The organism is Brachybacterium sp. P6-10-X1 (assembly GCF_001969445.1).
Lineage (GTDB): Bacteria > Actinomycetota > Actinomycetes > Actinomycetales > Dermabacteraceae > Brachybacterium.
In genome coordinates this window covers 3259400-3374742 of the sequence record NZ_CP017297.1, presented here as the reverse complement: position 1 = coordinate 3374742, position 115343 = coordinate 3259400, and the positions used below count along the sequence as shown (strand labels likewise).

The 115343-nt window shown below is 71.2% G+C and carries 95 protein-coding genes (2 of these 95 running past the window's edge); 46 read left to right on the top strand and 49 right to left on the bottom strand.

Features of this window, described 5'->3' with window-relative positions; all coding sequences use genetic code 11:
* The 3 genes from ureG to BH708_RS15090 form a co-directional block, all read left to right on the top strand.
* On the top strand, positions 1-433 hold the 3' portion of the coding sequence (gene ureG, locus BH708_RS15095) for an urease accessory protein UreG (protein WP_076809877.1). 338 nt of this gene lie to the left of the window's left edge; the window shows 433 of its 771 coding nt (coding positions 339-771); its start codon lies off the left edge, out of view; the stop codon is at positions 431-433.
* A 60-nt stretch (positions 434-493) separates the two neighbouring features.
* Positions 494-655: a hypothetical protein gene (locus BH708_RS19895; protein WP_157235992.1), complete on the top strand. Its 162-nt coding sequence runs from the start codon at positions 494-496 to the stop codon at positions 653-655.
* 170 nt (positions 656-825) lie between these two features.
* The gene (locus BH708_RS15090; RefSeq protein ID WP_076809876.1) at positions 826-1590 is read left to right on the top strand and encodes a winged helix-turn-helix domain-containing protein; all 765 of its coding nucleotides are present in this window, start codon (positions 826-828) and stop codon (positions 1588-1590) included.
* 910 nt (positions 1591-2500) lie between these two features.
* Here the strand turns inward: BH708_RS15090 and BH708_RS15085 are convergent.
* A complete protein-coding gene (locus BH708_RS15085) occupies positions 2501-3256 on the bottom strand; it encodes a protein phosphatase 2C domain-containing protein (protein WP_076809875.1) in 756 nt (251 codons plus the stop codon).
* Positions 3257-3389: 133 nt separating this feature from the next.
* Here BH708_RS15085 and BH708_RS15080 point away from each other — a divergent pair, with 133 nt between their 5' ends.
* From BH708_RS15080 to BH708_RS15065, 4 genes are all read left to right on the top strand, one after another.
* On the top strand, positions 3390-5099 hold the full coding sequence (locus tag BH708_RS15080; protein WP_076809874.1) for a chromosome partitioning protein: 1710 nt from the start codon (positions 3390-3392) through the stop codon (positions 5097-5099).
* A gap of 362 nt (positions 5100-5461) precedes the next feature.
* Positions 5462-8563, top strand: coding sequence for a DEAD/DEAH box helicase (locus BH708_RS15075; protein ID WP_076809873.1), 3102 nt, complete (start codon positions 5462-5464; stop codon positions 8561-8563).
* A 37-nt stretch (positions 8564-8600) separates the two neighbouring features.
* On the top strand, positions 8601-9407 hold the full coding sequence (locus BH708_RS15070) for an SWIM zinc finger family protein (protein WP_076809872.1): 807 nt from the start codon (positions 8601-8603) through the stop codon (positions 9405-9407).
* A 5-nt stretch (positions 9408-9412) separates the two neighbouring features.
* Complete coding sequence (locus tag BH708_RS15065) at positions 9413-10957, top strand: serine hydrolase (protein ID WP_076811391.1); 1545 nt, start codon at positions 9413-9415, stop codon at positions 10955-10957.
* 184 nt (positions 10958-11141) lie between these two features.
* Here the strand turns inward: BH708_RS15065 and BH708_RS15060 are convergent, their stop codons facing one another.
* Entirely contained in the window at positions 11142-12536 is a 1395-nt protein-coding gene (locus BH708_RS15060) for a serine/threonine-protein kinase (RefSeq protein WP_076809871.1), read from the bottom strand.
* Positions 12537-12662: 126 nt separating this feature from the next.
* Here BH708_RS15060 and BH708_RS15055 point away from each other — a divergent pair, with 126 nt between their 5' ends.
* The gene (locus tag BH708_RS15055) at positions 12663-12914 is read left to right on the top strand and encodes a hypothetical protein (protein WP_253705354.1); all 252 of its coding nucleotides are present in this window, start codon (positions 12663-12665) and stop codon (positions 12912-12914) included.
* Positions 12911-13771: a hypothetical protein gene (locus BH708_RS15050; RefSeq protein ID WP_076809869.1), complete on the top strand. Its 861-nt coding sequence runs from the start codon at positions 12911-12913 to the stop codon at positions 13769-13771. Before BH708_RS15055 ends, BH708_RS15050 begins: the two co-directional genes overlap by 4 nt.
* On the opposite strand, the gene BH708_RS15045 is transcribed toward BH708_RS15050, so the two are convergent.
* The 4 genes from BH708_RS15045 to BH708_RS15030 form a co-directional block, all read right to left on the bottom strand.
* Entirely contained in the window at positions 13768-14361 is a 594-nt protein-coding gene (locus tag BH708_RS15045) for a hypothetical protein (protein ID WP_076809868.1), read from the bottom strand. The genes BH708_RS15050 and BH708_RS15045 overlap by 4 nt on opposite strands.
* A gap of 53 nt (positions 14362-14414) precedes the next feature.
* Positions 14415-15809, bottom strand: coding sequence for an MBL fold metallo-hydrolase (locus tag BH708_RS15040; protein ID WP_076809867.1), 1395 nt, complete (start codon positions 15807-15809; stop codon positions 14415-14417).
* Between the two features lie 70 nt (positions 15810-15879).
* The gene (locus BH708_RS15035; RefSeq protein ID WP_076809866.1) at positions 15880-16695 is read right to left on the bottom strand and encodes an alpha/beta hydrolase fold domain-containing protein; all 816 of its coding nucleotides are present in this window, start codon (positions 16693-16695) and stop codon (positions 15880-15882) included.
* A 54-nt stretch (positions 16696-16749) separates the two neighbouring features.
* Positions 16750-17997: an MFS transporter gene (locus tag BH708_RS15030; RefSeq protein WP_076809865.1), complete on the bottom strand. Its 1248-nt coding sequence runs from the start codon at positions 17995-17997 to the stop codon at positions 16750-16752.
* 217 nt (positions 17998-18214) lie between these two features.
* Between BH708_RS15030 and BH708_RS15025 the strand changes: the two genes are divergently transcribed.
* On the top strand, positions 18215-20146 hold the full coding sequence (locus tag BH708_RS15025) for a solute carrier family 23 protein (protein WP_076809864.1): 1932 nt from the start codon (positions 18215-18217) through the stop codon (positions 20144-20146).
* A 70-nt stretch (positions 20147-20216) separates the two neighbouring features.
* Positions 20217-21146, top strand: a complete 930-nt coding sequence (locus BH708_RS15020) for a hypothetical protein (protein WP_076809863.1) — start codon at positions 20217-20219, stop codon at positions 21144-21146.
* A 253-nt stretch (positions 21147-21399) separates the two neighbouring features.
* Here BH708_RS15020 and BH708_RS15015 read toward each other — a convergent pair whose 3' ends face one another.
* Positions 21400-22986, bottom strand: coding sequence for a cation acetate symporter (locus BH708_RS15015; RefSeq protein WP_076809862.1), 1587 nt, complete (start codon positions 22984-22986; stop codon positions 21400-21402).
* Positions 22986-23312 carry a DUF485 domain-containing protein gene (locus BH708_RS15010; protein WP_076811390.1) on the bottom strand — a complete coding sequence of 109 codons (327 nt, stop codon included), beginning with the start codon at positions 23310-23312 and terminating at the stop codon, positions 22986-22988. Before BH708_RS15010 ends, BH708_RS15015 begins: the two co-directional genes overlap by 1 nt.
* Positions 23313-23722: 410 nt before the next feature.
* Here BH708_RS15010 and BH708_RS15005 point away from each other — a divergent pair, with 410 nt between their 5' ends.
* The 4 genes from BH708_RS15005 to BH708_RS14990 all read left to right on the top strand — a co-directional run bounded on the left by BH708_RS15005 (position 23723) and on the right by BH708_RS14990 (position 27885).
* Complete coding sequence (locus BH708_RS15005) at positions 23723-24313, top strand: NADPH-dependent FMN reductase (RefSeq protein ID WP_076809861.1); 591 nt, start codon at positions 23723-23725, stop codon at positions 24311-24313.
* Between the two features lie 86 nt (positions 24314-24399).
* On the top strand, positions 24400-24837 hold the full coding sequence (locus tag BH708_RS15000) for an OsmC family peroxiredoxin (RefSeq protein ID WP_076809860.1): 438 nt from the start codon (positions 24400-24402) through the stop codon (positions 24835-24837).
* A 303-nt stretch (positions 24838-25140) separates the two neighbouring features.
* Positions 25141-26784 carry an HNH endonuclease signature motif containing protein gene (locus tag BH708_RS14995; RefSeq protein WP_076809859.1) on the top strand — a complete coding sequence of 548 codons (1644 nt, stop codon included), beginning with the start codon at positions 25141-25143 and terminating at the stop codon, positions 26782-26784.
* A 114-nt stretch (positions 26785-26898) separates the two neighbouring features.
* Positions 26899-27885, top strand: a complete 987-nt coding sequence (locus BH708_RS14990) for a malate dehydrogenase (protein WP_076809858.1) — start codon at positions 26899-26901, stop codon at positions 27883-27885.
* Positions 27886-27946: 61 nt separating this feature from the next.
* Here the strand turns inward: BH708_RS14990 and dnaB are convergent, their stop codons facing one another.
* Positions 27947-29326, bottom strand: a complete 1380-nt coding sequence (dnaB, locus tag BH708_RS14985; protein ID WP_076809857.1) for a replicative DNA helicase — start codon at positions 29324-29326, stop codon at positions 27947-27949.
* A gap of 130 nt (positions 29327-29456) precedes the next feature.
* Here dnaB and BH708_RS14980 point away from each other — a divergent pair, with 130 nt between their 5' ends.
* Together BH708_RS14980 and BH708_RS14975 are read left to right on the top strand one after the other, a co-directional pair.
* Positions 29457-29852, top strand: a complete 396-nt coding sequence (locus BH708_RS14980; RefSeq protein WP_076809856.1) for a VOC family protein — start codon at positions 29457-29459, stop codon at positions 29850-29852.
* Between the two features lie 58 nt (positions 29853-29910).
* Positions 29911-30207: a hypothetical protein gene (locus BH708_RS14975; protein ID WP_076809855.1), complete on the top strand. Its 297-nt coding sequence runs from the start codon at positions 29911-29913 to the stop codon at positions 30205-30207.
* Positions 30208-30214: 7 nt separating this feature from the next.
* On the opposite strand, the gene BH708_RS14970 is transcribed toward BH708_RS14975, so the two are convergent.
* The 4 genes from BH708_RS14970 to BH708_RS19890 form a co-directional block, all read right to left on the bottom strand.
* Positions 30215-30724 carry a DinB family protein gene (locus tag BH708_RS14970; RefSeq protein WP_076809854.1) on the bottom strand — a complete coding sequence of 170 codons (510 nt, stop codon included), beginning with the start codon at positions 30722-30724 and terminating at the stop codon, positions 30215-30217.
* A 55-nt stretch (positions 30725-30779) separates the two neighbouring features.
* Positions 30780-31109 carry a GNAT family N-acetyltransferase gene (locus BH708_RS14965; protein WP_076809853.1) on the bottom strand — a complete coding sequence of 110 codons (330 nt, stop codon included), beginning with the start codon at positions 31107-31109 and terminating at the stop codon, positions 30780-30782.
* A gap of 87 nt (positions 31110-31196) precedes the next feature.
* Positions 31197-31400, bottom strand: a complete 204-nt coding sequence (locus BH708_RS14960; RefSeq protein ID WP_076809852.1) for a hypothetical protein — start codon at positions 31398-31400, stop codon at positions 31197-31199.
* Between the two features lie 123 nt (positions 31401-31523).
* Positions 31524-33137: a hypothetical protein gene (locus BH708_RS19890; RefSeq protein WP_157235990.1), complete on the bottom strand. Its 1614-nt coding sequence runs from the start codon at positions 33135-33137 to the stop codon at positions 31524-31526.
* 318 nt (positions 33138-33455) lie between these two features.
* Between BH708_RS19890 and BH708_RS14950 the strand changes: the two genes are divergently transcribed.
* The 4 genes from BH708_RS14950 (at position 33456) to BH708_RS14935 (ending at position 38289) form a co-directional block, all read left to right on the top strand.
* A complete protein-coding gene (locus BH708_RS14950) occupies positions 33456-34382 on the top strand; it encodes a hypothetical protein (RefSeq protein WP_253705353.1) in 927 nt (308 codons plus the stop codon).
* A gap of 1 nt (position 34383) precedes the next feature.
* Complete coding sequence (locus tag BH708_RS14945) at positions 34384-35172, top strand: ferritin-like domain-containing protein (RefSeq protein ID WP_076809850.1); 789 nt, start codon at positions 34384-34386, stop codon at positions 35170-35172.
* A 218-nt stretch (positions 35173-35390) separates the two neighbouring features.
* Positions 35391-36563: a DUF1611 domain-containing protein gene (locus BH708_RS14940; RefSeq protein ID WP_076809849.1), complete on the top strand. Its 1173-nt coding sequence runs from the start codon at positions 35391-35393 to the stop codon at positions 36561-36563.
* On the top strand, positions 36553-38289 hold the full coding sequence (locus BH708_RS14935) for an ABC transporter transmembrane domain-containing protein (RefSeq protein WP_076809848.1): 1737 nt from the start codon (positions 36553-36555) through the stop codon (positions 38287-38289). The genes BH708_RS14940 and BH708_RS14935 overlap by 11 nt, the downstream gene beginning before the upstream one ends.
* 87 nt (positions 38290-38376) lie before the next feature.
* Here the strand turns inward: BH708_RS14935 and BH708_RS14930 are convergent, their stop codons facing one another.
* The 3 genes from BH708_RS14930 to BH708_RS14920 all read right to left on the bottom strand — a co-directional run bounded on the left by BH708_RS14930 (position 38377) and on the right by BH708_RS14920 (position 41300).
* The gene (locus BH708_RS14930; RefSeq protein WP_076809847.1) at positions 38377-38892 is read right to left on the bottom strand and encodes a hypothetical protein; all 516 of its coding nucleotides are present in this window, start codon (positions 38890-38892) and stop codon (positions 38377-38379) included.
* Between the two features lie 105 nt (positions 38893-38997).
* Positions 38998-39705, bottom strand: coding sequence for a response regulator transcription factor (locus BH708_RS14925; protein WP_076809846.1), 708 nt, complete (start codon positions 39703-39705; stop codon positions 38998-39000).
* Positions 39705-41300: a cell wall metabolism sensor histidine kinase WalK gene (locus tag BH708_RS14920; RefSeq protein ID WP_083713643.1), complete on the bottom strand. Its 1596-nt coding sequence runs from the start codon at positions 41298-41300 to the stop codon at positions 39705-39707. Before BH708_RS14920 ends, BH708_RS14925 begins: the two co-directional genes overlap by 1 nt.
* Positions 41301-41398: 98 nt before the next feature.
* Between BH708_RS14920 and BH708_RS14915 the strand changes: the two genes are divergently transcribed.
* Positions 41399-42595: a DUF1972 domain-containing protein gene (locus BH708_RS14915; RefSeq protein WP_076809845.1), complete on the top strand. Its 1197-nt coding sequence runs from the start codon at positions 41399-41401 to the stop codon at positions 42593-42595.
* Positions 42592-43779: a glycosyltransferase family 4 protein gene (locus BH708_RS14910; protein ID WP_253705352.1), complete on the top strand. Its 1188-nt coding sequence runs from the start codon at positions 42592-42594 to the stop codon at positions 43777-43779. Before BH708_RS14915 ends, BH708_RS14910 begins: the two co-directional genes overlap by 4 nt.
* A gap of 373 nt (positions 43780-44152) precedes the next feature.
* On the opposite strand, the gene BH708_RS14905 is transcribed toward BH708_RS14910, so the two are convergent.
* The 8 genes from BH708_RS14905 to BH708_RS14870 all read right to left on the bottom strand — a co-directional run bounded on the left by BH708_RS14905 (position 44153) and on the right by BH708_RS14870 (position 59972).
* A complete protein-coding gene (locus tag BH708_RS14905) occupies positions 44153-45238 on the bottom strand; it encodes an acyltransferase (protein WP_076809844.1) in 1086 nt (361 codons plus the stop codon).
* 194 nt (positions 45239-45432) lie between these two features.
* Positions 45433-45966 carry a CDP-alcohol phosphatidyltransferase family protein gene (locus tag BH708_RS14900; protein ID WP_371330010.1) on the bottom strand — a complete coding sequence of 178 codons (534 nt, stop codon included), beginning with the start codon at positions 45964-45966 and terminating at the stop codon, positions 45433-45435.
* A gap of 191 nt (positions 45967-46157) precedes the next feature.
* Complete coding sequence (locus BH708_RS14895; protein WP_083713641.1) at positions 46158-51605, bottom strand: PKD domain-containing protein; 5448 nt, start codon at positions 51603-51605, stop codon at positions 46158-46160.
* A gap of 86 nt (positions 51606-51691) precedes the next feature.
* Complete coding sequence (locus BH708_RS19885; RefSeq protein WP_157235988.1) at positions 51692-52402, bottom strand: hypothetical protein; 711 nt, start codon at positions 52400-52402, stop codon at positions 51692-51694.
* Positions 52399-53673, bottom strand: a complete 1275-nt coding sequence (locus BH708_RS14885) for an O-antigen ligase (RefSeq protein ID WP_076809841.1) — start codon at positions 53671-53673, stop codon at positions 52399-52401. The genes BH708_RS19885 and BH708_RS14885 overlap by 4 nt, the downstream gene beginning before the upstream one ends.
* A gap of 71 nt (positions 53674-53744) precedes the next feature.
* Complete coding sequence (locus tag BH708_RS14880; protein ID WP_172805765.1) at positions 53745-55148, bottom strand: YveK family protein; 1404 nt, start codon at positions 55146-55148, stop codon at positions 53745-53747.
* An 85-nt stretch (positions 55149-55233) separates the two neighbouring features.
* Entirely contained in the window at positions 55234-56427 is a 1194-nt protein-coding gene (locus BH708_RS14875; RefSeq protein ID WP_076809839.1) for a hypothetical protein, read from the bottom strand.
* Between the two features lie 164 nt (positions 56428-56591).
* Positions 56592-59972: an efflux RND transporter permease subunit gene (locus BH708_RS14870; protein ID WP_076809838.1), complete on the bottom strand. Its 3381-nt coding sequence runs from the start codon at positions 59970-59972 to the stop codon at positions 56592-56594.
* Positions 59973-60344: 372 nt separating this feature from the next.
* Here BH708_RS14870 and BH708_RS14865 point away from each other — a divergent pair, with 372 nt between their 5' ends.
* Positions 60345-61721, top strand: coding sequence for an MATE family efflux transporter (locus tag BH708_RS14865; RefSeq protein WP_371329853.1), 1377 nt, complete (start codon positions 60345-60347; stop codon positions 61719-61721).
* A 64-nt stretch (positions 61722-61785) separates the two neighbouring features.
* Here BH708_RS14865 and BH708_RS14860 read toward each other — a convergent pair whose 3' ends face one another.
* Positions 61786-62637, bottom strand: a complete 852-nt coding sequence (locus BH708_RS14860; protein WP_076811380.1) for a PHP domain-containing protein — start codon at positions 62635-62637, stop codon at positions 61786-61788.
* A gap of 138 nt (positions 62638-62775) precedes the next feature.
* The gene (locus BH708_RS14855; RefSeq protein ID WP_076809837.1) at positions 62776-64296 is read right to left on the bottom strand and encodes an MFS transporter; all 1521 of its coding nucleotides are present in this window, start codon (positions 64294-64296) and stop codon (positions 62776-62778) included.
* A 159-nt stretch (positions 64297-64455) separates the two neighbouring features.
* On the opposite strand from BH708_RS14855, the gene BH708_RS20550 reads away from it, so the two are divergent.
* Positions 64456-65025, top strand: coding sequence for a TetR/AcrR family transcriptional regulator (locus BH708_RS20550; RefSeq protein ID WP_076809836.1), 570 nt, complete (start codon positions 64456-64458; stop codon positions 65023-65025).
* A gap of 93 nt (positions 65026-65118) precedes the next feature.
* A complete protein-coding gene (locus tag BH708_RS14845; RefSeq protein WP_076809835.1) occupies positions 65119-65571 on the top strand; it encodes an adenylyltransferase/cytidyltransferase family protein in 453 nt (150 codons plus the stop codon).
* Positions 65572-65798: 227 nt separating this feature from the next.
* On the opposite strand, the gene BH708_RS14840 is transcribed toward BH708_RS14845, so the two are convergent.
* The 3 genes from BH708_RS14840 to BH708_RS14830 all read right to left on the bottom strand — a co-directional run bounded on the left by BH708_RS14840 (position 65799) and on the right by BH708_RS14830 (position 70057).
* Entirely contained in the window at positions 65799-67304 is a 1506-nt protein-coding gene (locus BH708_RS14840) for a sugar transferase (RefSeq protein ID WP_253705351.1), read from the bottom strand.
* Positions 67305-67646: 342 nt separating this feature from the next.
* Positions 67647-68711: a transglycosylase family protein gene (locus tag BH708_RS14835; RefSeq protein WP_076809834.1), complete on the bottom strand. Its 1065-nt coding sequence runs from the start codon at positions 68709-68711 to the stop codon at positions 67647-67649.
* A 602-nt stretch (positions 68712-69313) separates the two neighbouring features.
* The gene (locus BH708_RS14830; protein WP_076809833.1) at positions 69314-70057 is read right to left on the bottom strand and encodes a GolD/DthD family dehydrogenase; all 744 of its coding nucleotides are present in this window, start codon (positions 70055-70057) and stop codon (positions 69314-69316) included.
* 218 nt (positions 70058-70275) lie between these two features.
* Here BH708_RS14830 and BH708_RS14825 point away from each other — a divergent pair, with 218 nt between their 5' ends.
* Complete coding sequence (locus BH708_RS14825) at positions 70276-71868, top strand: MDR family MFS transporter (protein WP_253705350.1); 1593 nt, start codon at positions 70276-70278, stop codon at positions 71866-71868.
* 7 nt (positions 71869-71875) lie between these two features.
* Here BH708_RS14825 and BH708_RS14820 read toward each other — a convergent pair whose 3' ends face one another.
* From BH708_RS14820 to BH708_RS14800, 5 genes are all read right to left on the bottom strand, one after another.
* Complete coding sequence (locus BH708_RS14820; RefSeq protein ID WP_076809832.1) at positions 71876-73195, bottom strand: hypothetical protein; 1320 nt, start codon at positions 73193-73195, stop codon at positions 71876-71878.
* A 37-nt stretch (positions 73196-73232) separates the two neighbouring features.
* Entirely contained in the window at positions 73233-74498 is a 1266-nt protein-coding gene (locus BH708_RS14815) for a hypothetical protein (protein WP_076809831.1), read from the bottom strand.
* A gap of 24 nt (positions 74499-74522) precedes the next feature.
* A complete protein-coding gene (locus tag BH708_RS14810) occupies positions 74523-75953 on the bottom strand; it encodes an MFS transporter (RefSeq protein WP_076809830.1) in 1431 nt (476 codons plus the stop codon).
* A gap of 165 nt (positions 75954-76118) precedes the next feature.
* Entirely contained in the window at positions 76119-77387 is a 1269-nt protein-coding gene (locus BH708_RS14805) for a M48 family metallopeptidase (protein ID WP_157235986.1), read from the bottom strand.
* 370 nt (positions 77388-77757) lie between these two features.
* Complete coding sequence (locus tag BH708_RS14800) at positions 77758-79209, bottom strand: aldehyde dehydrogenase family protein (protein ID WP_076809828.1); 1452 nt, start codon at positions 79207-79209, stop codon at positions 77758-77760.
* 325 nt (positions 79210-79534) lie between these two features.
* Here BH708_RS14800 and BH708_RS14795 point away from each other — a divergent pair, with 325 nt between their 5' ends.
* Complete coding sequence (locus tag BH708_RS14795; RefSeq protein WP_076809827.1) at positions 79535-80599, top strand: MauE/DoxX family redox-associated membrane protein; 1065 nt, start codon at positions 79535-79537, stop codon at positions 80597-80599.
* Between the two features lie 69 nt (positions 80600-80668).
* On the opposite strand, the gene manA is transcribed toward BH708_RS14795, so the two are convergent.
* From manA to BH708_RS14750, 9 genes are all read right to left on the bottom strand, one after another.
* A complete protein-coding gene (gene manA, locus BH708_RS14790) occupies positions 80669-81997 on the bottom strand; it encodes a mannose-6-phosphate isomerase, class I (RefSeq protein ID WP_076809826.1) in 1329 nt (442 codons plus the stop codon).
* A 2-nt stretch (positions 81998-81999) separates the two neighbouring features.
* The gene (locus tag BH708_RS14785; protein WP_076809825.1) at positions 82000-83064 is read right to left on the bottom strand and encodes a hypothetical protein; all 1065 of its coding nucleotides are present in this window, start codon (positions 83062-83064) and stop codon (positions 82000-82002) included.
* A gap of 145 nt (positions 83065-83209) precedes the next feature.
* The gene (locus tag BH708_RS14780; RefSeq protein WP_076809824.1) at positions 83210-84964 is read right to left on the bottom strand and encodes a pyruvate dehydrogenase; all 1755 of its coding nucleotides are present in this window, start codon (positions 84962-84964) and stop codon (positions 83210-83212) included.
* 210 nt (positions 84965-85174) lie between these two features.
* Positions 85175-85723: a hypothetical protein gene (locus BH708_RS14775; RefSeq protein ID WP_076809823.1), complete on the bottom strand. Its 549-nt coding sequence runs from the start codon at positions 85721-85723 to the stop codon at positions 85175-85177.
* Between the two features lie 32 nt (positions 85724-85755).
* A complete protein-coding gene (locus BH708_RS14770; protein WP_076809822.1) occupies positions 85756-87084 on the bottom strand; it encodes a hemolysin family protein in 1329 nt (442 codons plus the stop codon).
* Positions 87085-87363: 279 nt separating this feature from the next.
* Positions 87364-88350, bottom strand: a complete 987-nt coding sequence (locus BH708_RS14765; protein WP_083713636.1) for a serine hydrolase — start codon at positions 88348-88350, stop codon at positions 87364-87366.
* A 77-nt stretch (positions 88351-88427) separates the two neighbouring features.
* Positions 88428-89441, bottom strand: coding sequence for a glycoside hydrolase family 43 protein (locus BH708_RS14760; protein WP_172805764.1), 1014 nt, complete (start codon positions 89439-89441; stop codon positions 88428-88430).
* Positions 89442-89609: 168 nt separating this feature from the next.
* On the bottom strand, positions 89610-90644 hold the full coding sequence (locus BH708_RS14755) for a type II CAAX prenyl endopeptidase Rce1 family protein (RefSeq protein ID WP_076809820.1): 1035 nt from the start codon (positions 90642-90644) through the stop codon (positions 89610-89612).
* Positions 90641-91588: a class II glutamine amidotransferase gene (locus BH708_RS14750; protein WP_076809819.1), complete on the bottom strand. Its 948-nt coding sequence runs from the start codon at positions 91586-91588 to the stop codon at positions 90641-90643. The genes BH708_RS14755 and BH708_RS14750 overlap by 4 nt, the downstream gene beginning before the upstream one ends.
* A gap of 239 nt (positions 91589-91827) precedes the next feature.
* On the opposite strand from BH708_RS14750, the gene BH708_RS14745 reads away from it, so the two are divergent.
* From BH708_RS14745 to BH708_RS14730, 4 genes are all read left to right on the top strand, one after another.
* The gene (locus BH708_RS14745; protein ID WP_076809818.1) at positions 91828-93330 is read left to right on the top strand and encodes a sulfatase-like hydrolase/transferase; all 1503 of its coding nucleotides are present in this window, start codon (positions 91828-91830) and stop codon (positions 93328-93330) included.
* Between the two features lie 43 nt (positions 93331-93373).
* On the top strand, positions 93374-94654 hold the full coding sequence (locus BH708_RS14740; RefSeq protein ID WP_076809817.1) for an ABC transporter substrate-binding protein: 1281 nt from the start codon (positions 93374-93376) through the stop codon (positions 94652-94654).
* 93 nt (positions 94655-94747) lie between these two features.
* Positions 94748-95809 (top strand): LacI family DNA-binding transcriptional regulator, encoded by a 1062-nt coding sequence (locus tag BH708_RS14735; RefSeq protein WP_076809816.1) that lies wholly within the window; start codon positions 94748-94750, stop codon positions 95807-95809.
* Between the two features lie 176 nt (positions 95810-95985).
* The gene (locus BH708_RS14730; RefSeq protein ID WP_076809815.1) at positions 95986-96702 is read left to right on the top strand and encodes an NADPH-dependent F420 reductase; all 717 of its coding nucleotides are present in this window, start codon (positions 95986-95988) and stop codon (positions 96700-96702) included.
* A 50-nt stretch (positions 96703-96752) separates the two neighbouring features.
* Here the strand turns inward: BH708_RS14730 and BH708_RS14725 are convergent, their stop codons facing one another.
* Positions 96753-97793: a CPBP family intramembrane glutamic endopeptidase gene (locus BH708_RS14725; RefSeq protein WP_083713633.1), complete on the bottom strand. Its 1041-nt coding sequence runs from the start codon at positions 97791-97793 to the stop codon at positions 96753-96755.
* A gap of 143 nt (positions 97794-97936) precedes the next feature.
* On the opposite strand from BH708_RS14725, the gene BH708_RS14720 reads away from it, so the two are divergent.
* The 3 genes from BH708_RS14720 to BH708_RS14710 are packed head-to-tail and all read left to right on the top strand — an operon-like array spanning position 97937 to position 100562.
* Positions 97937-99250, top strand: coding sequence for a histidine kinase (locus BH708_RS14720; protein ID WP_076809814.1), 1314 nt, complete (start codon positions 97937-97939; stop codon positions 99248-99250).
* Positions 99235-100011: a response regulator transcription factor gene (locus BH708_RS14715; protein WP_076809813.1), complete on the top strand. Its 777-nt coding sequence runs from the start codon at positions 99235-99237 to the stop codon at positions 100009-100011. The genes BH708_RS14720 and BH708_RS14715 overlap by 16 nt, the downstream gene beginning before the upstream one ends.
* An 11-nt stretch (positions 100012-100022) precedes the next feature.
* A complete protein-coding gene (locus BH708_RS14710; RefSeq protein WP_076809812.1) occupies positions 100023-100562 on the top strand; it encodes a hypothetical protein in 540 nt (179 codons plus the stop codon).
* A gap of 169 nt (positions 100563-100731) precedes the next feature.
* Here BH708_RS14710 and BH708_RS19880 read toward each other — a convergent pair whose 3' ends face one another.
* Complete coding sequence (locus tag BH708_RS19880) at positions 100732-100908, bottom strand: hypothetical protein (protein ID WP_157235984.1); 177 nt, start codon at positions 100906-100908, stop codon at positions 100732-100734.
* A 128-nt stretch (positions 100909-101036) separates the two neighbouring features.
* Between BH708_RS19880 and BH708_RS14705 the strand changes: the two genes are divergently transcribed.
* Complete coding sequence (locus tag BH708_RS14705) at positions 101037-101792, top strand: SAM-dependent methyltransferase (RefSeq protein WP_076809811.1); 756 nt, start codon at positions 101037-101039, stop codon at positions 101790-101792.
* A 176-nt stretch (positions 101793-101968) separates the two neighbouring features.
* On the opposite strand, the gene BH708_RS14700 is transcribed toward BH708_RS14705, so the two are convergent.
* Complete coding sequence (locus BH708_RS14700) at positions 101969-102994, bottom strand: aldo/keto reductase (RefSeq protein WP_076809810.1); 1026 nt, start codon at positions 102992-102994, stop codon at positions 101969-101971.
* A 187-nt stretch (positions 102995-103181) separates the two neighbouring features.
* On the opposite strand from BH708_RS14700, the gene BH708_RS14695 reads away from it, so the two are divergent.
* On the top strand, positions 103182-103673 hold the full coding sequence (locus BH708_RS14695; protein WP_076809809.1) for a DUF2087 domain-containing protein: 492 nt from the start codon (positions 103182-103184) through the stop codon (positions 103671-103673).
* A 16-nt stretch (positions 103674-103689) separates the two neighbouring features.
* On the opposite strand, the gene BH708_RS14690 is transcribed toward BH708_RS14695, so the two are convergent.
* Together BH708_RS14690 and BH708_RS14685 are read right to left on the bottom strand one after the other, a co-directional pair.
* Positions 103690-104223, bottom strand: a complete 534-nt coding sequence (locus tag BH708_RS14690) for a hypothetical protein (RefSeq protein ID WP_076809806.1) — start codon at positions 104221-104223, stop codon at positions 103690-103692.
* Positions 104224-104289: 66 nt separating this feature from the next.
* Positions 104290-106863 (bottom strand): FAD/NAD(P)-binding protein, encoded by a 2574-nt coding sequence (locus BH708_RS14685; protein ID WP_076809804.1) that lies wholly within the window; start codon positions 106861-106863, stop codon positions 104290-104292.
* A 148-nt stretch (positions 106864-107011) separates the two neighbouring features.
* On the opposite strand from BH708_RS14685, the gene BH708_RS14680 reads away from it, so the two are divergent.
* The 7 genes from BH708_RS14680 to BH708_RS14650 all read left to right on the top strand — a co-directional run bounded on the left by BH708_RS14680 (position 107012) and on the right by BH708_RS14650 (position 113952).
* Complete coding sequence (locus BH708_RS14680; protein ID WP_083713631.1) at positions 107012-108049, top strand: amino acid ABC transporter permease; 1038 nt, start codon at positions 107012-107014, stop codon at positions 108047-108049.
* Positions 108046-109122 carry an amino acid ABC transporter ATP-binding protein gene (locus BH708_RS14675; protein ID WP_083713630.1) on the top strand — a complete coding sequence of 359 codons (1077 nt, stop codon included), beginning with the start codon at positions 108046-108048 and terminating at the stop codon, positions 109120-109122. Before BH708_RS14680 ends, BH708_RS14675 begins: the two co-directional genes overlap by 4 nt.
* A complete protein-coding gene (locus BH708_RS14670; protein ID WP_076809801.1) occupies positions 109119-110102 on the top strand; it encodes a transporter substrate-binding domain-containing protein in 984 nt (327 codons plus the stop codon). The genes BH708_RS14675 and BH708_RS14670 overlap by 4 nt, the downstream gene beginning before the upstream one ends.
* Positions 110099-111058, top strand: coding sequence for an LLM class flavin-dependent oxidoreductase (locus tag BH708_RS14665; protein WP_076809799.1), 960 nt, complete (start codon positions 110099-110101; stop codon positions 111056-111058). The genes BH708_RS14670 and BH708_RS14665 overlap by 4 nt, the downstream gene beginning before the upstream one ends.
* A complete protein-coding gene (locus tag BH708_RS14660) occupies positions 111055-112431 on the top strand; it encodes an LLM class flavin-dependent oxidoreductase (protein ID WP_083713628.1) in 1377 nt (458 codons plus the stop codon). Before BH708_RS14665 ends, BH708_RS14660 begins: the two co-directional genes overlap by 4 nt.
* A gap of 70 nt (positions 112432-112501) precedes the next feature.
* Complete coding sequence (locus tag BH708_RS14655) at positions 112502-113416, top strand: LysR family transcriptional regulator (RefSeq protein ID WP_076809797.1); 915 nt, start codon at positions 112502-112504, stop codon at positions 113414-113416.
* Between the two features lie 32 nt (positions 113417-113448).
* Positions 113449-113952, top strand: coding sequence for a hypothetical protein (locus BH708_RS14650; protein WP_253705348.1), 504 nt, complete (start codon positions 113449-113451; stop codon positions 113950-113952).
* Between the two features lie 46 nt (positions 113953-113998).
* On the opposite strand, the gene BH708_RS14645 is transcribed toward BH708_RS14650, so the two are convergent.
* Positions 113999-114283 carry a YciI family protein gene (locus BH708_RS14645; protein WP_076809796.1) on the bottom strand — a complete coding sequence of 95 codons (285 nt, stop codon included), beginning with the start codon at positions 114281-114283 and terminating at the stop codon, positions 113999-114001.
* Positions 114284-114458: 175 nt separating this feature from the next.
* On the opposite strand from BH708_RS14645, the gene BH708_RS14640 reads away from it, so the two are divergent.
* Positions 114459-115064: a helix-turn-helix domain-containing protein gene (locus tag BH708_RS14640; protein WP_253705347.1), complete on the top strand. Its 606-nt coding sequence runs from the start codon at positions 114459-114461 to the stop codon at positions 115062-115064.
* Between the two features lie 2 nt (positions 115065-115066).
* A protein-coding gene (locus BH708_RS14635; RefSeq protein ID WP_076809794.1) for a serine hydrolase crosses the window boundary here: on the top strand, positions 115067-115343 show its start. 944 nt of this gene lie beyond the right edge of the window; the window shows 277 of its 1221 coding nt (coding positions 1-277); it begins with the start codon at positions 115067-115069; the stop codon falls past the right edge of the window.

Here is a 115343-nt window from a genome sequence, read left to right as displayed (position 1 = left end):
CAACCTCACCGCGACCTTCGCCCCCTCCCTCGTCGATGCCCAGCTGTTCGTTCTGGACGTGGCCGGCGGCGGGGACGTCGCCCGCAAGGGCGGCCCCGGTATCGGCCGGGCCGACCTGCTGGTCATCAACAAGATCGACCTGGCGCCCTACGTGGACGTGGACGTCGAGCAGATGCTCGCCGACGCGTCGCAGGCCCGGGAGGGACGGGCGGTGGTGGGCGTCTCGCGCAAGCAGCCCGAGACCGTCGAGACCCTCGCCCGATGGGTGCGCGAGATGCATGCCGCCTTCCTCGGTGGGGGCCACACCCCGCAGGACCCCGGCCCCATGGCCCCGCACTTCCACGCCGACGACAGCGAGGAGGGCGGATACGTGCACAGCCATGACACCACCGACCTCGAGCGGTCGAGCGGCGGCGCGGGCCATACTCACTGACCCCTCGAGGGCACCCTGCAGATCCTGCCCCGCCGGCGCTGACCTGCGCCATATCGGAATGTGAACACGCCCTTGCCGCTGTGGGCGGGATCGGGCATGCTCGGGGTCATGACGTTGATCGCCGCGCGCTGCCAGACCACCCGCCGGGTGGTCCGCTCCGCGATGCGCTCGATGATGTCCATGATGATGATGCCGATGATGCATCGTCAGCCGAGCCTCTGAGCGCTCCAGACACCTCCGGGGTCGGCTGACAGGAGCCGGCCGGAAGGCGCGGGCTCCAGGTGCTACCGGGAGCACACCCCTGACCACGATCCGCCAGTCGGCGTCGATCCCAGGGATCCCGGGCCCACCAGCCGCCGCGCAGCTCGCGCCGCACCTCGGAGAACATCATCATGACCATCGCCCTGGATCGTCCCACCTCTGCTCAGCACGCCTCCCCGACCCGCAGCCTGTACCGCGCCGGCGGCACGGCCCCTCGCCCCCAGGCCGCGGAGGAGGGCGTCACCATCACCGTGTCCGTCACCCTGCCCTCCGGCACCGGCGACGTCGAGGCCGCCCTGATCGCCGACGACCTGCGCACCCACGCGCAGCGCCTGACGGCCACCCGCGACGGCCGCACCACCGTGGGGGTCTCCCACCCCTCCGCGTTCTCGACCGCCCGTTCCCCCCGCTCGAGCGCCCGCACGCTGCCGCCGCGCAGTCAGGGCGCTGCGGCGGTCAGCCCGCTGCGTCCGCGCCGCGGCGGGGTCGTCTCCCCGAACTCCCCGGCGCGCAAGGATGCCGAGACCGCGCGCCGCCGGGCGCTGCGGGCCACCGCCGTCAGCCCCTCCAGCCCCTCCGTCGCCGTCGAGGACAGCCTGGTCATCGACCTGTTCGGCCGTCGCGTGCGGATCGACGGACAGGACGTGGACCTGACCTACAAGGAGTTCGAGCTGCTCGCGGAGCTGGCCCGCAACGCGCGCCGGACCATCTCCCGCGAGGAGCTCATGGCCTCGGTGTGGGCCGAGGCCCCGGAGGACACCGGCGAGCGCACGGTCGACGTCCACGTGCGTCGTGTGCGGACCAAGCTGGCCCGTTACCGTCGCCTGATCTCCACCGTCCGCGGTGCCGGCTACCGCCTGGACCCGGGCAGCGACGTCGCGATCATCGAGAGCTGATCGACGTACTGCGAGGAACGAGCGGTAGGAGATCAGAACAGACGGCACAGCTGATCGACGTACTGCGAGGAACGAGCGGTAGGAGATCAGGACAGGCGGAAGAGCTGATCGAAACCCGCCGCCCTACGAGGCGTCGATCCGGTCGATCGCGGGCCGGACGAGGTGCTCTGCCGGTGTAGGGGGCGCCGAGCCCCAGGAAGCTTCCGAGCGCGACCAGCAGCTGGAAGGGTCCGCGCACCTGACGCCGCAGCCAGCAGCTCGGGGCGGGGGCCAGGGCGACGTCCATCGCGTCATCGTCGCGGGCCTGGTCCGGGTGCCGACTGCGCGCGGAAGCAGACCTGGCCCGGAATGGGACGAGCGGCCCGGAGCTCTCAACCGACAACGTCGGGGGCTCACGGACCGCTCGTCAGGCCTGTCGTCCGTCAGGGGTGGGTGCGGGCGAACAGGCTGGACGGGCTGCCAAAGTGGGGGAACCTGGCGTGTTGCCCGTCCGGCCGCTCCCCATGAGGGGGGTCTTGGGAAGCGACACATCTCTTAAGTTTTCATCGAACTCGTCGTTCAGCCGGGACTCTACCAGCCCGATCCGAGGGTGACGCCCCCGATCGTCGCACATCATCCGTGCCTCGGGGAGATCCCGACCTCGACGGCCGATGACCACCCGTCGCGACGACGCGTTCCCTTGGAGTCTAGGCCTTCTCCGCCCACATGTAAACGCACAGGGATCCCGTGTTTTCGCAGGTGACATGCAGGAACGAAGAAGCGCCGCGAGCGCGCCGCCGGGACGGGACGTCCGTCATGGGACGGCAAAAACCGATGGCGACGGGCAGTTCTGCCGGCGCTGCCCCGATCGGCCCGGGGCCCTGTGCGCCGTCCGCGGCAACCAGCGAAGACTCAGGATCAGGGCCGGGTTTCACCCGTGATCCAGGAAAAATGTGAGGACCGTCGCATCATCATGCATCTTGCGCGGCCGACGGGAGGCGGCGAGCGCCCTCTCACCGCGGCGCAGCGCCCGCACCACGGCGCCGGGGTCGGTCTCCAGCGCGTCCACCAGTGAGCTGTCGTCGTGCTGTCCGAGCAGGTCCACGGCCCGGGTGACACCGTCGGAGACGACGTGCGCGGAGGCCAGCGAGGCCAGCGGGGTGCGCCCCTGGAGCGCCTGATCGGCGGCCTGCTCCTCGTGCCGGACCACCCAGAACCCTCCCGGAGCGTTGCGCCGGGCCTCGACCGCCTCGGCACTCGGTTCGGCGCGGGCCACCTCGTCGACCCGCAGGTCCGTGATCCGCCGGACCCGACCGTCGCGGTGGCGCAGCAGCAGGGCGGAATCGCTCAGCACCAGGTGCTCGAGGTGTTCGCCGCGACGCCGTACGGCGACGACGGTGGCCGAGGGACTGCCGGCGGCGAGGTCGCATTCCCCCTCGTGGAGATCGCGGACGTCGGCGACCGCCCCGGCCAGCGCGTCCCGCAGCGTGGTGGAGGCGTCCTGCGCGCGGGTGAGCAGGCGGGCGGCGAGGGTGTGGGAGAACCAGGCGACGCCGTGGTGGCAGCCCGCCCGGAAGCGCTGCGGGAGCCCGGCCCCGTCGAGCAGCACGGCCGCGTCCCCCAGCACCCCGGCCGCGTCCTCGTTCGGCGCGGTCCCTGCGGGGTCGGAGAGCAGTCGGGTGTGCACAGCACCACTGTAGGCATCGGCGGCAGGCGCGGTCGACGGACGCACGAGCGGCACGCCCGTAGAGTGGGCACGAACCATGCCGTCCGACCTCCCGGGGTTCGGGCGGGGCCCAGGATCCGGAAGGGAATCATCGATGATCGCGCAGGCGCGGATCACCTCCGACACCACTGCCACCGTGCACCTCGCCGACGAGACCGTCGAGGTCACCGGCGGCGATCTGCCGGAGATCAGGGATCGGGTCAAGCAGGTCTTCATCTCGGCGGCCCGCAGCGGGGAGGACCCCGTGGACGTGGTGATCGTCGAACCCGACGTGCACCATCACCTGCGGGTCGAGCCCACCGGACGGATCTCCGGTCGCGAGGCGGACGAGCGGCCGCCGTACGGTCCGGCGATCGACGATCCGCTGATCGCCCCGCCGAGCGCGGGGCTGCCCGAGGAGCACCTGCCCACCGACGACACCGCAGATCTCAGCTCGATCGATGCCGAGTCCCTGTCGGCGCCGGGCTCTGGGCCGACCACCGGGGAGCACGCCGCGATCGTCGACGGCACCACCGGGGAGCTTCCGTCGGTGCGATCGCATCGGGCCGGCCGTCGCCGCGCCGCAGCGATGCCCCCGTCGAACGCTGCCGGGGACGACGAGTCCTCCGCCGCCTCGGCGCGGTCGGGCCCGTCCGCGCAGTCCGTCCCGTCGGCAGATTCCGCCGTGTCGGCCGCGTCGGCGCCGTCCGCGTCGTCGGCGTCGTCGGCGTCGTCGGCGCCGTCGGCGCCGTCCGCGTCGTCGGCATCGTCGGCGTCGTCGGCGTCGTCGGCGTCGTCGGCGCCGGCGGTTGCCACCGCGCCGGTGCCCTCGCCCGCGGCCTCGACCCAGAAGCGCCCGCTGGCCCCGCGCAGCGCCACCCCGGCCGACTCCCGTCCCACCCTGCAGGACCTGCAGAGCTCGACCGCCAAGCCGGAGACGGTGAAGGCCACCCGCGGCCTCCCCGGATTCATCACCCGCGTGACCCGCGGGGCCATCTCCCCCCGGCCCAACGCGCGCGAGCGCCGCGAGACCGAGCGGCTCGAGCGCATCCGTCGGCCGCTCGACGGACCGCGCAACATCGCCGTGGTGAACCTCAAGGGCGGCGCCCACAAGACCACCGCCTCCCTGATGATCGCGGCGACCCTCGGCGTGACCCGCGGCGGCAACGTGCTGGCCTGGGACAACAACGAGACCCGGGGGACCCTGGGCTGGCGCGGCGTGCCGACGGACCACCACCGCACCGCGGTCGATCTGCTCGGCGACATCGACCGCCTGCGCGCGCCGCACGCCAGCAACGCCGACCTCGACCCGTACGTGCGCCCCCAGGGCGAGATGCGCTTCGACATCCTCGCCTCCGACGAGGACCCGGGCTCGGCCGCCTCGATCGACGACCAGGCGTTCGGGGAGCTCAACGATGCCCTCTCGCGGTTCTACCGGATCAAGGTGATCGACACCGGCAACAACGTGCGGGCCTCGAACTGGCTGGCCGCGGTGAAGAACGCCGATCAGCTGGTGATCGTCTCCACCGTGCGGGAGGACACCTTCAACGCCGCCGCGTGGATGATCGACGAGCTGCGCGCGACGGGGCTCTCCGAGCAGGTCGACCACGCGGTGACGATCCTGTCGCATTCCTCGAAGGGGAAGTTCGACCCGACGCTGCGCAGCCGTCTGCTCGCCCACTTCGGCGCCCACACCCGGGCCGTCGCCGAAGTGCCCTACGAGCAGCAGTTCGTCGACGGCTCCCACCTGGAGTGGTCGCGGATCGCGCCGGCCACCAAGGAGGCCTGGCTCGACGCGACCTCGGTGATCATCGACGGGCTCTGAGACGTCGCGCGGACGGCTCGCCGCCACGCCGAGTGTTGCCGCATTCGATCCGCCGCCGCGGACGGAGCACTGCCGCATTCGATCCGCCGCCGCGGACGGAGCACTGCCGCATTCGGTCCGCCGCCGCGGACGGAGTGCTGCCGCATTCTGTCCGCCGCCGCGCGGGAGAACCTCTCCGGGAGCGGCGCCGCCGCGACGCGCCCGCCGGTTCCACCGATCCGCGACGCCAGCGGGGCGGATCGGTGGAACCGGCACACTCTGGACGGCGCGTCGCAGTCTCCGGAGCGGCGACCCCCGGAGCTCCGTCCACATCCACGTCCCCGCGCCCGCGAACGTCGGCCCCGAGGCCTACGCTGGAGCCCATGCCCACCCGCCGCCTGAGCCTCGTCGTCGATGACGACCTGGGGCCCGCGCTGTGGGTGCGCGAGCAGACCGGCCCGGGCCGCTCCAAGGCCCTCGAGAGCCTCGCCGAGCTGCGACGCGTGGCCCCGGCCGGGATCGCCGACGCGCTGGCGGACGCCCCGGACCAGCTGCGCCACCGGGTCCGGATCCCCGGCCGCGACGGCGATCGCCGCGTGCCCGCGCTGCCGCTGTCCGGTACCTCCCTGACCTCCCTGGTCGGCGCCGCCTACGCCCTGCTCGAGGACCGCTTCGGCGACGACCTCGCCGAGCAGCTCTCCGCGCTGCTGAGCGACGGGTCCGCTGCCTCCCTGCACGGCGAGCTGGTCGCGATGCCGGACCTGATCGCCGCGGTGGTGCTCGACCTGCGCGCCCAGGACGTGGTCGGCCGCCGCGCGATGCGGGTACGGGCACGTGAGCGGTACGGACGCGCCGTGCTCGAATGGCGAGCTCCGGAGCAGGACGCACCCCGGATGCTGCACGCCCTGGTCGACGGCCGTGCCCGCACCGCCTTCGCCGCGCACCTGCGCGCCGCGGAGGCCCCGGAGGCGGACCGCTTCGGCGTGCTGTGGGCGCTCGCGGACGATGGCGAGCTGCGCGCCGACCTGCCCGCCCAACGCCGGATCACCGCCGCCTTCGACGCCTTCGTCGACTCCGGCCGCCCCGGGGTGCAGCTCACCTCCACCGACAGCGAGCTGGTGGTGCGGCTGTTCCAGCCCCCCGTCGGCACCGCCTGGCCCCTGCAGACCTGCCTGCGGGAGAAGGACGGCACCGTCCACCCCGTCGCCGACCTGCGGGCCGTCGGCGATCTCAGCACGTCAGGGGCCGCCGAGGCCTCCGCCGCCGTCATGCGACTGGCCCCGACGGTGCGCGGCGCCGCGGTCGACGAGACCGGCGTGGACTGGTTGCTGACCACCGCGGAGGCCGGCGAGTTCCTCTCCGGGGACACCCCCGCCCTCGAGGACGCCGGGGTCACGGTGCTGCTGCCGCGCGACTGGACCAAGCAGCGCACCACCCTGCGCCCCCAGGAGGCTGAGGAGGACGATGCGGCGCAGGACCGGGAGAAGAAGGCCTCCGGCGTGGGGCTGGGGGCGATGGCGTCCTTCCGCTGGCGGGTGGCCGTCGGCGACACCGAGCTCACCGAGGAGGAGATGGAGCAGATCCGGGAGGCGCAGAGCGAGCTGGTGCTGCTGCGCGGTCAGTGGGTGCGGCTCGACGCCACCACTCTGCGCGCAGCCGAGCGGTTCCTCGACGCCTTCACGGCCCGTACTCGCGAGCAGCGGATGCGCACCGGGGAGAACGGCTCAGCCCGGCCCGCCTCCTCGTCGCGCACCGCCGCCGCGGATGCTCCCCAGCTGCCGCCAGCCCCCGTCGAGGTCTCCGGCCAGGCCCCCTGGCTGGAGATCTTCTCCCTCGCCCTGTCCCCGGACGCCCGCGACGTGGACTTCGGGGTCTCGGCGCTGGTCTCCGGCGGCCGCCACGGCCTGGCCCGGCTGATGCCGGGGGCGGAGGGGGCCTTCCCCCATCCCCAGCCGCGCTCCCTGCAGGCCACCCTGCGCCCCTACCAGCTCGACGGTCTGAACTGGCTGTGGGCGCTGGACCGGATGGGCCTCGGCGGCATCCTCGCCGACGACATGGGCCTCGGCAAGACGATGCAGGTGCTCGCCCTGCTGGCCCGGGAGCGGGAGGGCACCGACTCCTTCGGCCACGAGCGCCGCCACCACGAGGTGCCCGACGTGACGCCCGCCCCGGCACCCGGCTCTCTGGGGCCGACGCTGCTGGTGTGCCCCATGTCCGTCGTCGGCGCCTGGCAGCGGGAGGCCGCGACCTTCGCCCCGGAGCTGGCTGTGCACGTCCACCACGGCGGCACCCGCCTGCGTGACGAGTCCTTCGTGGCCGGTGCCGCGGACCTCGACCTGGTCATCACCACGTACTCGCTGCTCGCCCGGGACCTGCCGGTGCTCTCCGCGGTGGCCTGGCACCGGATCGTGCTGGACGAGGCGCAGCACGTGAAGACCCCCGACACCCAGGTCACCCGTGCCGCCCGGGCACTGCAGGCCCCGCACCGGCTCGTCCTGACCGGCACCCCGGTGGAGAACAAGCTCGGCGATCTGCACTCCCTCATGGAGGTCGCCAACCCCGGCCTGCTGGGCAGCGCGAGCAGCTTCCGTGACCGCATCGCGACCCCGATCGAGGAGGAGGGCGACGGCTCGGCGCTGACCCGGCTCAAGCTCGTGACCTCGCCGTTCATCCTGCGACGGGTGAAGACGGACCGCTCGATCATCCAGGACCTGCCGGAGAAGATCGAGCTGTCGCGGGTGGTGAACCTGACCCCGGAGCAGGCCGGGCTCTACCAGGCGCTGGTGGACGAGCTGATGGTCCAGCTCGACGGTGCCGACCAGAAGTCCCGTCGGACCCTGGTCGTCTCGACCATCACCCGGCTGAAGCAGGTGTGCAACCATCCCGCCCACTACCTCGGGGACGGCTCGCCGCTGGTGCGCGAGGGGCAGCATCGCTCCGGGAAGCTCGAGCTGGTCGACGACGTGCTGGAGACGGCCTTCGCCGAGGGGCAGAAGGCGATCGCCTTCACCCAGTTCACGACCTTCGGGCACCTGCTGGTCCCCTACTGGCAGGAGCGCTTCGCGGATCTCGGCCTGGACGTCTCGTTCCTGCACGGCGGCGTCTCCAAGCGGGACCGCGACCAGATGGTCGCCGAGTTCCAGTCCCGGCGCGATCGTCCCGGGCTGATGCTGCTGAGCCTGCGCGCCGGCGGCACCGGGCTGACGCTGACGGCCGCCAACCACGTCGTACACCTGGACCGCTGGTGGAACCCCGCCGTGGAGAACCAGGCCACCGACCGCGCCTTCCGCATCGGTCAGCGCCGTGACGTGACCGTGCACAAGCTGGTCAGCGCCGGCACCGTCGAGGAGAAGATCGACACGCTGCTCGAGGACAAGCAGGCCCTCGCGGACCTCACGATCAGCCCCGGCGAGGACTGGCTGTCCGAGCTCGACGACGACAGCCTGCTGAATCTGCTGAGCCTCGAGGAGGAGGACGACGGATGAGGAGCTTGAGGACCGCGCGACGAGTCGGGGGCAGGCCATGAGCATCACGCTGCGCTCGCGCCGCGGCGCGATCGGGAAGAGCTGGCACGCCGTCGCGCTGCGGGATGCCGCCGAGCGGCTGCTCGGGGTGGGGCGGGCCGGCGGCGGGAAGGCCGACGCCCGGGCCGGCCGCGTCCAGTGGCTCGACGTGAGTGCGGGAATCGCCCGCGGCGACGTTCTCGGTGCCGACGGCGAGCTGTACCGGGCGCGGGTGGACCTGCCCGCCTTCTCCATGGACGACCGGACCGAGTTCCTGCGCCTCGCGCGCGCCCGCCCCGAGCTGCCCGCGCGACTGGCCGGCGGCGAGTACCCCGAGGAGTTCGAGAAGGAGCTGGCCGCGTCCGATCTGTCCCTGCTGCCCCGCGGTGCCTCGGAGCTGTCCCACGACTGCTCCTGCCTGGACTGGCCGGGGCCCTGCCGCCACGTCGCCGCCCTCGTGTACGTGCTGGTCGAGGCGGTCGACGACAAGCCCGTCCACCTGCTGACCCTGCGGGGACTGACGCTCGAGGACCTGGTCGCCCCGAGGAAGGCGGCCTCTCCGCAGCGCGCGGATCTCGACGGGGACATGGACGCGGGCGCGAGGGCGAGGGCGGCCGACAGTCCGGCCGGGGACGGATCGAGGAGCCCGGCGCCTGCCCCGTACGACCCCGCCCGCACCGACCCGGCCCTGCTGGCCGAGGTGATCGGCGCGGACCCGGCCCGGATCATCGCGACGTTCTACGGGTCCGCCGCCGTGGACGAGGAACCGTCGGGGCCGACGGACCCGCACCACGATGAGACACCGGCCCCCGACGCTCTAGAGTGACGACCATGTCCAGCACGCCTGCCGCTCCCGCCACCCTGCCCGAGTCCACCCGCGCCGAGATCACCGCGCTGTTCTCCGACGCCGTCGCCGGCCACCGCACCGCAGGCGTGACCTGGGCCGTCGTCGGAGGCCACCACCACAGCCAGGCCGTTCTCCATCATGGCGCCGCCGGCCACCACGAGCTCGATGCGGGTGAGCCCGCGGCAGGATCGGCCCCCATGGACCGGGCCACGATCTCCCGCATCGCCTCGATGACGAAGTCCTTCACCGCTGCGACGCTGCTGGCCCTGCGCGATGAGGGCAGGGTGCGGCTGGACGATCCCGTGGCCCGTCATGTGCCCGAGGCCGCCGGTGCCTTCGAGACCGTGGCCGACGATCCCGAGATCACGCTGCGGGAGCTTCTGACCATGAGCGCCGGGCTGGTCACCGACAACCCCTGGGGCGACCGCCAGGAGTCGATGACCCGCGAAAAGTTCGCGGCGCTGCTGGCCGGCGGGCTCGGCCACGTCCACCGCCCCGACACCGGGTTCGAGTACTCCAACACCGGCTACGCGCTGCTGGGCCGGGTGATCGACGAGGTCACCGACTCGGACTACACCGCGCAGATCCGCTCTCGCTTCCTCGAGCCGCTGGGCATGGCCGACACGGCCTTCGACGCCGAGTCACTGGATCGTTCACGCCTGGCCACCGGGCACCGGATCGGCGACCGCAGCGACGCGACCCGCTTCGAGCCGGTCCCTCTGGATCGCCCCGGCGTGTACGGCGCGATGGCCGGCCTGTTCTCCACGGTCGACGACGTCGCCGCCTGGATGCGCTTCCTCGCTGCCGCGGATGCCCCGGATGCCCCCGCCCGGGACCAGGTGCTGCTGTCGACCACCTCGCGCCGCGAGATGCAGCAGCTGCGACGCCACCATCCGCTGCCCGCGCTGCCGGCCGGTGAGAACGGGGTCTCCCCCGGCTTCGACCGCGTGCGCGGATATGGCTACGGCCTGGTCATCGAGCACTTCCCGGATCTCGGGGAGGTCATCTCCCATTCCGGCGGCTACCCCGGCTACGGCTCCTTCATGGTGTGGCACCGTGCCAGCGGCGTCGGCGTGGTCGCGCTGGCGAACTCGAAGTACGCCCCCGCCACTCCCCTGTCGATGCAGACCCTGCGGATCCTGCAGCGCGAGGTCCCCGAACTGCTCGAAGGACCCGGGAAGCGCGCCGCACCGCGCACCCTCGAGGCCGCCTCGGCGGCGCTGACCTGGCTGCGCACGGACGACGACGCGGTGGCCGACGCCTGGTTCGCCGACAACATGGACCTCGACACCTCGCGGGACGAGCGACAGCGGCGCCTGGACACTGCCCTGCACGCCGCCGGGCTGGACCGCACCGCGCTGGACAGCCTGCGCGCCGAGGCGGCGACGGTGATCAGCCCCGCGCAGCTGCGCTGGCGCGTCCCGGGCCGCGGCGAGGCCACCCCGACGCTGCGGCTCGACCTGCTGATGGACCCGCGCCGCGACGCGCTCGTCCAGTCCCTGGACACCACGGCCGTCGCACCGCGCTGAGCGCGCTCCTGCCCCGGCCCATGCGGTCCGACGCGTCGGATAGACCGCCCGATAGCGACACGTCAGACCCCCTCCCCGATGCGCCCCCGAACCACGCGGTGCGACGCGTCGGATGGACGGCGCGATCACGACACGTCAGACCCCTCGACAAGGGCACCCCGGACCCGCGCGGCGGCGCGCAGACTCAGGCGAAGACGAGCCCCGTGCCGTCATCGGCCCGGGTGCAGGAGACGTAGTCTCCGTCAGGCGTCAGCGCGATCACGCCCTCGTCGCTCTCGGCGCACTCCTGCCCGGGGGTGACCTCGGCGAAGGCGGCGTCGATGCTGCTGACGGGCGCGCCATCGCCGACGGGGGCTGCGGAGGTCCTCGGGAAGATCACCAGCAGCGTGATCGCGACGATGACGCCGAGGACCACCGCCGCACCGATGCCGAGTCCCACGGCGATCAGGGTGCTGCGGTTGCGGGCCCCGCCCTGGCCGGTGACGGTGCTGGTCGAGGCCTGGGTGGCCGTGTAGTTCTGCGGGGAACCCTGCGGCGACGGCGCGGGCTGCGGCGACCCGAGCTGCGGTGCCGCCGGTGCGCCCTGAGCGCCCTGGACCCATTGCGGCCCGGTCTGCGGCGAGGGCGAGCCCGAGGAGAAGCCCTGCTGGACCTGACCGGCGCGGATCGCCTCCATCGAGGAGGCGGCGACCTGCGGCGCGGGACGCTCGGGGCGGACGACGCCGGGGGCGTTCTCCGGCAGCGGATCCAGCGTGTCCTGAAAACTGAGCGGGGCGCCGTCGGCGTGGGTGAGGGGGTACCCCTGAGGCACGCGCGGCAGGTCCCGCCGCACGGTCTCGGCGTCCTGGTACCGCTGGTCGGGCTGGGCGGCGACCAGCTTGCGGATCACCGCGGACAGCTTCGGGGTGACCCCGTTCAGGTACTGGGAGAGCTCATCGGGCCGGAAGGCGCCGTCGTGCAGCGTGATCTGCCCGTTCAGGGCGACCAGGGCCACCACGCCCGCGGCGTAGAGGTCGTGGGAGGGCGCGGGCTCCGCCATCGAGAACAGCTCGGGGGCCATGTACCCGGGGGTGCCGTTGACCATGCCGACATGGGTGAAGCGCACGTCGGACTCGTGCACGGCGATGCCGAAGTCCGCCAGGCGGGAGACGGGGAACGCCCGGCCGCGCGGCTCGAACATGATGTTGGCGGGCTTGACGTCGCGGTGGATCCACCCCTCGGCGTGCACGTGGGCGAGGCCGTCGAGCAGCTGGTCGAGGATGACCACCACCGCGGGCTCGGCGAGCCTGCCCTTCTTCTTCACGACCGATTCGAGGGTGCCGCCGGAGACCAGCGGCATCGCGATCACGACGTGCTCGTCCTCGGCGCCCCAGCCGTGCGGGGTGAGCAGGTGGGGGTGGTCGAAGCTGACGCCCTTCTCGCGCACGAAGCGCATGAGGTCGGCCGAGTCGCGCTGACGCAGCACCTTGGCGGCGCACAGCATCTCGGTCTTCGAGTCCCAGGCACGCCACACGGACCCGGAGCCGCCCTTGGCGATCAGGTCTATGAGGGCGAAGCGCCCGACGATCACATCAGCCATATCGTCCTCAGCATAACGGCCCGTCGGCGAGGAGTTATGCTGGCGAGGATCTCTGTGGACCCGGGAGCGCCCCCGGGCCTTTCGTGCCGTGACCGGATGGGGGTTGCCGTGGTCGTCGGAGCACCGATGCAGGGTGATCCCTTCTGGGACCCGATCGCCTTCTCCTGGCCCCTGTTCGGCATCTTCCTGGCCATCGCCGTCGTGCTCACGATCGGCTTCGTCGTGTGGATGGTGCTGCAGCCGGAGGAGCCCGATCACGACACCACCGACCTCGTCGACAAGGCCACCGAACACGACCGCGACCGCGCCCGCACGATCAGACGGCGCCTCGATGCCGACTCCGGGCGGGCCGACGCCTCCGAGCCCGAGCTCCGATGACCCCTCGTCGCCCCCTGGTGCGACGACGTGACCTCGCCGGACTCCTCGCCGCCTCCGGCACCGCCGCGATCGCCGCGGGCTGCAGCATGAGCCGGGTCCCCACCTCCGATCAGGTGCCCCGTGACCCCCTCGCCTCCCTGGACGAGGCGCGCTGGGACGGCAGGACCCTCGCCGACGTGCTCGCCCTGCCGCTGACCGGTGAGGTCTCCGAGTTCGAGGCCTGGACGGGCCTCGGTCCCGAGGACGCCGCGGTCGACCCCGTCCGGCAGGCGCTGACGGACTTCCTGGCGGCCGCCTACCTCTCCCCCGACGCCCTCCACGGTCTGGACGACGCCGCGGCCCGGGCCCGGATCGACGGGGCCGCCCCCACCTACTGGCAGGACGTCCTGCACCAGGCGTGGGACAGCGGCGAGCGGCACCTGTACGCCTTCACCCTCGCCGAGGGCTTCGCGACCATCGGCCGGCCCGCGCTGGCGATGGACTGGTTCCGCGGGCAGCGGGAGGGGACCGCCCTGCTCCTGCTGGGCGGCACCCTGGCCTGGTCCGTGCTGGAGACCAGCACCCACGCCGTCGGCGTGATCGCTTACCGGGTGGGCGTCGTCGCCGATCTCGCCGCCGATGGCACCGCGTCGACCGCGACCATCCGGGTGACCATCCACGGTCTGGACGGCTGTGCGCTCCGCGACCACGGCGGCCTCGTCGTGCCCGCGCTCGGGAAGGACGCCGAGCACCGCCAGGCGCAGCAGGCCACGATGGACACCGTGATCGCCGCGCCGCGGATCCGGCGGGAGGACCTCCTGGATCCCGAGTCCGCGGCGCTGAACGGCGACGACGCCACGAACGTGCTCTGCCCCTAGCCTCGTTCCGGTCCGTCCAGCCCCGCGTCGTCCCGTCGGCCGACGCCGCGCAGGGCGTCCCAGCCGCGGCGCAGCAGGCTCGGCGGCGGCGCGGACAGACGATCGCGCAGCTCGTCCAGGGCGGGCGCCTCGTGCAGGATGTGATGGGCGCCGTCGCGCAGCGCCGGGTGCGGGTGGTGATCGGCCAGGTCCTGGGCCGAGATCTCCAGGTCGAAGGCGATCCGTGCTTCCCGGCGTCCGTCCCCGTCGATGACCACTTCGAGCGCCTCGGGCTGCGCCTCCGTCTGGGCGACGACCTCGGCGCGCAACCGAGCGAGCGCCGCGTCCAGGCGGGTCGCCGCCTGCGGGTCCTCGCGGACGGACGGGGCCAGCGACGTCGCCACCAGGTTGCCGCCGACGTCCAGCACGGCGTCGATCACCTCGTGGATCCCGGTCTGCTTCCCGCCCTCGTGCAGGGTGAGCTGCTGGAGGACGATGCGCAGGGTGCCCCGGGAGCTGTGGGAGATCAGCAGATCCCGGATCCGGGTGAGGACCTCCGGGCTCCCGTCCCAGCGCACGTGCTCGCCGCCCGGCGGCTCGATGGTGGTCATCGCGCGGGCGGGGTCATGGCGTTGTCGAGGTCATGGCGCGGAGATCTCCTCGGTCACCGGCCGGCCCGCGCCCACTGCGACCAGCCGGCGTAGCTGCCCTCGAGCTCCGTGATGTCGTACCCGGCGCGGCGCAGCGCGGCCGAGACCACCCCGGCGCGCAGACCCGACTGGCAGTACACGACGATGCGGCCGCCGGTGGGGAGCGCGGACAGCTCCCACAGGGCGCGCCCGCCGTGCAGCTGCGCCGATCCCGGCACCGCACCCTCGGCATGCTCGTCGCGGCCGCGCACGTCGAGCAGGAGGTCGTGCTGGTGCGTGGAGAGGTCGGCGGGGGCGACGGACCCGGGCACGAAGGAGGGCAGATGCGCCACCGAGGTGATGTAGCCGGCGACGGTGTCGATGCCGACCCGCAGCAGGTTGTCCCGCAGCTCCTCGGCCTGCACCGCGTCGCGGGCCAGCAGGATCAGCGGGGTGGACTCGTGCTCGGGGTCGTAGCTCCAGGCGGTGTAGGTGGAGCGGTTGGTGGCGGCGGGCACGGTCAACGCCCCGACCACGGCCCCGCGGTGCACCTCCTCGAGGCTGCGGGTGTCCAGCAGCACCGCCCGCCCGTCGGCCAGTCGGCGCGCCGCCTCGGCGGGATCGAGCTCGCGAAGCGGCTGGACCGGGCCGCGCAGGGCGGGCCCGTCACGGTTCTGGCGCTTCATCCGCGCGAAGTAGGCGTGGGCCTCGGGCTGGCCGTGCAGCAATCGGTCGACGAAGGCGTCCTCGTCGTCGGCCGTCACCAGCGGCGCCCACCAGGCAAAGCGCTTCTCGTAGCCGACGGTGGTGGAGGGCACGGCACCGAGCGACTTCCCGCAGGCCGACCCAGCGCCGTGGCCGGGGAGGACCAGCACATGGTCCGGCAGGGTCACGAAGCGGTCGCGCACGGAGGCGAACATGGTGCGGGCGGAGTCCTCGCGGGTGTCCTCGCCGCCGGCGACCTCGTCGAGCAGGTCGGGGCGCCCCAGGTCCCCGGCGAAGATGAAATCTCCCGAGAGCAGGTAGCCCGGCTCGTCGGCCACGCCGCCGTCGGTGACCAGGTAGCTCAGGTGCTCCGGGGTGTGCCCGGGGGTGAACAGGGCGCGCAGACGCACCTCGCCGACGACGATCTCGTCGCCGTCGCGGAGCAGATGGGCCTCATAGCCGTAGGACCAGTCGGCGCCGCCGTGCCCGGAGACGTGGATGGTGGCGCCGGTGGCCGCGGCCAGCTCCCGGGTGCCGGAGAGATAGTCGGCATGGATGTGGGTCTCGGTGACGTCGGTGATCCTCAGCCCGTGCTTCGCGGCGAGGTCGAGGTAGATCTGCACGTCGCGGCGGGGATCGACGACGACGGCGCGTTGCGCGTCGGTGGAGGCGATCAGATAGCTGGCCTGGGCCAGGTCCGTGTCGTAGAGACGTTCGAGCAGCACGGCGTCCTCCTCGGGAAGGTGGTAGGAGCTGGCACGGAATGAGGGGCGGGGCGTGGGGCGGCAGCGAGGGTCAGGCGGCCGCGCGGAGGGTGAGGGCGCGCCGAGCGGCCTCGATCTGGGTGCGGCGGGCGGCCTGGGCATCCGGCCCCTCGCCGGTGACCGCGACGGTGTGCCCCTGGCCGGGGATCTCGACGTATCCCACGTCGGTGCCGGCCTCGATCAGGCCCGCGTGCAGACGGCGGGAGTCCTCGATCAGCTCGTCCTCGGCACCGGCGACGAGGTGCACGGGCGGCAGGGCGCCGAGGTCTCCGTGGATAGGGCTGAGGCGCGGGTCCGTCGGCGGCACGGCGCCGGCATAGAGGCGGGCCGCGGCGCGACGCAGCTCGTCCTCGCCGTCGCGGCGGGCGGGCAGATCCGTCCAGGGCGATTCGAGCATCAGCAGTGCGGGGGTGTCGGCGTGGCCCTGGGCCAGGGACTGGGCGACGGCGAGCGCGAGGCCGCCGCCGGCGCTGTCGCCGGAGAGCACCCAGCGGCCCGCACGCAGCAGGGACGCCTCGCCCATGCCGTCCAGGGCGGCCAGCACGTCCTCGACCGCGGTGGGGAAGGGATGCTTCGGGGCCATCCGGTAGTGGACCATCGCGGTGGCGGCGCCGGCACGTCGGCCCACCTCCTCGAGCCAGGACCAATGGGCCTTCTGCTCCCCGGAGACGTACGCGCCCCCGTGCAGGTGCACGATCGTGCCGGTCGCCGCCAGCTGCTGGTCGATCCAGGTCACGGGCACGTGGCCGGGTCGGGCGCGCGTGACGCGAGCCGGGGCCGCGACGGAGCGAGGAGGGGTGGACGGGCGCTGGGACGCCAGGATGCGCAGCGTGCGGACGATGCTCATGAGGGCATCTTCGCATGATTCGCTGTGCAGGCCATGGCGTTGTTCCGCAGCGCCTCAGGCGGTGAGCTCGTCATCGACCGTCCGCGGCAGCGCCGCGCGGTACCCGAAGACGGCCAGTGCCAGCCCGGTCAGCGCCAGGAAACCGAGCACCACCGGGATCGATCCGGTCGCATCCAGCAGTGCGCCGGCGGCGAGCGGCCCGATCGCGGCCAGCACGTAGCCGAACGGTTGGGCCATGCCGGACAGCCGTGCGGTCACCCGCGGGGACCGGCTGCGGGCCGGGATCAGGGCGATCGCGGTGGGGAAGGCGAAGCCGCCGATCCCCAGGATGCACGCCCACAGCAGCGGGCTCGCCCCCGGAGCCAGCCAGAAGCCGAGGTAGCCGGCGGCGGTGAAGAGCCCGAAGCTGCCCACCAGCCAGGGCAGGCGGCGGGAGCGGGCGATGACGGTGGGCATGACCATCCCGCCGACGATGCCCCAGCCGGAGACCACGGCCACGGTGATCCCGGCCCGCTCGGGCGTGAGGCCGGTGGAGGTGAGGATCTGCGGGAGCATCCCGAACTGGGTGTACGCATTCGTGGACTGCAGGCCGAACATGATCGTCAGCGCGATCGCGGTCCGCGATCGCAGCAGGGAGCCGGGCAGGTCGCCGGTGGGCGGGGCGGGCGGGAAGTCGTGCCCGGTGCGGGTGAGCACGACGGCCCAGACGACGACGGGCAGCACCGCGAGCAGCCCCCAGAACTGCAGCGAGTCGCGCCAGCCGTCGCTCGCCGCCCCGGCCAGGGGCACGGCCAGCGCCGCCCCGGCGGAGCCGCCGACCGCCAGCACCACGCTGTACAGGGTCATCCACCCGACGGTGCGGGACCCGCCGTGCTGCTTGATCCAGGCGGGCACCACGACGTTGCCGAGCGCCGGTCCGACCAGGACCAGCAGCGACAGCGCCACGAACGCCCCGAAGCCCTCGGCGGCGGGCCGCAGCAGCAGCCCGATGGTCACGAGCACGAAGGAGGCGACGACGGTGCCGGTCAGCCCCACCCGCCGCGAGATCGGCACGGCGAAGAAGCCGAGGATCCCGAAGGCCAGAGGCGGCAATGCGGTCAGCAGCCCGGAGGCGATCGCCCCCTTGCCGTAGGCGCCGACGATGCTCTCCATCAGCGGGCCGACGCTGGTCGCGCCCGGGCGCAGGTTCAGCGCGACGAGGCCGACGGCGAGAGCTCCGAGCAGACCGCCGACGGCGATGGCGCGCGAGGGCGCGGTCTCGTTCGCGGGCGACGGGGTGCTCGGGCTGGGCCTGGTGCTCACCGGTCCCTTCTACACCTCTCCCGACGGAAGGGCCATCCGTTGCCCCGCGTGTCACGAGGCGGGGCCCGGCGGGGGTGGGGTGCCTCTCCTTCCGGGGCGCCCGGGCACCGATCCGCGGTCCTGGAGGCACCCGTCGGCCGCGCGGGATCTAGGGTGGTGCGCGGCCTCCTCCGCGCAGACTCCCGCTGCGTGATCCGCCCGGCTCCCAAGGACCCCCATGACCACCGCCTCCCCCGCCCTCGAGACTCCCCGCCCGCACCCCGTGGACCAGGTGCCTCCCCCGGGCCGGCTCACCGTGCTGTCCGTCCAGCACGTGCTGGCCTTCTACGCGGGCGCGGTGATCGTGCCGCTGCTGATCGCCTCGGGTCTGGGGCTCACGGCGGAGCAGACGATCCACCTGATCAACGCGGACCTGTTCACCTGCGGCATCGCGACCCTGATCCAGTCGGTGGGCTTCTGGAAGGTGGGCGTCCGCCTGCCGATCATCCAGGGCGTGACCACCACGGCGGTGAGTCCGATCATCGCGATCGGCCTGGCCGCGACCGGCGGCGAGGGCGGGGCCGAGGGCCTGCCGATGATCTACGGCTCGATCATCGTCGCGGGCCTGTTCACCTTCCTGGTCGCCCCGTACTTCGCGAAGATCCTGCACTTCTTCCCGCCGGTGGTGATCGGCACCGTGCTGACCACCATGGGCATCACGCTGCTGAGCGTCTCCGCCGGGGACATCACCAACTACGCCGAGGGCACCCCCGCAACCCGCGACATCCTCTACGCGCTGGGCACCCTGGGGATCATCGTGCTGGTGCAGCGGTTCTTCCGCGGGTTCCTCGGCACCATCGCCGTACTGCTGGGGCTGGTGATCGGCACCGCGGTGGCGCTGGTCCTGGGGGACACCTCCTTCGGCGGGGTCACCGAGGCCTCCGCCTTCGGGGTCACCACCCCGTTCTACTTCGGCGTGCCCACCTTCTCCGTGACCGCGATCGTCTCGATGATCATCGTCATGCTGATCACGATGGTCGAGACCACCGGGGACGTCTTCGCCGCCGGGGAGATCGTCGGCAAGCGGATCCGCCCCAAGAACATCTCCCGGGCGATCCGGGCCGACGGCCTCTCGACCCTGCTGGGCGGTGTGCTGAACTCCTTCCCATACACCTGCTTCGCGCAGAACATCGGCCTGGTGCGCCTGACCCGCGTGAAGTCCCGCTGGGTGGTGGCCGGGGCCGGCGTGATCATGATCGTGCTCGGCGTGCTGCCCAAGGCCGGGGCCGTGGTCGCCGCGATCCCCTCCCCCGTGCTCGGCGGCGCCTCGCTGGCTCTGTTCGCCTCCGTGGCGCTGGTGGGCATCCAGACGCTGTCGACGGTGGATCTGACCGACAACCGCAACTCCGTCATCGTCGGCACCTCGCTGGGGCTGGCGATGCTGGTGAGCTTCAAACCGGACATCGCCGGGGTGTTCCCGTCCTGGGCGCAGGTGTTCGTCTCCTCCGGCGTGACCGTCGGCGCGATCAGCGCGATCGTGCTGAACCTGGTGTTCTTCCACCTGGGGTCCCAGCGCGGTTCGATGGTCACCACCACCGCTGCCGGCGAGCGCATCGGCATCGCGGAGGTGAACGAGATGGACCGCGACACCTTCGTGACCACCTTCGGCTCCCTGTTCAACGGGGCCACGTGGCCCCTCGAGCGCGCTTGGGAGTCGCGGCCCTTCGAGGACGCCCCCGCCCTGCGCACGGCCATCGAGGATGCCGTGCTGTCCGCGGACCGCTCCGAGCAGGACTCCCTGGTGGCGAGCTACCCGGACATGGCCACCCTGGTGACCGCCGACGAAGAGGAGGCCGGTGCCATCAGCCAGGACGTGGGCTCCTTCGCCCTGGAGAACCTCACCGACGAGGACGTCGAGGCGGTGCGGGACCTCTCGGCCCGCTACGCGGAGCGGTTCTCGATGCCCTTCGTCGCCTACCTGGGCCGCACCGACTCCTTCGCGACGATCATCGAGAACGGGGTGCGCCGCCTGGACCACTCCCCCGCCCACGAGCGCCGCGTGGCGCTGACCGAGGTCGCCGAGATCGCCGGGGACCGCTTCGGGATCATGGTGGCCGACGCCAACCCCGTCGGCACGGCTTGGGCCCGCAAGTTCGAGTCGCTGCAGTAGCGATCCGCCGGACGGCTCCTCCCGCCCGGCACCTATGGTCATCGCCGTCGGCCCGGCGTAGCGTCCGGGCATGGAACCGATCCCTCGCCATTGGGCCTCCGTCCGTGAGGTCAGATCGCTCCCCGACGGCCGCGAGCTCGACCTCACCGTCCACGGCTCCTCGGACGATTCGCCCGAGGATGCCAGACGCGACGCCGGCGAGCGCCTGGAGCGCCTGGTCGCCGCGGGTGGGCCCCGCCCCGTCGGCCGCGGGGACCGCGAGTACTATCCCGATCGACGCCTGCCCGAGGAGCTGCTGCAGGAGATCCGCTCCCCCGAGGGTGCGCTGGTCGGTGCGATCACCCGGAACCGCTACGGGGCCGCCGTCCTGAACACCGATACGGTGCTGGTCAGCGACGTCGACCTGGTCGATGAGACCGCACGCGACCGACCACCCAGCGCGCGCGGCGGGCTGCTGTCGCGCCTGTTCGGGAGCGGTTCGGAGAGCGCCCCCGATGACGAGCGCGACCCGGACGCCTTCGGCCGGCAGGGCCCCGGTCCGCGGGGCGAGCACCACGCGCGCATCGTGACCCTGATCGACGACTTCACCCGGCGGCACCCCGAGCTCGGCGTGCGCAGCTACCGCACCCGCAACGGGTTCCGCCTGCTGATCACCGGCGCCGACGCCGCACCGGGCAGCGACCGCGCCCGCGAGCTGATGGCCGAGGTGCGCAGCGATGAGCTCTACGTGCTGCTGTGCCGGGTCCACGACACCTACCGGGCGCGGCTGACCCCGAAGCCATGGCGCATCCACGTCGAGCCCTTCCGCGATCTCGGCTCCCGCACCGCGGCCGACGACGTCCACCGCCGGTGGGTGGAGCACTACCAGGCCGCCTCCGCCGATGTCGCCGTCTGCCGCCTGCTCAACATCACCGGCCCGACCCCGGACGCGCTCGAGCAGCAGATCATCGACCTGCACGACCGGGCGGTGCGACCGGAGTCGGGCCTGCGTCTGGCCTGAATCCCGTAGGCGCTCGCCCCTGGCCCGCCGCCCGGGCGCGGCTCCGCAGGTGATCCCGCTCGGCGGGCTCGCCGCTCAGCGCCGCGGCTCGCTCGTAGGCCTCCTCGGCGTCAGCTGTCCGCCCCGCACCCAGCAGCAGGTCCGCCCGTGCGGCATGGAACGGCTGGAAGGCGTCGGCCGACAGAGCCTCGAGGGCAACCGTCCTCGGCCCCGCTCCTCTGCGTCCGGTGGGGACCGTCGGCCGACTGCGGGCTCAGTGCTCGACGGTCGCCTTCTCTGATCCGGCCCCGGTCATGGAGCGCACCTCCATCTCGGCCTGCTTGAGCTCGTTGCGCTCCGGTGAGGTCACCGAGCCCAACCAGCCGAGGAAGAAGCCCAGCGGCACCGAGATCAGCGCGGGGTTCGTCAGCGGGAACCACGCGAAGTCCGCACCCGGGATCATCGCGTCCTCGGCTCCGGAGACCACCGGGGAGAAGGTGATGAGGAACAGCGCGCTGGACAGGCCGCCATAGATGCTCCACAGGGACCCGCGGGTGTTGAACCGCTTCCAGTACAGGGAGTACAGGATCGAGGGCAGGTTCGCGCTGGCGGCGATCGCGAAGGCGAGGGAGACCAGGAAGGCGACGTTCTGCTCGGCGGCGAGGATGCCGCCGACGATCGAGACGGCCCCGATCACCAGCGCGGTGCGCCGTGCGACCTTGACCTCCTTCCTCGGATCCGCCTCGCCGTGCTTGATCACGCCGTTGTAGATGTCGTGCGCGAAGGACGCCGAGGCGGTGATCGTCAGCCCCGCCACCACGGCCAGGATCGTCGCGAAGGCCACCGCGGAGATGATGGCCATCAGCACGGTGCCGCCGACGGCGTAGGCCAGCGCCGGCGCGGCGGAGTTCGACCCGCCGGGCAGGCCGCCGATCACGTCGACCCCGACCATGTAGGCGGCGCCGAACCCGAGCACCAGGGTGCACAGGTAGAAGAAGCCGATCAGGGCGATCGCCCAGACCACCGAGCGTCGGGCCTCCTTCGCGGTGGGCACGGTGTAGAAGCGCATCAGCACGTGCGGCAGCCCCGCGGCGCCGAACACCAGCGCGATCGCGAGGGAGACGAAGCCCAGCTTGGAGGAGCCGGACTCCCCGTACTGGAGCATCGGCTCGAGGATGGCGGTGCCGTCGGGGTGGGAGTCCACGGCCCGGCCCAGCACGGCGGAGAGGTCGAAGCCGTTCAGGGCGAGGATCCACACGGTGGTGACGGCGACGGCGGTGATCAGCAGGACGGCCTTGATGATCTGCACCCAGGTGGTGCCCTTCATCCCGCCGATCATCACGTAGAGGATCATCACCACGCCCACCACGGCGATCACGATCGATTGCCCCACGCGGCCTTCGATACCGATCAGGAGGGACACCAGGGCGCCGGCGCCGGCCATCTGGGCCAGCAGGTAGAAGAAGGTGACCGCGAGGGTGGAGGTCGCGGCGGCGGTGCGCACGGGGCGCTGCCGCATCCGGAAGCTGAGGACGTCGGCCATCGTGTACTTGCCGGTGTTGCGCAGCGGTTCGGCGACCAGCAGCAGCGCGACCAGCCACGCCACCAGGAAGCCGACGGAGTACAGCAGGCCGTCGTAGCCGTACAGGGCGACGGCGCCGACGATGCCGAGGAACGAGGCGGCCGAGAGGTAGTCACCGGCGATGGCGATGCCGTTCTGCCGGCCGGAGAAGGCACGGCCGCCGTGGTAGAAGTCGCTGGCCTTGGTCGTCGTGCGCGAGACGCGGATGACGACGATCAGGGTGACGACGACGAAGACGAGGAAGATCGCGATGTTCAGGACCGGGTTGCCGAACTCCATCAGTTCGCCCCTTCCAGCTCGTCGCGGATCCGGGTGGAGATCGGGTCCAGCGAGCGGTTCGCGTGGCGGATGTACAGCCAGGTGATCAGGAAGGTCATGAGGAACTGGCTCAGCCCCAGGATGATCCCGAGGTTGAGGTTGCCGATCACCTGGATGGACATGAAGCCCTCGGCGTAGGTGGACAGCAGCACGTAGGCCAGGTACCAGACCAGGAAGGCGACGGTCATCGGGATCGCGAAGCCGCGGAAGCTGCGGCGCAGCTGGGCGAACTCCTCGGACCCCTGCACGGTGCGGAACGTTTCAGGACTGATCTCGTCGGACGGGATCCGATCGGGCCGGGTGTGATCGGGCTCGGCCCGATCCGACGCGGGACCATCCGATCCCAGGGAGGGGGTGGTCACAGGGCACAACTCCTTCGTTCTGCTCGGCCCCGGCACGATGGGGGAAACCCGGGGCGTGGGGTGACCGTAGCAGTGGTGATGGGGCCCACACACCCCGGGGAGGCCACCGACGCCGCGGCCTTCCGGTCGCCCGGGATCGGGCAGGCCGAGCTTTCGGAGGAGGTGCGCAGGTCGTCCCGCACCTCCTCACGAGAGTTTCGACGACCTCGGGTCTGGCCGCGCCCGGCGTGTCCCGGGCATGTCGCGATGGTCCCGACCTCACCCGGGCCCCGGCGGTCGTGTCATGCTCAGGGCGACGGCGCCGCGCGGCGCAGCCCGACCACGAAGGAGAACTCATGAAGCTCGGCATCATCATCGGTTCGGTCCGCGACGGACGCTTCGGCGAGGGCGTCGCCCGGTGGTTCATCCCCCTCGCGCAGGAGCGCGCGGCCGCTGCAGGTGCAGGTGCAGGTGCAGGTGCAGGTGTGAGCATCGAGGTCATCGACCTGAAGGACTTCGACCTTCCCGTGCTGACCTCGGCGACCGTCCCTGGCGCTGCGAACAAGCAGTACGAGGACGAGAGGGTGCGGCGCTGGAGCGCGGCGATCGACGCCTGCGACGGCTTCGTGTTCATCACCCCGGAGTACAACCACGGCGTGCCCGGCGGCTTCAAGAACGCTTTCGACTCGCTCGGCTCGGAGTGGGCGGAGAAGCCGGTCGCCTTCGTCTCCTACGGCGCGGAGAAGGGGATCAGGTCGGTCGAGCACTGGCGGACGATCGTCTCGAACTTCCATATGGTCGATGTGCGCACCCAGCTGGCCTTCTCGGTGTTCGAGGACGTCGACGAGCAGGGCTCCGTGGCGCCGACGGAGGCCCACGCCGAGCGGGCCCGCACCGTGGTCGGCGACCTGATCAGCATCACCGACCGCCTGGTCACGACCCGCTGAAGGTCCCTGCCGCCGACGACGGAACAGCGTTACCGTGGCCATGAGCGCGGCCACGGCTGTGGCCGGCCCCCATCCGAGGAGGAGACATGCCCCGCACCGTCATCAGCACTGCGAGCACGACCTGGCAGGGAGACCTGCCCTCCGGACACGGCACCACCAGTCTCGGGACGTCCCAGCTGGGCTCGTTCCCGGTCAACTGGAAGGCCCGCGCCGAGGAGGGTGAGCAAGGCACGACCTCACCCGAGGAGCTGCTCGGTGCCGCCCACGCCACCTGCTACGCGATGGCGTTCTCGAACGGCCTGGCGGAGAACGGCACGCCGCCGACCTCGGTGGACAGCTCCGCGAAGGTCTCCTTCAACATCGGTGAGGGCGGCATCACCGGCATCGAGCTGACCGTGAAGGCAGTGGTCGAGGATCTCGACGAGGCCGAGTTCCAGCGTCTCGCCGAGGACGCGAAGCAGAACTGCCCGGTCTCCCAGGCACTGAAGGGCGTGGACATCACCCTGAACGCCACGCTCGCCTGATCGACGTGCTGTGAGCGCGCGAACGCCAGGGGTTCGGGCGCCCGATCCCGCCTGACCCCTCCCTCGCACGGCCCGTGCGGCACCACCGGACCCGGACGTCCTGGTGCCGTGCGGGCCGTCGTCGCGCGCAGGTCGTCGTCGCGCGCGGGCCACCACGTCCGCACGACTGCCGCTGCCGCGCACCGGATGGGCCCGCCACCCGTCCGCCACCCGTCCTCCCGGCGCGCGCCCGGCCCGTCGCCTGTCACACCCTCCTGGTGCACTGGGGTCACAGACCCGCTCACCAGTTGGTTGGAGACGACGATGACTCTCACCCCGAACACCCCGAATACGCCCGATGTCGCGAATACTTCCGGACCGGTCGAGGCGGACCCGGCCGGCCTGCCTGACCCGCCTGCGCCGCTGACGCGTGCTGGGGCGGAGTCCCTCGGGCGGAGCATCCAGCAGCAGGCCGCGGCCATCGCCGCGGCCACCTGTGAGTTCCTGCTGATGATCGAGGACTTCGAAGCGCGCGACGGTGTGAGCTGGTTCGTCGGCCTGAAATCGACGGCGCACTGGCTGTCCTGGGCCTGCTCCCTCTCGCCCGGTGCCGCCCGAGAGCACGTCCGGGTCGCGCGGGCACTGCGGGAGATGCCGCGAACTGTCCAGGAGTTCCGCGCCGGGCGCCTGTCCTACTCGAAGGTCCGCGAGATCACCCGTGTCGTCGGCCGGGTCGACGAGGCCATGCTCGTGGACTTCGCACGGTCCATGACCGCCTCGCAGCTCGCCTCGACCATCTCCTCCTTCCGCGCGGTCGACGGCAGCCGGCTCGGCCAGGACGCCGTGCGTCAGGCCCGCTGGCAGGTTCGTGAGGACGGGATGGTCGAGATCCGCGCGGTGCTTCCGGCGGAGATGGGCGCCGAGCTGGTCACGGCGCTGGACCTCGCTCTCGCCCGCGACGGGAACGACCCCTCGACCATCGACCCCGCGGCCGATGGAGGCAGGGCGGCCGCGAGCGAGGGAACAGATACGGCCAGCGGCGCGTGGCACGAGGACGGCGCCACCGATCCCACCGAGACGGGCCCCGCCACCGTCAGAGCCGCCGAGATCACCACCACGGCCAGTCTCGAGCAGCGCACGGCAGATGCTCTTGTCTCTCTCGCCCGCACGTTCCTCGACGCCGAGCCCGAGGATCGTTCCGGCGAGGATCGCCATCTGGTGATTGTCGAGGTCAGCGCTGAATCGCTGACCCGAGACGTTCCCGCGGGAACGCCTCAGCAGCCGACGCAGCAGACGACGCGCCACCCCGAGGGCCCGGAGCCTGACGACCCTGCCCCGGCGTCTCCGGATGTTCCCGCGGGAACGTCTCAGCGCTGCCGGGTGCTCGGCATGGGCCCGCTGGAGGCCCGTACCGCCGAACGTCTCGCGTGCACGGGCAAGATCGCCGTCTCGATCACCGATGCCGGCGGCGAGATCCTTCATCTGGGCAGGTCACGGAGACTCGCCACCCGGGGTCAGCGTCGCGCTCTGCGCCTGCGCGACACCGTCTGCTCCTTCCCCGGCTGCCACCAGAGCCGGCACCTCGACGCCCACCACGTCGTCCCCTGGTCCGAGGGCGGATCCACCGACATCGAAGGACTCGCTCTGCTGTGTCGCCGGCACCACGTGATGGTCCATGAGGGCGGTCTGCATCTGGTGCTCGATACCGTCTCCGCCGCCCCGCATCAGCGACGCTTCCAGGTGCTGGACTCCGCCGGGCGCCCCGTCCAGGCGCGCTGGCCCGCCATGCTCGAGCACCTCGCCCTGCGACCCGACACCGGTGAGGACGGGGCCACCGGCCCGACGAGTCCGGCGCACGTCCAGCAGGCGGACCCCGAACGGATCGCCGCCACCACCGGTGGCGCAGGCTTCCGCCTCGCGGACTGCGTGGACGCCCTCTGCCAGAACGCGGTCGAACTCGCCGCCTGAGCAGTCCGGAGGCAGCGGATACTCTGCCCGGCCCCGGCTCGGCGCCGCTGGAGGTCGCGTAACCTGTCAGAGCGCCTAGGTCGGGGACAATCGAGGAAGCTCGAGGAGATCGCCATGACGAAGCCCGTCACCGTGACCATCACCGGTGCCGCCGGGCAGATCGGTTACGCCCTGCTGTTCCGGATCGCCTCCGGCCAGCTTCTCGGCCCGGACACCCCGGTCGCCCTGCGGCTGTTGGAGATCCCCCAGGGGGTGAAGGCTGCTGAGGGGACCGCGATGGAGCTCGATGACTGCGCCTTCGACCTGCTCGCCGGCGTCGACGTCTTCGACGACCCCATGGCCGGTTTCGACGGCAGCAACATCGCGCTGCTCGTCGGTGCTCGCCCCCGCGGCCCGGGCATGGAGCGCGGTGATCTGCTCGAGGCCAACGGCGGGATCTTCGCCCCCCAGGGTGCAGCGATCAACGCCGGCGCCGCGGACGACGTCAAGGTCCTGGTGGTCGGCAATCCGGCCAACACCAACGCACTGATCGCCGCAGCGCACGCCCCCGACGTGCCGGACGACCGGTTCACCGCGATGACCCGGCTGGACCACAACCGGGCTCTCGGCCAGCTCGCCGCGAAGACCGGCGTCCCGGTCACCGACATCGAGAACGTGACGATCTGGGGCAACCACTCCGCCACCCAGTTCCCGGACGTCTCCCACGCCACGGTGGCCGGCCGCGCGGCCACCGACGTGGTGGACGACCCGGCCTGGATCACGGACACCTTCATCCCCACCGTGGCCGAGCGCGGCGCGGCGATCATCGATGCGCGCGGGTCGTCGTCGGCCGCCTCGGCGGCGAATGCCGCGATCGACCACATCCACGACTGGACGCATGGCACCCCTGAGAACCGCTGGACCTCCGCCGGAGTCGTCTCCGACGGCTCCTACGGAGTACTGGAGGGGCTGATCTCCTCCTTCCCGGTGCGCTTCTCCGACGGCGCCTGGGAGATCGTCCGCGGCCTGGAGATCGACGATTTCTCCCGGGGCAGGATCGACGCCTCTGTGGCAGAGCTGGTCGAGGAGCGCGACGCCGTCACGGGCCGCGGTCTGCTCTGATCCGCCACGTACCGGACCCACCACACAGAGCGACACGTCGCACCGGCCGCGCCCCGGCAGCTCAGCCGCTGAAGCCGCCCCCGGCGTGCGCCATGTCCTTGAACCGGGAGTAGTGGCCCTCGAACGCCACCGGGATGGTCTTGGTGGCGCCGTTGCGGTGCTTGGCGATGATGAGGTCGGCCTCGCCGGCGCGGGCGGACTCCTTCTCGTAGTAGTCCTCGCGGTGGATCAGCAGGATCAGGTCGGCGTCCTGCTCGATCGATCCGGATTCGCGCAGGTCGCTCATCATCGGGGTCTTGTCGGTGCGCTGCTCGCTGCCACGGTTCAGCTGCGAGATCGCGATGACCGGCACCTCGATCTCCTTGGCCAGCAGCTTCAAGGCGCGGGAGAACTCCGAGACCTCCTGCTGGCGCGACTCGACCTTCTTCCCCGAGCTCATCAGCTGCAGGTAGTCGATGACCACGAGGCCGAGATCGTGCTTCTGCTTCAGGCGCCGACACTTCGCGCGGATCTCCATCAGCGACATGTTCGCCGAATCGTCCATGAACAGCGGGGCGTCGGCGATGCGGCTCATGGCGCGGGCCATCGCCTGCCAGTCCCGGTCGTCCATCGAGCCATCGCGCATCCGGTTCATGGGTACCTGCGCCTCGGCGCTGAGCAGGCGCATCGTGATCTCGGTCTTGTCCATCTCCAGGGAGAAGATCACGCTGGCCATGCCGTTGTGGATCGAGGCAGAGCGCAGCACGTCCATGCCGAGGGTCGTCTTGCCCATGGCGGGACGGCCGGCGAAGATGATCATCTGGCCGGGGTGCAGGCCCTGGGTGAGGTCATCCATCTCGGCGAAGCCGGTGGGGATGCCGGTGACCTGGCCGCCCCGGTTCTGGGTGGCCTCGATCGTGTTGAGGGTCTCGTCGATCACCTCGCCGAGCGGGAGGAAGTCCTCCGAGGCGCCACGCTCGGTGACCGCATACACCTGGGCCTGGGCCTCGTTGATGACCTCGTCGACCTCGCCGCCGTCGGCCGCATAGCCGAGCTGGACGATGCGGGTGCCGGCCTCGACCAGACGCCGCAGCTGGGCGCGCTCGACCACGATCTCGGCGTAGAACCCGGCGTTGGCGGCGGTGGGGACCATATCGATGAGGTCCGCGAGGTACGCGCCACCACCGACCCGCGCGAGCTCACCGCGCTTGGAGAGCTCATCGGAGACGGTGACCAGGTCAGCGGGCTCGCCACGGCCGTACAGGTCGATGATCGCCTCGAAGATCATCTCGTGCGCCGGGCGGTAGAAGTCATTGCCCTGCAACGTCTCCACGACATCGGCGATCGCGTCCTTGGACAGCATCATGCCGCCCAGCACGCCGCGTTCTGCCGGGAGGTCCTGGGGCGGGGTGCGCTCCAGGCTGCGGTCCGGTCCTGCTTCGAAGGCCTCCGTAGATGTCACCGAGCCAGTGTAGGAACTTCGCCTGGGTGCCGGGGCCCCGATGACGGCCGACGGTGGACGAGATGCCCCGGTGGAGGAAGATTCCGGGACGTCGCGTCGGACTGTCGCACCGCACCCCTACTGTGGCTCCATGCCGCACACCACCGCCCCGCACGCCATCGCCCCGCTCGCCTCGATCTCCCTCGACTGCCCCCGCCCCGACGGCCTGGCGCCCTTCTACTGCGCCCTGCTCGGGCTCGAGGAAGCGTTCGCGACTCCCGACCGCAGCGTGATCGCCCTGGCCGGCGCCGGCCCGATGGTCACCCTGATGCGGGCCGAGGAGTTCACTCCGCCGCAGTGGCCGCACGGGCCGCAGCGGGCCCAGATGCACCTGGACCTGGCGGCCGAGGACCTCGAGGCGACCGTCGCCGCCGCACTCGCGATCGGCGCCCGCGAGGCCGACGTCCAGCCCCGGCCCGCGACCTGGCGAGTGATGCTCGACCCCGTGGGCCACCCCTTCTGCCTCAGCGCCGTGCGGCCCGACTGAGGGCGGGTGGACGCTCACCGATCGCGGCCTCTGCCGCACCCGGCTGCCGATCGCCTCCATGGTGGTCATCGTGCTGACGATGACGATCATCGACCATCCCGCGCTCTTCGCGAAGCACCGCCGCCAGGAGGGGATTCTCGACCGGGCCCTGCGCGATGAGGCCTCCCTGACGGGATACCTCGAGGAGCCGCACGTACCTGGTCCCCGCGAGCGCGGTCGGAGTGCTGGTGGACGGCCTCGCCGACCACCTGCCGGTGCTGGCGATCGACCCCCGGGCGACGGTGAGATGCCCGCCGGCGCCCGGCAGGCCCCGGCCTCCGACGGCGGCAGCGAGAGCGGCGCCGACGCCGGATGAGGCGCGGTCAGTCCCCCAGCGGCATGCCCAGGACGTAGGCAGCCTGTGCGAGATGCTGGATGGCGTCGTCGAGGATGCTCACCAGGCGGACACCGCGGGTGACCGGCGGGTCCCACTGCGCGTCGATGACGTCGTCGAGGTCGGAGGCGGTGACCCCTTCCAGGTAGAGCTCGAACGCGTCGAGGGTCGCATCGAGGTAGGCCAGCAGCAGATCGCCGTCGCTGACGAGGACCCGACGGGCTTCCTCGGGACTGTGGCCGTAGCCGACGGTGTCGCCGACGGCGCCGAGGTCGAAGCGCTCGGCGAACCTCTGGGAGGTCCACACCTGCTCATCGCCGGACAGTCCGGCCAGCTGGGCGTCGATCTCGCGACCGGAGTGCCACAGCAGCCAGGCCACGGAGTTGTCGTGCCCGCCGGGGCGGGCGTTGAGGGAGACGGGGTTGAGCTGCACGCGCAGCTGTGCGGCGGCGTGCCGAGGGCGGGAGGTGAGATCGCGGAGGATGTCGAGGGCGTCCATGCCCTGACGCTACCTGTGACCGCGGTGCGCCGAGAAGGGCGGTCCGCCTGACAGGTCAACGCTCGTCGAGGATGACGCCCGCGGCTTGCTCGGGATGGCGCTGCAGCCAGCTCTCGATGAAGGGGCAGATCACCGTGACCTTCAGGTTCGCCGCCCGGGCCTCGGCGAGGGTGGTGCGCACCAGGACGGAGGCCACGCCCTCGCCGCGATGCGCGGGATCGGTGACCGTATGGATCAACTCGATGCCGCCGCGGGAGCGCTCGTAGATCATGATGCCGACGACGTCCCCGGTGCGCACGGCCTCGAAACGACCCGCCGCGGCGTTGTCGCGCACGGCGATGGTCTCCTCGGGCCCGTGGGTGTGCTCGTCGGGATCGATCGTCATGACGCGGGGTTCCTTCCGGCCGGTCATTCCACCGTACGGCAGGCGGGCCCCGGCGACCAGGGTCGATCCCCGCTCAGGCCTCGACGGTCAGACGTCGGCGCGCAGTACCCGCAGGTCGCCCTTGCCGGTCTTCGCCTCGATCTCGAGAGTCCGTTCGGCCGCGCCTGCGCTGTCGACGGGCGTCAGCTGCACGTCGCGGTCGCCGAAGCCGGTGGCGAGCTCCAGGTGCGCCGTGGTCCCCTGGGCGACGCGGATGGTGACGTCGCCGGTCAGTCCTTCCGCTCCGCGCACCAGGGAGCGGACCCCGTCGGCGAGACGGTCGGACAGCCGGGCGCCGTCACCGCCGCTGCCGAAGGAGCGGCGGATGTCGCCGAGGTCCCCGCCGGACTGGCGGAACTCGTCGCCCGGGACCCGTCAGCCTGCGCCGGTTCCCGAGCCCGGGTCGCCGCCCAGCCGGGACAGGAGCACCTCGGCGCGCTCGACGTCCCCGTCCCTGCCCAGGCGCGCCCAGCCGTCGCGGGCGCGGCGCGCGGCGCGCCGGGCCGGGCGGGTATCGCCGCGATCGGCGAGCATCTGGGCGTGGCGGTCGTGGACATAGGCGGCCCAGGACAGGGCGCGCTCGTCGTGCCCGGCCGGGACCTGCCCGATCAGCTGCATCGCCTCCCGCCGACGGTGCTCGTACGCATCTGCGTCCACCCCCTCCTCTCCGCGGCGGAGTGCCTCGCCGACAGCGATGAACAGGCCCACCCGGGCATCGACCCGGTGATCCCAGAGCAGCTCGGGCGACAGCAGGGGGCGTCCGCCCTCGGGGCGGGTGCGGCGCTCGATCGCCTCGGCGGCCTCGCGCACCATCTCGGTCCGCCCCAGGTCGAGGGCTCGACGCAGCACCAGCGCGTGGGCGCTGAGCTGGGTCGCGACCAACTCGGCGCGCTCGTGCGCGGGGGTGGCGAGGTCATCGGCCAGCCAGCGGGCCTCATGGGCCAGTCGGCGCAGCTCGGTGAGGGCCGCCGGGTGGTCGGCGGTGCGCTCGTGGATGCTGGCGGCGAGGCGGGAGGCCTCGAGCGCCGAGCGGTGGTCACGGTGCTCGCAGGCGATCCGTCGGGCCCGCTCGAGGGGCACCCAGGCCGCCTCGTAGCGCTCGGCCTGCATCCGCTGGGCGGCGACCGCCAGCAGCGGGCCGACGCGCAGGGTCTCGCGCTGCAGGGTGCGCTGGAGGGAGGCGAGGCGGCCGGCGGTGAAGGACGCCTGCTCGGTCGCGCCGGCGGCCATCAGGGCCTGCAGGAGCTGGGTGATCAGGCCGACGCGCAACGGCGGGTCGTCGACCTCGGACAAGGCGGCGAGGGCCTCGAGGGCGTGGAGGGCCGCCTCGAGGGGGTGGGAGAGGGCGAGAGTGCGGGCCAGCACCGTGTGGGCGGCGGTGACGGTGCGCTGCGGGTCGCGACGCAGCTGTCCGGTCTGCGCCTCGTGCTGCGCGATCCGTTCGAGGACGTCGAGGGCCTGCGTGGTGGCGCCCTCGGCGTCCCCGGTCGCCTCGAGAGCCTGGGCCAGGCGCAGGCGCAGGTCCGTCTCGGGCTCTCCGAGGATCTGCTCGCGGACCGCCGGCAGCGCGGAGAGCGCGGATCGCAGCCGCGCCACGGCGCGGCGCGGATCCACCGCCCCGCCCCGGGACCCGTCCGCGCCGGGAAGGGTGGTCTGCTCCAGGGCGCGCACGACGACCAGCAGCTCCGGAGGCGCGAGGACCTGTTCACCCTGCCGCCGACCGCGAGGAGCGCCGTCGCGCCCGGGCTCGTGCCCCAGCAGCACGGCACCGGTCGCCTCCGCCTGCTCGCGGTGCCCGCCGCCGTGCAGCACCGAGACCATGTCCGTCGCCGCGCGTTCGATCTGCTCGGTGTCCGCGGTGAGGACGGCGCCGTGGCGGCCCGCCCGCAGCAGGGCGAGCCGGTCGGCGGCAGGCGCTGGCGTCTCCCGGAAGGCGGCCGCGAGGGCGCGGGCCTCGCGATAGCGCTCCGCATGCACCAGATCACTCACACGATGTGCGGCTCCGAGAACGTCCTGCGGAGCGGGAAGCGGCACCCCCGGAGGCCGCAGAGCCACCCTCAGCTCCTCCAGGCTCGGCAATCCTGCCTGGTCACGACGCTGCCCGGAGTCCGGGAGGGAGGATGCGCCGCGTTCGATCACAGAAGTGAACCTACCAAGCAGCACCTGGACGGGCCCAGGGTCGGAGACGGCCTCCCCATGCACTCCCCAGCACAACTCCCTACAATGTTCACGGCCCCGCCGGCGGACGCTCTTCGCAACCGCCCTGGCCATGGGGAGAAGAGGTGGAGTGTGGTCATCCGTTCAACAGTGAGCTCGCCGCAGGCGGCTGCTCGCTCCGACCACCGTCGCCTCGATGATCGCGCTCCCGCGACGAGCCCGTCGGCCGACCCCTTCACCGGGCACCTGCACCTGGACGAGACCATCGCCCCGGTGCTGGTCACGGACTTCGACGTCGCCGCGTACACCCGCCGCAGCATCGGGCGACTACCGGTCGCCACCGACCTCCTCCGGTCCGAGCCGCCCCTGACGGCCGAGATGCGCACCGCCCTCGGCGTCCTGCAGCGCCTGGAGTCCTCGGCGCTGTCCGAGTCGCGGACCATGCTCGCCACCGCCACCGGGAACGAAGCGCGGATCACCGCGTTCCTGTCGACCTGGCTGGTGGACCGGCACTGGCAGTCCCGCGCCCTGCGCGATCTGCTCACCGGGGATCATCCCGTCGAACGCCCACAGATCCAGGGCAGGCTCCATCCCCTGCTCACCCTGCGCCGCGTCCATGTCGACCGCGTCCAACCCCTGCTGTCCCCGCTGTGGACGGCGATCGCCGGGGAGGCCGTCGCCGCCGGGCACATGGCGCGCATGGCGATCCAGGAAGCATCCCTGCAGGCCGCCCTGCGCGCGCTCTCGCGCCGACTCGACGGCGAAGCACGACGTGTTCTGGGAGTGGTCATCGAGCGGCACCAGGCGGCGACGGATTTCTTCACCGCCGAGGCGATCGCCCGCATCGACCGGTCCCGCGCCGAAGCGCTGACCGCGCGCCTCGTGCTCACCCTGGGGTCCCCGCTCGAGGGGGGAGGCATCCCCGATGCCGATCTTCCCGCTGCCCTCGCGGTCGTCGGCGCCGAGGCCCGGGATCGGGCCGCGCTGCGCCGCGTCCGGTTCGAGATCACCCGGCTGCTGCCCGGGCCCGATCTCCCGGATCCCGTCCTGACCGCCCTTCCCCGTCCCGGAGCGTGAGATGGCCTTCGATCTCGACCAGTTCGCCGAGACGTCGGTCCCCGTCAAGTACGAGGACCTCGATTTCGACCTCTTCGACGAGCAGCCCCTGGACGCGCAGACCCTCCGGTCGCTGCGCTACATGTGCGACGTCGAGTACCACACCTCGTGCTTCCTGCGGGACCTGCTGGTGACCCCCTCCCATCGGGAGGAGGAGGCGGGCGGCTTCATGACCATGTGGAACCGCGAGGAGTTCTGGCACGGCGAGGCCCTCGCGAAGGTGCTGGCCAAGCACGACATCATCGTCGACTACGACGAGATCAAGGCCAAGCGCGTCAAGCTCGGCTGGACCGGGGCGCTGGGCCCGCTGAAGCAGTCCGTGCTCACGAACCTGGCGGGCACCGACTTCGTGGCCGTGCACATGGTGTGGGGGGCCGCCAACGAGCTCTCGGCGGTGGCGGCCTATCGGCGGCTCTCGGCCCTGACCGACCATCCCGTGCTGTCCCCGCTGTTGAAGCGCATCGCTCAGCAGGAGACGCGGCACGTCGCCTTCTACACCACCCAGGGCCGCGAGCGGCTCCAGGCGTCCGAGACCGCGCAGAGGATCGTGCGCCTGGTGATGAGCCGGGTGTGGAAGCCCGTGGGCAGCGGCATGATGGACGAGTCCGAGGTGCGCCACGTGATGGGCCACCTGTTCGCCGGGAAGTCCGAGGAGCTCGACAAGCTCGACACGCGGGTCCAGAAGTTGCCGGGCCTGGACGGCCTGACCATCTTCCGCAGCGCGTTCGCCCGCCTCGGCATCGCCGCCTGAGGGCGGCTCCGGCCCGCGGCGCCGCCGGTGAACGGCGGTCGACGCGCGTGACAGGGCCGTGAACTTCCCGCCGATCTTCGTTGTGACCAGCAGTTCTCTCGCTGAGATACCTCTCATCGTCGGCTCATCATGAGCTCATCCGTGATCAGTTCACTGGGTCTCGTCAGGCACGGTCCGCCCCTGGACCATCCGCCCCGAGACGACACGAGGAGCCCCCGATGACGATCCTGAACGAGAGCGCCACCGACACCGCGACCCGTCCGGCCGCGACGCCGATCGCCGCCCCCGAGACCGCTCCCGGAGACCTGCGCACCCGGATCGAGCGCGCCAAGCACGCCTTCTCCACCCGCGACGTCGGTGCCTTCCTGCGCCGCGCCGACGGTCTCGATCTGCTCACCGGGAACCACATCCCGCAGGCAGGCGAGGTGGTCCTCGCCCGCGTCTCCCGGATCGGCCACCACAAACGGCTCGAGAGCCCCGTCTCCCGCCGGCAGGTGCTGTTCCCCGGCGACGAGATCGTGGTGGCCTACGGCAACCGCTACGCCGCCGACCAGTTCCTGGCCGCCGTCCCCGACGACCTCGGCCCTGCCCACCTCGCCGCGGCCGGCGGGCTGGCCTCCCGCGTCGTCGAGCAGCACGACCAGATCGCCGCAGCGACCGAGATCGAACCCATCGGGGTCCTGCGCGACGCGCACGGCCCCGTCACCCTCGCCCGCGCCGCCGCGCACCACGTGGTCCAGGGCATCGCCTCGCGCCCGGACCGCCCTGCGCACCGCGTCCCCGTCATCGCCGTGCTCGGCACCTCCATGAACTCGGGCAAGTCCACTGTGCTGGCCCAGCTCGCACACGGTCTGTCCGCCGCGGGCCTCCGCGTCGCCGCGGGCAAGACCACCGGCACCGGCGCCGGCAACGACTACAACCTCTTCCTCGACGCCGGCGCGCACCGGGTCCTGGACTTCACCGACTTCGGCTACCCCTCGACCTTCCAGGTCGAGGCCGACGAGGTCCGCGACCTGTTCCTGTCCATGGCCGACGAGCTCGCCGGCGGCACCGAGGAGCCCGACGTGGTCCTCCTGGAGATCGCCGACGGGGTCTGCCAGGGCGAGACCGCCCGCCTGCTGGCCGACGACGAGTTCGGCGCGGTCGTCGACGCCGTCGCCTTCGCCGCGGGCGACGCCCTGGGCGCCGTCGGCGGCGTGGGCGCCCTGGGGGCGCTCGGGCGCATCCCGGCGTTCGTCTCCGGCGTCGTCACAAGCTCTCCGCTGGCCACGTCCGAGGCTCGCCGAGCCCTCCAGGTGCCCGTCGTGCCGACCTTCGCCCTGGGAACCGCCGAGGTGGCCGGGGAGCTGGTCGCCGAACTGATCGCGGAGCGCACTGCCGATGCCGCGTGACCGTGAACCCGTTCAGCTGGCCAACGGCCTGCTGAAGAACGCGCCGCCGCTGCCCCCGCTGCTGCGGGGGCCGCGGCGGCGCTGGATCGGAGTGCTCGTCGCCCTGGGCCTCGCTCAGGCCGCCCTGGCCGCGCTGTCGGCCTGGGCGCTGGTGCAGCTGGAGGGGGCGCCGACGGGATCGTCCGCCCTGCTGCTGCGGGCGCTGATCCTGCTGGTGCTGACCGCTCTCGCCGTCGGCGCGCTGAAAGTCCACGAGCGCGTGGTGTCCGAGAAGCTCGGCCAGGACTACGTCCACCAGCTGCGGCTGACCCTCCTCGGCGACGCGCTCACGCCGGGCCACGCCACCTCGCTCGGCGTGACGGTCGCCCGCACCACCAACGACCTCTCCGGGGTGCGCAACTGGGTCTCCCAAGGCATCGCCCCGCTGGTGGTCGCGGTCCCGTTGATCGGCGGCAGCCTCGTCACCCTCGCCATGCTCCACCCCTACCTCGCCGGCGTGATGGCGGCCCCGCTGGTGGTCCTCGCCCTCTGCCTGACGTTCTGGTCGCGCACGGCCCTGATCAAGACCCGTCGGATGCGTCGCACCCGTGGGAAGCTGGCCTCTCGCATCGCCGACACCGTCACCGCGTCGGAGGGGATCCTCGCGTCCGGCGGGGCCGCGCGCGAGCTGCGCAACCTCCGCGAGGCCTCCGGCGGCCTGGTCCGGATCGCGGTGGACCGCGCCGAGACCGTCGGCACCATCCGCGCGGGGGGGATCGTCGCTTCGACGCTGACCACCCTGCTGGTCGCCGCGGCGGGCACCTATCTGGGACTGACCCCCGGGGTGACGATGGCCGCGATGGCCGTCGCCGGGATCGCGGCGACCCCCGTCCTGGAGATCGGCCGCATCGTCGAGTACCGGCAGACCTACTCCTCCGCACGGATGGTGTTGGGGCCCGCGCTCGCGAAGGCCGAGGCGCGCCGTGATCGCGCCCGCGCCCGGCGCCGGGCGGCCGCGGCCGTCACCGCCCCCGTCGGCGACGACCTCGTGCACCTCGACCTGCCCGGGCTGACCGAGGACGGGCCGCTGCGCGGCCGGTCGGGCGAGCTCGTCCGCCTGGTGTCCCCGGACCCGGCCGCACCTCGCGAGTTCCTCCGCCGCCTGCTCGAGCTCTCCCCCGGTCCCGAGTCGGAGCGGCCCGATTCTGTGTGGGCCGGCGGGGAGAACCTGCGCGCCGTCCCGGCCCGGCGCACCCGGGTGCTGCTGGGCTCCGCGAGCGCAGGCACCGTGTTCGAGCGAGGGTCCGTGGCGCGCGCCCTGCATTACCGTCGGCCGGACCTGAATGCCGCCCATGACCAGGAGATCCTCGATCTGGTCGGGCTGGACGTGACGCGTCTTCCCCGCGGCGCGCGCACCATGCTCCGCCGTGGCGGCGAGCCGCTGGACCGTTCCGATCGGGCCCGTCTGGCTCTGGCCCGCGCGCTGTACGGCTCCCCGGAGCTGCTGCTCGTCGACGGTCTCGAGGGAGATCTCGACGACGCCGGTCGCACGATGCTCGAGCGCGTGCTGGCGGACTTCCGCGGGGTGGTGGTGATGATCGGCTCCGACGGCCTGGCCGCACGGCTCGGGGCCCGCGAGCACCGACTGCCGGGGCTCGGGGCCGACGGAGGGGTCCGCCCCGTGACCATCGGGAGCCGGGACCGGGACGGCGCCGAGGAGGAGGTCGAGGAGGTCGAGGACGACTGAGGCGCAGGACGACCGAAGCGCCGGACGACTGACGCGCAGGACGGCGGCGGGGAGATCGGACCGGAGGATCCTCACCCGTCGTCAGTCTCAGCCGTCGTCGTCACCGTCATCGTCGTCGCAGTTCCACTCGTCGTCGTCCCATTCGCAGGAGCTCGAGGGGGGGGGCGGGGTGGCGGGGTCCTTCGGCGCCGCGGGCTCCTTCGGGGCCGCGGGCTCGTCGGCGGCGGAGCTGTCACCGCCCGAGGAGGAGCCGGACGAACCCCCCGAGCCCCCTGAGCCGCTCGACCCGCCCGAGCGTGCCGCGCTGCTCGGTTCGGGTGCCTTCGAGGGCTCGTACTCCAGGTCGCCGGCGCTCGAGTCGGCCGACCGATCGGTGGCTGGGGACGAGGGAAGGGCGACCGCCCCGCCCGCGGACGCAGACTGCTCGGGCACGTCCCCGGGCAGGGTGGAGGTCCCCCCGCCCCCGTCCGAGGCCACAGGGCTCTCGCCGACGGTGATGCCCGCCTGCTCCTGCCGAGCGTCGTCGAACGTGGGCAGCACGGCGAGGGCCGCCGCGGACAGGGCGACGGCCATCATGATCCCGGCAGTGCGCAGCGTCTTCATGCCGGACATCCTTCGTCAGGGCCATGAGACCGCCGTGAGCCGATCATGAGAGACCTCTCATGATCGGCTCTGAGCTGGGAGGATCGCTGTCGGGACCAGCCGTGATCATGCCGCGGGGTCCACCAGTTTGTAGCCGGCGCCCCGGACGGTCACCAGACGCCTCGCCCCCAGCTTGCCGCGCAGATATCCCACGTACACGTCCACCACGTTCGAGGCGCCGTCGTAGTCGTACCCCCACACCTTCGACAGCAGCAGATCCCGGGTGAGCACCTGGTTCGGGTTCTCCAGGAACACCCGCGCCATCGTGTACTCGCGAGAGGACAGCTCCACCGATCGCTCGCCCTCCTCACCTCCCCTGGCCTCGTCCGCCGCGAAGGTCGCGATCCGGGTGCGCAGGTCGAGGGAGAGATCCCCGAGCTCGAGCACATCGCTGCTGGCGGCACCCGCCCCGGTGGTCGCCTCGCGGGCGCGCAGCTTCACCCGGGCCAGCAGCTCCTCGAAGCGGAAGGGCTTGGCGATGTAGTCGTTGGCGCCGCCCTCCAGGCCCTGCACGGTGTCGTCGACCCCGGTGCGCGCGGTGACCATGAGGATCGGGATGTCCACGTCCATCTCCCGCAGAGCCTTGAGGACCTGGAAGCCGTCCATGCGGGGCAGGCCGACGTCGAGGATCAGCAGGTCGAAGTCCCCGCTGGAGGCGAGGTCCAGGGCGCTGATGCCGTCCTCGACGACGGTCGAGGCGTAGCCGTTGGCCTTCAGCCCCCGCTCCACGAACCGGGCGATGCGCGCCTCGTCCTCGGCGATCAGGATCCTCATCAACTGCTCCTCGTCGTCGTGCGCGGGGAGCCGACCGGCTCCCTCTGATCAATGGTGCGACCGTCGCGGGGCCCGGCGGCGTCCCGGGTGCCGGGCCCGTCCTCCGTGTCGACCTCGGCACCCGTCCTCCGCGTGAACTGCGGGAAGACGAGCGTGAAGGTGGAACCTCGCCCAGGAGCCGACAGCAGGCGGACCACCCCGCCGTGTCCCTCGGCGATCGCCCGCACGATCGGCAGACCGAGCCCGGATCCCGCGCCGCGGGCGCCGTCGACGCGGGTGAAGCGCTCGAAGATGCGGCGCTGGTCGTCCTCGGCGATGCCGACACCCTCGTCCCGCACGCCGACGTGGATCTCGGGGCCGTCGGGGCCCAGCACCTGGTCCACCGAGAAGCAGATGCGACTGCCCTCGTCGCTGTAGCGCACGGCGTTGGCGGCGAGCTGCACGACGGCCTGGGTGAGGCGCTGGTCGTCGGCGTCGGCGACGACGTCGGCCGCGCGGACCAATTCCCAGTCGCGCTCGGCGATCCGCTCGATCCGGGCGAAGGCGGAGCGGGCGAACTCCTGCATCTGCAGCGGGGCGGGGCGCACGTAGTCGGGGCGGGCCGACGCTGCCAGTTCGGAGAGGTCGCCGACGACGCGACCCATCCGGTCCAGCTCGTCGGTCGCGATCTCGTGCGCCTCGCGCACGTCGGCGGGATCCTCGAGGTCGGTCGTCTCCAGAGTGCCGCGCACGATGGTCAGCGGGGTGCGCAGCTCGTGGCCGACATCGCTCATGAAGCGGCGCTGCTCGGCGAAGCCGATCTGGATCCGCTCCAGCATCCGGTTGAAGTTGGTGGCCAGGGCGGAGATGTCGTCGTTGGCGGCGGGCACGGGGATGCGGTGCGCGAGGTCGTCGACGGTGACCTGCTCTGTGGCCGAGCGCAGTGCCCCCAGCGGCTTGAGCAGCCGCCCGGTGACCACGTACCCCACCCAGCCGGCGATCAGCAGAGTGATGACGGAGAGGCCGGCGAAGGTGGCCACGGACTGCCACAGGGCCTGCTTCTCGACACCGATGTTGTTGGCGACCACGAAGACGCCCTCGGCATCGTCCCCGGCGACCTGCACCGAGGCCACCAGCACCCGCAGCTCGCGGTCGCCGAGGGTCATCGTGGTGGTCACCGTCCTGCCCGGCTCGTGCACCGCCATGATCTGCTCCAGGACCTGCTGGGACCGGGCGGAGTCGTCGGGCACCAGCTCGAAGTCCTGGCTGCGGGGCTTGTGCGCGGGCAGTCCGTCGATCAGCGCGATCACGGACTCGTTGTCCGAGGGGGCGGCGGACTCGGTCGCGGCCTTCAGCACCGCGTCGACCGTGGTGTGCGTGAAGCTGCCGTCGTCCTCCGTGGACTCCGCGATGAGCTTCAGCTCCTGGTACTCCTGCAGCAGCTCCCCGTGGACGCGGTCCTCCAAGGAGCGGAACTGCACCGCATAGGTGAGGATCCCGGTCACGGCCAGGCCCACGACCATGAAGGCGAGCATCGTCGTCAGCACGCGCGTGCGGACGGTCCAGCTGCGTCCCGGGGGGCGCGTCTGCTGCCGCCTGCTCTCCCGTGCGCTCATGAGGGCATCGTAGGCGGACGGGCGGGCGAACCTCGATCCAGGATCGACAGCGGGAGGGCGGTCTGGACCGGGGCCGGCTCTCGCACTATATTGGGGCAATGTCACACAATTCGGACATTCAGGGGTCCTGTGGTGATCGGCTCTCGATCGCCATGATGGGGACGAGAGGCGTACCCGCCGCCTACGGGGGGTTCGAGACGGCCGTCGAGGAGGTCGGGCGGCGGCTGGTCGAGCGCGGCCACGACGTCTCGGTGTACACCCGCAGAGCAGGGATACGCCGGCGGGAGCATCTCGGCATGCGCGTCGTGACCCTGCCGGCGATCCCGCAGAAGCAGCTCGAGACCCTCAGCCACACCGGCGTCTCGGCCCTCCACCTGATCACTCGGCGGCGCACGGATGCGGCGTTCGTGTTCAACGCGGCCAACTCCCCGTTCCTGCCGCTGCTGCACGGGCGCGGCATCCCCACCGCGCTGCACATGGACGGACTGGAGTGGCGCCGCTCGAAGTGGGGCCGACGCGGCACGGCGTACTACCGCTGGGCGGAGGAGTTCGGCGTGCGCCACGGGGATGCGCTGATCGCCGACGCCCCCGGCATCTCCGACTACTACCGCGATCAGTTCGGGGTGCGCACGGAGCTGATCCGCTACGGCGCCCCGATCCTCGAGCGGGCCCCGGAGTCCGGGGTGCGCGACCTCGGCCTGGAGCCCGGCGACTACCACCTGGTCGTCGCCCGCTTCGAGCCGGAGAACCATGTGCTGGAGATCGTGGAGGGCTATCGCCGCAGCTCCGCGTCCCTGCCGCTGGTGGTGGTCGGCTCCGCGCCGTACAGCGCCGAGTACACGCGAGCGATCCGCAGCGCGGCCGACGGGGATCCCCGTATCCGGCTCCTGGGTGGGGTCTACGACCCGGGGCTCCTCGACGCGCTGTACTTCCACGCCCTGACCTACGTGCACGGCCACTGCGTGGGCGGCACGAACCCGTCGTTGCTGCGCGCCATCGGGGCGGGGACCCCGGTGATCGCCTACGACGTGGGGTTCAACCGCGAGGTGCTGGACGACGAGGGCTGGTTCTTCTCGGGGGCCGACGACATCGCCGACCTGTTCCGCCTCACGGAATCCGCACCGGCCGCGGTCGCCGCCCAGGGGCACACGAATCGTGTGCGGGCGGCCTCGGTGTTCCGCTGGGACGACGTCGCGAGCGCGTACGAGGACCTGGCGCGGCGGCTCGCCGGCGGCGAGTCGATCCGGCACGAGTCGCCGCGGCTGCGGCGCCGCGAGGAGGAGTGGGTCGGATGAGCACCCCGACGAGCACTCCCGGGACGAGCACTCCCGGGTCGAGCACCGCCGAGATGAGCGCTGAGGAGAGGACCGTCCTGGTCGTCCATCCGGGGGCCGAGCTGTTCGGCTCCGACCGGATGCTCCTGGAGAGCGTCATCGGGCTGCGGGAGGCACGGTGCACCGTGATCGTGGCCCTGCCCTCCGACGGGCCCCTGGTCCCTGAACTGCAGCGCGCCGGCGCCCAGGTGGTGATCACCTCGATGCTCGTGCTGCGCAAAGCCCTGCTGCGGCCCCGCGGATGGCCGACGCTGCTGCGCTCGTCGCTGACGGGGATGGTGAGCGCCTGGCGGCTGCTGGGACGGGTGCGCCCGGACGCCGTGTACGTCTCGACGATCATCATCCCCCAGTGGCCGCTGCTCGCCCGGGTGCGCGGCACGCGCTCGATCAGCCACGTGCACGAGGCCGAGGCAGCCGGCAGCAGGCTGGTCAACGCCGCGCTGTACCTTCCGCATCTGGCGTCGACCCGGACCCTGGTCAACAGCGAGTTCAGCCTGCGGACGATCCGCGACGCCCTGGCTCCGCTGGCCCGACGCGCCGAGGTGATCTACAACGGCGTCGCCTCCCCCGAGGACCCGCAGCCGCCGCGGGCGGAGCTCACGGGTCCGCTGCGGATCCTGTACCTCGGGCGGCTCTCGCCGCGCAAGGGCCCGGACCTGGTGCTCGAGGCCGCCTCGCGGTTGCAGGACGCTGGTCGGTCCGTGGCGGTCACCCTGCTGGGCACCGCGTTCGAGGGGTACGGGTGGTACGAGGGGCAGCTGCGGGAGCAGGCGGCGATCAGCGGGGTCGACGTCGAGTTCGCGGGGTTCCAGAGCGACATCTGGCCGTTCCTCGCGGAGACGGACGTGCTGGTGGTGCCGTCGCGCATGGCCGAGCCCTTCGGCAACACCGCCGTCGAGGGCGTGCTCGCATTGCGGCCTGTGATCGCCAGCGACTGCGGTGGGCTGCGGGAGGCGGCCGGTGGGTACAGCACGACACGCCTGACGCCCGTCGAAGACGCTGCCGAACTCATGCACGCATTGTCCGCGATCGCGAACGGGTGGGCAGAGATCATCGATACCGTCTCGGACAGTCGTGCGGCCGCCATGGGCCGACACGCACCGGCCACCTATCGCGCTGCGATCGCCCTGGCCGTGATCGAATAAGTCCAGTCGCCCTCACGGACATCACCCGGCTGCTGGACCGGCATTCCACCGGACATCGACGACCGTTCTGCCGAGGATCCACCGCAAGCCAGGTCGAGAAGACTTCCGGCCCGGCACCCTCGAGGACGTATTCTCGCCCCGTGCAAGTGTTGACCCGCGCCGACCGTTCGACCGGACGGGCACCAGATGTCTCATGCACCCCATGATCGTCACGTATTCAACGAGCCCGTCGGCACCGCCAAGAAGGCGACGCCTATCAGTCTTACCGCACCTCGACGTCGGGGTTCAGAATCAGACACAGCTCTCCGCAGCCTTGATGGTCCACATATCGTGCGCGTCCGACTGCCTCGGCGCCGCCACCGAAGTCAGACCCTCATCCCTCAGGGATCCGCCCTGCATACGGCAGCCGTCGGCCGAGCCGAACAAGCCGTCGCTCCACGAGAGCGTAGATTACGGAGGTCACGACCAGCGCCCACACGATGGCTCCGACCACACTGAGCCACACCACCGGCACCCCGAGTATCGCCAGCGCGATGGGCACCATAGGGGCGACTAAAGGGTGGAACAGATATATCGAGTACGATGCATCTCCAAAGAACAAAAGCTGCTTTGGAAGCGCCCGCCGAAGCAATGGTTCCGCCAAGACCGTGATGGCAACCAACCCCACGATGACGAAGAATCTAAAAGGTGCCGAGCGAGACCAATCCATCTCCCCCGCAAGCGCCAGTACTCCTGCCACGCAGAGGCAGGCCACCGACAGAGCCACCAACCAGCGAGTCAACCCCTTACGCACAAGCACAGCAACCACCACACCGACAACAAAGTACAGGGTCACTGGGTCCAGATACACAGCCCAGGGCGACGTACCTTCGGGACTCAATTGCCCCCAAATGGTGAGAGCGACCATAACGCTACCAACAAAGAGGAGGGGGGTCACTCGAAGCAAGAGTGCGATTGCAAATACCGCATAGAAGAACATCTCGAAGGTCAGCGTCCACCCAACGCCCATCACCGGCTCGACAGCTCCGACATCGTTGCACGAAGGCAAAAAGAGGTAAGAGAACAAGACGTGCTGAGGATCGAGCGACGACCTCAATGCGACGCCAGGCAGTATCAATAGCGCTACGATCTTCGCGGTGGTTGCGATCCAGTACATCGGAACGATTCGCACGATGCGTCGCATCGCAAAATATCGCCAGCCATGCGGCACCCTCATGAACGGGCCAGCCGTTATCATCATCACGAACCCCGAGATAACGAAAAATATATCCACACCGGCAGTACCGGCCTCCCATGTCGAAACATTCGGATCCAGCCGGGTCGACGTGTAGAACGTTGAATGGGTGACCAGAACTAACAGAGCGGCTACGAAACGGAGAGCCTGCAACCCTTCGAAAACACCCGATGATGACTTCTCGACGGGCACAGATTCGGTAGCGACCGCTCGCTGTTCAACCATGTCGGACGCCTCTCCAGAGCAACCTTGCAAATCGGGAACATGGGGCACCAGCCTCGTCCTCGCGCCATGCCGGCTCCAATAAAACTGGACCAGCCCCGTCCTTCAGCTCGTGACGTCCTGCACGTTCATCAAGAGCTCCACGCCAAACACCGAAATCTATAGCTCCATGAACACCCGATCCCACGGCGGGCCCATCAGGCTTGGACGCCGCTGAGAGCACTCATCTTCCGGAACCATACGGCCAGCGCCGCAGCTAAATACAAGACGGCGGCAAGAGCGAGCAGTGTATACGAAACCATGAAACCGGGCACCCATCCCCAGAACACGAACACAAAGCACAAAGTTCCGTAGTCCGTTGGAATTCCTGCTATTGCGCGCAGCGGGGAAGAGCCTCCCGCCTGTGTCGACTGTCCGACTCCGAGTCGAGCACGCAGGAGGTCATTGAGAATCATTCCGAAGAATGTGACAGTAGCAACGACAGCAAAAGCCAGAGGCACAAGCAGCCACGTCACCTCGAGCGGCTCAACGTAGCGGTACACGCCGACGACCACGGCGACATGCAACGAGACAATCTTTGCCGAATCGATGATGTGATCGAGCCACTCACCGACGAGCGAACCACCGCCACGTAGACGGGCAACTTGACCATCAGCGCTGTCCCATGCGTACCCGATGGCCAGCATGAGCCAGACGACGACCCCCACCGGCAACGATGGCGGCACCGCCACGAGCAACGCGATGCCTGAGAAGGTGAACCCCGCGCTGACCAACGTGACCTGATTCGGGGTCAGTCCGGCAGTGTGAGCGACAGAGGCCAAGACCCGCCCCAATGGACGGTTTACGTAGATGGAGTAGGCGGGGGCGCCACGCGCGCGACCCTTCTGCGCATCCGAGAGGCTGCGATATGACTCAATAACACTCAAGGGGTTACCTCCGTAGCGGCAAAATCGTCGACAAAGATGCTGCAGGGCAGGGGGGAGAAGCCACCGCCCGCGTACGTTGCAATGCCCATGTGGCCAGCCCCCTGAAGCTCAGGCGTGGAATCTGTCGTTGTCAACTGCCAATCAGTGGGCTCAGCGGAACCGTCTTCCCAGATCTTGCTCCGCACTGTCGTCTCCTCGACGCCGAAAACTTGCAGTCTGACGTGATAGGTGGTGTTCGGCTGAACGGTGAGCCCCTGTATATTCTCCCAATCCATCACGTCGTTCCGCTGGGAGAGCTGCGCTTGAACATTCCCGTCGTCCTGGATTACCCATCGTGCTCGATAATCGTTGCCGTCGACAACTCTGCCGAGTGCCGAAACATACATTCGTCCATTAGTAATCTCGTCGGAGACGGCGAACGAGAACGTCAGGTCCGTGTTGTCCGTCGTTGCCTCCGTCAGCGCCGCTGATCGAAGCTGGCTGGCATTCTGCGAGCTGAACTTCGCTCTGCCGTCTTCGATGCCGACGTTCGAGGAACCGCTGGTCTGTGTCCAGGTGCCGCCCAGAGGCGCTGTTCCCAGCAACCCGTCGGCTCTTTGGAAGTCATCCTGCACCACCTGTCCCGCTTCAGCGTCAATGGATACTGTCACCTCATCAGTAGTCGTCGCCGTCGCACCGAGATCGTCGGTCACGGTCAACGTCACCTCATAGCTGCCGGCATCCGCATACTCGTGCACTGCAGACGACCCCGCCCCCGTCGCACCATCACCGAAGTCCCAGGCATACGAGGCAATCGCCCCATCCGGATCACCCGACCCCGACGCATCCACCGCGACCTCCAGACCCGACGCCTCCGCCGAGAACACCGCCACCGGATCCTGATTCTCCGGCCCGGCAGGCTCGGACACCTCGACCGACTCCGTCGACGAACCCACCGCACCGTCATCATCCGTCACCGTCAACGTCACCTCATAGCTGCCGGCATCCGCATACTCGTGCACTGCAGACGACCCCGCCCCCGTCGCACCATCACCGAAGTCCCAGGCATACGAGGCAATCGCCCCATCCGGATCACCCGACCCCGACGCATCCACCGCGACCTCCAGACCCGACGCCTCCGCCGAGAACACCGCCACCGGATCCTGATTCTCCAAAGGTTCTGCTTCGCTCTCGGTCGATCCAGCCCAGAAGTTGTCGAACTGAGTCCGCAATGGGAAATTGGTGGCGCTCCCGCTGAGATATACGCCTAGCCCCACGTAGCCGCCTGTCTGCAACGCAGCAATGGAATTGACAGCGGTAGCTGTCCATTCCGCTGGTTCGGCTGTACCGACCTTCCAGACTTTGACTCGAAGCTCAGTGGGTGACGTACCTGTCGCCTCAGCTCTCATTCGAAGTTGATCTCCAGCTTCAACTTTCGCCACGTTCGGGACATTGCTGAGAACCGTTCCCGTCGCCTGCAGCTGCACGGTGACGTCACCCGCTGGGGACACGATTGCTCGAGCACGGTATTCGTCGCTGCCAGCGCGCCTCGTGGCCACAGTTGAGTAGGCGCTCCCTCCCTCAGGGAGCTCCGGGAACGAGATGTCGACCTCCACCGCTGTATCCGTCGAACTCACCGAGGGGAGATAGGCGTTTCGCAGCGAGCCCTGCGCGGGCTGCAGAATCACACCGAAGTCGCCATCCACGAGATAGTTCGAAGAACTGTTCGTCAGCGTCCACCCCCCTCCCTCCTCCGCCGATCCGAACCCGGTCGCCTCGACCCGGTTGAAGTCATCGCGAGCGTAGGTGGAAGCGCCGGTGGGAGCAGCGACCATCACCGGGGCGCTGCTGGTCGCCGTCTCCCCGCTGTCATCCGTAACGGTCAGAGTTACCGTATAGGTGCCATCCTCGGCGTAGGTGTGCCCCGTCGTCTCCACGCCTACTTCTGAGGTGCCATCGCCCCAGTCCCATGCGAACACTTCTATGACTCCGTCGGAGTCGATGCTGGATGAAGCGTCGAACTCAGCAATCAGCCCGTCGACCGAGGTCGTGAACGACGCCACGGGTGCTTGATTCGGCGCTACTTGCACGACCTCCGACATCGTTGACGTCGCTCCACGATCGTCGGTGACGGTCAAGGTCACCATGTAGCTCCCGCCGTCCGTGTACGTGTGAGTCGCGTCGATGCCGTCACTCGCCGGACTGCCGTCTCCCCAGTCCCAGCGGTACTCAGATATCTCACCGTCCTCATCGCTGGACGCGGCCCCATCCACGGACACCGTCAGCTGCGCGGTGGATGCGGCGAACCTCGCCGTCGGGCTGATGTTCGGCGGCAGGCCTGTGCTTCCCAGCGCGTAGTGCGCTGAGATGTCCTCCGCTGGGATCGGCACAAGGTAAACCGCGACCTCGTCGATCACGCCGTCGAACTCGTCGTCGCCCGGCCCCCAGGTGTGGTCGCCTCCGACGTGCCAGTACCCGGTGTACTCCTGGGCGCCGGGCTCGGGATCTGATCCCACGACCTCGCCGTCGACATACAGGACCATGCCACCGGCGCCCTGAGTAGCGACGACGTGGTGCCATCGGTCGTCGTTGTACGAGGAAGACGTCTCGATCTTCCGCTCCGCGCCCGGCCACACGCCGTAGACGAGCTGTCCGGTGTCGGTCATATAGACATGGCGGTCATAGTTCGACGAAGTGCCCGTCGCGCTGCTTCCGAATCCGATGATCTTGCCGCCGGTCGAGGTAGAGGTCTTGAACCATGCCTCGAGCGAGTACGACCGCGGGTTCGAGTAGGAGTTCTGGCTGATCACCTGACCGCCGTCGAACTGCGCTGCGGTGTCCGCCACGCCATCGAGAGCACCTGTAGCTCCATGCGAGACATCGCCGATGTAGGAGCCGTCCTGGCCGTAACCCGAGGAGTCGGCAGCGGTATCACCACTGGCCTCCCCAAATCGCCAGTAAAGCGCCGGATTGAGATCAAAGACGCTCGCGCCATAGGCGTCACCCGGCGGGTCGGCTGACTCCACCGTTCGTCCGGACGCTGCGACGTGGGCAGCGACCTGTGATCTGCTCAGCGGTTCCGCATACACGGCCACCTCATCGATGTCGCCCGCGAAGCGATCGCTGCCCGACCACGACGAGTCGCCACCTACGCGCCAATAACCGTTGTAGCCCTGAGCCGTCGTGACATCTGCGCGCTGCGCCGCGCGCACGCCATCGATGTACAAAACCATTCCCTCGTCGCTGAGTCCTGCGGCGACATGGTGCCACTCACCATCGTTGTACGGCGTCGACGTCTCGACGGTCTGGGAAGATCCGGGATACACCCCAAAGGCAATCCGACCGCCAGGTTCCATGTATACGTGGCGGTCGTAGCTCGTCGAGTTGCCGGACGAACGGTTGCCGAACCCGATGATCTTGCCGCCCGCAATCGATGTGGTCTTGAACCAGGCTTCAAGCCCGAACGTGTTCGGACCTGCGATCGATGTCGTCGTTGACGCGTAACCCTGGTTTCCACCGTTGAAGCTGGCTGCACCACGGTTCTCACCCGAGATCGCCCCGTCGGCACCCCGAGTCACGCCGTTATAGACGGTGAGATCAGACGCGCCGGCCCAGTCGTAGGAGATCCCCGGATCGGAGTCGTCCAGCGGCCAGTAGTTGAGAGGCTGGTCATTCAAGATCACGTCCCGGTACGCGCTGGCGGTACTAGTCCCAGTCGCTGTCGCCGTCGCTCGCTGACTAAGAAGCGAATGACCTTCCTCGTCCGTTGCACGTATACGGTAGGTGTAGGCCACCTCAGATTCGACAGCGGAGTCGACGTATGCCATCGGAGGCAGACCCCAATCACTCGACTTGGAGCGGACGTCCTCGAATGTCTTAATGACTTCCCCGTCACGCAGAACATCGTAGGTCAAATACTCGCTGTCTCGATCGTAATTCGTCGGCCACGAGATCCTAATGGCGCCGTTGAGGGATTGCGCATCGGTCGGCCAATCCGTATTCCACATCCGCGGCCCTTGCTCATTCGTCGACTTCTCCTTGAGGGCGAAGCGGACGAGGCCCTGCTGCGGCGTTCGGTTCACCTCGGTGAACTCTCCCCCGTATACGAGGTACTCGGAATTTCCATTCACTGTCCATGGCCCCTGATACGCACCGCTGACGTTGGCTGCATTGAAAGTTGGGAACCAATGACGGAGACGCGGCGCAGGATTTCCACCGAAGTCGTAATAGCCAAGATTGAGACCGGGTGGCGTGATCCGCTCAACATCCTTGGTCACAGCGATGGCCCGGTAGAACGTCCAGGGATCGGACTGAGGAAAACCATCGACCAGGCTGCCGCAGTAGTGGGGATGTCCGGCTGCATAGACGATTTCACCCATCGGCTGAACATCATATTGATCGCCATGACAGTCATTGACCCAGGTCAGGTTTCCGGTCTCCCACGAAGCACGGAAGCTCCCCTCTAGATTTCCTCCGGAACCGAACACGTAACCGGTACCGTAGAAGGAATCCGAATTCGATTTCAGCGAGAGGATCGCAGCGTCATTGCCCGCATTGCGGATTACGTCGTTCACTTGGAACGGCCCAATCAGGGATCCATCGGTCGCCGAAACCATCCCCAGTCCGTAACCGGGGTCATCGCTGCCGTTGAGGGTCGGGAAGTCGCCACCCAGCACGACTTTCGTCTCGTCCGGAGAGACGAGGACGACACGACCTCGCCGTTCGCCGAGCACCGGGGCCCAGGGCAGAAGAGTGCCATCGCGCGAGATGGCCGCAGCCCCAGTGCGATCCTGTCCGTTGACGCGCCCGAAATTTCCGGTGATGTACACGGTCGAGTTCGTCGCGTCGACTCCTATGGCGACGCTGTTGGCGTTGGGGTTGAACGCTGCGAGCGATCCTGCGGGGATGTCGAAGCCCGCAACGCGCGAGCGGGCCTGTCCATCAACCGCCGTGAAGTCTCCGACGATGTAGAGACGAGTGCCATCCGGGGACGCCTCGACCGAACGGACCTGCGCGTTGATCGAGGGGGCGAAGGACTGGATCAGTTCACCAGTCGAGAGACTGTAGGCCAGCAGGTTCGATCGGGGGGGTTCATTGGTGCCCGCCGGCGATCCGGCCGGGCGTGCTGAAGAGAAGGATCCCGCGGCGTAGACGACGTCACCGACTATCTCCTGATCCCACACGATCCCGTTGATCTGCACCGTCGGGAGAGCATCGGCGGTCACCGTCGCCGGATCGTCCTCGACCGCAGTCAAGGAGCTCGTAGGCGCCGTGGCGCTCGCGTCGGAAACGATTGGAACGGCAGCTTCCGCTGGCGCCTGCGCACCCGGATCCACACCCGCCGGCGGCGCGAGTTCAGCATGTGCGGACGGATCCGCAAAGACCGACCCCAGAGTGACAATGAGTGCGATGACCGTCCCGACGACAGTCAACCGCAGAGTCCTCGCACCAACGTAGGTGTCCATCCGCGCTCCCCCATACAGGGCGGTCCGAAGAAGGCGCCACCCGCACGCCGCGGAGCAACCAGGTTCAGCTCACCGAAGTGTCGTCCTTACGGTCGCGGACCGGTGAAGACGACGTCTGGCTCCTCTGCCAGAACATCCACCATAATACGGACATTTCCGGCATAATCAAGAGGGACCGAGAATGTATATGTGGCGACTGCCGTGTCACCCGGTTCGAGCGAGAAGGGCAGCACGGCAGAAGTGTCATCGACCACTGCGGGCGCAGGGATGCGGTCATCGTCTCCGTACGTCAGGTTCACGCTCGCGCCGGAGGTGTCGACCGGCCTGTCGCCGACGTTCTCGACCTGGATCTGCACCTTCACCGCTGGGCCCCGGACCTCTCCCGGGATGTCGCGCCCCGCGGTCACCGAGTCGACGGCGACGACCTCGACCACGAGCTCGTCCGCGACGGGCGCAGTCTCGTCGAAAGACAGCTCCTTCACTGCGGAGGGTTTCTCCACCGCCTCGGTCTCGCCGGTGGCCGGAGGCCCTACAGCAGCTGGAGAAACCTCGGGCTCCGTCGAATCCTCGGAACCTGTCGGCGTCGCAGATTCCGGGGAATCGGAAGGTCCCGACTGGTCGGCGCTCGGCGACTCTGCCGGAGATGGTGATGACTCCACCTCCAGCGGAGGGCTCGGGTCACGCAACATCACCCAAGCGCCTAAGACGACCACGACGAGAAGCGCCACAGAGCCAGTAACGATCCAGGTCCAACGGGGGCTCCACTGCCTCGACCGGCGGTTTCCGCTCTCGTTCATCGCTCCCCCACACTTCGCTCTCCGACAGCCCGGTCACTCGGGATCTCGCTGTAGGGCCGGGAGGTCGACCTGAACCGGCCGCCGGTTGCCAGTTGCCGGCGCTTCACTGCGGCGCCGAGATGGCGGCTCCGTCCTGTGAGCACTGTCGCCAAGAGCATGAACTGCACGAAGGGCAACGCTCCACCGACCAGCCCACTCTCGGTGACAGTCCGGATGAGCATGACAACGAGCAGAGGAAGCACCAACCATCGGCGCCGCGTTGAGGCGCACGCAGTGATCACGCACCACGTCACGAGTGACCCGACGAGAAGCATGCCAAGGAATCCCGACTGCGCCAGGATCGAGACCCAGCTGCTGTCCAACACCTGCTCGTCGAGCCATCTGCGGTCTACGGGAACCGTCTTCGTCGCCAGTCCCAGTCCGATCCACTTCTCCCAGGCGGTCCAACTCCATCCGAGCACGACACGCCACGCGTCGAAGCGAGCTTCGAGCGTCGAGGTGGTATCCGTGGACCCTGCACGCGTTGCTACTGCGCGAAGTGCGTCGGTGAGCACAGCCATGGCGTACAGGACGGGTGCGGAAGCCAGCAGAAGATACACGATCGAACGGTCCCCGATGCCGTTCACGGCCACCCCCACCAGGATTGCGACGGCGACAGCAAGGAAGGCCGTCCGCGACCCGGTACCGATGACGATCGCCAGAAGCACAGCGGACGGGAACGCACTCCATACCCGCACCCCATGCCGGAGCATGAGGACCGTCAAGCCCACCAGAGGGGCGCCGGCGAGCTCTGCGAGCGGGTTCGGATGGAGCTGCGGGATCCCGCCCCCGAGACGCCCTTCATACAGGGCGTCAGGAATACCCGTCACACCCGCGACCAGAGCGACCGTCGCCATCGCAGCAAGCAGCGTACCGACTCCCACATCCCAGGGCACGGTGCAGAGGATCAGTAGGACCGTCGCGACGAGGATGGCCACCCGAATCGCCAGTACGATCGTAGGCATGGCGCTGCCAGCGACAATGGCGCCGAGCGTGCTGACGAGCACGACGACGACTGCGAGAGCAGCTGGCCCCAGCCCGATCGGGTATCTGAGATTCGACGTCCCAGCGATCGCCGCCGCTCCCAGGAGTCCCGCGACAGCGACGGCCGCCTTCCCGACAACGGTCGGATCCAGGCCTCCATCGAAGATCTCATCACTCCGCCAGGGGACCACTGAGAGGACGAGGAGCAGTTGGACGAACCAGACTGCGGCGAGCCGCGCGACGGTCATCCGAAGTTCTGGACGAGTACCTGGGGCTCGAGCCGCCGAAGTGGAGCTCATGCTCACGGCTGTCACCGCCATCATCCCAGAAGAGCGCGAGCGCCACGGTGCGAACGGTCGGGGTCGCCCCCTCGGCTCAGCAGATCAAGGCTGGCGGTGGTCCACGCATCCCGACCAGGATCATCAAGCGTCTTCCCGTCGTTCGTGCGCCAAGATTCCGCGACGTTCTCCAAGGCCCCCCGTGGGACATGGGTCATCAGGACGCCGATCGGATGGATGTTCATGACCCTCAATCTGGTCACTGTCGTGAGAAGCTCCGTCGCGCGCGTCGCGTCACGACGCACCGAGATGATCGTCCGAGCGCCCAGGCCCACGAGCTTCTCCTGCAAGCCGGAACTTCCGCTGTCGCACACCACGATCACGACATCGTGTTCCTTCCTGAGGACCTCGATGGCTGGAGGAACCGTCGACGCGAGCCTGGCAGCCCCTGCAGAATCACCCTTCACGTAGAAGTGGGGCTCGCGGTGGGATCCGGCCACCTCGCTCCGAGCCGCCGGATCGAGCACCTCCGTCCAGGAACGTGCACCCTCGCCCGTGCTGGGCCGAGCACGAAGATCAACCACGCACGCTGTGCTGCCCAAGCTGGCGTGCGCTTCGAGCAGGCCCGCGAGAACTTCGTCTTCGAGGGCGGCCTCCGACGCCGGCACCACCAGGTACAGGCTCCGTGCGGACCCTCCCAATGCGGTGATGTTCTCCAGGGCGTCCTGAAGGGTGACCATTGCGGTGCGATCCTCTCGCCCGCCCGTGCGGTGGAATCGTGCGACCTGCCCGAAGACGGGAAGCCCGGAAGCCTTGCGCACGTCCGAGATCGTCAGCAGCTTCCTCCTCGTCGTCGTGCGATACACGGCGATGATCGCGCCGAGAGCAAGACCTCCGATCAACCCCAATCCAGTGATAGCCGCGACCTGGGGAGAATCCGGAGATTGCGGTGCGCTCGCTGGTAGCACCTGCTGCAGTTCGAGGACGTACTGCCCATCACGCTCAGAGTTCTCGGTGCTCTCGAGGAGATCCGACAGGTGGCGAGCTGAGGAGTTTGCCAGGTCCTTGGCAAGTTCCGGTGTCGGCGCGTCAGCTCGGATACGAAGGAGCACAGTGTCCTCTGTGTTCTCCGCAGAGAGCATCTGTCGCAACGTCGCATCCGAGTACTCGTCGCGGTCCAGGCCCAGATCCTCGCGGACGCCATCGATGACTTCGGGACTGTCGACCAGCGCAGGGTAAGTCTTGACCCGCGCGAGGCTGAATTGGTTGCGCTCGAACAGCGAGGACTGCGACGAGTCCACTTGGAGCATCAATGTCGAGGTCGCGCCGTAGGTCGGAGGGAGCGCTCGCGTGATGCCCCACCCGGCAACTGTGCCCGCGAGGGCGAGTATCGCGATGAGGACCCACCCCTCCCTCACGATCCGTGCGTACGGAACGTCTTCCATGGCCACCCCTTTGTCCATTTTGTCCTTCATGTCGCTCTTGAGAATCTAGCACCTGGGACCCCGGTTCAGACAGGGTCACCGCGATTCAGGCGACACCAGGCGACGACACAAGGCGGCGAAGGCAGAGCCCGCCGATCAGCGAAGCAGCAGCAAGTCCGAAGGGGACGGTGGCGACCGGGGCGCCGAGGGCCAACAGCACCAGCACCACGATCACGGCGAGCAGCGTGTCTCCGAGCCGAATCGCGAAGATGGCCACTTGTCTGCCGGCGACGGCTCCGAGCGCACCGTAAGGCGTCACGAATGCAACCGAGGTCCCGTATGCGAGCCACGCCATGACGGCGAGCGAATTGACACGGACACCGAAGAGCAGCGGGCTGGCCCAGGGGATGAGCACGACCGCTATACCGCTCATGATGATGGCCGCGAGCACGAGCATCCCGACAACGCGGTCCGCGTCGCGAACGGAGCCGGGGGCACCCGTCTTCTTCTGATCGGCGAAGCGCACGAAGAGGAACGAGGACAGCCCGCCGACCACCAGGATCAGTGGGGAGGCGTACGTGCGCGCCGCCTCCAACAGGCCGACGGCGGCCGCACCTGCAGCGGCCAGCACCACAAGACGGACGACTGTGAAAAGCCCCGGTCGCAGCACCTGCTGCAGAGCGCGCCATGACCCGTATCCGATGACTTCCCGCCACCGGGCGCCCCGCATCCCCACGAGCACCCGGTCCGCGTGCGGCACGAAGCGCCAGCCGACACCGCTCGCCAGGAGTTGGCCCGCCGCAATGCCGGCGAAGACCACAGGCAACGACAGCTGCCCGGCGAGATGGGCGGCGAGTACGACGACCAGAACAACCACGAAACTGCTCGAATCGGCCAGTGCCGCTCGGACGAAGGACATGTGCGCCATCAGCAGACGTCGCACGACCTCCTCCACCCCGAAGGCAAACAGAGCAGCAGCGAAGACGACGGATTCGAGCCCCGAGCCGAACCCTGACCCCAAGGTCAACAGCCCGGCACCGACCGCGAGAAGCGTTACGGCAACTGCCAGCACGAGCTCGAGACCCGCGCGCACGCGGCGGTCTGATCGGTCGAGGACGACAAGCGAGTCACCGACCAGACCCGTGATCACCGCAGTGGTCAGCACAATGACCCCGTAGAGGATCGCGAACCGCCCGTACTCCGCGACGCCGAGCAATCGGATGACGAGAATCTGAAGGGACAGGCTGACGAGCGCTTGAACGGCTTGGGCGAGGACGGCCCCGCCGGCCCTGCGCTTCATGTCGCCTCCCCGGAACTGCACTGCGGGAGGTCCGACCGCCCGATGGACACGTGCGCACGAATCTTATGGCGCGCCCGGGGGCACGGCAACGAACGCCCACCACGCACGCACAACGCCGCCGCCCGAAATCGGGGCGACGGCGCCAGCGCTGTCGATGGGGGCGGTCAGCGCCGTCGGCGCTCGCGCAGGATCCGCAGCAGTCCGCCGCGCTCCTTGAGCGACTGCCGCCGGCCCCGACGTCGGTCTCCATCGGCCGTGGTCCCGCGGAGTGCGGTCGATTCGCCCGTGGAAACGCCCGCGGGTTCCGCCGCAGCTCGCTCCTCGCGCTCCTGCTCCGCCCGGTGCGAGGCCCGCTGCTCGGCGAGCACCTTCTCCCGGGCGTCGCGCCGCTCGGCCTCCCGGGCCTCCTCCTTCAGCCGCCTGCGCTCCCCCGGGCCCTCGGCGATGCGGTAGAGCACCGGCACGATGAGCAGGGTAAGCAGGGTCGAGGAGACCAGGCCGCCGATGACGACCACGGCGAGCGGCTGGGCGATGAACCCGCCGCTGCCGGTCAGGCCCAGCGCCATCGGGATCAGCGCGAAGATGGTCGCGGCGGCGGTCATCAGGATCGGGCGCAGACGCTTGGCGGCCCCGGCGTGGATCGCCTCGTCGAGCCCCATCCCGCGCCGTCGGTACTGATTGACCAGGTCGATCAGCACGATCGCGTTGGTGACCACGATGCCCACCAGCATCAGCAGACCGATCATGGAGGGCAGGCCCAGCGGCACGCCGGTGATGACCAGCAGCCCCAGGGCGCCGGTCGCGGCGAAGGGGATGGAGACCAGCAGGATCAGCGGCTGGATGAGGGACTTGAAGATCCACACCAGCAGCACGTACACCAGCAGGATCGCGGCGAGCATGGCGATGCCGAGCTGGCCGAAGGTCTCGTCGATGTCCGCCGCGGTGCCGCCCACGGTCGCCTCGACGCCCTCGGGCAGGTCCGCATCCTCGATCGCCGCGTTCGCGGCGTCCGTCGCGGGGCCGACGTCGTCGCCCTCGGGGGTGATCGAGATGGTCACGGTCTCCAGCCCGTCCTGGGTGGAGATCGAGGGGCGGGAGGCCTCCTCCTCGATGGAGGCGACGTCGGTCAGCGGGATCCCGCCGGCCAGCTGGATGTCCTGCAGCTGGTCGAAGGTGTCGATGCTCTCGCCGCGTTCGACGTAGATGTCGAGCTCGGTGTCCTCGAGGGTGACCGAGCCGATCGCGCCGGGGTACATCTGCCCGGCGACCATGCCGATCACGGCCTCCTCGGTCAGCCCCAGCTGCGCGGCGGCCTCGCGGTCGACGGTGACGACCGCGGTGGGCTCCTCGGCCTGCAGGTCGCTGGTGACCTCGGCGGCACCGTCGGGCAGCGGGTCGAGCTCGGCGAGGATCGCGTCGTTGGCCTGCTGGCGGGCGTCGGCGGTGGGGCCGGTGACCAGGATGTCCACGGAGCTGGAGCCGGTGGGCGAGGCGACGGCGGCGGCCTCGATCGTGCCGGATTCCGGCAGCTCTTCCAGGGTGGAGACCATCTCGTCGGACAGCGCCTCCTGGTCGGCGTCGGGGTCGGTGGTGATCGAGTAGCTGACCTCGTTCTCACCGCCGCCGCCCATGCCGAACTGGCCGCCGCCGATGGTGGTCTGCACGGTCTCGACGCCGTCGAGGTCCATCAGCGCCTGCTCGGACTCCTCGGCCTTGTCCTCGGACTGCTCCAGGCTGGTGCCGGCGGGCAGGGACTGGGTGAGCGAGGCGATGTTCTGCCCGGTGTCGCCGAGGAAGTTGACGTTCACCAGCGGGTACAGGAATCCGGTGCCCACCAGGATCAGGATCGAGACGCCCACCGTGATCAGGCGTCGCGGCAGCGAGTCGGTGACCAGGTGCAGCAGCGGCGCGTAGATCCGGTGGAGCCAGGTGCGCTCCTCCTTCGCCTCGGACTGCTGTCGGATCTGCGCGACCTGCTCGGCGTCGTCGGGGTCCACGTCCCCCTGTCCCTTCGGGGCGCGCAGGAACCAGTACGCGAGCACCGGGACGATGGTCAGCGCCACGAGCAGGGAGCTGAGCATGGCGATGCCGACGGTCAGGGCGAAGGGCCGGAACAGCTCCCCGGCCATGCCGGAGACGATCGCGATCGGCAGGAAGACCACCACGGTGGCGAGCGTCGAGGCGGTGATGGCGCCGGCGACCTCCCCGACGGCGTCGAGGATGGCGCGCATCCTCGCCTTGCCGTAGGCCAGGTGGCGCACGATGTTCTCGATCACCACGATCGAGTCGTCGACCACGCGGCCGATCGAGATCGTCAGGGCCGCCAGGGTCAGCATGTTCAGCGTGTACCCGGTGACCAGCATGCCGATGAAGGCGATCAGCAGCGAGGTCGGGATCGAGATCGCGGTGACGACCGTCGGCCGCACACGTCGCAGGAACAGCAGGATCACGCCGACGGCGAAGAGCAGGCCCAGCAGGCCCTCCTCGGCGAGCGCGACGATCGACTCCTGGATGAAGGGCGCCTGGTCGAAGACGACGGCGCTCTCGGCGTTCCCGCCCACGCCGGGGAGGGTGTCGGCCAGGACGTCCTCGACGCTCTCGGAGATGTCCACGACGTTGCCGTCGGCGGTGGCGGTGACCATCACGACCAGCGAGTCGCGGCCATCGGTGCGGGAGATGGAGGTGGGGTCCTGGGTGGTGCGCTCGACGGTGGCGACCTCGGAGAGGGCGACCGGCTGAGGGCTCTGCTGGCCCTGCTGGCCCTGCTGATCCTGCTGGCCCTGCTGCCCTTCGCCGGAGCCGCCCTCGGGCATCAGCATGATGCCCTCGAGGCTCTCGATGCTGTCGATCTTCTCGCCGAGGACCACGTCGAGGGTGCGGTCCCCGTCGGTGACCGAGCCGCCCGGGAGGGACAGCCCGTTGGCGTCCAGGGCGGTGGAGATGTCGTTCTCGGTGAGACCGTGCTCGGCCATCGCCTGCTCGTCCGGGGTGATCTGGATGATCTCCTCGGGGGCGCCGATCACGGCGACGGAGGAGACGCCCTCGACGCGCTCGAGCTCGGGCGTGACGGCCTCGTCCAGCCGGGAGCCGAGGTCGGAGGGATCCAGGTCGGAGGAGACGGACAGCACCACGGCCGGCAGGTCGCTGGTGCCGCCGGCGATGACCTGCGGGTCCGCGTCCTCGGGCAGCTGGTCCTCGATACGGGTCAGCGCCGCATCGACCTGGTTGGCCGAGCGGGCGGTGTCGGTGCCGTACTCCAGCTCGATCGTGACCATCGAGACCCCGGCCTGCGAGCTCGAGGAGGTGCCCTCGACGTTCTCCAGGCCGCTGAGGGACTGCTCGATCGGGCGGGTCAGCCGGTCCTGCACCTGCTCGGAGGAGGAGCCCGGCGCGGAGGTCATCACCTGGATCTGCGGCAGGGACACAGAGGGGATGAGCTCCTGGCGCATCGTGGTCATCGCGAAGGCGCCGATGATCGACACCGCGATGCAGACCAGCGCGATGAAGGACCTGTTGTTCAGGCTGAGGCGGGCGAGGCGGTTCATCCTGCTCCTCGGGAGATGCTGATGGCGGGGTGGTCGACACGGCGACATCCCGCGTCCGGAGGGCACGGCACCGGGCCTCCGGATCGAACTGTTCCATACGGACCTGTATCGAGGGATCCGACCTCCGTAGGAGAAGCGCGCGCCGCAAGGTGAGGTGCCCGACACCGGGACGCTCCTCGGCGCTCCTCGACGCGCCTCCTTCATGACCGGGACGCTCCTCGACACTTCTCCTTCATGGTCGAGTACTGGCGTCATGGCGTGAGCCGTGGCTATATCGCCAGCGCGCTCGCCATGACGCCGGTACCCGACGTGGGCAGCGTTCTGTGCCGAGCCGCACGTGCTCGCTCTCGCGGGGTGCTCGACAATGGAGGCGTGCCCGATCCCGTTCCGTCCTCCGCCTCCGACGTCCCCGCACGCGGTTCCGCCCGTCGGGCCCGCCGCACCGTCGACCGGGACATCCTGCGCCTGGCGGTCCCCAGCCTCGGCGCCCTGATCGCCGAGCCGCTGTTCCTGATGGCGGACTCGGCGTTCATCGCCCGGGTCGGCACCGTCTCCCTCGCCGGCCTGGGCCTGGCCTCCGCGATCCTGACCACCGTGATCGGGCTGTCGGTGTTCCTCGCCTACTCGACCACCGCCTCCGTCGCCCGCGCCTTCGGGGCCGGTCGTCGCCGCGAAGCCATCTCGCGCGGAGTCGACGCCTGCTGGCTCGCGCTGATGATCGGCGCCGGAGCGGTGGTGGTGCTGCTGATCGCCGGCGCGTGGATCCTGGCGCTGTTCGGCCCCTCCCCCGAGGTGCTCACGGAGGCCGTCACCTATCTGCACCTCAGCGCCCTCGGGGTGCCCGCAATGCTCACCGTCCAGGCGGCGACCGGGTTGATCCGCGGCCTGCAGGACGCACGGCTGCCGCTGATCGTGGCCGCCTCCGGGGCGGTGGTGAACATCCCTCTGAACGCGGTGCTGATCTTCGGACTGGACATGGGCATCGCCGGCAGCGCGGTGGGCACCGTGATCGCCCAGTGGGGCATGGCACTGGTGCTGCTGGCGATCGTGGTGCGGGCCGCCCGTCGCGAGCAGGTCCCGCTGCGGCCGCACCTGGGGCAGGTGGCATCGGCCGGCCGCGAATCGCTGCCGATGTTCGTGCGCACCGTGTCCCTGCGGGTGGTGCTGCTGGCCGGGACGCTGGTGGCCACCCAGCTCGGTGCCGTGCAGCTGGCCGCCCACCAGATCGCCCTGACCGTGTTCACGCTGCTCTCCCTCGCCCTCGATGCGCTGGCGATCGCGGGCCAGGCGCTGACCGGCCGGTTCCTGGGAGCGGCCGACGCCGCCTCCGTCCGCGCCGTGACCCGGCGGCTGATGGTGTGGGGCATCGGCGGGGGCGTGGCCACCGGGGTGGGGCTGCTGGCGGCCAGCTACGTCATCCCCGGCCTGTTCACCCCGGACGTCGCCGTGCAGGAGAACCTGCGCGCGGCCCTGTGGGTGCTGATGATCGCGCAACCCGTGGCCGGGTACGTGTTCGTGCTCGACGGGGTGCTGATGGGCGCGGGCGACGCTCCGTACCTGGCGAAGGTCGGCGTGATCAACGCGCTGGTCACCCTGCCGTTCGCGGTGGTGGTGTACTACTCCGGCTGGGCGGGGCCGTGGGCCCTGGCGGCCCTGTGGGTGGCGTGCACGCTGATCTTCCTCATCGCCCGCGCCGTCTCGCTGGGGGTGCGGGTGCGCGGGGACGGATGGATGCGGCTGGGCGAATGAACCGTGCGGCCCTCCTCCTGGCGGCCGGGATCCGTCGGCCCGACCCGGCTCTCGTCAGCCGGGGTCAGCGGGTCCAGAGGTCCTCGGGGTTCCGGCCCGGCCGGAAGCCGCAGGCCTCGACCATCGCGATCGCCTCCGGGAAACCGTGGGCGAGGGTGGCCGGGGAGTGCGAGTCGCTGCCGAGACTGATCGCGCGGCCTCCCGCTTCGGACCACCACTGCGGCATCCATGACCACAGACGGCGGGTGTTCATCTCCAGCGCGCGCCCGCTCTCGGCGATCGCCTGCATCGCAGCGCGGAACTCGCGCTCGAAGGCGCGGGGGTCGAAGGGGCCGATCTCCTCCTCCGGCCAGTACCGCACCGCGTAGTCGAGATGGGTGACGATCCCGAACGGTTCGTCGCCGGCGACCAGGGCGGGGATCTCGGCGAGATAGCGGCGGACGACCTCGTCGGCCGGAAGCCGACGGAACAGCGTGTTCGGCTCCGCGCGACGTCCCTCGAACTCCAGGGTGTGCAGCGAGCCGAGGATGCGGTCGAAGCGGTCCAGGTCGAGCTGCCGTCCGGCGGCCTCGAGATGCAGGTGGGGCTGGCCGACCTCGAGACCCGTGCCGATCCACAGGGAAGGGACGGCGGCTCGGCAGCTCTGGATGCTCGCCAGGTACCCGTCGGCGTCGAAGCGCGGCACGGTCACGATCCCGTCGTCGGCCAGCAGATGCGCCTCGTGCTCGTCGAAGTCCTCGGGATCGCTGAACCAGTTCTCCGCGAGGTCGAGATGCTCGGTGAAGAACAGTCCCGGCAGGTCGATGCGGGCGGCGCGGCGGGAGGACGCCTCCATCGTGCCGCGCGCGGCGGAGGCGGGGCCGCCGGTGTCCCAGGAGAACTCGCTGTGGACGTGGCTGTCGGCGGGAAGGCGCATGGGCTCAGCCTGGCACAGCATCTGCCGCGACCCGTGCCTCGTTCGCCGTGCCGATGTGAGCTCGGGGCCGTGCAGTGGTGAGCTGGGGACCGATGACGCGGGTGACCACCGGCCCCAGCTCACCCGTGGGGCCGGCCCTCAGGCGTCCTGACGCAGGGTGCGGTGGGCGATGATCGCGGCGATCACCATCAGCACCGCTCCGATGCCGCTGGTCAGCAGCACCCCGGAGTCGAAGGCGGACCGGGCGGAGGCCAGCAGCGGCTCGGCGATCGTGCTCGGCAGATCGCCGGCGACGGCGGTGGCCCCGCCGAGGGTCTCGGAGGCGGAGGCCCGCTGGGAGTCCGTGAGCTCGGCGGGCAGCTGGACGTGCCGGCTGTAGGCAGCGTTCAGCAGGCTGCCCAGCACGGCGGTGCCGAGCACGGCGCCGGTCTCGTAGGCGGTCTCGGAGATCGCGGAGGCGGCCCCGGCCTTCCGCGCCGGCACGGCCGAGAGGATGAGGTCGTTGCTGAGGGTCTCCGCCGCGCCCACCCCGGCCCCGAGCAGAGCGAAGGCGATCAGCAGCAGCAGGTCCGAGCCCCAGGTGCCGGTCACCGCGACCATCGTGAAGGCGAGCGCGTTCAGCACCAGGCCGCCGGTGATGACGGTGGCCGGCGAGACATGGCGGACCAGGCGCACCACCAGCAGGCCCGCGATGATCGTGACCACCAGGCCGGGCACCAGCACCCATCCGGCCTGCATCGGCGTGCGCCCACTGACCAGCTGGAGATGCTGGGAGACGAAGTACAGGAAGCCGACCAGGGAGAACACGCTGAGCAGGTTCGCGAGCACGGCGCCGGTGAAGACGGGACGCGTGAACAGGGTGACGTCGAGCATCGGGTGGGAGCGCGCGAGCTGCCGGCGCACGAAGGCGACGCCGGCCACCACGGCGACCAGCGCGCAGAGCACGGGAGCGAGCGCGAGGCCGCTGTCGGTGACGGTCTTGATCGCGTAGACCAGCGGAGTCATGGTGGCGAGAACCAGCAGCACGCTGATGGGGTCGACCGGGCCCGGCTCGGGATCCTTCGACTCGGGGATCAGGACGGGGCCGAGCAGCAGCAGCGGAAGCATCACGGGCACGGCCATCAGGAACACCGAGCCCCAGGCGAAGTGCTCGAGGAGGAATCCGCCGACGATCGGCCCCAGGGCCGCACCCCCGGAGAACGCCGCCGCCCAGATCGCGATGGCGGTGCGGCGCTGGGCGGGCTCGGTGAAGATGTTCCGGATCAGCGAGAGGGTCGCGGGCATGAGCATGGCCCCGAAGAAGCCCATCAGGGCGCGGGCCGCGATCAGCGTGGATGCATCCGGGGAGAAGGCGGCCAGTGCGGAGACGACGGCGAAGCCCGTCGCCCCGATCAGCAGCAGACGCCGCCGTCCCAGGCGGTCTCCGAGCGACCCCATGGGCACCAGCAGTCCGGCCAGGACCAGGGAATAGATGTCCACGATCCACAGCAGCTGCTGGCCGCTGGGCGCCAGCGCCTCGGAGATCGCGGGCAGCGCGAAGGAGAGCACCGTGTTGTCGATCGCGATGAGCAGCACGGGCAGCGTCAGCACGGCCAGGGCCCACCAGCGGGCACCGGTGCCGAGGCGGTCGGTCGCCGGGGTCGCGGGAGCGGGGAGCACAGGAACCTCCAAGGTGGGAGCGCGAACGGGAGAGCGGTGGGACGACGCGGATCAGGACGAGCCCGGGACGACGAGTCCGGGCCGACATCGACCAAACTAAACCGTCCAGACGGTACAGTTCAAGAGATCGGCGACTCCTCTCCCAGTAAGGTCGGTCTCATGTCCGCACGCGATGCCCTGCTCGACGCCTACGGCGCGATCCTGCTCGAGGCCGGCCAGCGCGCCACCACGCTGAGCGCCGTCGCGGCCCGGGCCGGCGTCTCCAAGGGTGGGCTGCTCTACCACTTCACCTCGAAGGACGCCCTGACCGACGGACTGATCGACCGCCTGGGTGCACTCATGGCCGAGGACATCGCCGCCATGCGCGCCGCCCCGGACGGCCCCTCGCGCTACTACGTGCGCACCTCCGTGTGGACCGACTGCGCCCTGGACCGCACCCTGGTGGCCGTCGCTCAGCTCGCCCAGGAGTCCCACGCCGGGGCGCAGGAGGCGATGGATCGGGCCCGTCGGCAGTGGCTGGGGCTGATCCGCGAGGAGGTCGCCGAGGAGGCGACCGCCCACGCCATCCTGCTGATCGGGGACGGCCTGTACTTCGATGCCGCACTCAGCGGCGACCCCGGGGCGGTCCGCGCGGATTCGATCACGGCAGCGGAGCTGCTGCCGGTGGTGGATCGCTTGCTGGCGGGGGCGCCGGGCGCATCCCGCACCGCACCCCACACCACACCATGATGTCCGGTTTCTACCTTTTTCCCGCTTCACCCGGTACGCTGTCCGTGTGTCCACCCACCCGGGGAGGACGGCGACGCGGGGAGGAGCCCGGAGATGCGCATCGGCTATGCGGCAGGAGCTTTCGACCTCTTCCACGTGGGGCACCTGAATCTTCTTCGCCACGCCAAGGAGCACTGCGACCTGCTGGTCGCCGGAGTCGTCAGCGACGAGATGCTGCGGGAGGTCAAGGGCATCGACCCGGTCATCCCGACGGCCGAGCGGGCCGAGATCGTGAGCCAGATCCGCGTCGTCGACGATGTCCATGTCGAGACCAGCCCGTCGAAGCTCGACGCCTGGCAGGACGTCGGCTTCACACACTTCTTCAAGGGCGACGACTGGCGCGGGACCGAGAAGGGTCGGCTGCTCGAGGAGCAGTTCGCCGCGGTCGGGGTCGAGGTCGTCTACTTCCCCTACACGATGCACACCTCCTCGACAGCACTGAGGCGAGCGCTGGATGCGCTGACCGGCCCTGCTCCGGCACCGGCCGAGGTCACCCTCGCCCCCTGAGACACGGCGGCGGGTCCGCGCCAGGTCACCCCTGAAGCCTGGCGCGGGCCCGTCGTCGGCTTGTGCTCCCCGAGGCGGCGCCGGCCACTGGCGCCCCAGCGTCACGACGCCGCACGGCGGGCGCCCAGAGAACGCCCCCATGCGCCACCCAGCAAGAGCAGCCCCGGGAGCAATCGAATGCTCCCGGGGCCACGCCATGTGCGTACCCGTGCTCGACGGCCGACCGCTCAGTACGCCCCGCGCGAAGCCAGCACGGCCCGGAGGGTGCGCACGAGGATCAGCAGGTCCTGGGTGAAGGACCAGTTGTCGACGTAGAACAGGTCCAGTCGCACGGTGTCCTCCCAGGAGAGATCGCTGCGACCGGAGACCTGCCACAGCCCGGTGATGCCGGGCCGGACCGCCAGGCGCCGATTCGCGTCCACGTCGTAGTCGCTCGCCTCCTGCGGGAGCGCGGGGCGCGGGCCGACCAGGCTCATGTCGCCGCGCAGGACGTTCCACAGCTGCGGCAGCTCGTCCAGGGAGTACCGACGCAGCACGCGGCCCACCCGGGTGACGCGGGGGTCGTCGGACATCTTGAACAGGACGGTGTTGCCCCTGTCGCGTTGGAGCTGCTCGAGCTCGGCGCGCCGTGCCTCGGCGTCGACGACCATGGAGCGGAACTTGAGGAACTCGAAGCCCTCGCCGGTGCGGCCCACGCGCTCCTGGCGGAAGATGACCCCACCGCGGTCACCCCACCGCACGCTCAGGGCGATGGCGGCCAGGACCGGGGAGAACAGCAGCAGCAGCGCCGCACTGGCCGCGATGTCGAAGGCGCGCTTGGTCCAGCGCAGCGCCTTGCGGGCCCGCGGCAGGTCCATGTGGACCAGAGGGAGGCCGGCGACCGGACGCATCCGGATCCGATCGCCGGAGATCTCGCTGACCCCGGGGACCACGATGACGTCCACGTCCAGCTCCTCGAGGTCCCAGGCGACCCGCCGGAACTCCTCGGCGCTGGCGGAGGACCCCGCGGTGAACAGCACGACGTCGGGCCGCTGGTCACGGACCAGGGAGAGCAGGCCGGACTCGTCCCCGAGGACCGGGACGCCCGTCCGCTCGGCATCGACCCGTTCATGCATCGGCGTCACCGCTCCGACCACGTCGTAGCCGAGCCAGGTCTCCCGTGCCAGAGTGCGCACGATGCCCCTCACGTGCCCCGTCGAGCCCACCACGAGCATCTGCGAGCGCAGGAGACCTCGCACTCGCGCCCGGTTCACCGCCTGTCGGACCGTGAAGCGCACCAGCAGCAGCAGGAGGGTCCCGACGAGGAAGAGCGCCCCGAAGAAGGGGCGCGAGAGCTGGAGGTCGGCGAGGAAGAGAGTCGCTCCGACGATGCCGACCGCACCCACGCTCGCGGTCATCACGTTGCGGTAGATCTCCGCACCGCTGGAGACCAGACGCGGGTTGACCCCGCCGGAGACCACGATCGCCAGCATCCACCCGGCGCCGATGACCAGGGAGCTGCGAACCACGGTCTCGGTCAGTCCCGGCGCATCGCCGAGGAACCCGAGGTTCTGGCGGATGGCGAGCGCGACCAGACAGGCCAGGACGATGACCACGCCATCGGCGAGCAGCAGCGCCCCCATCACCAGGCGGTCATCCGCTCGGGATCCGCGGCGGATGGTGCCGCGGACCGGTCGCGGCGTACGCACCAGCGGAAGCAGCGGGCGAACATCCTTCACGACCTGCTGACTCACCACGAGAACCCCTTTGCGCGCCCGACACCGAACTCCCCGGGGAGGCGGGCCGCGGTCCGGTGGGTCCATCGCGTCATCGCGAGGCCACCCTGCCCGGCATGTCCGTTTTATCCCTCTTTCCCGTTTCGTCACTATACACATGCTTTGCCCGCATATGAAAGAGGTGCAGGAGTCCGCCCGCCGGGGTGGCGAACGCTCCGGACCGAGGTATCTGCGCCTCGGGACGATCACCACGCCCGTCCCGCCCCTGCGACCGCCGCCCGCACACAGCACGACGCGCCGACCCGATGAGGGGCCGACGCGTCGGTGAGGAGGAGGCGGAGGCGGGGGCTCGCCGCGGGGTCAGTGGGCGTTGAGGTACTGCTGCAGCGCCTTGACCGTGCCGTAGGAGCTGCGGAAGTCCCACACACCGTTGTACTCCTGGCCGATGGCCTGGCGCAGCTTGCCGGTGGTCTCGGAGCCGATCTTGCCGTCCACGTCGGCGCCGATCTTGGCCTGCAGAGCCATGATGTCGGAAGTGGACAGCGAACCGTCCGCGCCGACCCCGATCCACGACTGCAGGGCCGCAGTGGTCTTCGGGCCGAACTTGCCGTCGATCACCAGATCGCCCTGGGTGGACGGGGCGGAGGTGCCACCGCTGGGCGCGCTCGGGGCGGAGGGATTGCCGTTGAGGTGCTGCTGCAGCGCCTTGACGGTGGAGTAGCTGGAACGGAAGTCCCAGACGCCGTTGTCGCCCAGACCGATCTCGGCGCGCAGCTTGCGCGTGGTCTCGGAGCCGATCTTCCCGTCGACCTCGGCACCGATCTTGCTCTGCAGGACCTTGATGTCGGAGGTGGACAGCGAACCGTCCGCGCCGACCCCGATCCACGACTGCAGGGCCGCGGTGGTCTTCGGGCCGAACTTGCCGTCGACCACCAGGGCGCCGGAGGACTCCGACGAGTCGGAGCCGGCGGCGCCGCTGCTGCTGCTCGCGGGCTGGGCGTCGGCGTCGGCTCCACCGTTGGCCTTGGTCAGCCCCGCCCGGGGCCCGCAGTTCGGCCAGGCGCCGGGGCCCTGGCGATCCAGGGTGCGCTGCGCGACGGCGATCTGCTCGGCCTTGGTGGCTTGGTCAGCACTCGAGGCGAACTCCGAGCCCCCGAAGGCATTCCAGGTCGAGGAGGAGAACTGGAGTCCGCCGTAGTAGCCGTTGCCGGTGTTGATGGACCAGTTGCCGCCGGATTCGCACTGGGCGACGCGGTCCCACACGGAGGAGCCGGCGGTGGCGACCCCGGTGCCGGCGACGCTCAGCCCGGCCGCGACCACGGCTCCGCCGGTCGCGGCGGCCACCTTGGGGGCGACGCTGACCGACCGGAAGTAGACGGCATTTCCGTCGGCGCGATGGGTGGGAATGCGGCGAAGTGCAGGCATTGTCGCCTCCTGGGGGAAGGGATGATCACGACGCGGAGAGCACGAGATCGCCGATTCCGTCGCCTACGCGACGGTGACCCTCCCGTTACAGGCTCGTGACCTGCGCTTCCGCTCTGGGTTCGCTTCACTGTCCCCTGTCGACACCCTGACAGAAGGCGAGCAGACCACATCCGTCCCGGAATTTTATCAACTTTTTACCAAGAAACCCCGAAATGCGAATCACACACACGGAATTACTGCGTACAAAGGATGACGTTCTCGAGATGTCGCCCCTGGGGTCACCCTACGGAACCTCACGGGACGGCCGCCGCCCGCCCGACGTGATCTCGGGCATCTCGTCCTCTTCACGCCGGCCGGCACGACACGCCCACCGGCTCCACTGATCCGTGACGCCCGCGGACCGGATCAGGGGAATGGGCGACGCCTCGTGGCGTGGCGTGGCGTGGCCCCCGGTGCCTGGCCCCGGGGGCCTGGCCGCGGAGGTCTGGTGGTGAGATCGATGCGGACCGCCTCGAGCAGCCGGCGCGGGGAGGCGGGCGCATGGGCACGACGCCCCTCGTCCGCGGGCACCGATCCTCGTCGACCCACCGGACCGGCTGCGCTCAGATCACGGCGCGGCCGCCGTCGATCCGGACGTCCTCGCCCGTGATCATCGCGGATTCCTCGCTCGCCAGGAAGGTGACCAGGGAAGCGATCTCGTCGGGTGCCACGAAGCGGCCGGCGGGGATCTGCGCGCGGGCGGTCTCGCCCTTCTCCCCCACCCAGATCTCGCGGGCCAGCGCGGTATCGGCGATGGTCGGCGAGACCGTGTTGATCGTGACCCCGCGGCCCGCCCACTCGACGGCGAGCACCCGGGTGAACCCCAGGACGCCCGCCTTGCTGGCGGAATAGGCGGCATGCTCGGCCAGGCCGATCTCCGCGGCCTGGGAGGCGATGGTGATGATGCGCCCGTACCCGGCCTCCAGCATCACCCGCCCGGCGGCCTGGGCCATGAAGAAGCTGCCCGAGAGGTTCACGGCGAGGGTGGAGCTCCAGTCCTTCGCGGCGAGGTCCTCGGCGGGGGCGAATCGGCCGATGCCGGCGGAGTTGACGAGGATCCGCGGGGTGCCGAGCTCGGTGTCGATACGGGAGACGGCCTCCGCGGCCTCGGCGGCGTCGGCGATGTTCGCGCTGACGGCCCGGTGGCCCTCGCCGGGCAGCTCGGCGATGGCCCCGGCGAGCGCGGGGGCGATGTCGACGCCGGCGATCCGGGCACCGCGCTCGGCGAGGTGGGTGGCGATGGCCTGGCCGATCCCGGCGGCCGCGCCGGTGATGACCGCGACCTGTCCCGTGAGGTCGGTGCTCATGATGGTCTCCTTCTCCCGCGATGTCTCCCGCGATCGCGTTCTCTCGTGGTCGCGGGACGCGCTGGTCGTGGTGTGCCCGTCCAGTCTCCCTCTCTCGCGCCTCGAACGCGGCAGCTCTGGGCGACGGCCCGCACGATCTTCTGCGCCCACGGTGAACAGTCGGCGGACGGTCCGAAAACCTCTGGCCACCTGTCGCCCCCGGTGCCTACTCTTCTCCGGTGCACAACAACGCCCCCGACCCCGAGCACACCGGGACGATCCCCGCCGAGACGGCCCCGCGAGCAGGCGCCCACGAACAGGGCGCCCACACACCGGCCCATGCCGGCGGCGCCATCGCTCCGCGCGACCGCAGCGTCATCATCCTGCTGCTGGTCAGCGCGTTCGTGGTGATCCTCAACGAGACGATCCTGTCGGTCGCGCTGCCGCCGATCATGGATGACCTGGACCTGACCGAGACCACCGCGCAGTGGCTGACCACCGGGTTCATGCTCACGATGGCCGTGGTCATCCCGATCACCGGATATCTGATGGGCCGGTTCTCCACCCGGCAGGTGTTCACGCTCGCGATGACGACGTTCACCGTCGGCACGCTGATCTGCGCTCTCTCCCCCACCTTCCTGCCGCTGCTGCTGGGGCGGATCGTGCAGGCCTCCGGCACGGCCATCATGATGCCGCTGCTGATGACGACCGTGATGAACCTGGTGCCGCCGGCGAGGCACGGCCTGGTGATGGGCAACATCTCCATCGTCATCTCGGTGGCACCGGCTCTGGGGCCGACGATCTCCGGGCTGATCCTGTCCATCGCTCCGTGGCGGGCGCTGTTCCTGCTGGTGCTGCCGATCGCCGTCATCGCGCTGGTCTTCGGGCTGCGCCGCATCGAGAACGTCAGCGAAGGGGCGGCCCAGCCCGCCGATCCGGTCTCCGTGGTCCTGTCCGGCATCGGCTTCGGCACCCTGGTGTACGGCCTGACCGGCGTCTCCGGCGGTGGGCACGGCGGTTCGGGCGCGGCGGACGCCGCCTCCGGTTCCGCGCCGACCGCCGCGATCGTGTGCCTGGTCGTCGGCGTCATCTCGCTGACGCTGTTCGTGCGGCGCCAGCTGACCCTGCAGAAGGCCGACCGACCCCTGCTGGACCTTCGCACCTTCACCACGCGGAACTTCACGGTCGCGGTCGCGCTGATGGTGGTGATGATGGGTGCGATGTTCGGCGTCGTGGTGCTGCTGCCGATCTTCCTCCAGCGGGTGCTGGAGCTGTCCACCCTCTCGGTGGGGCTGATGATGCTTCCGGGCGGGCTCGCGATGGGGCTGCTGGCCCCGCTGGTGGGCCGCCTGTTCGACAAGGTCGGGCCGCGGCCGCTGCTGGTGCCCGGGCTGTCCGCCGTGGTGATCGGCATCGGGATCATGTCCCGGGTGCCGGACCAGGCCTGGCTGATCGTGCTCGGGCATGTGGTGATGTCGCTGGGGCTGGCCTTCGTGTTCACCCCGCTGATGACCACGGCGATGGGCTCCCTGCCCCGGCACCTGTACCCGCACGGATCGGCGATCGTCGGCACCGTGCAGCAGGTGGCCGGCGCCGCCGGGGCCGCGCTGCTGGTCTCGATCATGGCGCGGGTCTCCGGGCTGAGCATGGCCGGCGGTGGTACGGAGGCTCAGGGGATCGCCGACGGCACCTCGGTGGCGTTCACGATCTCCGCCGTGCTCGGCGTGCTGACCGTGGTGATCGCGCTGTTCATCCGCCGCAATCCGGCCGACGCCCGCGATGCCCCGGTGACGACGGCCGAGACGACCGGAGACGTCGACGCCGCCTCCTGAGAGTCCCTCACCTGCCGTCCTCGCAGTCGAGGTGGGCATCGGGATCGACCGCGACGTACTGCGGCGTGCCGCCGACGTCCATCGGGGTCGAGCAGATCACCACGGTGAAGCTGCCGGGCGGATCGACCAGGTCGGTGCGGAGGGTGCCGTCAGGCAGCATCTGCGTGAAGGCCTCGACCTCGAAGGGCACCTGCTCGCTCGGGGAATCCGCGGCGTCGGGCGTGAACTCGGCGATGCCTCCGCTGCCGGAGACGCTCCACAGGCCGAACTGCCAAGGGCTGACCGTCACCTCGGGCACGGCGCGGAGAGCCCAGGTGCCCCGGACCGGCTGCCGCGGCCAGGAGTCGTCCGCCGACGGCGCCGCGAAGGGGCAGCCCTCCGGGCGCGCCGTCGTGGCGCGGGCGCATGCGGCGAGCAGGTCCTGGAGCTGGCCGGTGGCCTCGGCGCGCCCTGTGTCGCTGAGCTCGTAGTGCACAGGGGTGGGGGTGGAGCGGCTGTGGCCCAGGTACAGCGGCACGGTGATCTCGCTGCTGATCGCCGTCTGCAGCGGCCCGCCGTCGGGCAGCGTGATCTCGTAGGTCCCGGGCAGCAGCTGCAGGGCGAGGGTGGGCAGATGGAAGGTCACCGTGGCCACGTCCTCCTCCTGCAGCGTGACCGGGACCCCGTTGATGACGATCTGCTCGGTCCCGAACGGGAGGGACACCTCCATCTCCGGTACCGCGATCCGGTCGAGCTGCCACCTCACCGGGGCGAAGGAGCTGCCGGCCACAGCGTGGAGGGTCAGCGTGAGAGGGCGCTGCTCGTGGCCGTCCTCGAGCAACGCCTCGACCCTCGCGCCGTCCCCGTCGATCGACGAGCCCTCGATCACATAGGAGGTGACCCGGTTCTCGGCGGCCTGCAGGATCTCGTCCCTCAGGGCGAGGTCCGTGGCGTCGGCGGGATGCTCGAGGTGGGTCAGGAGCACGTCGGCGTCGCCCGCGACCAGGGCGTCGAGGAACTCTCGGGCCGCCGCTTCGGGGCCGTCCCCGGTCGCCAGCACACGGGGCACCACCAGCACCAGGGCGAGCACCAGGACCACGGCGCCGAGGATCCCGGCCAGCCGCCGTCGACCGTCGCGGGCCGGGCCGTCCCCCTCGGACGCACCCCGGCGTGCGGCATCGGCCGTCGGCCCGTCCCGATCCGCAGCCTGCGGCGGCGGCTCCCCGGGGAGCGCGCCCCGTCCTCGGCGGCCGTCCGGCTCCGTGGCGCCGCTGCGCACGTCGGTGTCCTGCTGGTCCCAGCCCAACGACATCGTCCGGCCGGTGCCGGAGGGGCGCCGGCGGCTCACGATGCTCCGGGATCGAGGGATCGGGACGGGGGTGCCATCACGCGCACGCGTCCCGCGCGGTGGCGATCTCGCCGTTCTCCACGTGCACGAATCCGGTGGGCTCCCCCGTATCGGGATCCGTGCACAGCGTGATGGTGACGGACTCGTCCGGTTCCAGCACCACCCCCAGCTCACCGTCTGGTCGGACGTAGACGAACCCGGACACGGCGACGGCGACGACCTGGGCTGCGGGGGCCTCTGCGTCCTCGGTCGCGGCCGACGGGGTGAACGTGGCATTCCCGGGAGCCCCGGAGAGCGACCACAGCATCGCCGAGCCGGTCTCGACCTCCACCTCCGGGGGATCGAGAATGCTCCACCGCCCCTGCAGGGACGGCTCGTCGGCCTGCGCATCGGTGACCCCGGGGAGCCGGAAGGGGCACCGCGGCGGCGCCGGCGAGGTGCTGGCCTCGCAGGTCTCCAGATGCTCGTCGACCCGTCGGCGGACCTCCTCTCCCCCGATCTCGCTGAGGTCGTAGCCGAGATCGGCGAAACCTGTCCAGCTGCCCAGGACGGGCGGGACCTCGACGGTGATCTCCCGGGGAACCCGCCACGGGCCCGCCGACGGCAGCGCGAACTCGTAGGTGCCGGGCAGGACCTGGAGCAGCAGGGCGCGTTCGGAGCGGTCGAAGGAGGTGCCGTTCTCCTGTGTCGATATCGGGATGCCGTTGATCGTGAACTCCTCGATCCCGTGCGGCAGGCGGATCCGCACCTCGGGGACCTCCACCGGGTCCAGCTCCCAGCTGACCGGGGCGAAGGCGCTGGTGGAGTCGGCCCGGAGCGTCAGCGTCGTCGCGATCGTCTCCATGCCGTTGTCCAGCCGCACCGTGACCTCCGCGGTCCCGGATCCGCGCTGGACGTCCGCGATCTCGGCGTCGCGCACCCGGTGCGTGGTCGCACGCAGGATCCCCGCCGTCAGAGCGGCACCGCTGGCGTCCGAGAAACCCTGCACGTGCTCGCGGACCTGCTCGACGTCACCGTCGACCAAGGCCTGGAGGAAGTCCCCGACCACCTGCTCCGGGCCCTCCCCGCTGGGAAGCAGTCGCGGCAGGCCGACGGCCAGCGCCGCGACCAGCAGGAGCGCGGCGACGGCCCCGGCGGTGCGACGCCACCGGGGGGAGCGGGGCCGATCCGTCCCGCCGGAGTCCGTCGGGCCCGCCGACGGGGCGACGGTCGGGTCGGGGTCCCGGCCCCAGCCCACCTCGAGCGATCGACCCTCGGCGCGTGCGGGATCGCGGTGCCTGCGGTCCTGCTCCCGCGCATCCACGTGGCACGCTCCTGGGTCGAGGGGCTACAGCGCCCCCGGGTTCGCCTTCTCGCGGGCACGGTCTGCGAAGCTCACCGCCATCGCCGCCAGGGTCAGCGCCATGATGATCGCGATCGCGATAACGAAGGCCTCGAACCAGGCGTGCCCGCCTTCGGTGAGGGAGAAGATGATACCGGGGATCATCGCCGTTCCGACAGCGGCGCCGGTGCGCTGGCCCAGCTGCAGGATCCCCCCGGCCACGCCGCCGAAGCGGGGGTCGACGGAATTCAGGGTGAGGGTCTGGTTCGGGGAGATGGTCATGCCCTGGCTGAGGCCCATCAGCGTCAGCGGGGCGGCCAGCCACCAGAAGGCGACCACGCCGCTCTCCACGAAGCCGGTCAGCACAGCGGTGCCGCCCAGGCCGCAGAAGGCGATCGCGAAGCCGATGATCACCATGCGCCGGCCCAGGGTGAGCACGTACCGCCCGGCGATCTGCGAGGAGACCGCCGCCGCGATCGAGGAGGGCACGCCCATCAGCGAGGCCTCGAAGGCGGTGTGCTGCAGGTGCATCTGCAGGTACAGCGGCACGATGATCCACACGCTGGTCACCCCGAGGAAGTACACCGAGACGATGAGGATGCCGTTGCGGAAGGCATGGTTGGAGAAGATCGCGGTGTCCACCATCGGGGGGCGGCCGGAGCGCTTGTAGCGCTGCTCCCACACCCACCACACGCCCAGCACCGCGAGCCCGGCGGGGAAGGACAGCCACACCAGCGCGCCGCCGCCGCGCTCCAGGAACGGCAGCATGACGCCGAGGATCGCCAGGCACAGCAGGATGGTGCCGACGGGGTCGAGATCGGGTCGGGCCCGGCCGCGGGCCCTGTCATCGGGGATGTACCGGAAGGCGCCGACGATGGCGACCACGCCGATCGGGATGTTCATCAGGAAGATCCAGCGCCATCCCTGGTCCGGCCCCAGGATCTCGATCAGCAGGCCGCCGAAGACGGGCCCGGCGGCGGTGGCCACGGCGGCCGTGGTGGCCAGCAGGGCGAAGGCGCGAGCCCGCTCGTGGCCGCGGAAGTGCTGCTGGATCAGGGCGACCGTCTGCGGATTGAACAACCCGGAGCCGAGTCCCTGGAGGATGCGGGCGATGTTGAGGGTCTCGACGGTGGGGGCGAGGCCGCTGAGCAGCGAGCCGAGCGTGAACACGCCGACGCCGATGACGAACATGCGGCGGCGCCCGGTGGCATCGCCCGTCCGCCCGGCGGGGACCAGCAGCATCCCGAAGGCGAGCGCGTACCCGGAGATCACCCATTGCAACCCGCCGGAATCCGCGTCGAGGCTCTCCCCGATGGCCGTCAGCGCCACGTTGATGACGCTCACGGCGATCAGGGCCATGAACAGCGGGGCGAGGAGGACGGCGAGCAGGGGCTTGCGACGCACCGGAGGAGGCGGCGCGCTGGGGTCGGGGATCACTCAGTCAGGATATGCACGGACTGCACTTTTGTCGGCTCCCGGGTGACCGGCGGGACATCCCCGCGCCCGGAGCAGGCTCGACGAGAACGATCCCGGGCCGAGGACCGGCCCGGGATCGGACGAGGACCGGCCCCGGATCGGGCGAGGATCAGTCTCCTTGCCGGATCAGCCCCGCGGCGGCTGCGCCGGCGGGCCCTGCTGCCCCGGCGGGGCGAAGGGGCTCGCCCCGCCGGCCGGCGCCCCGCGGGCGTCGTCCCGGTACGGACCGGCGGGGATGGCGTAGTCGGTGCGCTGGGACAGCAGCGGCGCGGAGGTCTGGATCGCCCGCAGCGGAGGCCGCGCCGAGTAGTCGATGTCGGAGAAGCGGCCGAACTGGCGACCGGTGCCGGCCGGGCGCACCCGGTCGGCGGCCTCGAGCATGCCCAGCGCGTCACCCGGCGTGGGGAACCGCGAGGACCAGACGTGGCCCGGGGGCAGCGGTGAGGAGTACAGCGCCCCGGAGGGCCTGATCCACAGGGAGCCGGCCTTGGAGCGGTCCCGCAGCGCGTGGGCGCGCCAGGTGGTCACCGGGTGGGAGGCGCTCCAGTTCGCCCAGTGGACGAAGAAGCTCGGGTCGGTCGCCGCGCGGTCGGCGAGCTCGTTGACGTTCACCTCGGCTCCGAGGTACTTGCCGCCGGAGAGCAGCCCCATCACACCCGGTGCCCCGTGGGGGGCGATGGTGTACCCGAAATTGTCGGCGGTGTACTCCTGGGAGCGGGACAACGCGGGGCCGAGGATCGGGATCATGCGGATGACATTGGTGAACACGAGACGGAAGTAGGAGACGTGACCGGCGGCCAGGTGCCCCACCTCGTGGGAGATCACGAAGCGCAGCGCCTCCGGATCGCGGCTCTGCCCGCCGACCTCGAACAGGTCGGAGTAGATGACGACGAAGCGCCGGAAGCCATGGCCCGAGGCGAAGGCGTTGACCACGCCATTGCCCATCTGCACGTACGCGTCGGGGACGCGGCGCATCCCGAACTGCTGGGCGGCCTCGACCACCATCCGGTACCCCTCGGGGAACTGCGTCGGACTCATGCGCACGGACATCGCACGCATCCGGGCGTACATCATGGCGCGGGCCCACCACGCCAGCAGGGGGAACAGCGGCAGGATCAGCACCAGCTGGATCACGAAGGGCAGGATCCCGACGTACCGCCAGAGGCTGTCGACCGTCTGCTGACCCTCCGTGACGCGCAGGACCACGGTGGAGAGCATGAGGATCGTCCAGGCGATGTACGCGAGGATCGTGAGCGCCACACCGATCCACAGGAGCGGGAGCTCCCCCGGGTGACGGATCGCCGTGCGACCCAGGATCCCGTGGGTGGTGGCGCCGTTGACGAGGTTCGGATCCCCGGGCCGACCGGACGGGGCCGGCGGCGGCGGGCCGCCCACGCCGCCGGGTCCCCCGGGCGAGCCCGGGCCGGAGGGGATGCCCCCGGAGGGCGGGCCGCTGGGGGCGGCGGACCGCTGGAGGGAGGGCCACCGGCAGGTGGTGGGCCGAAGGACGGCAGGCCGCCCGCGGGTCCGGCGCCGGGAGTCCGGTCGCCGGAATGCTGCGGGGGGCCAGAGGGCGGTTGCGTCACGGTCGTGTGCTCCTTCGATCCGTCGGCCGGCACCGGGTCAGTGCCGACGATAGCGCCGTGAACTCTTCCGCGGAGCCACGGAGCTCCGATTGTGGAGGACTCGCCCCTCGCGCCGAGGCGGTCCGCGCTCGGCGGGACGGCCGTGTCAGCGGGGCGGCCGCCTCAGCGGAACGGCCACGTCAGCGGAACAGCCGCTTCAGCAGCGCCCGCTTCGCGCGGGTGTAGGGCGGGTAGACGATCCGCAGGGTGTCCGGCGTGAGCGGTTTGCGGGCGATGGGCTTGGCATGCGTGAACGTCTGCACGCCGGCGCGCCCGTGGTAGGCGCCGTTCCCGGACTCCCCCACCCCGCCGAACGGCAGCGTCGGGACGCCGACATGGGCGAGCGTCATGCCGACGGCGAGCGAGCCGGAGGAGGTCTCGGTCGCGAAGCGCTCCTCGATCGCCGTCTTCCCGGTGAACACGTAGGCGGTCAGCGGCTTCTCCCGCTCGCGGATGCGGGCGATCGCCTCGTCGGGGCCGCCGACGGCGAGCAGCGGCAGCACGGGCCCGAAGATCTCCTCGGCCATCACCGGGTCGTCCCAGTCCACGTCGGCCATGATCGTCGGCGGGAGGTACCGTTCGGCACGGTCCGCCTCCCCCGTGCCGCCGAGCACCGCCCGTTCGTCGTCGATCAGCCCCCGGACGCGGTCGAAGTGCTTGAGGTCGACCATGCGCCCGTAGTCACGGCTGCGCCGGGGATCCCTGCCGTACATCGCGCGCGTGGCCCGGCGCAGGTGCGGGACGAGCTTCTCGAGGGTGTCCGGGGTCGCCATCAGGTAATCGGGGGCGACGCAGGTCTGCCCGGTGTTGGTGAACTTCCCCCACACGATGCGTCGCGCGGCGACGGCGAGGTCCACCCCGTCGTCGACGAAGACCGGGGACTTCCCGCCCAACTCGAGCACCGTCGGGGTGAGGTGTTCGGCGGCCGCGCGCGCCACGATCCGGCCGACGGCGGCGTTGCCCGTGTAGAAGATGAGGTCGAACCGCTGCTGAAGCAGGACCGTGGTCTCCTCCACCGCGCCCTCGACCACCCGCACCCAGGCGGGATCGAGCCAGGTGCGCAGCAGGTGCGCCAGCGCGGCGGAGGTCGCCGGGGCCACCTCGCTGGGCTTGACGATCACGGTGTTGCCGCCGGCGATCGCTGAGACCAGCGGGGTGAGCGTGAGGTTCAGCGGGTAGTTCCACGGCGCGATGATCAGGGTGAGGCCGAGCGGTTCACGGCGGACCTCCCCCGAGGACGGGGCCAGAACCGCCCCCAGGGACAGCGACGACGGGCGCAGCCACGAGCGCAGGTGTCGTCTCACGTGCGCGATCTCCTGGGTGACCACGCCGATCTCGGTGATCGCGGCCTCGGTGCCGTTCTTGCCGAGGTCCTGGGCGAGGGCCCTGGTCAGGCGACGACGCTCGTGGCGGAGGCCGGTCCGCAGCGCCTCCAGCTGGGCGAGGCGGGCGCTCACCTCGCGGGTGGTGCCGGCGTCGAAGGAGGCGCGCAGGGCGGCGACGTCCGCGGTGATCGCCGGGCGCACCGCAGGGTCCGGACCGTCGCCGGGCTCGGGGGCGGGCGGGGTCGGGGAGGTCGCGTCGGTCGACATGACCCCAGGGTAGGACCCTCACCTGGCCCCCCGGCCACCTACCGCCCTCCCCGGCTGCGTGGTGGCGCCGTCGGCTGGGGTGGGCGTCGTCGGCTGCGGGGTGGGCGTCGTCGGTTACTGGCCGGACAGCGGGTGCGCTGGCTATATAGCCAGGGCACCCGCTATGGCGCCCGTACCCGACCATGGCTCCTGCGCGCGATGCCCATAGACACCAGGGCCGTCCTCGCCTACCCTCTCCCGACCTCGGACAGCACCGCCCGCCCCGATCACGGATAATGGAGTCGATGACGGCCCGCGGCAGGGCCGACGAGGGAGTGATGCGACGATGAGCGTGCTGATCGCAGCGCCGATCCTGCTGACCCTGACGCTGCTGGTCTCCGGCCTGGCGAAGCTCGGGGCGCGGCAGGGCACCGAGGACGCGATGACGTCCCTGCGGCTGCCCCTGCGGCCGTACCATCACGTCATCGCCTCGGTGCTGCCGGCGACGGAGATCGTGCTGGCGCTGGTGATATGGGTGCCGCTGGTGCCGCTGCAGATCGTCGTCTCGGTGCTCGTCGCGGCGCTGATGTTCAGCTATCTCGCGATCATCGCGCGCGCCCTGACCTGGGACGAGACGGTGGAATGCTCCTGCTTCGGCACGCTGGCCTCGCCGACGGTCTCGCGCACCACGCTCGCCCGCAACATCCTGTTGTCGACCCTGGCGGTGCTGGGGGTCCTCGCCGCCGGATCCGGGCAGATGACCCTGGCCCTGGTGCAGCATCCCCTGACGCTGGTGACCTACGGCGGTGTGCTGCTGGTGACCGTGGCGCTGACCGCGCTGGCGATCGGGACCTCGAGCTCTGCGACCACGGCGCCCTCGTCGACCTCGACGGTCTCCGCGACCCCGGAGGGCTCCGCGGACGTCGAGGGGTCCGAGGGCGGGGAGGAGGTGCTCGACTACGAACGCAGTGCGATCCCGCCCGGCGTGCTGCAGCGCCCGGACGGGGAGCTGATCACCCTGCGGCAGCTCAGCGCTCAGCAAGCAGTGCTGCTGGTGTTCGTCAGCGAGGGCTGCGGCCCCTGCGAACGTGTGCTCGACGAGGTCCCGGAGTGGCTCGAGGAGCTGTCGGACTTCCTCCAGGTCCGGCCCGTGCTCTCCCGCCCCCTGGACCGGCTGCGCGAGCGGACCCTCGAGCGGGTGGGCCAGCATGCCCTCCACGATCCGCAGTTCAGCGCACGGGAGGCCTTCGGCGGGCGCGGTGCACCCAGTGCCGTGCTGCTGGGGGCCGACGGGCTGCTCGCCGGCGGACCGGTCAACGGCGGCAGCGCGGTCATCGAGTTCGTCGAGGACATCCGCACGCAGCTGCGCAGCGCGCGCGACGAGGGGGAGCTGCCGACTCCCGCGGAGTGACCCGCGGCGTGGGCGGCCGAGAGCGCCGCCGGGTGACGCGCGCGCAGCACCGCTCGGTGACCTGCTGGCTCAGGGCACGCTGGCCTGGGCGAACCGCCCGTGCCCATGGGCGCGCAGGGTCCCCTCGGCCGCCGGCACGAAGACCGCCCGCCCCGCGGCCAGGATGTGGGTGCCCGTGTCCGTGCTCAGGGTCACCTCCCCCTCCAGGCCCAGCACGATCCGCGGCCCGCTGCCCGGGATCCGCACCGGATCATCCCCCGATCCTCCGGATCTCCCAGGCTCCGCGGAACCTGCAGGCTTCCCGGTGCCCGGGAGCTCGGTCACGGCGAGCTCGAAGTCGTCGACCGGGGCGTAGTAGGCGATGGAGGTCGGGGTCTGCCGCTCGGGGGCGACCCTCAGCGGCGGGGCCGCGGTGACGCTGACGCACTGGAGCACCTCGTCGGCATCGACCTTCTTCGGCGTCAGGCCGGCGCGCAGCACGTTGTCGCTGGCGGCCATCACTTCCAGGCCCATCCCGTGGATGTAGGCGTGCAGCGCGCCCGCGGGCACGTACATCGCCTCGCCCGCCTGCAGCGAGACGGGGTTCAGCAGCAGCGCGGCGACCACACCGGGATCGCCGGGATGATGCTCGGCCAGCAGCGAGACGAAGCGGTCGATGCGCGGCGAGGGCGAGGTGCCCGCGCGGGCGCGGGCGCGGCACGCCTCGACCACCTCGCCCACCGCCTGCGCCGACGGCCGCATCGAGGTGGAGACCAGGGTGCGGAAGGCGGCACGCATGCCGTGGGCGGTCGGGTTGTCGACCAGCAGGTGGTGGAGGCGGTCGGTGAGGTCGGTGCCCAGGCCGTCCAGGATGACGGCCGCCCGGCGCGGGGTGCGGAAGCCGCACAGCGCCGTGAAGCGGGTCAGGGCGATGAGCATCTCCGGTTTGTGGTTGGGGTCGCGGTAGGTGCGCAGCGGGGAGCTCAGGGCCAGGCCGGCGGCGTTCTCGGCGGCGAAGGACTCCGCGGCGTGCTCGCGGGTGGGGTGGACCTGCAGCGACAGCGGGCGCTCCGGGGCGATCACCTTCAGCAGGTAGGGCAGGCGGCCTGCGAAGGCGCGGCCGACGTCGGCACCCAGCATCCGGGCGGGATCGGCGGCGATCACGTCGTCCAGGCGGCACCCCCGGGGCGCGGTCGGCCCCTCGGGCACAGCGGTTCCCTCGGGCACGGTCGGCCCATCGGGCGCGGTGTGCCCCTCGGGCGCGGTGGGCCCCTCGATCGCGGTGGCGGGAGCGAGAGGGTGGGCGCCGAACCAGACCTCGGCCCAGGCTCTGCCGTCGCTCTCGCGGCCCAGGAACTGCGGCAGCGCCGTGGCCGATCCCCAGGAGTAGTGCTGCAGGTGCCCGTCGAGCGCGAGCATGCTCACGCAGTGCCTTCGAGGATCTGGGCGATGAGGCGCGCGGGCTCGTCGGCGTCCTGCGGCGGGGCGGGGGTGGGCTCCGCGCCGGTGGGGCGCATGCCGTACCGCTCCCACTGCTCGTGGACCCAGGTCGGCATCCGCGGGCCGTGCACCCAGGCGGGCAGGCCGCGCACGGCCGCCTCGAGGACGTCGGCGGAGTAGACGGCCACCACGGGCCGTTCCTGGCGCGCCACCGGCAGCGAGGGCACCTGGAGGTCGACGCCGCGGCGGCGCAGCAGCGCATGCGCGGCGCGGGAGAGGCGATCGGTCTCCTCGGGCCCCGGCTGGTAGAGCGCATCGGTGAATCGGCAGTAGGAGTGGGCGGCGCCGAAGGTGTAGCGGCGCGGCAGCTCGATGGAGGCGAGCTGGCCCAGGAACACGGGCCGGACCTGGACGGCCTCGGAGCTGCCGGAGTCTTCATGACCGGCCTGCCACAGGCGCTGGGATCCGACCACCCGCACCTCGACGTCGTCACGGCCGGCGCGCTGGAAGTCGCCGTCGGCGCCGGACCAGGCCAGGAAGGTGGTGTGGGGCGGCAGCGGGGGCGCGAACGGGGAGAGCACATCGTGCTGGACGACGGCGCTCGGGACGTCGGCGGACAGCGCCCATTCGTGGACCAGGCGGCCGACCTCACGATGCCAGCCGAGCGTGAGCGCGGAGGAGACGTCGAGCTCGTCGAGGGCCCGGCGCGGATCGGCGAGATGCTGATGGTCCCAGCCGGGGCCGGACAGCTCGGGCAGCTCCAGCCCGGCAGGGGCGAGCACTGCGGCGGAGCCGTGCAGATAGGACAGCGCCACCAGCAGTCCGCCGCGGGTGGTGTCCGCGGTGGTGTCCACGCCCAGCAGGACGGGGGCCGAGTCGTCACCGTCGCGGGTGTGCAGCACGTAGCCGCTCGACGCGGCCGATCCGGGGGACCTGGTGGCGCGTCGCAGCGGCGGGGGCACGGCGCGATGGATGCCGATGGCGCGGCGCCGCGAGTTGCGCCATTCCTGCCAGCGCTCCAGGCTGCGCGGATGGATCAGGGCCATGGAACGGCAACCTCCTTCGGATGCGGGTCGACGTCGGGAGCCAGCATTCCACACGGAGGCCCGGAATCCGTGCCGGAGGCGGAGCATGCCCGCGCGTCCCGGTCCACGGGCGCTCCCCGGCCTCGGTGGCCTCGATGCACGGCCGTCACCGGGGCATGTTGCGCAGGTTGGAGGCCGCCATGTCGAGCATCTTGCCCACGCCGCCGCCGAGGACGATCTTGGTCGACGCGGTCGCGAAGCCGCGGATCTGCTGCGCGGAGATCTTCGGGGGCATCGACAGCGCGTCAGGATCGGTGACCACGTCGATCAGGACCGGCCCCTCGGTGGCCAGCGCGCCGGCGAGCTGCTTCTTCAGCTTCTTGGGGTCGGTGATCCGCACCGCGTGGATTCCCACACCCTGTGCGATCGCGGCGTAGTCGACGTCCTCGTGGTCGGTGCCGTGGTCCGGCAGGCCCTCGACCAGCATCTCGAGCTTGACCATGCCGAGGCTGGAGTTGTTGAACACGACGATCTTGGTGTTCAGGTCGTGCAGCTTCACGGTCAGCAGCTCGCCCATCAGCATCCCGAGGCCGCCATCGCCGCTCATCGAGACCACCTGACGGTCGGGGAACGCCAAGGAGGCGCCGATGGCCTGCGGCAGGGCGTTGGCCATGGAGCCGTGGTGCCAGGAGCCGAACACGCGCCGCCGGCCGTTGGGGGTGATGTAGCGGGCGCCCCAGACGTTGCACATGCCGGTGTCCACGGTGAACACGGCGTCGTCGTCGGCGAGGTCGTCGAGCACGTCGGCGGCGAACTCGGGGTGGATCGGCGTCATCCGCTCGACGTTCCTGGTGTACGCGGAGACGGCGCCGGTGAGCGCCTTGTGGTGGGCCTTGAGCATGCGGTGCAGGAAGCGTGCGCTCTTGGCGCTGGTCAGCAGCGGGAGCACGGCCTGCAGGGTGAGGGCGATGTCGCCGTGGATCGCGAGGTCCAGCGGGACGCGGCGGCCCAGGCGGGACGCCTCGGCGTCGATCTGCACGATCGTCGGCGGGTTCTTCGCGCCGGGACGGCCGGGCAGGAACTCGGTGTAGGGGAAGTCGGTGCCCAGCAGGATGACGAGATCGGCCTCGTGCATCGCGTCGTAGCAGGCGCCGTAGCCGAGCAGGCCGCTCATCCCCACGTCGTAGGGGTTGTCGTACTGCATCCACTCCTTGCCGCCGAAGGCGTGGCCGATCGGGGACTTGACCCGTTCGGCGAGCTCGAGCACTTCCTCGCGGGCGTCGCGCACCCCGGCGCCGGTGAACAGGGTGACGGTGTCGGCCGCGTCGATCATCTCCGCGAGGCGGCCGACGGGGGCCGCGGCGGGCTGGACCCGGCCGAACTCGGTGGCCAGCTCGCGGGTCAGCGGACCGCCGACCTCCTGGTCGGCGACGTCCCCGGGCAGCACCAGCACGGAGACGCCGCGCTTGGCGATCGCGGTCTGCACGGCGATGTGGAGCAGGGTGGCCCCGTGCTCGCCGGAGTTGACCATCTCGCAGAAGTGCGAGCTCTCGCGGAACAGGATCTCCGGGTGGGTCTCCTGGAAGAAGCCGGTGCCGATCTTCTCGCTGGGGATGTGGGAGGCGATCGCGAGCACCGGGGCGCCGTCGCGGTGGGCGTCGAACAGGCCCTGGACGAGGTGGGTGTTGCCCGGCCCGCAGGAGCCGGCGCAGACCGCCAGCTTGCCGGTCAGGCGGGCCTCGGCACCGGCGGCGAAGGCTCCGGCCTCCTCGTTGCGCACGTGGATCCAGTCGATGCCCTCGGTGGTGCGCGCGGCGTCCACCACCGGGTTCAGGGAGTCGCCGACGACTCCGTAGATGCGCTCGACGCCGAGGTCGCGGAGCTGGGTGACGAGGAGCTGGGCGAACGACGTGCGGGCCATGGGGTGCCTCCTGGGATGATGCGTCCGGGTGGGCACCGGCCCGCAGGCGCGGTGCCCGTCCTGGCCAGCCTAGCCGGATCGGTCCTCGGGGGCGGCGGGACCCGGGCCGAGCCGGCGGCGGGTGGAGATGTCAGCGGACGGAGACGTCCGGGGGCGGAAGCTTCAGGCGGCGGAGGCTTCAGGCGGCGGAGGCTTCAGGCGGCGGAGGCTTCAGGCGGCGGACCCGGAGTCGGCGCTCAGCCGCTCGTAGGCCCCGAGGATCTCGTCGATCTCGGGGTGCAGCAGGTCGGCGCTGAGGTCGAGATTCTCCTCGGGCAGCTGCACGGACAGCCTCCCCGGCGTGGTGGCGGAGCTCGGGGCGACGCGCTGCAGGGTCACGTCGGCGTAGGGGATCTCCCGCGGGGGACCGTCGTCCGTGGTCCGGCGCAGGCCGTGCTCGGCCAGGACGAACACGGCGTCGTCGCCGGACGTGCGGACCGCGGCCTGGTCGCGGACCGCGCGCAGCAGGATCGTCGGGAGGTAGAACAGCGCCAGCAGGCCCTCCACGATCCCCAGGGCGATGACGAGGTAGCTCGCGACCGGGTCCAGGAAGATCACGCCGACCAGAATGATGACGACGGCCCCGAGGGTCATGGTGATCCGGATGATCCCCGCGGAGCGCGTCGTCCGCTCGAGCCGCTCCTGGGCCTGCTCGCGGTGGAAGTACACGGTCAGATCGCGGTCGTCGCTGCCGCGGAGGACGTCGTCGCTCTCGCTCATGCCACGAGTATGCCAGCGCGTCCCCTCGATCCTCAGGGCTTCTCGGACTCCTCCGCCCCGGGAGCCGCCGAGGGTGCGGGCACGAAGCGCACCGTCTGGACGCGTCGTTCGTCGACCTCGACGACCTCGAGGCTGCCGCCCTCGACCGCGACCACGTCGCCGACCTCGGGGATCCGGCCCAGTCGAGCCATGACGAACCCGCCGACGGTCTCGTAGCCGCCGTTGTCCGGCAGCGCGACATCGGTGGCGGCCTCGAACTCCTGCAGGATGAGGCCGCCCTCGATGGTGCCGTCGGCCTCGACGATCCGGTCGAGCCCGCCGGGTGCGGGCCAGGACTCGCGGTCGAACTCGTCGTAGATCTCGCCGACCAGCTCCTCCAACAGGTCCTCGAGGGTGACGATGCCGTCGGTGCCGCCGTACTCATCGACCACCACGGCGATCTGCCGGGCGTGGGCACGCATCCTGTTCAGCGCCTCCAGCACCTCGACGGTGCCGGGGATGTGCTCGATGGGCCGGGCGAGGTCCGCCATCCGGGTGGCGGCGGGGTCGTCGACCAGCAGCAGGTCCCGCACGTGGGCGAAGCCGAGCACGTCGTCGACGTCCTCCCCGGTGACGGGGTACCGCGAGTAACCGGTGTCGCGGATCTCCTCGCGGACCTGGGCCACGGTGTCGCTGCCGTCCAGGAAGTGCACTTGATGGCGGGGCCGCATCACCTCGACGACGGTGCGCTCGGAGGCGTCGAACACGTCGGCCAGCACGCGGGACTCGGCCTGGTCGAGGGCCTCGGAGTTGCGCACCATGGACCGGATCTCCTCGGCGGAGACGGATTCCCGGTTGGCCTGCGGATCTCCGCCCAGCAGGCGCACCACGAGGTTGGTGGAGGTCGACAGCAGCCAGATCACCGGGCGCATGGCCTTGCCGAACACGCTCAGGGGCGGCCCGACGACCCGTGCCATGCCCAGCGCGTTCTGCATCGCCAGGCGCTTGGGCACCAGCTCGCCGAGGACGAGGGAGAGATAGGCGATGACCAGCGTCATCCCGATCAGCGCGGCGGTGCTCGCGGTCGCTTCCGGCAGTCCCGCCTGCACCAGGAGCGGCACCAGGGACGGGGCGATGGTGGACGCGCCATAGGCGGAGGAGAAGAACCCGGCGACGGTCACGCCGATCTGCACCGCGGAGAGGAACTGGTTGGGATCGCGCACCAGCGTCGCCGTGCGCTCCCCGCGGGGACCGGAGTCCTCCAGCTGCTTGATCTGCGATTCGCGCAGATTGACGATCGCCATCTCCGTGCCGGCGAACAGGCCGCCGACGAGCACGAAGAGCAGCACGAGGGCGAGGTTGACCATCACGGACCAGTCCATGACCCCACGTTACTGGGTGGACCCGCGGCGAGCTGAGTACTGTGGGAAGGGGAGGGACCCGCGCGGCACGGTGCACCGTCCCGCGAGGAGGTCTTCATGGCCGGCGCCATCGTCACGGCAGTCGCCTGCCTCGTCGGTTCCGTGGCGGGCCGACGAACAGGGGTGCGGGTCAGGGAGGAGCAGGTTGCCGTCGACCGGACGATTCGCGGTCGGTCCGACCCGTCGTGAGAACCGGTGCCCGCGCAGGCCGCTGGACGGCGGACCTCCCGCGACGGCCGCTCACAGCAGCGGGAGCAGCTCCTCCCACACCCCCCGCATGATCTCGTCGGACCCGCGCCCTTCGAGATGGGAGGTGAGGGTGATGACGGCGTCCTGCATCGGCAGCACGAGCACCAGCTGGCCGTACGCGCCGTCGGCCCGCCAGGCCCCGTCGATCGAGCAGCGCCAGACGCCGTAGCCGTACCGGGTGGATTCGGGCCCGTCCTCGCCCGTGCCCACCCAGGTGTCCTCGGCGTGCATCGCATCGATCCAGGCGGCGGGGACCAGCTGGGTCCGCTCGTGCTCACCGCGCTGCAGCAGCAGGCGACCGAGTCGGGCCAGCTGACCCGACTTCAGGTGCAGAGCGGTCGCGCCCCAGCTGTGGCCGTCCCGGGTGGTGTGCCACTGCGGGTTCAGGATCCCCAGCGGCTCGAACAGGCGCGGCAGCAGCCAGTCGCGCAGGGTCTGTCCGGTGCGCTCGCTGATCACCCGCGAGAGCAGGAAGATCGACCCGTTGGAGTACTCCCACCGCCTGCCCGGTTCGGCGATCAGGTCGGTGCCGAGGATCAGGGCGGTGAGGTCCTCGTGGTCGCGCTCCTGATCGAGGAAGCCCAGGACGGGCGAGCCGGAGGTCATGGTCAGCAGGTGGCGCAACCGCACCTGGTCGATGCCGCGCCCGTAGCCGCCCGCCGGTGCCGGCAGGTGATCGACCAGGCGGTCCTCGACCTCGAGCAGTCCCTCGTGCGCGGCGATCCCCACGGCGAGCGCGGTGACCGTCTTGGAGCAGGAGTAGATGTTCTCCGCGGTGTCCTCGACGAAGCGGTGGGAGACGTCCTCCCGACCGCGGCGGTGGACATGGATCGCCCGCACCCCGAGGTCGCGTTCCACGATCCGTTGGCGCAGCGGGAACAGCAGCAACGGGTCCGGCACAGTGCCCGTCGAGGACTCGGGCGCGCTCGCGATGCCCGGTGCGGGGAGTACGGGATCGGTGGTGGCCGCGGTGCTCATGGCCGTAGCCTACGGCGGCGTGGGACGTGCGTCACGGTCCTCGGGTCTCGTCGGGACGAGCTGACGGCCGGGACACGTCAGGGCCGACGATCGATCTCAGGACGGTACGGATTGCGGATCGCGGGACCGTCGATGTGGACCCCGTCGCTCTCGAAGCGCACCGGCGAGATCCAGATCTGTCGGCCCGGGTCCTCACCGATGCTGTCCGGCCGCCACGCGTGATAGACGTACCAGACCCCGTCGGCGGCGCGCACGGGCATGCCGTGCCCGGGCCCGGCAGCGACCTCGTTGGCCGCGAGAAGGGGGCCGTCGTCGATCTTCGTCCAGGGCCCGTCGACCGAATCGGCCACCGCGACCCCCACCCCGTAGGTCTCGTTCCAGTACTCGCCGGCGGAGTAGAACAGGTAGTACCGGCCGCCGTCGCGGATGATCGCGGGGCCCTCGATCGTATAGACCTCCCACTCCTGGTCGCGTTCGAGGATGCGGGTGCGGGACCCGTGGAGGGAGAGTCCGCTGGCCGTGAGGGGCTGTGCGAACAGGTACGAGTCCTGTCCCGCGGCGTTGCCGTCGTTCTTCCACAACAGCCACAGGGTGCCGTCCTCGTCGCGGAACGGGGAGGCGTCGATGCAGCCGCCCTCTGCGGGCGTGGACAGCAGCGGTGTGGCCGCCTCGTCGACGAACGGGCCCTCGGGCCGGTCCGCGACCGCGACGCCGATCGCCTGCCGGTCCGTGGCCCGCTCCCACGCGGTGTAGTAGGCGTGGTAGCGGCCGTCCACCTCGATCACCTCGGGCGCCCAGTGGCGGCCGTGGTTCGCCCAGGCGGCGATGACGGGCTGGCCGTCCCCCACGAGATGCCAGTGCACGAGGTCCGGGGAGCGCAGCACGGGCATGTTCCCCGCGGTGCCGGCGGTGGAGTACAGGTAGTAGCGCTGGCCGACGCGCAGGATGCCGGGATCCGGCTGGTTCGTCGCGATGACGGGGTTGGTGTACCCCGCCGCGGCGTGTGCGGAGGCGAGGCCGGCCGCAGCGACCGCGGACAGCGTTCCGGTGGCGAGGAGGGCACGGCGGGAGAGGTGAGCGGGAGGCGGCATCGTCATCGTCCTTGAGGAGAGAACGCCGGGCGGCTGTGCCCGACATCACTATTCCTACGTGAGAATCAAGCCGTTGTCCATGACTCGGACGACGTCGGACGGGCTGTGCGGCGAAGTGCGGCCGCAGGAAGAGCCTGCTCCGGGAGCGGGCCGGAGGTTCAGCGGCGCTCAGAAGGGGACGGGCTCCGGCACCGGCTCCGCGGCGGGGCGGCCGACGGGCTCGAGCAGACGCAGGTTCTCCCGCCGGCCGACCACGACCATGATCACGACGGTCAGCGCCACGAGGGCGACCGCGCCGACCACGCCGCCTGCCCATGCCGCCGCGGCCTCCGGGGCGGCGAGGGAGGCGCCGGACGTCCCCGGGGCCGCGACGGCCGCGCCCAGGGCGCTCGCCCCGGCCCCGGCGCCCGTGCCCGCAGCCAGGGCAGAGACGATCATCGTGGAGACGGTGAGCGTGAGCGTGAGGAGGATCGGCAGCTCGAGGCCGCCGGTCTTCCAGGCGAGCAACGCCGCGGCCAGCGCCAGGGTGAGCGCCGGGATCACGACGGCCGGGGTCAGCTGGCGGCCGATGAGCGCGAGGGCCGCGGTGACGAGGATCGGGAGGATCGGGCCGCGCAGCCAGGTGCCCACTGCTTGCAGGACGACCCCGCGCAGCGTCAGCTCGAGCCCGATCGCCTGGATCGGGGCCAGCACCAGCACCAGCACGACCACCAGGAGCAGCGGGAGGACCGGCGTGCTCGCGTCGGCCGCAGGGTCCGGAGCTGCGCCGGGCCCGGCGAGCAGACCGGCGAGAGCGGCGAGGGCGGCCACGACGAGCGCGCCGATCACGACGAGTGCCGCCATCGACCTCAGCAGCTCACGGCGCATGCGCGCGGCGACCGACCAGGTCACCCGCGGCGGACGCCAGCCGCCCACGCGTACCCCGACCAGTCCGGCCGGCCACCACAGCGCACCCATCGCCAGCGCCAGAGCGACGTCGAGGGGGCTGGTGGGGTCTCCGCTGGTCACGCCGATCGCGACGTTCACACCGGGAGCGAGCGCGAGGACGAGGATCGTGAAGACCAGCAGCACGGAGGCGAGCACCAGGTAGGCGATGAACGCCGCGGCGAGGGTCAGCAGCGGCTTCTGCCAGGACGACCAGGCCGGGCGGAGCGTGGCCAGGCGGTGGTACGGCGTGGGACGGACGCCCTCGGTCGCGCTCATGCGGCGTGCCCGGTCCGGCCCGTCGGGCCCGCGTGGGACTCGGCGAGGTGATGGCGGCGCTCGGCCTGGGCGCGCTCCTGCGCGGCGTGGGCCTGGGAGGCGGCCGCGGAGAGCCCGAGCTCCTCGAGGCTCAGCGCCCGTGTGAGCGGCCCGAAGGGATGTTCGCTGGTCAGCACCCCGTCGGCGTCCAGGCGCACCAGTTCGCCGGAGCCCATCAGGCGCCAGGCGGGGTCGTCGTCCATCGGTTCGCTGGCGATGACCACCGAGCGTACGCCGCGCAGGTCCTCGCTGCGTGCGCGCAGCGAGTCGGAGGACTGCTCGAAGGCCTCGTGCGGGTGGTCGCCGGTGGCGGAGCGTTCCAGGACCCACAGCTCATTGGTGGCGGGCAGGCGCACCGCGATCAGGTCGTCCTCGTTCATGACCAGGAGGTTCACGGAATAGACGGGCACATGCGCACTGATCCAGCGCAGCGCGGCGACTACGCCGGCGCGCAGGTCCCCCTCGTGCACGGCGACCTCGCCGGTGATCAGCGCGGCCATCCATTCGCTGTCGGTGGTGCCGTGGACCTGGTCTTCCGTGCCGAGCTCGGCGACGCGTCGGCGCATCTCGTCGGTGACCTCGAGGACCCCGTTGTGGGCGGTGACGATGCCGTCCTGCAAGAAGGGGTGGGTGTTCTCGTCGCTGTGGCCGGTGCCGGAGGAGAGCCGGATGTGGGCGATCATCGAGCTCGAGCGCAGCGTGGCGGCGGCGCGGGCGAAGGCCTCGGACTCGTAGGCGGCGACGGGCCGCTTGCGGATCCGGGCGGAGCCGGTCTCGTCGATCCAGCCGAACCCGGTCCCGTCGGCGTTGAATCGAGACTGGTTCAGCAGCGAGTAGGGGGCATCGAGCAGCCAGAATTCTGCGGTCACGGGCTGATCGGAACGGAGCGCGAAGAGTCGGCACATGGCGTGACCACTTTATGTCCTCGTGGCCGGGTCCGCGGTCAGGGCGGGCTCCTGCGGCTCTTCGGCGTGCACCCGGCCCGACGACGCGTCCGGCGGGACGTGAACGCCCCGAAGGCCTTGACGGCATGGGATTACAGCGCTGTAGAGTCGCATGTGCCGAGCCCGGATGACGCCGTCGCCGGCGGCGGAGGCGCCGGTGACCGCCCGGCGCACAGGACCCGTCCCGCAGGAGGCCGCGCATGCTCCAGCACCCCTCCCCCGACTCCCCCGACGTGCTCGTGCTGATGACCGACCAGCAGCGCGTCGGATGCACGGCGTCCCAGGGCGGCCCGGACACCATGCCGCGCACCGATGCGCTGCTCGCCGGGGGCACCCGGTTCTCACGGGCCTACACCACCTCCCCGGTGTGCGTCCCCGCGCGGACCAGCCTTCTGACCGGCCGCTTCCCCACCGCGAACCGGGTGCGCCAGAACAGCACCGCCCAGCACGCGCACTACGGGACCGACCTGCTGGACGTGCTGCGCGACGCCGGATACTCCCTGCACTTCAGCGGCAAGCCGCACATGCACCCGGGCCCGGAGGACTTCGACTCCTACGCGGGCCCGTTCTTCCACGACAGCGGACCGCGCCCGGCGGACAAGGCGCCGGCAGGTCAGGACCGGTCCGGGGCCGACACGGAGACCCCCGGCTTCGAGAGCTGGCTGCGAGCGCTCGACCACGGCGTCGCGGACACCCCGACGCCCTTCCCGCTCGCGGACCAGTTCCCCGCGCGCATCGTCGACGGGGCGCTGGACGCCCTCGCGTCCGCACCGGCGGAGCGACCGCGCTTCCTGTGGGTCTCCTTCCCCGAGCCGCACAATCCGTACCAGGTGCCCGAGCCGTACTTCAGCATGTTCGAGGACGAGCTGCCCGAGCGCACCACGGACGCGAGCGTGCTGGAGGGCATGGACTGGCGCTTCCGCTGGCTGCACCGGCTGATGGAGGACAAGCGCCCCGGGTTCGACGCCGAGTGGAGGCGTTATCGCGCGAACTACCTGGGCATGCTGCGGCTGATCGACGACCAGGTCGGACGCCTGCTCGACGCCGTCGCCGCGGAGGGGCGGGAGACGATCGTGGTGGTGCTGTCCGACCACGGCGACTTCACCGGGGAGTACGGACTGCAGCGCAAGGGCGCGGCGATGCCGGATGCGCTGATGCGGATCCCACTGGGCTTTGCCGGTCCCGGGATCGTCCCGCAGGTGCGCGAGGAGCTGGTCTCGATCATCGATGTCCTGCCCACCCTCGCCGAGCGGCTCACCGGCAGCATCCCTGCCGGGGTGCAGGGCCGATCGCTGGATCCGCTGCTGGAGGGAAGGGGTGCCCCCGCCGCGGAGTTCGGCTCCCTTCTGGGCGAGCTCGGCTACGGCGGCGTCTCCTACACGGAGCACGACCGGCCACCCCTGCACTTTCCCTACGACGGCCCCACCTTCGACGAGCTGAACTCGGTGACGCTCGGCGGGGAGATGCGCATGCTCGTGCGCGGCCACCACAAGCTCGTCGTCGACGACCGCGGCCACGACACCCTCCACGACCTCGACGCCGACCCTCTCGAGACCCACGACCTCAGCACCGATCCCGCCCACCAGCAGATCCGTTCCGAGCTGCACCGCGACCTGGTGCGCTGGATGATGCGGGCCGCCGACGACCTGCCGACCGGCGCCTACACGCCCCGCACGCGCCCCCACAACTGGCGCTGGGCCTGAGCGCCCGACGCCCTCACCCACCCGAAGCACCGGAGGTCCTGCCATGACCCGCTTCACCCGACGCTCGCTCCTGGCCGCCGGCGGTGCCGCCGCGGCGCTCCCCCTGGCGGCCTGCGGCCCCGGTGCGAGGGACGCCTCCGCCGATCTGCTCGTCGCCTGGTACGGCGGGCAGCCCGTCCACGACGGGGTCGGAGGAGCTCTCGACGCGTTTCGCGAGGAACACCCCGACGTCCCCGTCACCGAGCAGAAGGCCGCCTTCGAGGACTACTGGGACAAGCTCGCCACGCAGGTCGCCGGTGGACAGGGCCCCGACCTCGTCCGCATGTCGATGACGTGGTTGTCCGAGTACGCCGACCGCGGCGCGCTGCTGGATCTCGGCGACCTCGTGGGCTCTTCGATCGACCTCGCCGATCTCGACGAGGACACCGCTGCCGCCGGCACGACCGCAGAGGGACGGTTCGGCATCGGCCAGTCCTCGATCACCCAGACCACCTTCCGCAATCCGGAGCTGGTCGAGGAGCATGGACTCGAGCTCCCTCCGTCCTGGAGCTGGGACGACTTCACCGAGTTCGCCACCGGCCTCGCCGAGCACGCCGGCCCGGGGACCTATGGCACCACCGACGCCGGCGGTGACTTCCAGCTGTTCGAGGTCTTCGCCCGCCAGCACGGCAGCGAGCTGTTCGACGGACAGTCCCTGGCCGTCGGGACCGACGTGATCGAGGAATGGCTGGGGATGTGGCAGAGTCTGCGGGACGCCGGGGCCGCCCCACCGCCTGAACTCACCGCCGAGGCCACCGGCTTCGAGAACTCCCCGTTCGCCACGTCGGAGGCCGCCGTGACCTTCGGCTGGGTGCAGCAGGTGACCTTCTTCCAGCCGGTGATGCCGGAGCATCCGCTCGAGGTCGCCGACGTCCCGGGGGCGACGGCCGGGGACCGCTCGGGCCAGTTCGTCACCGCGCTCGACTTCTGGTCCGTCCTCTCGACGAGTGCGCGGACCGACGACGCTGCCGCGGTGATCGACTTCCTTCTCCACGACCCCACGGCGATCACGTCGATCGCGCTGAGCCTCGGCGTGCCGCCGTCGGTGAGGGCCAGGGATCTGCTGACGGAGGATGCCGACCCGGCCGCAGCACGAGCAATGGCCTACGTCGAGGAGGTCACCGGGACGACCGGGCCGCCGCCGGACCCGTGGCCGAAGGGGTACGGCGCGCTGCAAGGCACCGAGTTCGGGAGACTCAACGAGGACGTCGCCTTCGGTAAGACCACTCCGTCGGCCGCGGCGGCGTCCTTCGTCGAGACCGCCGCGGGGGCGCTGGGCAGCTGAGCGCCTCCCGGCGACGCCCGGTCGGTCTCGGCGCGCCGTCACCGCGCACGATCGGATCCGGTGTCGGGCGCAGACCCGACCTAAGCTGAGTCGATGACGACGGATCGACGCTCGCCCCGGCCCCGACTGACCGACGTCGCCGCGGTCGCGGGGGTCTCGATGAAGACCGTCTCCAACGTCGTCAACAGCTATGCCCCGGTGGCCGAGGCGACTCGTACCAAGGTGCTCGCCGCGGTCGAGCAGGTCGGCTACCGGCCGAACCTCTCCGCCCGCAACCTCGCACGCGGTCGCGCCGGTGTGATCGTGCTGGGCGTGCCCCGCCTGGACCTGCCGTACTTCGCCTCGCTCGCGGGCAGCGTGGTCGAGGCCGCCGCGGGGCACGGATGGTTCGTGCTGATGCATCAGACCGGAGGTGATCTCGCCGGCGAGCGCCGCGCCCTGCTCGGGGACCATCCGCAGCGCATCGACGGCATGATCCTCAGCTCCCAGTGGCTGGATGCGCAGGAGATCGCTGCACGCCCCGACCCGTCCCCGCTGGTCGTCCTCGGCGATCACCGATTGCCGGGACCAGTCCCCCGCATCGGGATCGACAACCGGGCCGCGGGCCGCGCCGTCGCCGAGCATCTCATCGCCGCCGGCGGGCGACGCATCGCGCTGATCGGCGCCCCCTCGCGCGAGGTGGATCATGGACGTGCCCAGGGACTGATCGACGGTCTCCGCGCGGCCGGACTCCCCGTCCTGCCCGAGCTGATGCGTCCGATCACGGCGAACACGGGCGATGCCGGGGAAGCCGCCACCGCCGCGATGCTCGCCGAGGTCGACGAGCTGCCCGACGCGCTGTTCGCCGTCACCGACTGGGTGGCGATGGGCGCGATCCGCGCTCTGCACGCCCACGGGCTCGAGGTCCCGGCGGACGTCGCGGTGATGGGCTTCGACGACATCCCCTACGCCCGGTCCGTCTCCCCCTCACTGTCCACGATCGCCCCGGACCGTCCGGCCGTCGCACGCCTGGCGGTCGAGGCGCTCGAGGCGCAGGTGACGGGGATGGCGTACGCCTCCGCCGCGACTGACGACAGAGACGCCGGCGGGTCCGACGGCGATCACTTCGCCCCCTTCGAGCTGGTCGCGCGCGAATCCACCCGACGGGAGGCATGACTCCCGCGGCCCGTGCCGACCGGGACCGTCGCCGGAGGCGGGGACGAGCTCGTCCGAGCACCTGCCACCGGCAGCTCGATGTCCGGGACGAGGGCCCCGCGCCGCAGGGCCCGTCGACGACGGCCGATCCGGTCACACCGGGGAAGCCCGGCCCGGCGCGGGGCGTTGCACCGGGCGTGAACACCTCCGCTCCTCGCACCCTCGGGATCCTCGGGGCCGGCAAGGTCGGCACCGTGCTGGCCCGCCTCGCCCTCGCCGCCGGCCACGACGTCCTGATCTCCGGATCCGGCGACCCGGCGAAGATCGAGCTGATCACCGAGATCCTCGCCCCGGGAGCGCAGCCGGTCACCAGTCGCGAGGCCGCAGAGCGCGCCGATCTGGTGATCCTGGCGCTGCCGCTCGGCAAGCACGCCTCGCTCCCCGGCGACGCCCTGGAGGGCAAACTCGTCATCGATGCCATGAACTACTGGTGGGAGACCGACGGCATCCTCGAGGAGTTCTCGCACCCCGCCGCCTCGACCAGCGAGTTCATCCAGGAGCGGCTGCCCGGTGCGACCGTCGTGAAGGCCTTCAACCACATGGGGTACCACGACCTCGAGGAGCTCGCCGGTCGGCCCGCACCCCGCGCGGCGATCGCGATCGCCGGCCCCTACCCCGAGGCACGGATCGTGGCGGAGCTGGTGTCTGAGCTGGGCTTCGACCCGCTGCTGATCGGTTCCCTCGCCGACGGGGTGCGCCTGCAGCCCTTCGCCGAGGCCTTCGGGGCGAACGGTGACGCCGACGCGCTGCGCGAGATCGTCGAGCGCTTCGACTCCACCGAGCGCGGCCGCGAGGTGATGGCCACTGTCGCGGCGGTGACCGCTGTCGGGGCGGAGACCGCAGCCCGGCTCTGAGCTCTCGTCGACGTCGGACTCCCCGGGCAGAGGCCCGAAGGCTGCGCCCGTCACCGCCTCGAGGGCGTTCCTCGGCGCGGTTCCCACACACCGAGGCCCTCGCGCTGCGAGAACCACCACCAGATGCCGACCGAGAGCAGGAGCATCGGCACCGTCGCGAGCAGGAAGCCGGGAACGGTCACCTCGCCCTGCTCGGTGAATCCCGGGATCAGCGGGGCGAGGGCGAACAGGGTCGTGTTGTTCACCGCGTGCAGCAGCACCGGGATCTCGATGCCGCCCGTCTTCCAGGCCAGCAGCCCCATCGTCACGGCGAACAGGGCGATGTCGACCTGGCCGAGCCAGTCGTAGCCGTGCCCCAGCACGAACAGCGGCACCGGCAGCAGGATCCCCACGATCGGCCAGCGCAGCCATGTGCCCAGCACCTGCAGCGGCAGCACCCGGAAGACGTACTCCTCCGCAGCGGACTGCAGCGGGGCCAGGACCAGCGCGAGCCCCCACGCCACGAGCACCGTCGCCTCCAGGGCCGGTACCACGAGGTCGTTCCGGGCCAGGACGAGGTTCACCCCGACGTTGACCAGCAGATAGACCGGGACCACCACGATCGCGGCCCGGCCCAGCAGGCCCCAGCGGAAGCGTCCGATCACGGAGTGGGCGATGCCGACGCGGCCGTAGCCCGCCAGGGTGCCGAGGAGGACCGCCGGCAGCATCAGAGCGAGCATGCCGAGGGAGATGAACTGATCCAACGGGTTGAGCGGATCGGTCATCTCGGCGCTGATCTCCAGACCCGGCCACGCCACGGGGACCACCAGGCTCACCACGAGCAGGACGAGGAACATCACCAGGTAGGCCACCGCGGCCACCACCACGGCCACCAGCGGCCGCCACCAGTACCCGCGATGCGGGATCGCCCGCGGGAGGCGGTGGAAGGCGACGGGGAGCGCGGCGCCCGGCCGACGCGGCGCAGCACTCGCACCGTCGCCCTCCGGGTCGTGTCCGGGCAGCGATCCCGACACGGCCTGCGGGTCTGCCGCATCGGGATGCCGAGGCGCGGGATGAGGAGGCGGGGTGAGGGAGGTGGTTCCTGCTGACATGCCTCGATCCTGGTCGAGGCCCCCTTCATCGCACATCGACCGCACGGCTCTCCTCGGAACCGCCCGACGGCTCGGAGTTCCTCCGATCGGTCATCGGCCGCGCGGCCGATCCGTCGGCCGAGGGATCTTCCTACGCTGTCCTCATGACCGTTCCCGCACCTGCCGCCTCGGCGCCGCCCGGCTCCGCGCCCGCCGCCTCGGCACCGCCGTCCGTGCGCAGCCTGCGGGAGTGGCTGATCGCGCTCGCCCAGTCCCTCGGCGGTTTCGTCCTGGGCCTGCTGATCTTCCTGGTCGTCTTCGGGGCGATGCTGGTGGAGTTCGACGACGAGCCGCCGGGTGCGCTCCTGACCCTGTACGGGCTCGATGCCGCCCTGGGCGTGCTCCTCACCCTCGCGACCGGACCTCTGCGGTTCCTGCGGCCCGGACGGCTGCACAGCATGCTGCACCTGGTGGTGGCCATGGGCGCGGGGCTGAGCACCTTCGCCCTGGTCGCCTCGGCGATCGCCCTGTACCGCCTGGGGCTGCGGCGGCGGCCCGTGCTGGACGCCATCGCCGTGCTGGCGGTCGGCGCCACGTCCGTGGTGACGATGCGGCTGGACTCGACCATCCGCGGCGACGACGTCGGCGTCTTCTTCCTGACCGCGATCGCGGTGATGATGGTCGGAGCTCTGGTCCCGCTGCTGATCGGCCACGTGGTCGGCACCCGCCACGAGCTCGTGGCCACGCTGCGGGATCGGGCCGCCTCCGCGGATCGCGAGCGGGAGACCGCTCAGCGCGAGCGGGAGGCGGCCGAGCGGGAAGCGGCGGCCCTGGTGCGCGAACGGGATGCCGAGACCGCCCGGGTGCGCGCCGAGGAGCGCTCGGCGCTGGCCCGCGACATGCACGACAGCATCTCCCACCACCTCGCAGCCATCGCGATGCACGCCGGTGCCATGTCCTACCGCGAGGACCTCGCGCCGGAGGATCTTCGGCGCTCCGCCGCGACCGTGCGCGAGGCCGCTCAGCAGGCCAACGGCGAGCTGCGCACCGTCCTGATGACCCTGCGCACCACCGACGGCGACGCCCCGCTGGCCACCGCACCCACCCTCGCCGAGGTCATCGAGCGCGCCCGTGCCGACGGCCAGGACGTCGAGCTGACCTGGCGGGGCATGGCACCCCAGGAGCTGACGGATCACGACCGCGGCACCGTGGTGACCCTGGCGCGGATCCTCACCGAGATCACGGCCAATGCCGCCAAGCATGCCCCCGGTGCACCGCTGCGCGTGACGCTCTCCCGCGACGACGTGCGCCTGGTGCTCACCGCCCGCAATCCGCTGTCCGCCACGGCGGCCGGTGCGACAATCTCCACCGGGCACGGGCTGCTCGGCCTGCAGGAGCGGGTGCGGCTGCTGGGCGGGGACGCCCGCTGCGGGGCCGACGGCGAGACGTTCGAGGTGGAAGCATGGATGCCATGGTGAACGAGACGGATCCCGGGCAGCGTCGGGTGAGGGTGCTGCTGGCCGACGACGAGGCTCTGATGCGCGCGGGACTGCGCCTGATGATCGACGGCGCCCACGGCATCGAGGTGATCGGGGAGGCGTCCGACGGGCATGAGGCGCTCGAGCGCACCCGGGAACTCACCCCCGACGTAGTGCTGATGGACATCCGGATGCCGTCCATGACCGGACTCGAGGCACTGCGCACCTTGCGGGACGAGGGTACCGAGGCGCGGGTGGTCATGCTGACCGCCTTCGACACCGACGAGTTCCTGCTGCGAGCGCTGCGCGCCGGGGCGGTCTCGTTCCTGCTGAAGGACTCCCCGCCGGAGGAGGTCGTCGGCGCCGTGCTCGCGGCGGCCGAGGATCGTCCCCGCTTCTCCCCCGAAGTGCTCTCCCGCCTGGTGCGGCTCGCCGCCGACGACGGGACGGCGCCTGCCCCTGCCGGGGCGGATCCGCACGCCACCGGTGCCGAGGCAGGCACCACCGGCGCTGGGACGGACCACGACGGTGCCGGCGGCGCCGAGCAGACCCCGTCGGCCGCACCTGCCCCCGCGGGGATCACCGAGCGGGAGTGGGAGGTGGGCCGCCTGGTGGCTCAGGGACTGGCGAACCCGGAGGTCGGCGCGCAGCTGTTCATGTCCGTCGCGACGGTCAAGACCCACCTGGGCAGGCTCTACCACAAGCTGCAGGTCACCAACCGGGTCCAGCTGGCGATCCGGGTGCTCGAGCTCGGCGGCTGAGGACCCTGCCCATGACACCACCGCCTGCCCGCACCCCGCTCGTGGTGATCGCCGGCCCTCTCGCCGCCGGCAAGAGCGCCGTGTCGCGTCGGCTCGCCGACAGCCTCCGGGCCGAGGGCCATCAGCTCGCTCTGGTCGAGCTCGATCAGATCGCCGACATGGCGCGGCCGACGCTCCCGGACTGGGCTGACGCGCACCGGATCTTCGCCGCGGTCACCGCTCAGTGGCTGGAGGCGGGCCTCGACCTGGTGATCGCCGAGTCGGTCAGCGACCGGGCCGAGCACGACAGGATGCTCCGCAGCGTTCCCGCGGGAACGCCTGCGCTCACCGTCGACCTCACCTGTGAGGTCGAGACGGCTCTCGGGAGGGCCCAGGCTGATTCCACCCGTGGCCTCTCCCGCGACGAAGGCTTCCTGCGCCGGGCCCATGCGCGATGGGCCGAGGAGCTGCCGCAGATCCCCGCCGATCTCCTGCTCGATTCCGGCACCACCTCGATCGACGAGAGCGCGCAGCAGATCCGCACCCTGGTGGAGGGACGGCTCGGGAGGTGATGCCTGGCCGGGTGCTCCCGGCCGCGGTGCCGTCCCGCTCATGCCCGACCCGCACCGCTCCACCGTCCTCGCCGTCCTCGCCGGCCTCGCCGCCGACGCGACCCACCGGGACGCCGAGGCCCTGCTGCGCCGCGCCGGGCGGCTGCGAGGCCGGGTCCGGTCCGACGGCTCAGAAGTGGCTGATCACCGCGGCGGTCGCGGCCAGGAGCCCGATGCCTCCGACCAGGTACACCCAGCGCGGGATCGTCCGGGCCCTGACGGTCACATTGGTCTGGTAGACGCCGCTGAGGGACGCCACGCACAGCAGCGCGGCCACCGCCGCGAGGATCATGGTCAGGGCACTCATCGCGTCGCTCCCCACTCGGGACGTCCGCAGCCATCGCGGGCGCTCTCTTCCCTCACGCGGCTCGTCACCGCACCGAACCTCGGAGTATACCCGTGCGGTTCTGCAGCACCTCGAGGATCATGGTCCCCATGCGCAACGCTGACGAGCTGATCACCGCGGCCGCCCGAGCCGACGTGGACGGGTGGGGCTTCGAGTGGCTCGACCATCGCGCCACCGAGGAGCGTCCGCCGTGGGGATACCTGGGGCTGCTCGCCGACGCGGTCGCCGCGGCGGAGGTGGCGATCGACCTCGACACCGGCGGCGGGGAGGTGCTCGCGCAGTGTCCTCGCCTCGCCGTCGAGCAGCACGTCACGGAGGGGTGGCCCCCGAACGCCGCCCGGGCCCGGGCGCTGCTGGGTCCGCGCGGTGTGCGGGTCCACGAGGTCCCGGCCGGGACGCCGCTGCCCCTGCCCGATGGTGCTGCGGACCTGGTCACCTCACGGCATCCGGTGCGGCCGGACTGGGCGGAGATCGCCCGCGTGCTGGCCTCGGGCGGGCAGTACCTCGCCCAGCACGTCGGGCCGTCCTCGGCCTTCGCGCTGATCGAGCACTTCGTCGGCCCCACCACGCAGCAGCAGCGGCGGGGCCGCCACCCGGACGACGAGGCGGCCGCCGCGGAGGCAGCCGGTCTCGAGATCATCGAGCTGCGCACGGCACGGCTGCGGATGGAGTTCTTCGACATCGGCGCCGTGGTGTGGATCCTGCGCAAGTGCGTGTGGTGGGTGCCGGACTTCGAGGTCCAGCGCTATCGGGAGGAGCTGCTGGCGCTGGACGAGATCATCCGCCGCGACGGGAGCTTCGTCGCCCATTCCACGCGCCACCTGATGCGGGCCCGCCGCCGCTGAGCAGGGCCGGCGGTTGCCTTCGGCATCCTGCCGCCTCCATCCCGCCGTCCCTGTCCCGCGATGGCGCGCCGTGCTTCCCCTGATGGAACGTGCTTCCCCTGATGGAAGCAGGGCGCACGATCGCGTCAGAAGTCCCGAGCGGCGGCAGCTGGGCGCGGACTCGGCGCCCTGTGCCCTCAGCGGCGGGCGGCGGCCGTCGGGGCCACGGTCGACTCCCCCGGCTCGAGCGCGCCGACCACGCGGTGCGGGACGTACGGGGCCTCGAGCGCGGCGATCTCCTCGCCGGTCAGCTCGAGACCGAGGGCACTGAGCGCCGCATCGATGTGGCGCGTCGAGATGGCCCCGACGATCGGGGCGACCACTGGGTCCTTCGCGAGCAGCCAGGCCAGGGCCACCTGTACGCGTTCCACGCCGCGCTGCTCGGCGATGCGGGCGACCTGCTGGACGATCTCCCGGTCGGTGTCCTGCGTGGAGTCGTACTTCGCCGTCGCGGTGCGGTCGGTGCGGGCCCGCTCGGTGTCCGCATCCCAATCGCGGGTCAGGCGGCCGGCGGCAAGCGGGCTGTACGGCGTCGAGGCGACACCGAGCTCGCGCAGCAGCGGCATCATCTCGCGCTCCTCCTCGCGATACAGGAGGTTGTAGTGGTTCTGCATGGAGATGAACCTCGTCCAGCCGTTCACCTCGGCGACATGCTGGGCCTGCAGGAACTGCCACGCGAACATGGCCGAGGCGCCGATGTAGCGGACCTTGCCCGAGCGCACCACATCGTCCAGCGCCCGCATCGTCTCCTCGATCGGGACCGAGTGGTCCCAACGGTGGATGATGTAGAGATCGATGTAGTCGGTGCCCAGGCGACGCAGACTGCCCTCGACCTCCGACAGGATCGCCTTGCGGGACAGACCCTGGCCGTTGGGGCCGTCACGCATGCGGCCGTGCACCTTGGTGGCCAGCACGACCTCCTCGCGCCGGGCATAGTCGACCAGGGCCTTGCCGACGATCTCCTCGCTGCGTCCCAGCGAGTACACGTTCGCGGTGTCGAAGAAGTTGATGCCCGCGTCGAGGGCCTGCTTGATGACAGGCCGGGACGCATCCTCGTCGAGGACCCACGGATGGATCCACCGCTCCCGGTCCCCGAAGCCCATCGTCCCCAGACACAGCCGCGAGACGTCCAGTCCGCTTCTGCCGAGCTTCACAGAGTCCATGGACTTCCTCCTGGCGTCGGGACCCGAGCGGTCATCGCCCGTCCCGGCCATCCTTGCACCGACCGGGCAGGGGAGGGAGACCCTGTCAGGGTGCCTCTCCTCAGGCCGTCCCCGGATCACTCCTTCTGCCGTCGGCCGTGGCAGGCTGGCCACTCCCCCGCTCCCGAGAACGAAAGCGCTCCTGACGATGCCCACGCCCCGCGACCTGCCGTCCGCCCTGAGCCGCGCCCGCATGCTGTGCGCGCTGCTCGCCACGCCGAAGCTCCGCCAGGGGCTGGGGACGATGCTCTCCGGGGCCGGGGCGTCGGAGGACTCGGCGGTGCGCGGGCCGCTCTCGCGCCTGGACTGGATCGACGAGGACGGGGAGGTTGACGCGGCCGCGCTGCGCGAGACCGCCGAGATGCTGGCCCTGCTGCGTTCCGGCGAGGCGATCCTGGAGGTGCCCCAGCTCCCGGAGATTCCGCAGAAGATCGAGGAGAGTCGCGAGGTCTGCGGCCGCATCGCAGAGCTGGTCTTCGATCGAGTCGGACGGGAGCGCACGCTCGGCGAAGCCGAGCTGAATGCGGCGATCGCGATGTTCGCGCAGGATGTCGCGCTGGTGCGACGCGACGCGGTCGATGCCGGGGTGCTCACACGGTCGGCCGACGGAACCGCGTACCGCCTGGCCGAGGCCGCCTGAGGGCACCGGGCCGGGGCTACCGCCGTCGGCCGCCCCGGAAGGCGCGAGCCACCCGGCTGACCAGCAGGACCGCGCCGAAGATGAGGAGCCACGCCCCGTCGAGCCCCATCTGATAGGCGACGACCACGATCACGATGAGGCCGACGAGCGAGCCCAGTACGCCGAGCATCTTCGCCGCGATGCCCGTGCCGGACCCTTCGCCGTCCGATGACTCCTCCTGCCCGGTGACGCTGGAGGTGGAGCCGGCTTCCTGGTCGCCGCCGCGCTCCGCCGCCTCCTCACCGCGGCCGTCCCCGAACTGCGGCCCCCGGTAGCTGGGCGCTTCTGGTCCGGCGTCGCCGCCGGAACGCGGGGCACCGCTGACGTCCGCGCCGCCGCCGAAGTCCGAGTCCGCACGGTATCCGCCGTCGGACGTCCCCTGCGCGGCGGAGTCCTCCGCGGCGAAGCCGGAGGACCAGTTCGTCCCGCGCGGCTCGTCACGGTCCGTGCCGCCCAGCCACGACGGGTCCCCACCCGGGCCGCGGCCGTCCTTCCCCCCCAAGATGCTCATGGATCCAGGATAGATGCGCCGGGTCGCCACGGCCCATCGCCTCACCCGATCCGGCGCCACCGGGTTTCAGGCCACCCGCACAAGCTCCCGGCGGCGCGCGTGGAGCTCCGCACGGGTGCTCCAGCCGGCGAACAACCCCGCGCCGGGCTCGACGTGGCGACCGTCCGCGAGGGAGCCGATCATCTCCCCGTCGTACCCGAGCCGGTGCAGCAGAGCGCCGACGGCCTCGGCCGCGAGCCGGTCGTCCGAAGCCACGGCGATGGCGCGCCGCCCCGGCTCTCCACCGTCCCGCCCCTGGTCCTCGACGTCGTGGTAGCCGATGTGATTGAGCGTCTTGACCACCCGGGACACGCTCAGGTGCGCGGCGACCAGCTCGCTCGTGGACAGGGCGCCGTCCTGGTCTCCCAGGGCGATGCGGGCCTCGGCGACGGCCGCCGCGTCCTCCTCGCCCCACGGGTTGGTGGCGTCGACGACGATCACGCCGCGCAGAGCCTGTGGGTCGAGGCGGAGCGCCACGTGCAGCGGGACCGTGAGCAGGACGATGTCGCAGTACGCCGAGAGATCCTCCAGCGCGACCGGCGCGGCGCCGGGCAGCCTCGCGGCGAGCGCGGGCGCCGGAGCGCGCCCGACGACCCGGACCTCCATCCCGGCGCGGAGCGCGGTGCGGGCGAGCGCGCTGCCGATCCTGCCGGGCCCGAGGACGCCGAGACGCGGTGCCAGTGCGGCGCCGCGCGGGGCGGGCGGTGCTGCAGGGGGCGTCCCTCCGGCGAGCGCCCCTCTCCGGGGGCGTCGGGTCCCGCGCGTCTCGCCGTGGGCGAGGGCCGCCTCCAGCAGGTTCCGCGCAAGGGCGTCGTTGCGCCGGTGGCAGGGGGCATTGGTGCGGGGACGTGCGAAGGCGCCGATCGGCAGCTCGGAGGTCCAGGGGCCGACGGCCCACAGCGTCTCGTGGACCGTGCCGTCCGGGCCGATCACGTGGGATCCGGCGTCGATCTCGAGCTTGCCCGGGGCGGCGGTCGCTTCCCGGCCCACCGCGGCCGCGCCCCCGGAGACGAGGCTTCGCAGCAGGGGGTTGGTGGACTCGGTCAGCGAGGATTCCGGCAGGAAGGCGTCGACCAGTGCGGTCGCCTCGACGCGCACGCCGGCACCTCTCCGCGCGACGAAGCGCCCGGTGACGTCGTCGGCCGTCACCACCGTGCGGGGCCCGAGGAAGGAGACCACCCCGGCGCGCTCGAGGGCCAGCAGCTGGTGCAGGCGATGCGGGGGCGGGCCCGAGTCGACGAAGCTGAACAGCGAGTGCCACCAGCGCGGATGATCACCGCGGGAGCTCTCGCGCAGCCGGGTGGTGGGCAGCTGGTCGACGAGGACCCCGTGCAGGCGCAGCAGCAGCTGGAACAGCGTCCGGGCGGAGGTGACGTCCCCCTGGGTCCGCTCGCGCAGGTCGCTCTCGATGTGGCGCACCACCGCCTCACGCGTCGCCCGCGGCTCGGCGTCGCCCTCGAGCCAGGAGAGGGGATCGTCCAGCCAGGCCAGCGGCTCCTGGTCGGGCGCGGCGACGGGGGCGTCGGGGACCCAGTGGGCGATCTCGGCGGCGATCAGGGGCACGACGTCGGCGCGGAGGTCGAGGCGACCACCTGCGTCCTCGCGCTCCCGCAGGGCCGACGCCGTGACGTGGACGAGCTCTCCCAGAGACGTGCGCTCCCCCTCGTCGCGCACCTTGGAGTGGTAGGGCACGCCGCGGCGGGAGCCGACGTGCAGGTGGGGTTCGCGACCGGAGGGGAGGTAGCGCAGGCGGCCGGGCTCCCCGGGCAGCGGATCGGGCTCGAAGCTGCCCCCGCGGCCCTCGGTGAGCAGGGCCATGAGGTCGATGAAGCCCAGGCCCATGCCGCGCACGATGGTCTCCTGACCCGCGGCGAGCTGGTCGAGGTGGGCGTCGCCGGCCTGTGAGGGCGGCAGGTAGGTGCCGCCGTGGCGGCGGGCGAAGGCCGCCAGCTCGTAGCGGGCGGGCGAGGGACGGGCGTCTGTGTGCCCGGCGGCCAGGACCAGCAGATCTGCCGACAGCGGCGCACGGTCCTCGAGCTCGACGCTCCACCGTGCGGAGCTCTCGTCGTCGCCGGCGGTGGCGGTGGTGCGGTGCACGGCGGTGGCGGTGGTGCGGTGCACGGTGACGGTGACCGTCGCGGGCAGGGCGGCGAGCACCTGACCGAGGAACCATTCGAGGTAGAGGGCCTGGACCCGGCGGCCCGCGAAGCTGGTGGGCTCGATCGCCTCGATCTCCGCCAAGCGGGTGCTGCCGGAGGTGGGGGCGGCCAGGGTGCCCTGGCGGATCCCGGCGGCCCACTCGGCGAGCGAAGGGCCGGCGACGACGGGGCCGTCGATCTCCACGGTGTCGTCGGTGAAGATCGAGACGTCGGCGGCGCGCGAGTTCATCAGCAGCAGGGGGCTCTCGACGGCGCGCCAGATCCTCCCGGCACCGGGCATGTGCGGATCGACGATGTCCACGTGCAGCGGGGAGTCCTCGAGGCGGGCGGCCTGCTCGGGCAGGGCGGCGCTGGCGGCGAGACGTTCGAGCACGCCGATCGCCCGCGGCCCTCCCCCGACGACGACCACACGGGTGCCTGCGGTCCTGACCGGGACATTCATCCGGCGGATCCCTTCTGACGAGGTTCTATGTCGCACTGTGTCCACTCATAGCAGTCACCTTGCATCGACATTAGGTTCGCTTATACCGTCGGGCAGTGCAAGCCATGACCGCCCACGCGTTCATGCACCGTCACGGAAGGCATCGCCCATGACCCCCTCTGCCGTCTCCGCCGAGACCGCACGCCACGCGTCCCCGGCCGCTCCGGCCGCCGAGCACGCCCCGGCGACGGGAGCCACCGCGATGCCCTGCCCTCCCGCGAGGGTCGAGCGGGAGGACCTCTCCCAGCTGCGAGTGGTGCCGGCCCGGCACCCCGGTCGTGTCGTGCTCGCCGTCGTCGTCGGCCTGCTGGTCGCCGCGGTCGCCTACTCCTTCGTGACCAACCCGCGCTGGGAGTGGGGCGTGGTGGCCCGGTGGTTCCTCGCCGAGTCGATCCTGCGCGGTCTGCTGGAGACGCTGAAGCTCACGGCGCTCTCGGGCGTGCTCGGCTTCTCCCTGGGCCTCGTCCTCGCCCTCATGCGCCTGTCCCCGTCCGGACTGATCTCCGGGGTGAGCTGGACGTTCTCCTGGATCTTCCGGTCGACTCCGCTGCTGGTGCAGCTGCTGCTGTGGTACAACCTCGGCTACCTCTACGAGCGCGTCACGCTCGGCATCCCCCTGACGGACGTGACCCTGCTCGACGCCCGCACCAGCACCCTGATGACCCCGATGCTGGCGGCGATCCTGGGCCTGGGACTGCACCAGGCGGCCTACGCGGCGGAGCTGATCCGCGGCGGGATCCTGTCGGTGGACCAGGGGCAGCTGGAGGCTGCCAGCGCCCTGGGCATTCCGGCCCGCGACCGCTCCCTGCGCATCGTGATGCCGCAGGCGATGCGAGCGATCCTGCCCACCGCGTTCAACGAGATCATCGGCCTGGTCAAGGGCACCTCGATCGTGTACGTCCTCGCGCACGCCGAACTGTTCTTCACCGTCCAGCTGATCTACGGCCGCACCCAGCAGGTGCTGCCGATGCTGCTGGTCGCGACCGTCTGGTACGTCGTGATCACCTCACTGCTCTCGATCGGGCAGTACTACATCGAGCGCCACTACGCCAAGGGCGCCGTGCGCACGCTGCCGCCGACGCCGCTGCAGAGCCTGCGCACCCGCCTGACCCGTCACCGCTCCGCCCCGAAGGGAGCTCTCGCATGACTCTCCTGGACACCCTGCGTCGCACCGCCGGTCGTGGCGATCCCGCGGCGCCCGCGAGACGCAGCGGGCCCACGGCCGCCGGGACCCCCGATGTGCCCGGTGGGCCGAGCGCTGCCGGGCCCTCGGAGAACCTCGGACCGGCGACGCACACGCAGCCACCTCGCGGCGGGCTCGTCGAGATCCGCGACGTGCACAAGTCGTTCGGCGATCTCGAGGTGCTGCGCGGGATCGACCTGACCCTCCGCCCCGGCTCGGTCACCGCGATCCTGGGTCCCTCCGGATCCGGGAAGTCGACGCTGCTGCGCACGATCAACCATCTCGAACCCGTCGGCCGAGGGCTGATCAGCGTGGACGGCGAGGTGATCGGGTACCGCCGCGACGGGGACCTGCTGCACGAGCTGCCCGAGCGCGAGGTGCTGCATCAGCGCACCACGATCGGCATGGTGTTCCAGGCCTTCAACCTGTTCGGGCACATGACGGCGCTGCAGAACGTCGCCGAGGCCCCGCGCCGCGCGCTGGGCACGCCCCGCCACCGGGCCGAGGCCCGCGGCCGCGAGCTGCTGGAGCTGGTGGGGCTGACGGAGAAGGCGGAGGCCTATCCCCGCCAGCTCTCCGGCGGCCAGCAGCAGCGGGTGGCGATCGCCCGGGCGCTGGCGCTGGACCCGAAGGTGCTGTTGTTCGACGAGCCCACCAGCGCCCTGGACCCCGAGCTGGTCGAGGAGGTGCTCGCGGTGATCCGTGCGCTCGCCCGAGCCGGCACGACGCTGGTGATCGTCACCCACGAGGTCTCCTTCGCCCGCGACGTCGCCGACACGGTCGTGTTCATGGACCACGGCGTGGTCGTCGAACAGGGACCGCCCGCGCAGGTCATCGACCATCCCGCCCACGAGCGCACCCGCGCCTTCCTCCAGCGCGTGCGACCCGGCTCGGTCCCGTCGGCCGACGACACCCCGGCCGATGCTCCCGAGAGCCCGCCCGAGACCGGAGGCCGCGCCCCCGGCCCATCGCCGACCCGCGCCCCGCACCCCCGCGACATCACCCCCATCCACCCTCTGAACGAAGAGCTCCGATGACCTCACGCCTCCTGTCCCGCCGCACCCTGACGGCCTCCGGCCTGCTGCTGCCCGCCTCCCTGCTCGCCGCCTGCTCCGACCCGGTCCCCGCGGCCTCCGCGGACGGATCCGGGGCCTCCGACGGCGGGGGCGATGACGGTCCCGCCCTGGACACCTCCGGCGATCAGGAGCTCATCCGCGCGGAGAAGAACGAGGAGGTCGCCGCCCTGCTGCCGGCCGAGATCGCCGAGTCCGGTGTGCTGCGGGTGGGCATCAACGGCACCAGTTCAGCGCCGCTGTCGTTCCTGGCGGACGACAACGAGACCTACATCGGCTCCGAGATCGACATCGCCCGGATCGTGGCCGACACCCTCGGCCTCGAGTTCCAGCTCAAGCTGACCACCTGGGAGAACTGGCCGATGAAGCTCGAAGCCGGGGACTTCGACGTGGTCCACGCCAATATCGGCATCAACGCTCAGCGCCTGAAGAAGTTCGACTTCGCCTCCTATCGCGCCGCGTACATGGCGTTCCTGGCGCAGGCGGACGCCGACTTCTACCTGGAGGACGCCGACTCGCTCAGCGGCCGGATCATCGCCGTCGGCAACGCGACCAATCAGGAACAGATCCTCATCGACTGGAACGCCGAGCTGGAGGCCGCCGGCAAGGAGCCGGCCCAGCTGAAGAACTACTCCACCAACGCCGACACGCTGCTGGCTCTCGGGGCCGGTCGGGTGGACGGCTACCTCTCCCCCTTCCCCTCGCTGTCGTTCATCACCGCACGCCGAGACGACGTCGAGGTGCAGGGCAAGATCAACGCCGGCTGGCCCGACGAGACGCTGGTCGCCGCCACCTTCCCCGCCGGCAGCGGCCTCGTCGGCCCCTACGCCGCGGCGCTGAACGCCCTGATCGACAACGGCGTCTACGGCCAGGTCCTCGAGCGCTGGAACCTGACCGAGGAAGCCCTCCCCGCATCCCGCGCCCACACCCAGGAGAATCCGTGAGCACCACGACATCCCACTCCGCCGCGTCGACCCCGCCGGTGCTCGCGGTCGACCTGGTCACTGACCCCGCCCTGCTGGCCGGCCTCGCCGATCTCGCCCAGGGGCTCGAAGCCGCCGGCATCGGCGCCCTGACCCTCAGCGACGGCGGGCTGCACCCGATCCACGTCGCCTCCCACCTGGCGCCGGTGACCGACGACATCGCTCTGCTGCCCCGCACCGACGCCGTCTACGTCGAACCGTTCCACCTGGCCACGCAGCTGATGAGCCTCGACCACCTCTCCCACGGCCGCGCCGGGTGGCTGCTGACGGCCGAGACCGACCCCGCCGTGGCGGCGGCCGTCGGGCGCTCCGTGCTGGGGCTCGACGCCACGTCCCGCGAGGCGGCCGACGTGCTCGAGGCCTCCCGCCTGCTCTGGGACTCCTGGGCGCCCGATGCGGTGGTGCGCGACGTCGAGCGCGGCGTGTACGTCGACGCCGCCCGCCTGCAGTACGCCGACTTCTCCGGCGAGACCTTCGCGGTGCGGGGACCGGCGATCACCCCGCGCTCCCCGCAGGGCCTGCTCCCGGTGCTGGTGGCGGACACCGACCGGGCAGCGGCCGGCGAGCGCGCCGCGACCGAACTGACCGACGGGCGCGCCCTGGACCTCGACATCTCCGGCGGCGCGCGCCCCGAACAGCTCGCCGCACGGATCTGCGAGGCCACCGGTGAGGCGGGCGTCGTCGGCGCGGGCCGGGCCGTGCGCCTCGTGCGGCTGGTGGGACTGGATCTCGAGACCGACCCGCTGGGCACGGTCACCGAGCTCGCCGCCGGCCTGCGCGCCCAGGGCCTGATCGCCCGCGCCCCGCAGCCCGGGACGAGCCTGCGCGAGCAGCTCGGCCTGAAGCCCGCCCTCTTCGACCTCGACCCGGCGCGCCGCTCCGATCGCGCGCGCCAGAGCAGCAAGGACCCCGCATGAGCACCACCTCGACCGTCGCCCTCCCCGACGCCGCGCTCTCCGCCGAGGCGGCCGCGCTGGTGACCGGGCCCGCCGCACACCCGATCCACCCCGACCACACCCCCACCGGGCAGCTCGCCTTCGGCGCCTTCTTCCAGGGCGTGAACTCCTCGACCATCTGGCGCCTGCCCGACAGCGGCGATCAGGTGGCCTGGGAGTCCTTCGACTCGCTGGTCCGCACCGCCGAGCGCGGGAAGTTCGCGGCCTTCTTCCTGGGTGAGGGTCTGCGGCTGCGCGAGCACCGCGGGGTGCCCTTCGAGCTCGACGTGGCCGGACGCCCCGATGCCCAGAGCCTGCTCGCGGCGCTGGCCGCGGTCACCTCGACCATCGGGCTGGTGGCCACGCAGAACACCACCTACAACGACCCGGTGGATCTCGCCCGCCGCCTGCAGACCCTGGACCTGCTCTCCGCGGGCCGCGCCGGCTGGAACATCGTGACCACCGACAACGCCTGGACCGGGGAGAACTTCCGCCGCGGCGGCTACCTCGACCACGCCGACCGGTACGTCCACGCCGAGGCCTTCGTGCGCGTGGCCGAGCAGTACTGGCGCGGCGAGAGAATCGACCACGACGGCGCCCACTACTCGGTGCGGGCCCAGGGCGATCTGCCCTGCTCGGCGCAGGGCCGGCCGGTGCTGTTCCAGGCCGGGGCCTCCCCCGCCGGGCAGGACTTCGCCGCCCGCACGGCCGACGTCATCTTCTCCCCGCACGGCACCCTCGCAGCGGCGGTCGAGTTCCGTCGCAGCGTGACCGAGCGCGTCCTCGCCGCGGGCCGCGATCCGGCCGACGTGAAGATCCTGCCGGGCGCCGAGATCATCCTCGCCCCCACCGAGGCGGAGGCCGAGGAGAAGGTGCGCTGGGTGCGGGACCTGCAGGTCGGCCCCGAACAGGCGATCGCCCTGCTCGAGCAGTACTGGGGCCGGGACCTCTCCGGCTTCGATCCCCACGGGCCGCTGCCGGACGTGGCCCCGGAGGTCTCCGAATCCGGGGTGACCCGCGGGGCCGGGTTCCAGTTCGCCGACGCCGAGGAGCTCACCCGCGCCTGGCGGGAGGAGGCCGCCGAGAAGGGACAGTCCATCCTGGAGTTCGCCCGGGTCAAGGCGGGGGCGCGCCGGGGCACCTTCACCGGCAGCTACGACACGGTCGCCGACCGCCTCGTGGAGTTCGCGCGGCTGGGAGCGATCGACGGGCTGAACATCACCCCGTGGCTGATCCCCTCGGGGCTCGACGACATCGTCGACCACCTGGTCCCCCGCCTGCAGGAACGCGGCGTCTACCCCGCCGACTACGCGGGCTCGACCCTGCGGGAGAACCTGGGGCTGGATCCGGCCTGAGCGCGAGGCCACTGAGCACGGTGCGCTAACCCATAAGCAGGGCTTGCCACTGGCGTCTAGAATGGACCGCATGGATCCTCGTCGACTTCTCATCTTCCGCACCGTGGTGCGCAACGGCTCGATCGGTGCCGGCGCCCGCGAGCTGGGATGGACCCAGCCCGCGGTGTCCCAGCACCTCGCCGCCCTGGAGAAGGAGGTCGGCACCCAGCTGCTGCTGCGCTCCTCCTCCGGGATCACCCCCACCGAGGCCGGCGGTCGGCTGGCCGCACATGCCGAGGCGATCGCGGCCCAGATGCACGCCGCCGAGGAGGAGCTGGCGGATCTCACGGCGCTGCGCCGCGGCACCGTGAAGTTCGGGACGTTCCCCTCGGCCGCCGCGGTGCTGCTGCCGCCGGTGCTCGCGCGGCTGAGCGATACCGCTCCCGACCTCGAGGTCACCTTCGACGAGCTCGAGCCGCCGGACGCGGTCCCGGCGGTGCGCGAGGGGGACCTCGATCTCGCTCTGGTGTTCCGCTACCCCTGCAGCGACATCGGCGACGAAGGCACCCTGGAGTGGACGCCGCTGATGGAGGACCGGGTGATGGCGGTGCTGCCGCGCGATCATCCGCGGGCCGATGATCCGTCCCTGACCCTCGGCGACCTCGCGGAGGAATCATGGATCGCAGGCTGCGAGCGCTGCCGGGCGAACCTGCTCAGCAGTGCCCGTCGGGCGGGCTTCGTGCCGAAGGTGCGCCACTCGACCGACGACTCGATCGTGGTCCAGCGGCTGATCCTGCACGGCGGCGGCGTCGCCCTGATGCCGGAGACGACGCTCGAGGCCGCGCCACTCGCTGATGTGGTGGTCCGCGAGCTGCCGGACCTCGACAACCGCATGATCGGGCTGCTCAACCGGCGCGGTGCCCAGTCGATCCCGGCGGTCGCCGCCCTGCGCGACGCCCTGGTGGCCGAGACGAACACCCGCCTCACCACCGCCGCGATGATCTGAGAGCGCTCAGTCGACCCTCGTATCCTGACATCATGACCAGCCCTGACACCCCCGGATCGCCCGGCGCGCGTCGCGGCGGGGTGCCCTTGCGGGCGTGGACGCGCTCGGTCCTGCTGCTGCTCGGCGGCGTGCTCGCCACGGTGCTGCTGGTGCTCGCCGATCAGCTGATCGCCGCGATCGCCGTAGCCGTGTTCTCGCTGTTCATGGCCTACTGGACCAGCCCGCTGCGCAGCGGACCGCACGTCCCGCTCGAGACCGCCCTCGCGCGGCGCGCCGATGACGTGGCGATCATCCTGTGGGCACCGGGCAATCCGCTCTCCGCGCGGCTGCAGACCGCGATCCGCGGCGAGCGCGACGACGTGGTCTGGGTGAACGTGTACCAGGACCCACGGGCCCAGCAACTGCTCACCGAGCACGGCGGCGCGGCGGCCGTGCCGCTGGTGATCGTCGGCGACCAGGTGACGGCCGCGGCGACCGTCGCCCAGATGCTGGAGATGCAGGAGGCCGGGCGCCGACGCGCCGCCGGCGACGGCTGAGCTCCGGGCCACCTGGCCACCGGCCCCGGGGCTCAGGCCACGGACCTCACGCGCCGGGGACCTCACCGATCACGACGGTCCACTCCCGCGCCACGCGGTCGATGATGACGCCTTCGCGCTTGAAGGGGTCGCCGTCGAGCTTGGCCAGGGCGTCCTCCTCGGACTCGGCCGTCACGATCAGCAGGCCGCCGGGGCCGCCGCCGAGCGGACCGGACAGCAGCAGAGTCCCCTCGCGGTGCAGCTCATCGAGGTGCTCACGATGCTCCGGGCGGTAGATCGCGACCCGGTCGGCATCGTCGGTGTAGGTGTACTGGACGGCGAAGAGGGCCACGGTCGCTCCTGGATGCTCGAGAGATGACGGGGCCGGGCGGCACAGGCAGACGCGGCCCGACCGCTCGGCAGAACCATCCCCATCGTGCCGCATGCCGGCGGTGATCCGGCGAGTGGTCCAGAAGCGTCGACGCGCAACTGTTCCATTATTCCGGACTTCCGGATATATTGATTCCGTGACGACGCCTCAGGACTCCTCCGCCGCCGAGCTGCTCGCTCGGGTCAGCGCGCTCGAGGCGCGTGTCGCCGCGATGGAGGCGGGCTCCGACAGGGGACGCACCATGGACGCCGCCTCCGACGTCTCCGCCCCGACCGCGACGTCCGGCACGCCTGCCACGCCGCCCGCCTCCGCCGGGCAAGCGCCTGCGGCCGAGGCGGAGGACCCGTTCTGGGCGCTGACCTCTCTGAAGGAACACGCCCCCGCCCCCGGCGCGGTGGTCTTCGCCGGGGCGGTCGACGTCGGTGCGGGGCATCTCGAGTACCAGTGGGGCCGCCCCACCGAGCACCTGCTGGCCGTGGACTGGGCTGAGCATGCCGAATCGGTCGCGGCGCTCGGGCACCCGCTGCGCCTGGCGATGCTGCGCCGCCTGCTCGACGGGGAGCACGCCGTCGCCCAGCTCGTCGACGAGCTCGAGCTGGGCTCGACCGGCGTCGCCTACCACCACCTCTCCGCACTGCAGGGCGGCGGCTGGGTGACCTCTCCGCGCCGCGGCAGCTGGGCCCTCGCCGCATCGCGCGTGGTCCCCCTGCTCGCCATCGTCACCGCTGCCGAGAAGGGCTGAGCATGCCCGACGTCCCGCTGGAGCGCCGACCCGAGCGGCCACCCACACCTGATCCACCGGATCCCACGTCCGGCCCCTCCAAGCCCACGTCCGGCCCCTCGGTGCCCACGTCCGGCCCCTCGCCCGACCCCGCCCCTCGATCGACGCCCGATCCCTCGCGCCGCGCCGTTCTCGCCGGAGCCGCGGGGGCAGCAGCGGTCCTCGTGGTCACCGGGGTCGCGGCGGGCCCCCGCCCGGCCCGTCTGGGCCCCGTGCACGGCGACGCAGAGCTCGCTGCCG

Bases quoted from the DNA above. Each gene is read 5' to 3' on its own strand.
- BH708_RS15090 (WP_076809876.1), top strand. From the start codon at position 826: ATGACCATCGCCCTGGATCGTCCCACCTCTGCTCAGCACGCCTCCCCG.
- BH708_RS15080 (WP_076809874.1), top strand. From the start codon at position 3,390: ATGATCGCGCAGGCGCGGATCACCTCCGACACCACTGCCACCGTGCAC.
- BH708_RS15075 (WP_076809873.1), top strand. From the start codon at position 5,462: ATGCCCACCCGCCGCCTGAGCCTCGTCGTCGATGACGACCTGGGGCCC.
- BH708_RS15070 (WP_076809872.1), top strand. From the start codon at position 8,601: ATGAGCATCACGCTGCGCTCGCGCCGCGGCGCGATCGGGAAGAGCTGG.
- BH708_RS15065 (WP_076811391.1), top strand. From the start codon at position 9,413: ATGTCCAGCACGCCTGCCGCTCCCGCCACCCTGCCCGAGTCCACCCGC.
- BH708_RS15060 (WP_076809871.1), bottom strand. From the start codon at position 12,536: ATGGCTGATGTGATCGTCGGGCGCTTCGCCCTCATAGACCTGATCGCC.
- BH708_RS15055 (WP_253705354.1), top strand. From the start codon at position 12,663: ATGCAGGGTGATCCCTTCTGGGACCCGATCGCCTTCTCCTGGCCCCTG.
- BH708_RS15050 (WP_076809869.1), top strand. From the start codon at position 12,911: ATGACCCCTCGTCGCCCCCTGGTGCGACGACGTGACCTCGCCGGACTC.
- BH708_RS15045 (WP_076809868.1), bottom strand. From the start codon at position 14,361: ATGACCACCATCGAGCCGCCGGGCGGCGAGCACGTGCGCTGGGACGGG.
- BH708_RS15035 (WP_076809866.1), bottom strand. From the start codon at position 16,695: ATGAGCATCGTCCGCACGCTGCGCATCCTGGCGTCCCAGCGCCCGTCC.
- BH708_RS15025 (WP_076809864.1), top strand. From the start codon at position 18,215: ATGACCACCGCCTCCCCCGCCCTCGAGACTCCCCGCCCGCACCCCGTG.
- BH708_RS15020 (WP_076809863.1), top strand. From the start codon at position 20,217: ATGGAACCGATCCCTCGCCATTGGGCCTCCGTCCGTGAGGTCAGATCG.
- BH708_RS15015 (WP_076809862.1), bottom strand. From the start codon at position 22,986: ATGGAGTTCGGCAACCCGGTCCTGAACATCGCGATCTTCCTCGTCTTC.
- BH708_RS15005 (WP_076809861.1), top strand. From the start codon at position 23,723: ATGAAGCTCGGCATCATCATCGGTTCGGTCCGCGACGGACGCTTCGGC.
- BH708_RS15000 (WP_076809860.1), top strand. From the start codon at position 24,400: ATGCCCCGCACCGTCATCAGCACTGCGAGCACGACCTGGCAGGGAGAC.
- BH708_RS14995 (WP_076809859.1), top strand. From the start codon at position 25,141: ATGACTCTCACCCCGAACACCCCGAATACGCCCGATGTCGCGAATACT.
- BH708_RS14990 (WP_076809858.1), top strand. From the start codon at position 26,899: ATGACGAAGCCCGTCACCGTGACCATCACCGGTGCCGCCGGGCAGATC.
- BH708_RS14980 (WP_076809856.1), top strand. From the start codon at position 29,457: ATGCCGCACACCACCGCCCCGCACGCCATCGCCCCGCTCGCCTCGATC.
- BH708_RS14975 (WP_076809855.1), top strand. From the start codon at position 29,911: ATGGTGGTCATCGTGCTGACGATGACGATCATCGACCATCCCGCGCTC.
- BH708_RS14970 (WP_076809854.1), bottom strand. From the start codon at position 30,724: ATGGACGCCCTCGACATCCTCCGCGATCTCACCTCCCGCCCTCGGCAC.
- BH708_RS14965 (WP_076809853.1), bottom strand. From the start codon at position 31,109: ATGACGATCGATCCCGACGAGCACACCCACGGGCCCGAGGAGACCATC.
- BH708_RS14945 (WP_076809850.1), top strand. From the start codon at position 34,384: ATGGCCTTCGATCTCGACCAGTTCGCCGAGACGTCGGTCCCCGTCAAG.
- BH708_RS14940 (WP_076809849.1), top strand. From the start codon at position 35,391: ATGACGATCCTGAACGAGAGCGCCACCGACACCGCGACCCGTCCGGCC.
- BH708_RS14935 (WP_076809848.1), top strand. From the start codon at position 36,553: ATGCCGCGTGACCGTGAACCCGTTCAGCTGGCCAACGGCCTGCTGAAG.
- BH708_RS14930 (WP_076809847.1), bottom strand. From the start codon at position 38,892: ATGAAGACGCTGCGCACTGCCGGGATCATGATGGCCGTCGCCCTGTCC.
- BH708_RS14925 (WP_076809846.1), bottom strand. From the start codon at position 39,705: ATGAGGATCCTGATCGCCGAGGACGAGGCGCGCATCGCCCGGTTCGTG.
- BH708_RS14920 (WP_083713643.1), bottom strand. From the start codon at position 41,300: ATGAGCGCACGGGAGAGCAGGCGGCAGCAGACGCGCCCCCCGGGACGC.
- BH708_RS14915 (WP_076809845.1), top strand. From the start codon at position 41,399: ATGTCACACAATTCGGACATTCAGGGGTCCTGTGGTGATCGGCTCTCG.
- BH708_RS14910 (WP_253705352.1), top strand. From the start codon at position 42,592: ATGAGCACCCCGACGAGCACTCCCGGGACGAGCACTCCCGGGTCGAGC.
- BH708_RS14905 (WP_076809844.1), bottom strand. From the start codon at position 45,238: ATGGTTGAACAGCGAGCGGTCGCTACCGAATCTGTGCCCGTCGAGAAG.
- BH708_RS14895 (WP_083713641.1), bottom strand. From the start codon at position 51,605: ATGGACACCTACGTTGGTGCGAGGACTCTGCGGTTGACTGTCGTCGGG.
- BH708_RS19885 (WP_157235988.1), bottom strand. From the start codon at position 52,402: ATGAACGAGAGCGGAAACCGCCGGTCGAGGCAGTGGAGCCCCCGTTGG.
- BH708_RS14885 (WP_076809841.1), bottom strand. From the start codon at position 53,673: ATGACCGTCGCGCGGCTCGCCGCAGTCTGGTTCGTCCAACTGCTCCTC.
- BH708_RS14880 (WP_172805765.1), bottom strand. From the start codon at position 55,148: ATGGAAGACGTTCCGTACGCACGGATCGTGAGGGAGGGGTGGGTCCTC.
- BH708_RS14875 (WP_076809839.1), bottom strand. From the start codon at position 56,427: ATGAAGCGCAGGGCCGGCGGGGCCGTCCTCGCCCAAGCCGTTCAAGCG.
- BH708_RS14870 (WP_076809838.1), bottom strand. From the start codon at position 59,972: ATGAACCGCCTCGCCCGCCTCAGCCTGAACAACAGGTCCTTCATCGCG.
- BH708_RS14860 (WP_076811380.1), bottom strand. From the start codon at position 62,637: ATGCGCCTTCCCGCCGACAGCCACGTCCACAGCGAGTTCTCCTGGGAC.
- BH708_RS20550 (WP_076809836.1), top strand. From the start codon at position 64,456: ATGTCCGCACGCGATGCCCTGCTCGACGCCTACGGCGCGATCCTGCTC.
- BH708_RS14845 (WP_076809835.1), top strand. From the start codon at position 65,119: ATGCGCATCGGCTATGCGGCAGGAGCTTTCGACCTCTTCCACGTGGGG.
- BH708_RS14835 (WP_076809834.1), bottom strand. From the start codon at position 68,711: ATGCCTGCACTTCGCCGCATTCCCACCCATCGCGCCGACGGAAATGCC.
- BH708_RS14830 (WP_076809833.1), bottom strand. From the start codon at position 70,057: ATGAGCACCGACCTCACGGGACAGGTCGCGGTCATCACCGGCGCGGCC.
- BH708_RS14800 (WP_076809828.1), bottom strand. From the start codon at position 79,209: ATGTCGACCGACGCGACCTCCCCGACCCCGCCCGCCCCCGAGCCCGGC.
- BH708_RS14795 (WP_076809827.1), top strand. From the start codon at position 79,535: ATGAGCGTGCTGATCGCAGCGCCGATCCTGCTGACCCTGACGCTGCTG.
- manA (WP_076809826.1), bottom strand. From the start codon at position 81,997: ATGCTCGCGCTCGACGGGCACCTGCAGCACTACTCCTGGGGATCGGCC.
- BH708_RS14785 (WP_076809825.1), bottom strand. From the start codon at position 83,064: ATGGCCCTGATCCATCCGCGCAGCCTGGAGCGCTGGCAGGAATGGCGC.
- BH708_RS14780 (WP_076809824.1), bottom strand. From the start codon at position 84,964: ATGGCCCGCACGTCGTTCGCCCAGCTCCTCGTCACCCAGCTCCGCGAC.
- BH708_RS14775 (WP_076809823.1), bottom strand. From the start codon at position 85,723: ATGAGCGAGAGCGACGACGTCCTCCGCGGCAGCGACGACCGCGATCTG.
- BH708_RS14770 (WP_076809822.1), bottom strand. From the start codon at position 87,084: ATGGACTGGTCCGTGATGGTCAACCTCGCCCTCGTGCTGCTCTTCGTG.
- BH708_RS14765 (WP_083713636.1), bottom strand. From the start codon at position 88,350: ATGAGCACCGCGGCCACCACCGATCCCGTACTCCCCGCACCGGGCATC.
- BH708_RS14760 (WP_172805764.1), bottom strand. From the start codon at position 89,441: ATGCCGCCTCCCGCTCACCTCTCCCGCCGTGCCCTCCTCGCCACCGGA.
- BH708_RS14755 (WP_076809820.1), bottom strand. From the start codon at position 90,644: ATGAGCGCGACCGAGGGCGTCCGTCCCACGCCGTACCACCGCCTGGCC.
- BH708_RS14750 (WP_076809819.1), bottom strand. From the start codon at position 91,588: ATGTGCCGACTCTTCGCGCTCCGTTCCGATCAGCCCGTGACCGCAGAA.
- BH708_RS14745 (WP_076809818.1), top strand. From the start codon at position 91,828: ATGCTCCAGCACCCCTCCCCCGACTCCCCCGACGTGCTCGTGCTGATG.
- BH708_RS14740 (WP_076809817.1), top strand. From the start codon at position 93,374: ATGACCCGCTTCACCCGACGCTCGCTCCTGGCCGCCGGCGGTGCCGCC.
- BH708_RS14735 (WP_076809816.1), top strand. From the start codon at position 94,748: ATGACGACGGATCGACGCTCGCCCCGGCCCCGACTGACCGACGTCGCC.
- BH708_RS14725 (WP_083713633.1), bottom strand. From the start codon at position 97,793: ATGTCAGCAGGAACCACCTCCCTCACCCCGCCTCCTCATCCCGCGCCT.
- BH708_RS14720 (WP_076809814.1), top strand. From the start codon at position 97,937: ATGACCGTTCCCGCACCTGCCGCCTCGGCGCCGCCCGGCTCCGCGCCC.
- BH708_RS14715 (WP_076809813.1), top strand. From the start codon at position 99,235: ATGGATGCCATGGTGAACGAGACGGATCCCGGGCAGCGTCGGGTGAGG.
- BH708_RS14710 (WP_076809812.1), top strand. From the start codon at position 100,023: ATGACACCACCGCCTGCCCGCACCCCGCTCGTGGTGATCGCCGGCCCT.
- BH708_RS19880 (WP_157235984.1), bottom strand. From the start codon at position 100,908: ATGAGTGCCCTGACCATGATCCTCGCGGCGGTGGCCGCGCTGCTGTGC.
- BH708_RS14705 (WP_076809811.1), top strand. From the start codon at position 101,037: ATGCGCAACGCTGACGAGCTGATCACCGCGGCCGCCCGAGCCGACGTG.
- BH708_RS14700 (WP_076809810.1), bottom strand. From the start codon at position 102,994: ATGGACTCTGTGAAGCTCGGCAGAAGCGGACTGGACGTCTCGCGGCTG.
- BH708_RS14695 (WP_076809809.1), top strand. From the start codon at position 103,182: ATGCCCACGCCCCGCGACCTGCCGTCCGCCCTGAGCCGCGCCCGCATG.
- BH708_RS14690 (WP_076809806.1), bottom strand. From the start codon at position 104,223: ATGAGCATCTTGGGGGGGAAGGACGGCCGCGGCCCGGGTGGGGACCCG.
- BH708_RS14685 (WP_076809804.1), bottom strand. From the start codon at position 106,863: ATGAATGTCCCGGTCAGGACCGCAGGCACCCGTGTGGTCGTCGTCGGG.
- BH708_RS14680 (WP_083713631.1), top strand. From the start codon at position 107,012: ATGACCCCCTCTGCCGTCTCCGCCGAGACCGCACGCCACGCGTCCCCG.
- BH708_RS14675 (WP_083713630.1), top strand. From the start codon at position 108,046: ATGACTCTCCTGGACACCCTGCGTCGCACCGCCGGTCGTGGCGATCCC.
- BH708_RS14670 (WP_076809801.1), top strand. From the start codon at position 109,119: ATGACCTCACGCCTCCTGTCCCGCCGCACCCTGACGGCCTCCGGCCTG.
- BH708_RS14660 (WP_083713628.1), top strand. From the start codon at position 111,055: ATGAGCACCACCTCGACCGTCGCCCTCCCCGACGCCGCGCTCTCCGCC.
- BH708_RS14655 (WP_076809797.1), top strand. From the start codon at position 112,502: ATGGATCCTCGTCGACTTCTCATCTTCCGCACCGTGGTGCGCAACGGC.
- BH708_RS14650 (WP_253705348.1), top strand. From the start codon at position 113,449: ATGACCAGCCCTGACACCCCCGGATCGCCCGGCGCGCGTCGCGGCGGG.